This window comes from Microtetraspora sp. NBRC 13810 (assembly GCF_030268685.1).
Lineage (GTDB): Bacteria > Actinomycetota > Actinomycetes > Streptosporangiales > Streptosporangiaceae > BSRQ01.
The window spans coordinates 286,742-384,697 of record NZ_BSRQ01000008.1 but is presented as its reverse complement, the minus strand read 5'-3'; the positions used below and the strand labels follow the sequence as shown (position 1 = coordinate 384,697).

At 67.1% G+C, this 97,956-nt stretch carries 76 protein-coding genes, 3 tRNA genes, 1 pseudogene and 1 riboswitch (1 of these 81 running past the window's edge); of the genes and pseudogenes, 35 read left to right on the top strand and 45 right to left on the bottom strand.

The genetic code is table 11. From position 1 onward, the window contains the following. Window position 1 precedes the first annotated feature (1 nt). The 4 genes from QSK26_RS19010 to QSK26_RS18995 all read left to right on the top strand — a co-directional run bounded on the left by QSK26_RS19010 (window position 2) and on the right by QSK26_RS18995 (window position 2,152). Window positions 2-160 carry an integrase core domain-containing protein gene (locus QSK26_RS19010; RefSeq protein WP_502888723.1) on the top strand — a complete coding sequence of 53 codons (159 nt, stop codon included), beginning with the start codon at window positions 2-4 and terminating at the stop codon, window positions 158-160. Between the two features lie 5 nt (window positions 161-165). Further along, window positions 166-972, top strand: a complete 807-nt coding sequence (locus QSK26_RS19005) for a hypothetical protein (protein ID WP_285776502.1) — start codon at window positions 166-168, stop codon at window positions 970-972. 124 nt (window positions 973-1,096) lie between these two features. Beyond that, on the top strand, window positions 1,097-1,456 hold the full coding sequence (locus QSK26_RS19000) for a hypothetical protein (RefSeq protein ID WP_285776501.1): 360 nt from the start codon (window positions 1,097-1,099) through the stop codon (window positions 1,454-1,456). Between the two features lie 168 nt (window positions 1,457-1,624). Then, window positions 1,625-2,152, top strand: coding sequence for an NUDIX domain-containing protein (locus QSK26_RS18995; protein ID WP_285776500.1), 528 nt, complete (start codon window positions 1,625-1,627; stop codon window positions 2,150-2,152). Between the two features lie 322 nt (window positions 2,153-2,474). Here the strand turns inward: QSK26_RS18995 and QSK26_RS18990 are convergent, their stop codons facing one another. Genes QSK26_RS18990 through QSK26_RS18970 form a run of 5 tightly spaced genes read right to left on the bottom strand, consistent with a single transcriptional unit; the run spans window position 2,475 to window position 11,162 of the window. Continuing rightward, window positions 2,475-5,654, bottom strand: coding sequence for a type I restriction endonuclease subunit R (locus tag QSK26_RS18990; RefSeq protein WP_285776499.1), 3,180 nt, complete (start codon window positions 5,652-5,654; stop codon window positions 2,475-2,477). Further along, window positions 5,651-6,199: a GNAT family N-acetyltransferase gene (locus QSK26_RS41820; protein WP_352244347.1), complete on the bottom strand. Its 549-nt coding sequence runs from the start codon at window positions 6,197-6,199 to the stop codon at window positions 5,651-5,653. The genes QSK26_RS18990 and QSK26_RS41820 overlap by 4 nt, the downstream gene beginning before the upstream one ends. A 17-nt stretch (window positions 6,200-6,216) precedes the next feature. Beyond that, window positions 6,217-7,482: a restriction endonuclease subunit S gene (locus QSK26_RS18980; RefSeq protein WP_285776497.1), complete on the bottom strand. Its 1,266-nt coding sequence runs from the start codon at window positions 7,480-7,482 to the stop codon at window positions 6,217-6,219. Continuing rightward, window positions 7,475-9,091, bottom strand: a complete 1,617-nt coding sequence (locus QSK26_RS18975) for a class I SAM-dependent DNA methyltransferase (RefSeq protein ID WP_285776496.1) — start codon at window positions 9,089-9,091, stop codon at window positions 7,475-7,477. The genes QSK26_RS18980 and QSK26_RS18975 overlap by 8 nt, the downstream gene beginning before the upstream one ends. Then, window positions 9,078-11,162: an N-6 DNA methylase gene (locus QSK26_RS18970; RefSeq protein WP_285776495.1), complete on the bottom strand. Its 2,085-nt coding sequence runs from the start codon at window positions 11,160-11,162 to the stop codon at window positions 9,078-9,080. The genes QSK26_RS18975 and QSK26_RS18970 overlap by 14 nt, the downstream gene beginning before the upstream one ends. A gap of 223 nt (window positions 11,163-11,385) precedes the next feature. On the opposite strand from QSK26_RS18970, the gene QSK26_RS18965 reads away from it, so the two are divergent. The 5 genes from QSK26_RS18965 (at window position 11,386) to QSK26_RS18945 (ending at window position 19,673) form a co-directional block, all read left to right on the top strand. Further along, window positions 11,386-13,047: a DUF6119 family protein gene (locus QSK26_RS18965; protein WP_285776494.1), complete on the top strand. Its 1,662-nt coding sequence runs from the start codon at window positions 11,386-11,388 to the stop codon at window positions 13,045-13,047. 103 nt (window positions 13,048-13,150) lie between these two features. Next, a complete protein-coding gene (locus QSK26_RS18960; RefSeq protein ID WP_285776493.1) occupies window positions 13,151-13,336 on the top strand; it encodes a hypothetical protein in 186 nt (61 codons plus the stop codon). A gap of 244 nt (window positions 13,337-13,580) precedes the next feature. Then, on the top strand, window positions 13,581-14,426 hold the full coding sequence (locus tag QSK26_RS18955) for an N-6 DNA methylase (RefSeq protein ID WP_285776492.1): 846 nt from the start codon (window positions 13,581-13,583) through the stop codon (window positions 14,424-14,426). Window positions 14,427-14,875: 449 nt separating this feature from the next. Next, complete coding sequence (locus tag QSK26_RS18950) at window positions 14,876-18,286, top strand: serine/threonine-protein kinase (RefSeq protein WP_285776491.1); 3,411 nt, start codon at window positions 14,876-14,878, stop codon at window positions 18,284-18,286. Next, window positions 18,270-19,673 (top strand): phospholipase D-like domain-containing protein, encoded by a 1,404-nt coding sequence (locus QSK26_RS18945; protein ID WP_285776490.1) that lies wholly within the window; start codon window positions 18,270-18,272, stop codon window positions 19,671-19,673. The genes QSK26_RS18950 and QSK26_RS18945 overlap by 17 nt, the downstream gene beginning before the upstream one ends. A gap of 168 nt (window positions 19,674-19,841) precedes the next feature. On the opposite strand, the gene QSK26_RS18940 is transcribed toward QSK26_RS18945, so the two are convergent. From QSK26_RS18940 to QSK26_RS18920, 5 genes are all read right to left on the bottom strand, one after another. Further along, the gene (locus QSK26_RS18940) at window positions 19,842-20,039 is read right to left on the bottom strand and encodes a hypothetical protein (protein WP_285776489.1); all 198 of its coding nucleotides are present in this window, start codon (window positions 20,037-20,039) and stop codon (window positions 19,842-19,844) included. Between the two features lie 520 nt (window positions 20,040-20,559). Continuing rightward, window positions 20,560-23,289, bottom strand: coding sequence for an RNaseH domain-containing protein (locus QSK26_RS18935; RefSeq protein ID WP_285776488.1), 2,730 nt, complete (start codon window positions 23,287-23,289; stop codon window positions 20,560-20,562). Window positions 23,290-23,292: 3 nt separating this feature from the next. After that, the gene (locus QSK26_RS18930; RefSeq protein WP_285776487.1) at window positions 23,293-26,655 is read right to left on the bottom strand and encodes a pPIWI_RE_Z domain-containing protein; all 3,363 of its coding nucleotides are present in this window, start codon (window positions 26,653-26,655) and stop codon (window positions 23,293-23,295) included. Beyond that, window positions 26,652-27,788, bottom strand: coding sequence for a restriction endonuclease-related protein (locus QSK26_RS18925; protein ID WP_285776486.1), 1,137 nt, complete (start codon window positions 27,786-27,788; stop codon window positions 26,652-26,654). The genes QSK26_RS18930 and QSK26_RS18925 overlap by 4 nt, the downstream gene beginning before the upstream one ends. A gap of 149 nt (window positions 27,789-27,937) precedes the next feature. Continuing rightward, window positions 27,938-28,375, bottom strand: a complete 438-nt coding sequence (locus QSK26_RS18920; protein ID WP_285776485.1) for a hypothetical protein — start codon at window positions 28,373-28,375, stop codon at window positions 27,938-27,940. Between the two features lie 759 nt (window positions 28,376-29,134). On the opposite strand from QSK26_RS18920, the gene QSK26_RS18915 reads away from it, so the two are divergent. The 9 genes from QSK26_RS18915 (at window position 29,135) to QSK26_RS18875 (ending at window position 39,297) form a co-directional block, all read left to right on the top strand. Next, window positions 29,135-30,775: an ATP-dependent nuclease gene (locus tag QSK26_RS18915; RefSeq protein WP_285776484.1), complete on the top strand. Its 1,641-nt coding sequence runs from the start codon at window positions 29,135-29,137 to the stop codon at window positions 30,773-30,775. After that, complete coding sequence (locus tag QSK26_RS18910) at window positions 30,762-32,204, top strand: UvrD-helicase domain-containing protein (protein WP_285776483.1); 1,443 nt, start codon at window positions 30,762-30,764, stop codon at window positions 32,202-32,204. The genes QSK26_RS18915 and QSK26_RS18910 overlap by 14 nt, the downstream gene beginning before the upstream one ends. Before the next feature lie 1,227 nt (window positions 32,205-33,431). Then, complete coding sequence (locus QSK26_RS18905) at window positions 33,432-34,397, top strand: hypothetical protein (RefSeq protein WP_285776482.1); 966 nt, start codon at window positions 33,432-33,434, stop codon at window positions 34,395-34,397. A 51-nt stretch (window positions 34,398-34,448) separates the two neighbouring features. After that, entirely contained in the window at window positions 34,449-35,366 is a 918-nt protein-coding gene (locus QSK26_RS18900) for a hypothetical protein (RefSeq protein WP_285776481.1), read from the top strand. Beyond that, window positions 35,367-36,413 carry an ImmA/IrrE family metallo-endopeptidase gene (locus tag QSK26_RS18895; protein WP_285776480.1) on the top strand — a complete coding sequence of 349 codons (1,047 nt, stop codon included), beginning with the start codon at window positions 35,367-35,369 and terminating at the stop codon, window positions 36,411-36,413. It abuts the gene before it with no gap. 153 nt (window positions 36,414-36,566) lie between these two features. After that, window positions 36,567-37,583 (top strand): nucleotidyltransferase domain-containing protein, encoded by a 1,017-nt coding sequence (locus QSK26_RS18890; RefSeq protein ID WP_285776479.1) that lies wholly within the window; start codon window positions 36,567-36,569, stop codon window positions 37,581-37,583. Next, a complete protein-coding gene (locus QSK26_RS18885) occupies window positions 37,568-38,083 on the top strand; it encodes a hypothetical protein (RefSeq protein ID WP_285776478.1) in 516 nt (171 codons plus the stop codon). The genes QSK26_RS18890 and QSK26_RS18885 overlap by 16 nt, the downstream gene beginning before the upstream one ends. After that, window positions 38,065-38,733, top strand: a complete 669-nt coding sequence (locus QSK26_RS18880; protein WP_285776477.1) for a hypothetical protein — start codon at window positions 38,065-38,067, stop codon at window positions 38,731-38,733. The genes QSK26_RS18885 and QSK26_RS18880 overlap by 19 nt, the downstream gene beginning before the upstream one ends. A gap of 384 nt (window positions 38,734-39,117) precedes the next feature. After that, window positions 39,118-39,297, top strand: coding sequence for a hypothetical protein (locus QSK26_RS18875; RefSeq protein ID WP_285776476.1), 180 nt, complete (start codon window positions 39,118-39,120; stop codon window positions 39,295-39,297). Window positions 39,298-39,852: 555 nt separating this feature from the next. Here QSK26_RS18875 and QSK26_RS18870 read toward each other — a convergent pair. Genes QSK26_RS18870 through drmD form a run of 6 tightly spaced genes read right to left on the bottom strand, consistent with a single transcriptional unit; the run spans window position 39,853 to window position 54,406 of the window. Next, window positions 39,853-40,686 (bottom strand): site-specific integrase, encoded by an 834-nt coding sequence (locus QSK26_RS18870; protein ID WP_285776475.1) that lies wholly within the window; start codon window positions 40,684-40,686, stop codon window positions 39,853-39,855. 39 nt (window positions 40,687-40,725) lie between these two features. Continuing rightward, complete coding sequence (gene drmC, locus QSK26_RS18865; protein ID WP_285776474.1) at window positions 40,726-41,445, bottom strand: DISARM system phospholipase D-like protein DrmC; 720 nt, start codon at window positions 41,443-41,445, stop codon at window positions 40,726-40,728. Beyond that, on the bottom strand, window positions 41,420-43,456 hold the full coding sequence (gene drmB / locus QSK26_RS18860; protein WP_285776473.1) for an MrfA Zn-binding domain-containing protein: 2,037 nt from the start codon (window positions 43,454-43,456) through the stop codon (window positions 41,420-41,422). Before drmB ends, drmC begins: the two co-directional genes overlap by 26 nt. Continuing rightward, on the bottom strand, window positions 43,456-47,202 hold the full coding sequence (gene drmA / locus QSK26_RS18855) for a DISARM system helicase DrmA (protein ID WP_285776472.1): 3,747 nt from the start codon (window positions 47,200-47,202) through the stop codon (window positions 43,456-43,458). The genes drmB and drmA overlap by 1 nt, the downstream gene beginning before the upstream one ends. Next, window positions 47,199-51,239 (bottom strand): Eco57I restriction-modification methylase domain-containing protein, encoded by a 4,041-nt coding sequence (locus QSK26_RS18850; RefSeq protein WP_285776471.1) that lies wholly within the window; start codon window positions 51,237-51,239, stop codon window positions 47,199-47,201. Before QSK26_RS18850 ends, drmA begins: the two co-directional genes overlap by 4 nt. Further along, window positions 51,236-54,406: a DISARM system SNF2-like helicase DrmD gene (drmD, locus tag QSK26_RS18845; protein WP_285776470.1), complete on the bottom strand. Its 3,171-nt coding sequence runs from the start codon at window positions 54,404-54,406 to the stop codon at window positions 51,236-51,238. Before drmD ends, QSK26_RS18850 begins: the two co-directional genes overlap by 4 nt. A gap of 92 nt (window positions 54,407-54,498) precedes the next feature. Between drmD and QSK26_RS18840 the strand changes: the two genes are divergently transcribed. From QSK26_RS18840 to QSK26_RS18815, 6 genes are all read left to right on the top strand, one after another. Next, entirely contained in the window at window positions 54,499-55,569 is a 1,071-nt protein-coding gene (locus QSK26_RS18840) for an ImmA/IrrE family metallo-endopeptidase (RefSeq protein WP_285776469.1), read from the top strand. 14 nt (window positions 55,570-55,583) lie between these two features. After that, the gene (locus QSK26_RS18835) at window positions 55,584-56,321 is read left to right on the top strand and encodes a hypothetical protein (protein WP_285776468.1); all 738 of its coding nucleotides are present in this window, start codon (window positions 55,584-55,586) and stop codon (window positions 56,319-56,321) included. Window positions 56,322-56,395: 74 nt separating this feature from the next. After that, window positions 56,396-56,521, top strand: a complete 126-nt coding sequence (locus QSK26_RS18830; protein WP_285776467.1) for a hypothetical protein — start codon at window positions 56,396-56,398, stop codon at window positions 56,519-56,521. A gap of 560 nt (window positions 56,522-57,081) precedes the next feature. Continuing rightward, window positions 57,082-57,615, top strand: coding sequence for a hypothetical protein (locus QSK26_RS18825; protein WP_285776466.1), 534 nt, complete (start codon window positions 57,082-57,084; stop codon window positions 57,613-57,615). Next, a complete protein-coding gene (locus QSK26_RS18820; RefSeq protein ID WP_285776465.1) occupies window positions 57,612-58,295 on the top strand; it encodes a hypothetical protein in 684 nt (227 codons plus the stop codon). Before QSK26_RS18825 ends, QSK26_RS18820 begins: the two co-directional genes overlap by 4 nt. Window positions 58,296-58,600: 305 nt before the next feature. After that, window positions 58,601-60,343, top strand: a complete 1,743-nt coding sequence (locus QSK26_RS18815) for an AIPR family protein (RefSeq protein WP_285776464.1) — start codon at window positions 58,601-58,603, stop codon at window positions 60,341-60,343. 93 nt (window positions 60,344-60,436) lie between these two features. Here QSK26_RS18815 and QSK26_RS18810 read toward each other — a convergent pair. Then, a pseudogene (locus QSK26_RS18810) lies at window positions 60,437-60,559 on the bottom strand (substrate-binding domain-containing protein); the annotation flags it as partial. Window positions 60,560-61,665: 1,106 nt separating this feature from the next. On the opposite strand from QSK26_RS18810, the gene QSK26_RS18805 reads away from it, so the two are divergent. From QSK26_RS18805 to QSK26_RS18795, 3 genes are all read left to right on the top strand, one after another. Further along, window positions 61,666-62,511, top strand: coding sequence for a class I SAM-dependent methyltransferase (locus QSK26_RS18805; RefSeq protein ID WP_203958666.1), 846 nt, complete (start codon window positions 61,666-61,668; stop codon window positions 62,509-62,511). Between the two features lie 505 nt (window positions 62,512-63,016). Next, window positions 63,017-63,157, top strand: a complete 141-nt coding sequence (locus QSK26_RS18800; protein WP_285776463.1) for a hypothetical protein — start codon at window positions 63,017-63,019, stop codon at window positions 63,155-63,157. Window positions 63,158-63,281: 124 nt separating this feature from the next. Next, on the top strand, window positions 63,282-63,863 hold the full coding sequence (locus QSK26_RS18795; RefSeq protein ID WP_285776462.1) for a hypothetical protein: 582 nt from the start codon (window positions 63,282-63,284) through the stop codon (window positions 63,861-63,863). 35 nt (window positions 63,864-63,898) lie between these two features. Here the strand turns inward: QSK26_RS18795 and QSK26_RS18790 are convergent, their stop codons facing one another. The 8 genes from QSK26_RS18790 to selD form a co-directional block, all read right to left on the bottom strand. Next, window positions 63,899-64,447, bottom strand: coding sequence for a hypothetical protein (locus QSK26_RS18790; protein ID WP_285776461.1), 549 nt, complete (start codon window positions 64,445-64,447; stop codon window positions 63,899-63,901). 162 nt (window positions 64,448-64,609) lie between these two features. Further along, window positions 64,610-64,951, bottom strand: a complete 342-nt coding sequence (locus QSK26_RS18785; RefSeq protein WP_285776460.1) for a hypothetical protein — start codon at window positions 64,949-64,951, stop codon at window positions 64,610-64,612. A gap of 39 nt (window positions 64,952-64,990) precedes the next feature. After that, complete coding sequence (locus tag QSK26_RS18780) at window positions 64,991-65,539, bottom strand: hypothetical protein (protein ID WP_285776459.1); 549 nt, start codon at window positions 65,537-65,539, stop codon at window positions 64,991-64,993. After that, window positions 65,536-66,096, bottom strand: a complete 561-nt coding sequence (locus tag QSK26_RS18775; RefSeq protein WP_285776458.1) for a MauE/DoxX family redox-associated membrane protein — start codon at window positions 66,094-66,096, stop codon at window positions 65,536-65,538. Before QSK26_RS18775 ends, QSK26_RS18780 begins: the two co-directional genes overlap by 4 nt. Before the next feature lie 100 nt (window positions 66,097-66,196). After that, window positions 66,197-67,987, bottom strand: coding sequence for a selenocysteine-specific translation elongation factor (locus tag QSK26_RS18770; protein ID WP_285776457.1), 1,791 nt, complete (start codon window positions 67,985-67,987; stop codon window positions 66,197-66,199). Beyond that, window positions 67,978-68,391: a rhodanese-like domain-containing protein gene (locus QSK26_RS18765; RefSeq protein WP_285776456.1), complete on the bottom strand. Its 414-nt coding sequence runs from the start codon at window positions 68,389-68,391 to the stop codon at window positions 67,978-67,980. The genes QSK26_RS18770 and QSK26_RS18765 overlap by 10 nt, the downstream gene beginning before the upstream one ends. 17 nt (window positions 68,392-68,408) lie before the next feature. Continuing rightward, a tRNA-Sec gene (locus QSK26_RS18760) sits at window positions 68,409-68,503 on the bottom strand. 132 nt (window positions 68,504-68,635) lie between these two features. Next, window positions 68,636-69,631, bottom strand: coding sequence for a selenide, water dikinase SelD (gene selD / locus QSK26_RS18755; protein WP_285776455.1), 996 nt, complete (start codon window positions 69,629-69,631; stop codon window positions 68,636-68,638). An 18-nt stretch (window positions 69,632-69,649) separates the two neighbouring features. Here selD and QSK26_RS18750 point away from each other — a divergent pair. The 5 genes from QSK26_RS18750 (at window position 69,650) to QSK26_RS18730 (ending at window position 72,593) form a co-directional block, all read left to right on the top strand. Further along, window positions 69,650-69,743: transfer RNA gene (locus tag QSK26_RS18750), tRNA-Sec, on the top strand. A 28-nt stretch (window positions 69,744-69,771) separates the two neighbouring features. Further along, the gene (gene selA / locus QSK26_RS18745; protein ID WP_285776454.1) at window positions 69,772-71,052 is read left to right on the top strand and encodes an L-seryl-tRNA(Sec) selenium transferase; all 1,281 of its coding nucleotides are present in this window, start codon (window positions 69,772-69,774) and stop codon (window positions 71,050-71,052) included. Window positions 71,053-71,412: 360 nt separating this feature from the next. Continuing rightward, window positions 71,413-71,910 carry a DUF2975 domain-containing protein gene (locus tag QSK26_RS18740; protein ID WP_285776453.1) on the top strand — a complete coding sequence of 166 codons (498 nt, stop codon included), beginning with the start codon at window positions 71,413-71,415 and terminating at the stop codon, window positions 71,908-71,910. Then, complete coding sequence (locus QSK26_RS18735; protein ID WP_285776452.1) at window positions 71,910-72,167, top strand: helix-turn-helix domain-containing protein; 258 nt, start codon at window positions 71,910-71,912, stop codon at window positions 72,165-72,167. Before QSK26_RS18740 ends, QSK26_RS18735 begins: the two co-directional genes overlap by 1 nt. A 54-nt stretch (window positions 72,168-72,221) precedes the next feature. Beyond that, window positions 72,222-72,593 (top strand): nuclear transport factor 2 family protein, encoded by a 372-nt coding sequence (locus tag QSK26_RS18730; protein WP_285776451.1) that lies wholly within the window; start codon window positions 72,222-72,224, stop codon window positions 72,591-72,593. Between the two features lie 99 nt (window positions 72,594-72,692). Here QSK26_RS18730 and QSK26_RS18725 read toward each other — a convergent pair whose 3' ends face one another. The 3 genes from QSK26_RS18725 to QSK26_RS18715 are packed head-to-tail and all read right to left on the bottom strand — an operon-like array spanning window position 72,693 to window position 75,747. Continuing rightward, a complete protein-coding gene (locus tag QSK26_RS18725) occupies window positions 72,693-73,319 on the bottom strand; it encodes a GntR family transcriptional regulator (RefSeq protein ID WP_285776450.1) in 627 nt (208 codons plus the stop codon). A gap of 37 nt (window positions 73,320-73,356) precedes the next feature. Beyond that, on the bottom strand, window positions 73,357-74,859 hold the full coding sequence (tcuA, locus tag QSK26_RS18720; RefSeq protein ID WP_285776449.1) for an FAD-dependent tricarballylate dehydrogenase TcuA: 1,503 nt from the start codon (window positions 74,857-74,859) through the stop codon (window positions 73,357-73,359). Window positions 74,860-74,883: 24 nt separating this feature from the next. Continuing rightward, window positions 74,884-75,747 (bottom strand): 1-aminocyclopropane-1-carboxylate deaminase/D-cysteine desulfhydrase, encoded by an 864-nt coding sequence (locus tag QSK26_RS18715; RefSeq protein WP_285776448.1) that lies wholly within the window; start codon window positions 75,745-75,747, stop codon window positions 74,884-74,886. 41 nt (window positions 75,748-75,788) lie between these two features. Between QSK26_RS18715 and galK the strand changes: the two genes are divergently transcribed. Further along, window positions 75,789-76,910, top strand: coding sequence for a galactokinase (galK, locus tag QSK26_RS18710; RefSeq protein ID WP_285776447.1), 1,122 nt, complete (start codon window positions 75,789-75,791; stop codon window positions 76,908-76,910). On the opposite strand, the gene QSK26_RS18705 is transcribed toward galK, so the two are convergent. The 14 genes from QSK26_RS18705 to QSK26_RS18640 form a co-directional block, all read right to left on the bottom strand. Further along, the gene (locus QSK26_RS18705) at window positions 76,907-78,532 is read right to left on the bottom strand and encodes a dipeptide ABC transporter ATP-binding protein (RefSeq protein ID WP_285776446.1); all 1,626 of its coding nucleotides are present in this window, start codon (window positions 78,530-78,532) and stop codon (window positions 76,907-76,909) included. The genes galK and QSK26_RS18705 overlap by 4 nt on opposite strands. Next, complete coding sequence (locus QSK26_RS18700) at window positions 78,529-79,404, bottom strand: ABC transporter permease (protein WP_285776445.1); 876 nt, start codon at window positions 79,402-79,404, stop codon at window positions 78,529-78,531. Before QSK26_RS18700 ends, QSK26_RS18705 begins: the two co-directional genes overlap by 4 nt. Then, the gene (locus tag QSK26_RS18695) at window positions 79,401-80,354 is read right to left on the bottom strand and encodes an ABC transporter permease (protein ID WP_285776444.1); all 954 of its coding nucleotides are present in this window, start codon (window positions 80,352-80,354) and stop codon (window positions 79,401-79,403) included. Before QSK26_RS18695 ends, QSK26_RS18700 begins: the two co-directional genes overlap by 4 nt. Next, entirely contained in the window at window positions 80,351-81,958 is a 1,608-nt protein-coding gene (locus tag QSK26_RS18690; RefSeq protein ID WP_285776443.1) for an ABC transporter substrate-binding protein, read from the bottom strand. The genes QSK26_RS18695 and QSK26_RS18690 overlap by 4 nt, the downstream gene beginning before the upstream one ends. A gap of 43 nt (window positions 81,959-82,001) precedes the next feature. Next, complete coding sequence (locus QSK26_RS18685; RefSeq protein WP_285776442.1) at window positions 82,002-83,711, bottom strand: FAD/NAD(P)-binding protein; 1,710 nt, start codon at window positions 83,709-83,711, stop codon at window positions 82,002-82,004. Between the two features lie 190 nt (window positions 83,712-83,901). Further along, entirely contained in the window at window positions 83,902-84,039 is a 138-nt protein-coding gene (locus tag QSK26_RS18680) for a hypothetical protein (RefSeq protein WP_285776441.1), read from the bottom strand. 87 nt (window positions 84,040-84,126) lie between these two features. After that, window positions 84,127-84,900: an enoyl-CoA hydratase-related protein gene (locus QSK26_RS18675; protein ID WP_285776440.1), complete on the bottom strand. Its 774-nt coding sequence runs from the start codon at window positions 84,898-84,900 to the stop codon at window positions 84,127-84,129. Window positions 84,901-84,977: 77 nt separating this feature from the next. Then, window positions 84,978-85,730: an ABC transporter ATP-binding protein gene (locus tag QSK26_RS18670; RefSeq protein ID WP_285776439.1), complete on the bottom strand. Its 753-nt coding sequence runs from the start codon at window positions 85,728-85,730 to the stop codon at window positions 84,978-84,980. Further along, window positions 85,727-86,611 carry an ABC transporter permease gene (locus tag QSK26_RS18665; RefSeq protein ID WP_285776438.1) on the bottom strand — a complete coding sequence of 295 codons (885 nt, stop codon included), beginning with the start codon at window positions 86,609-86,611 and terminating at the stop codon, window positions 85,727-85,729. Before QSK26_RS18665 ends, QSK26_RS18670 begins: the two co-directional genes overlap by 4 nt. Then, window positions 86,608-87,609, bottom strand: a complete 1,002-nt coding sequence (locus QSK26_RS18660) for an ABC transporter substrate-binding protein (RefSeq protein ID WP_285776437.1) — start codon at window positions 87,607-87,609, stop codon at window positions 86,608-86,610. Before QSK26_RS18660 ends, QSK26_RS18665 begins: the two co-directional genes overlap by 4 nt. Further along, window positions 87,609-88,742 carry an agmatinase family protein gene (locus tag QSK26_RS18655; RefSeq protein WP_285776436.1) on the bottom strand — a complete coding sequence of 378 codons (1,134 nt, stop codon included), beginning with the start codon at window positions 88,740-88,742 and terminating at the stop codon, window positions 87,609-87,611. The genes QSK26_RS18660 and QSK26_RS18655 overlap by 1 nt, the downstream gene beginning before the upstream one ends. Window positions 88,743-88,797: 55 nt before the next feature. Then, window positions 88,798-88,934: riboswitch (guanidine-I (ykkC/yxkD leader) on the bottom strand. An 89-nt stretch (window positions 88,935-89,023) separates the two neighbouring features. Next, a complete protein-coding gene (locus QSK26_RS18650; RefSeq protein ID WP_285776435.1) occupies window positions 89,024-91,570 on the bottom strand; it encodes a M14 family zinc carboxypeptidase in 2,547 nt (848 codons plus the stop codon). A gap of 77 nt (window positions 91,571-91,647) precedes the next feature. Continuing rightward, window positions 91,648-92,796, bottom strand: coding sequence for a nitric oxide synthase oxygenase (locus tag QSK26_RS18645; protein WP_285776434.1), 1,149 nt, complete (start codon window positions 92,794-92,796; stop codon window positions 91,648-91,650). A gap of 358 nt (window positions 92,797-93,154) precedes the next feature. Next, window positions 93,155-93,227 (bottom strand) — tRNA-Asn (locus tag QSK26_RS18640). Window positions 93,228-93,426: 199 nt separating this feature from the next. Between QSK26_RS18640 and QSK26_RS18635 the strand changes: the two genes are divergently transcribed. Then, window positions 93,427-93,729: a YtxH domain-containing protein gene (locus tag QSK26_RS18635; protein WP_285776517.1), complete on the top strand. Its 303-nt coding sequence runs from the start codon at window positions 93,427-93,429 to the stop codon at window positions 93,727-93,729. A gap of 158 nt (window positions 93,730-93,887) precedes the next feature. Here the strand turns inward: QSK26_RS18635 and QSK26_RS18630 are convergent, their stop codons facing one another. After that, a complete protein-coding gene (locus QSK26_RS18630) occupies window positions 93,888-94,364 on the bottom strand; it encodes a hypothetical protein (protein WP_285776433.1) in 477 nt (158 codons plus the stop codon). After that, entirely contained in the window at window positions 94,361-95,650 is a 1,290-nt protein-coding gene (locus tag QSK26_RS18625) for an MGH1-like glycoside hydrolase domain-containing protein (protein ID WP_285776432.1), read from the bottom strand. The genes QSK26_RS18630 and QSK26_RS18625 overlap by 4 nt, the downstream gene beginning before the upstream one ends. Before the next feature lie 312 nt (window positions 95,651-95,962). Here QSK26_RS18625 and QSK26_RS18620 point away from each other — a divergent pair, with 312 nt between their 5' ends. Beyond that, on the top strand, window positions 95,963-97,162 hold the full coding sequence (locus tag QSK26_RS18620; RefSeq protein WP_285776431.1) for a helix-turn-helix domain-containing protein: 1,200 nt from the start codon (window positions 95,963-95,965) through the stop codon (window positions 97,160-97,162). Between the two features lie 258 nt (window positions 97,163-97,420). Here QSK26_RS18620 and rpoD read toward each other — a convergent pair whose 3' ends face one another. Beyond that, window positions 97,421-97,956: the 3' portion of an RNA polymerase sigma factor RpoD gene (gene rpoD / locus QSK26_RS18615; RefSeq protein WP_502888721.1), read on the bottom strand. The gene runs 568 nt beyond the window's last position; 536 of the gene's 1,104 nt are visible here — the last part of the coding sequence; the start codon falls outside the window, past its right edge; the stop codon is at window positions 97,421-97,423.

Sequence of the window (97,956 nt, the reverse complement as noted above, 5' to 3'; positions counted from 1 at the left end):
GTTGCAGGGTGCGCACCACTGGCCCGACGCCTGGACCGCCCGCCTGGCCGTGTTCCGGTGGATCACCCGCTACAACACGGTCCGACGGCACTCCCGCCTCGGCCAACTCAGCCCGATCGCCTACGAGGCGATGGCAGATAGTCTGAGGCCTGCCGCCTGAAATCGGTGTTCGCGTTCATGGGGGAAGCCCCGTACCAGGCGATCATAAACGGCACCGACCTGATGATCGAGAATCGCACCCTGCCACTGACCAATCTCTCCGGCACCCGGCAGGAGCATCACAAGCTACGCGAATGGGTCTGGCTGCAATACCTCGCGGACGGCATCCGCACCTTGGCACTCGCCGACCGCTGGGACGAGGCAGTCACGCACGCCAAAGCCCACCAAGGCATCGGCCTGCACCTCATGGAAGGACGACAGGCCGCGATTATCGCTCACTGTCTGCGCGGCATGCCATGGGCAGCACGCTCCGTACTGGAGGAGAGCACAACCACAGAACCGTGGGAGCAACAGGTCGTCCCTTGCCTCCGCGTGATGTGCGCCGAGCCGAGAGGAACAGCGGCAAACCAGAACAATAAGGAGATGATCGAACACTTCCTCGAGCATCAGCCACTCCCCGGCTACGCGGTCTTTCGGGCCCGGCTCGGATTGACCGTGGCCACCCTCGCCAGCAACACCGATATCACTGCGGCCAATCACGTTCACGCCCAGGTGACCACGGAGGTGATCGAGTCCGGCGACGGATACGCCGCACGCGACGCTCTCACCCACCGCCCTCCGGGGAGCATGTCAGACGCGCACCGAGAGGCGCTGGCCAGTCTGGTGACGTCTTCTGGCTTGGGGGCGGGCAAGCTGCCAGCACCGTTGCTGAACACGCTGACCTGCTCGGCAAGGACCGCGACTGAGGCGTTGACCGCAGCTCTACAACCGAACCGACCGCACAGCCTCCTCGAAGACCAGCCCGGACCTTGATGTTCGCCCATACACCAAATGTTGATCAAGCCATGGTGGCGATGACTCGACCTGCGGGACTTCTTGCCTGCGGTGTTCCACAGTGACTCCGTCCTGATCACCACACGGAACGGACACCCTCACCATGGTCAGTCGCATCACTCTGGCGGCCACTACCCTCGCCGTCCTATCGGCGGCCTCTCCGGCATCCGCTGATGCTTCGGACGGCTGGTATGACGAGGCCGGCTGGGGCTCTGTCACCGTCTCGGCCGACCGCAAGCACATTAAGGTGTGCGATCTCAGCAACGACGGCCGAGCCATCCGGGTCGAGTACGCCACCTCCTACCTGCAAAAGTGGACCTTGGTCGACAGAAACGGCGCGCGATGGGGCTGCGGTGCCGATTCCACGTTCTTCAGCCGCATCACGGCCTTCAAGCTCTGTGAGGGCCGCACGTTCGGTTCCTGTCGCCCACCCGTCTGGATCTCCCGGTCCAGCGTGAGGTAACACCTTGACCGGAGTCGAGGTAGAGCACCAATCTCTCCAGCAGGGCCGCGCCGCCATGGCCCTGCCAGACCTGCTTCCCGCGGTCTCAGACGGGAACGACCCCACGCTCGCCGGAGGAGGCTCGGCGTTCACCACCTCCCCGGGCATGCGCAGGGCAATACTGCCCGCATGACAGATTCGGCCCCCTTCTCCCGCGTGAAGATCCGCACCGGCGGTCTCGTCTTCTGCGGCGAGGACATCGCCCTGATCCGCCGCGACCGACCGAACGGCTCTCACTACACGCCGCCCGGCGGCAACGTGAAGCCTGGGGAGGACCTGCTCGATGCTCTCCGTCGAGAACTCGCCGAGGAACTTCGGCTCGGCCTCGACGACGCGACCCCGCCCGAGCTCTGCTGGGTTCAAGATCAGATGGTGACCCGGCCGGGCCCCACAGCGCCGCCGCGCAAGATCCACATGATCTTCCGCTGCTACATCACGCCGAAGGTGCGGGCCCAGCTCGCCAGAGTAGAGTGGGACGAACTCCCGAGCGGCAATCTGGAACCGGGCATTATCGAGTGGGTGAACTACAGGAAAGCCAAGGATCTCCCGCTGTTCCCGCTAATCGGTTCCACCGTCAGCGCGCTGCCCAGGCCTGACGCCCCAGCCGGGTACCCTTTGCTCCCCTCGATCACGGACCAGAACTACACCTGGGTGTGAGACGTCGCGCAGCGCACTTCCGGGCCCGATCGCCAGGATCGCCTGGAAGGCTCCCACAGCTGGGGAGCTCGGCACCGACGGTTCCCCGCCCGCAAGAAGCCGTTCCTATCCTCGCCGCGCGGCACAGGGACAGACGGCGGAGTCTCAGCTCATACACCAGCCCGAGTCACACCCTAGATCGGCGCTTTCAGATGCCTTCGGCGCCTCCTGGACGGCACAACTGAGCGGGGTGAATCGCCCTGGGTTCGGTGGAGACCTCCATCAAACCCGGCGCGGTTCACACGCACGATCGACGACGCGAGCCCTTCGAAGGTTGCACACGCTATGCCTGAGGGGACCATTCATCCGCGAAGGTCTCCATCTGATTGAGCACAAGTTCCGTGGCGGTGGGCTCCAGGTCCGGCGGGTAGCCGTGCTTGGCGAGGAGGCGCTTGATGGTGGAACGGAGCTTTGCGCGGACGTCGTCGCGAGATACCCAGTCGGTGGTGATGTCGCGCTTCATCGCCTTTACCAAGTCGCGGGCGATATCGGCGAGCACGCCCTCGCCCATCACATTGACGGCCGACTCGTTCTGCGAGACCGCGTCGTAGAAGGCAAGCTCATCGGGGTTCAATACCGGGACGAACCGCTTGCCGCGGTCAGCGTCGGCGGAGACCTCGCGCGCCATCTCGACCAGCTCCGCGATGATCTGCGCGGCGGTCAGGTGCTGATTGGTGTACTTCCTCATCAATGCGATGAGGCGATCGGAAAAGCTCTGCTGACGCACCACGTTGTGCTTGGTGACCTTGCGCATCTCCTGCTCGATGAGCCGGCGCAGTGCCTCGATCGCGAGTTGCGGATGTTTGGCGTTCTTCATCTTGGCCAGGAACGCCTCGTCCAGGTGCGCCAGGTTCGGCCGCGGCATCCCCGCGGCCTCGAAGAGGTCGGTCACCCCGCCGGCCTCTACGGCACCAGCGGTCAGCTGTCGCAAGTAGAGTTCCACGTCGGCGGGCACAGGTTGGCCACTAGCCTGCCGCTCGGCGGCGTCGTACTTGGCCATCCAGACGCGAATCTCGGCGAAAAAGGCGATGTCGTCGCGGAACTCATTGAGTTCGCCGCTGCTGGAGCAGAGCGCCCAGAAACGCGCCAGCCTTGAGGACTCCCTGCGGAACCGTTCTCTGAGCGTCGGATCTTTAGGGTCCTCGACCTGGTTGCCAGGGGTAAGGGGATCACGTAGGTAGTTGACCGCGCCCAGCACGGTGTCCCGGTATGCGTGAGGGGTCTTCGCCGCCAGCCCCACCCGCCAAGCGTAGCCAGCGAGAATCGTGTCACCGAGGACGTTGACGAGATCGCGCACCTTGATGATCGCGTCGTCCAGGTCCCGACGGAGCGGCTTGGTCTCGTTGCCGCGGGTGGTGTACTTCTCCAGCGCCGCGTAAAGGTCGTCGGTGATCGGGGCGTACCCGACGAGAAGTCCATCCTGCTTGTTGCGGAATGTCCGGTTGACGCGAGCGAGTGTTTGCATAAGCAGCGCGCCACGCATCGGCCGGTCCAGGTAGAGGGTGTGTAGTGAAGGCGCGTCGAACCCGGTAAGTAGCATGTCCTTGACGATGATCAACTCGAGCTCATCATCGACGTTCTTCATGCGGTTCTTGATGGCCTTTTGTGCCGAAGGCTTACGGACGTGCTCCTTGATGAGACCCGTGTCGCTGGGATCACCACTGAAGACCACCTTGATCTTGCCTTCGCTCGGCGCTTTCGAGTGCCAGTCCGGCTTTAAGGCGATAATTTGCTCGTATAGCTTGGCGCAGATCTCCCTCGTAGCGCACACGATCATCCCTTTGCCGGGACTGTCGATGAACGGGCGCATCTCCTGCGACCGCGCTTCCCAGTGCGTGACGATGTCGGCCGCCAGCTCCTCGATGCGGTCCGGTGCACCGTACATGACGTTCATCGCCGCGACGGCCTGCTGGATCCGTTCACGTTCGGCGTCATCCAGCCCGGTGGTGACCCTGTCGGCTTCCTCGTCGAGGTTCTCCGCGTCGACACCCTCGGCGAGGCTAAGTGGGATGTGGCGGCTTTGGTAGTAGACCGGAACGGTCGCACCATCGTCTACAGCACGAGTCAGGTCATAAACGTCGATGTAGTCGCCGAACACCTTGCGAGTGTCGCGATCGGTATCGGAGATCGGTGTCCCGGTGAAGGCGATCATCGTGGCGTAGGGCAAGGCATCGCGTAGGTGGCGGGCATATCCGCGGAGATTGTCGTAGTGGCTGCGGTGCGCCTCATCAACGATGACGATGATGTTCCGCCGCTCGGACAGGACCGGATGCCGGTCGCCGCGGTCCTTCTCCTCCTTGGTGCGGCCGAACTTCTGCAGTGTGGTGAAGTAGATCCCGCCGGTGGTCCGGTTCGACAACTCTGTTCGCAGTTCCTCGCGGGTGGTCACCTGCCGGGGCTTTTCCGGGAGCAGCTCGCTGGCTACAAACCCGTCGAAGAGTTGATCGTCTAGTTCTGTCCGGTCAGTCAGGACGACGATCGTCGGGTTGCCGAGGCTTGGGTGCCGCATTGCCTGCGCGGCGTAGAGTTCCATCTCTAGCGACTTACCGGAGCCCTGGGTGTGCCAGATGACTCCGGCCATCCCATGGCTGCGGACCGCCTCGATCGTCTTGTCGATGGCCTTGGACACCGCGAAGTACTGGTGCGGCTTCGCGATCCGCTTGAGCAGTCCTTCGTCGGTTTGGGCGAAGGCCACGTAGCCGCCGAGCAGCTCGATGAACCGCCGTTGTTCGAACAGCCCGTGCAGGGTCAGGTTGAACTCCGAATCGGCCCAGTGAGTGGCAGGTTGTGAAACCGGCTCGCCGTCCTCGTTCACATTCCAGGGCGCGAAGTGGTTGAACGGCGTGAACACAGTACCGTATTTGGCCTCCACCCCGTCGCTGATCAGGCATAGGACATTGCAGCGGAACGCACGGGGAAGCTCCTCCAAATAAGTCACCAGCTGGGCATGCGCGGCTTCTGGAGTAGCCTGCTTGTCGCTGGCTTTCTTCAACTCGACGATGCCAACGGGCAACCCGTTGAGGTAGAGCACTATGTCGAACCTGCGGTTAGCCTCGCCTTCGACAATGCGGACCTGCTGCACGGCGAGAAAATCGTTATTGTATGGCTGAAGCCGATCGATCAAGTGGATAGTAGGATTCCGCTCTGCCCCAGCGGCGTCGGTGTAGACGACGCTCCGCACGCCTTTGGTCAGATACTCGTGGACCCGGCGGTTCTCGGCCTTGGCATCGAGGGATTTCGGGGTGAGCAGCAGGTCTACAATCTCATCGACCGCCGCCAGCGGCAGCTGTGGATTGATGCGCTTAATCTGGTTCCGTAGTCGTCCCGGGATGATCAGCTCGGCCCACGACTCACGCTCACCAGAGCCCGGTGCGATCCTCGTTCCATCGGTAGTCTCCCAGGCCAGTTCGGCCAGAGTTTCCAGGGCGAAGATTTCCCACTCGCGCTCATTGAGACCGCTCACCGCTCTTCCCCGATCAGTCCATTCGCCATCGAGCTTACACAAGCTATATCTACCGCACTCTTGCTCTTGCGCGCGAGGGTACGTACGTCACCCACCCAGCCAGTGCCGTCGAGCAACGCTAGACCGACAGATCTGAAGAACGCTTGTCGGTGAGCGAGATCCTCGTCCTCCTGCGCTCGAAGACCTATGAGTATCACTCCGGCTTCATCGGCCAGTGCGACGAGCGTGTGGAAGAGGGCTCGTCCGATCCCTTTACGACGATGTTTGGGATGAACATCGATCTCAGAGACGAATGCGTGTGGTGCAGGAATGCCGTTGGGATTGAGTTCATCGGCCAGGCCACGTGATTCCACGGTCCCGTCCAACCAACCGACCGTCTCCCCATCCCCCTGGACTGCGACCAATGTGACCGGATAGCAGGCGGGCAGCCCATCGAGTTCCAGAGCATCCGCCAGGTTCGCATGGTCAGGGCGACTGCTCCGCCAAACGTGCGCGATCCCCACCACATCTGCAGGCGTGGCACGACGAATAATGATCCCGCCCATTCGCCGCGAAGGCCCGTTCATACCGCATTCTCCACGACTTTCTCTGCCTCCCGGATTTGAACCTCTCCCGATATCAGCTTTGGCAGAAGTGTGTCGCGAAGTTCTGCGAGCGACTCGCTTTCGAGGTGACATTGAGATGCTGTTTTTTCCAGCGCGTCAAGCTTGGCCACAACTGCATGGGCCTCCGTTGATGCCGGAACCTCGATACGGAGAGACCGTATATCTCCGAGATTGAGATAGTCCGCCATGTCTGTTTGACTCTTAAGCGAGTGCGCTTGGGACCAAAAAGATTCACTTCGGAACCAAAAAAACAGAAACGCAGTGGTCAGTGGTCCAGATTGAAGTGGTCGAAAGTAGCACAGTTGCGGACTGTAAACAAACTCAGGACTGTCTCGTCGGATTACGGCGACTCTTCCGACCGTTCCCTTGGTGGTCAGAACGACATCTCCTGGTTTGGAAAGCTTGGCACCCATGGCGGGTAGATAATGATCACTTACGTAGTCTTCGAGCGCGGCATCTATCCATCCGTCGCGAACCTCCGCGACACGTAGAATCGGCAGACCAGGACGTCCATGCTCCGCCCGTTTTGTTCTGTAGCCATCGCCGAACGCAAGCATTCCCTCGGAAGCAAGATCGCTAATACGCATTGCTCGCCAAGATACGCTGCTCTCCTTGAGAAGTGCATCTCCAAGTTGACGGGCGTTGTGAGCAATACGACCGTTGGCGGCGATCTTATTGTCGAGCGCCCCAAGCAATGCGGCTATGGCCTTTTGCGTGTGCCGTGGAGGCAGTAGAACAGGAACTGCGGAAAGGATTCTGGTGTTCAGATTAGGCATGGTCGCGCCAACGGCATGGCGGACAATCCACTCTCGCACGTTCGGATGTCCGAGGTAGTACGAGATGAATGGCGCCTCGGCCGAATCTCCTAGGCGCACCCGAAGGCATCCTGTTCCGCACAGCCAGCCATCCTCGGATGGGCGGACTAGTGCGCGGCGCTCAACGTCGCCTCGTCGTGAATATACTATGTCGCCGTCCCGCAATAGATAGCGGGAAAGGCGAGCGGCATCCTCAGTGGTTATTCGAGCGATACCATCCTCAATAATTATATTATCGCCAATATTTTGTGGCATCACACTGGGGATTCCGAAAGGAACGTAGTCAGAGGCGTGCAACTGACTGCCGAAGGGCCCTGTCTGGATATTTCCTCCGCCTGCTGCACAAAGCTCGCCCAGCGTCGTGGTGATCCAATCTTGGAGGTGGCTCTCGACGACCCGCTCAGACATCGAGTCTCCCCAACTGCTCGCGGACGACCCGCTCGAGGCGACTGGACTCTTCAAACTGGGTGTACAGCTCCTGAGCTAGGCGATCGATCTTGTCCCCAAGGGGTTCATCGTCGATGTCGTTGACTTCCGCGGCGCCGACATAGCGGCCCGGGCTGAGGACGTGGTCGTGTTTGCGGATCTCGTCGAGGTCCGCGCTGTAGCAGAAGCCGGGGTCGTCAGCGTAGACGAAGCCCGCCTGACGAGCGGAAGCCGTACCTCGCCAGGCGAGATAGGACCCGGCGATGTTGTCAATGTCCTCCTTGGTGAGAACGCGCTCAGTCCGGTCGACCATGGTGCCCATGTAGCGGGCGTCGATGAAGAGCACCTGGCCTGAGCGGTCAATGAGCCCGCTGCGGGCGGACTTATCCTTGCTGAAGAACCAGAGGCAGGCAGGGATCTGGGTAGTGCGGAACAGCTGAGGCGGCAGGGCGATCACGCAAGAAACTAGGTCGGCCTCAACCAGGGCAGCTCGGATCTCTCCTTCACCAGACTGTCGGGAGGACATGGAACCGTTGGCCATGACCACGCCAGCTGTGCCTCGCACACCGAGTTTGGAGATGATGTGCTGCATCCAGGCGAAGTTGGCGTTTCCAGCTGGCGGCACGCCGTACCGCCACCTTGGGTCGTCTGTCCTGCGGTGCCAGTCCGACATGTTGAAGGGCGGGTTGGCGAGGATGAAGTCGGCCTTCAGGTCGGGGTGCTTGTCCTCGTAGAAGGTGTCCGCCCACTTGGCGGAAAGGTCGCCCGCGATGCCGTGGATGGCGAGGTTCATCTTGGCCAGACGCCAGGTGCGCTCGTTGGCCTCCTGGCCGTAGGCGGCGATGTCGTCGCGGCGGCCTCGGTGGGCTAGGACGAATTTCTCGGCTTGGACGAACATGCCGCCCGAGCCGCAACAGGGATCGTAGACACGGCCTTTATAGGGTTCCAGCACTTCAACCAAAAGCTTGACCACGCTGGCTGGGGTGTAGAACTCGCCGCCGCGTTTGCCTTCGGCGCGGGCGAACTTTTCCAGGAAGTATTCGTAGACCTCGCCGAGCACGTCACGTGCGGACTTGCCATCGTGGCCGGTAAAGCGCGCGTCGCTGATCAGGTCGACCAGTTCGCCGAGTCGGCGCTGGTCGACGTTGTCTCGGTTGAAGATTTTAGGTAGGACACCGGTGAGTTCGATGTTCGCCCTCATGATGGCGTCCATCGCCTGGTCGATCAGCTCGCCGATATTCCCTGTCTTGGCCTGGGCGGCAAGGGCATCCCAGCGGGCGTTCTCAGGCACCCAGAAGATCTCTTCGCGTTTGTACTCGTCTCGGTCCTCAAGGAACGACTCCAGTCGCGACTCGGGCACTCCGTCGGCCAGGGCTTCTTTGCGAATCTGCTCGCGCCGCTCAGCGAAGGCGTCCGAGACGTACTTGAGGAACACCAGGCCAAGCACGAAGTCCTTGTACTGCGCAGCATCCATGGAACCGCGGAGCTTGTCGGCGGACTTCCAAAGAATCTCGTGCAGTTCGCTCATGGTTTGTGCACCGGGCATCCCGGGCAGCCCCATCTGACCGTTGCTGCGCTTACGCGGGGGCATCAATCTCCTTATCAATCGTCGGCGAAGAAGCTATGGCGTTCAGAGTAAGAGTTCCGGCCCCGAGGCCGGCAACGGTGAGCCCGGCTAGTTCATCCAGCATGTTGAGCTCCTCGCGCACGATACGTCGGCGCTCGTCCAGAACGGCCAGCAGCCGGTCGAGCCTGGCGACGAGGTCAGGCTGAAGCTGGGGCACACGGTGCTCCTCGAGCCGTCGGGCGAGTCGCAAGCTGCCAGCCACTCGGATGCTCGCGTTGTCGGCGAGGAGTGCAGCAAGGACACGCGGGGTGAAGTGGTCGCGTCCAGTATCAGAGATGCGCAGGATCCGTGCGGGGAACTCCACCAATGAACGCCCTTCATGATCAACCATCACCCCGAACTCGATCGCGGTCGTCACGATAACGTCGCCTGGCTGGGTGAGCTGTGCCCGAGGGTAATGCTTGGTGAGCGTCAGGATGTCAATCATCCGCGCGCCGACCCTGCGGCGACCGAGGATTTCGAACGCACCAAGCACCGGGTAGTTCCCGGTCACGCCGAGATGCTCCGCTTCCACGCGGCTACCCTTCCGCAGTTGCATCTGCCCGTCTCGGGTCAGCTTGCCGAGCGTGACCATAGGGACGCTGCGACCGGCGCTCACTGCCAGACCACTGTTGATCGGCGAGCCGCCGAGGTAGGCGCGGACGCCGGACCAGTAGAGCTCGCGTTCAAGCTCGTTCGTGCGGGCAATCGTGTCGGCAGGCGTTGTCGTGGAAGCCTGGATCGTGGTTGCGGGGCGGGCGACGAGAGGTTTGGGAGTAGCGGTGAGGTCGTCAATGCTCACCTGGACCGCGAAGCGCCGTGCATGCTCCTGCGGCATGAAGCCTGGCCGACGCCATGTCACCACGTCTTCGATCAGGGCATCGACGACATCGGCGGTAAGCGAGTGTTCGGATACGTCTGCCAGCAGTACGCGACGCTGCCAACGCGGATCGGGCTCCGCGCTGAGCACCCAGATGGCCGTCTGATAGCCCGGCCGGTAGGGCACCAGTCCTCCCGGCAACCGGATCACAGCTTCGACCATGCCGGTCTTGAGCAGATCGGCGCGTCTGCGTTCCTCCGCCGAGAATGGTTTCAGTTCGCCGGTCAGAATGTCCGCCGGCCCCAGGATCACGGCGGTCTTGCCAGTCGCCAACCGTACGGAGATGTCGTCCATCCAGGCGATTGTTTGAAGCGCGGAACGCTCCTCGACTGGCCTGTAGGGCACCTGAGTAAGGATGACGTCGGGGTCACCGGTCTCGTCGGGCAGTTGGGCGCCGACGCGGATGTCCAGATCCATCAGGGGGATCTCGTTAACGGCCAGCCGTCGACGTGTCAGCCGTACTAGATAGGGGTCAATTTCGGCAGCGGTGAACATCGGGGAGTCGTCTCGCAACAGCCGTGCAGCGGCGGCGAGGAAATCACCTGGTCCGGCTGCGAGGTCGGTCACCAGCACAGAACCGCCGGTGTCTCGCGCCTTCTCGCTCACGCCGCTTACTCCGGCGATCAGTCGGGCGAGCTCGGGCACGACGGCGGAGGCGTATAGCCCGGAGGCATCGAACCTGCGACGCTTGACAAGCAGCCGCTCGAAGGCGTTGGCACCGCCGTATGCGGCCTCGACAAGATCGTCAACGACTCCGGCCAACCAGCTGCAGCCGACAGGGATCGCGTTGATCTCCGAACGCAGGAGCTCGTCTTCGTAGTCCGCCCGAGCTGCGCGGTCCTGTAATCCGCTCAGGGGGTCGTCGGTGCCGTCGGCCAGGGGTTCGTCGCCTTCAAGGGACCGCAGGCAAATCAGGGCTGTGACGGCGGCGATCAAGTCCTTGCCGGGCAGCGCCTCTCCGAGCCGGGCGAGCGTGTAAAAGCTAAGATCCTCTTCCGCCTGGTGCCGTTCGAGGCGCCCGGTCGCGGCCAGCCATTCGGCAATCTCGCGTGCATCGAAGAATGGCTGGCCGGTATCGGCGCTCACCGGTCGAGGGAAGTCGGAGTGCCTGCGCCGCCAAGTGGTGACCACCGGGCGCTTCACGTCGGCCATCTCCGCGATCTCTGCCATCGACATCAGCGGGACTGAAGCACCCACCTGGCCACCCCCTGTCTCTCTTGATCCGGACTCTACTCCAAGATCGACAAATTTCTTCTTGGCGGCACGCGATAACCCCTCTTATCAGTGTCATGCCTGCTGTTATGCCCTCGTTGGTCGTTATCGAGCAGCACCGTTCTTCACAGCACTCCCTGGTGCCGCGGCCCAACGTCCGGCACCTTCCGCGAGAAGGAGCACATCGATGACCAACACCACCACCAAGCGCACCCTGTACCGCCTCAAGGGCGTGGACCCCACCGTCGAGGCCATGTGCGACGCCCTCGACATGGCCCAGCTGATTTCGATCAGCGCCGATCTCGAAATCCTGACCAACGAGCTCGGCGTGCCCGCGATCATGATCGATGGCGTATTCGCCAAGGCCGAGGCGAGCTGGTACCCCGATCTGCGGCGCACCAGCCACCGCTGGGTCTCCCGCCCCAGCATCAACCCCGCATCGCTGCTCATGTTCGCCCTGGGCAACGAGGTGTACGCCATCGGCTACGGGCTCGGCCACCACCTCATCGCCGATCGCCTGAAGGACAAGCGCTTCGGGCTGCGCTTCGCCATCCGACAGGTCAACCCCGCCGAGATCAACGACCTGGTCCGGCAGACGCCCGGCAGCGGGAAGACCGACATCACGGTGGTTCCCGGCGGGGCGTCCGTGCGGACCTTCGGGATCGAGGAGCACGCGCAGATTGTCCGCACGATCGGTGGCCGGCTCAGTGGTGTGAAGCTCACCGTCTCCTCGCGGAGCCGGGCGCGCGTCTCCAGTGCTCACGGTGGCGTCGGGCTCCGGCTGCACCTCGGAGTCGACGGCCCGGACCTCCTCTCCGACGTCCGGGAAATCTCACGGGTCTGCCGCGAGGAACGCCCGCACCCGGACCTGGAGTTCGTCGAGTACATCACAGAGATCACCGACACGAACCTCATCGCCAGGCTGGAGGAGGCCCTGGACGACCTCCTCAGTGGGCCCGACGAGGGCCGGGTGACGGGAGCCGTTCCGAAGGGCCGTTGGGACCACTACCTGGCCGCTCGTGCCTTTCAGATCCGGGTCAACAGCCGGCAGGGAAAGGTGAGCGACACCTTCAACCTCCCCTATCTACTTGACCGGGCGCGCGTGCAGCGGGCTGGCGCCAGGGTGGAGGCCCTGCGCGCGGGCAAGGTCGTTCTCTATGAGGACAGCCGCGCGCGCAGCGACGACGTGATCTGGTGCTCGACTGCTCTGCGGTGGGTGGAGGCCGACGTGGCGCTGGGCGACCGGCGGTTCTTCCTGCTCGACGAGGACTGGTACAAGATCGGTCCCGCCTACCTCGCCACGGTCCGCGACCATGTGGAGAGGCTGATCGTCTCCTCGGCTACGGAGAACCTGCCCGCGTGGGACCTCGCGCACGATGAGCACCGCTTCTGCGAGGACATCGAGAACTCGGGTCGCGGCTTTCTCTGCATGGACAAGAAGCTCGTGAAGACCCGGCTGCACCGGGGCAACGGCGTGGAGATCTGCGACGTGCTCTACTCCGACGGCACGCTGATGATGGCCAAGCGCGCGTACCGGGCCGGTGCGCTCAGCCACCTGCTCAAGCAGGTGCTCGTGGCGGTCCAGGCTCTTCAGCACGACCCTGAGGCCGTGGCCGGGTTTCGGGAGAAGGTGGCGCAGGCTCCCGGCGGGTGGAACCTGCCCGAGGGCTTCCAGCCCAAGAAGGTGGTGCTGGCGATCCTTTTGAAGGACGGTACCGAGCTCACCGCCGACACGCTCTTTCCCTTCGCGCAGGTCGCCCTCCTGCACACCGCCACTGTCCTCCGGGCTTGGGGAGTCACGATCGAGGTCGTCGGTGTCCGCGGCCGCCCGTGCACATGTGACGGGTAGAGCCCGCGGAGCTTGCTCTCCCACCCCGCGCTATTTCCCAAACGGCGTGCTGTTGATCGAGGGCTTCGTAGCCCTCAGCACCGTTCGAAGGAGACGGGTTCGGGTGAACGACAAGATCTGGGTTGTGATCGTGATCGGTCCGCTCTCGATCATTGTGGGGCTGGTCGGCGGCATCCTGCGGAGCATCGGGGGGAACCGCGTTCCCGCAGCGATCCAGGGAGGAGCCGTGGCATTCGGCGCCACGATGACATTGGGTCTTCTGGTGGCGAGCTCACTGGGGGTCCTGTGACTGGCACGCGTTCCGATGCGGCCGAGTCCCACAAGCTGACCAAGGTGTGGGACGCGGTCGACGGGCTGACCAGTTTGGCCTCCCCGTCGGTCGCGTACCACCTGGCACTCCGCGTGTTCTTCGTACGAGGCATGGAAGAGCAGCAGAATGCGGAACCGCTCAGCCATGGCCGACGTGGGAGAGCCTGATCACCCGTGCGGGCGTTCAAGGAGCGGGACAGGCGCTGGCGCAGCTGGTTTCAGAGGTGCGGCTGCTGGAGAACGATCGGCACGACGGGTCCCAGCCAGCGAAAGACATCTTTCTGCCGAGCCTGTCCCCCGCAGCCGACCAGCAGTTGCTGGCGCTCGTCCTTGCGCTGGACCTGGTGGATAGCCCTCACGACCTGTTCGAAGACTGTTTGGAGCGGTTCTCGACCCGGCATGGAATACGCGGCGAGTACTACACACCCAGCGGGATCGTCCAGCTTATGGCGAGCATGCTCATGCCGCTGGAGGGCGATCGGATTCTGTCCCCCAGCTCGATCATCAAGTTCCTGGCCTGCTGCGCAACCCACGACCCGGTCGGATGCTCGGTGACACCAAGGACGTGGACCCGGCGGGTACTGGTCTCCATGACGACCGGGCAATACAGGCGTTTGAACAGCATGGTGTCGCAGTGGAAGAAGTCGCACGCCAGGATCCCCCGTGGCTTGAGCACGTATGAACTCGCTCCAGGTCGGTCCCGCGCGTCGCGGTACGGGGTCGATGCCGGCCTTCTTCAAGATGAGCCACACCGTGGAGGCTCCCACCCGGTAGCCCGGAGCGGCGAGTTCTCCGGCGATCCGCCGGTATCCCCACAGCGGGTTCTCCCGGGCCAGACGAAGTGCCAAGGTCCGGATGGAGGCGCGGGTGGGAGGCCGCCCCTGGGCGCGGCGTTTGATGTCCAGCGCCGCCGTACGAGATCGGCGTGCCAGCGCAGCAGCGTGCCCGGCGTCACGAACAACCGCCGCCGACCGGCTGGAGAAAGCAGCCGCGCCAGCGCGCTGATCACCGCACAATCCGCCCACGACGGCCGGGGCCTTGCCACCTGCCGACGCAACACCGCGAGCTGATGACGCAAGAGGAGGATCTCCGCGTCCTTCGACCTCTGTGAGCGAGCCAGCAGCACCACCCAACCCGCGAGTTGAACGAAGATCAGATAGAGCAGCCGCAGCGCCATGGACAGCGATCATGCCTGCAAGAACGGGAACGCCAAACCCGAGGTCAGCCCCAACGGCCGAGTTTCGGGCACACACACGCCGCCACCGGTCTCAGCCGCTTCGCGGTGCGGGTGCCGATTCATCATCTGGCTCGGTCAAGACCCGTGCCAGGTAATCCACTCGCGCCCAGCTCGCCACACTGATCCGCGACCCAGATCCGCGACCTCTGGACAAAAATGCGTCAAATCAGACGATTAGTGCTTCTTTGCGCTATATCGAAAATTCGACGACGGAAATCGTTGAAGAGGGGATTCGGTTAGGATGATCGCGCCACCAGCACTGTGGCAGAGGGCCGAGGAGTGATGATGGAGCTCGTCAACAATCGCTTCGTAATCATCACCGGTGAGCCGCCTCGAGTTGGTGGGGCATCCTCGGAGATCCGCAAGGCGTTGGATAGCCACGACGGCTCACATGTAGCCATAAAGCTGCTCCACGCCGATGGCGAGGACGAAACCATCAGGCAGTTCTTCGAGCGTGAGAGCAGGACCCTCCGGTCGTTGACCCACCCGCATATCGTGCGTCTGATCGAGGCAGGCTGGGACCAGGTCCGCGGACGCTACTACCTGGCGCTGGAGTGGGCCGAGCACACTTGGTCTGACGCGCTAGCGCAAGAGGGCCGCCAGGGGTGGCGGGACTTCTTCTCACGGGTCGGGATACCGCTGGCCAGCGCGCTGGCGCACGCACATCTGAAGAACATCGAACATCGCGATATCAAGCCCAGCAACATCTTGATCACTTCTGAGGCGAGTGTCAAACTCGCAGACTTCGGGATCGCCAAGCTCCTCGATGTGGTCGCCGGGGCCGACGGTGGACCGACGATGGCAAGGTTCGGATCTGGGGTGTACACGCCTCCAGAACCGGAGGCACTCCTGCCCTTCGTGCGCGATGTGTTCAGCTTCGGTGTCGTTGCGATTACCTCGATGGCCGAGACTCGGCCCGTCGTCCACGCCGAGCTGCTGCCCGCCCTGGAGCGGCTGGAACTGCCCGCTGAGGTGCGCCAGGTACTGCGCGCATGCGTGGACACCGATCCGCGTGCCCGACCACTCAACGGTGCGGTACTGGAAATCCAATTGCAGGCGTCGCTGGGGGCCGCTGGGGCCAGGGTGGCGCGCCATACCAACACCGTGTGGTTGAAGATGACCCAGAGCGCTGCCAGCAAGATCCTGGAGTGGGCTGCGGGGTCGCCGGATGTAGCCATGGCCGAAGCCGAGGTCATGGAAGACCTGGCAGAGGAGTGCTTCGCCGAGTTCCGGAGCAATCGGGACACCGGGCTTTCTGACCGGCGTCGATTCCAACTGCTCGGGCAGAAGTACAGGCTCTCAGTGGTCGTCGACGAGCGCGAGCCGACCCGGTTGGTGGTCGTGGCGGCCGATCGGCCAGAGAGCGATTGGCGTGACCGTGCGCGCAACAGGGCGTGCTCAGTGGGTCAACTAGTGAGCTTCCGGTTCGGCGCCCACAAGCCGGTCGGCGCCGACCGAGGCCTGGACACGCTGGTGGAGGCGCTGGATGAGCACCAGGAACCTGCCGCGGGCCCCGAACAGGACCTAGGCGATCTGCTTGCCGGTTGGCGGCGACTGCTGGACGCCAAGGAGGAACTGGCCCGAGCCGGACGACAGCCGTTGGAGTTCACCGATCGACAGGAACGTGGTCGGCAGGTCGACTTCTTCTTAGCGCAGGCCACCGACCAGATGTTGGTCGGAGAGGAGTGGGAGGTTTTCGCCCCGAAACTCAACCGGGTCATCGGCCGCGGGGATGTTGTCGACCAGGGGCATGAACAGCTGACTCTGCGGTTCCGCCATGACATCCGTGACGTTCCCCCTACGGGCCGCTTGCTACCCTACCTGGGGCCGGACAAGGCCGCGCTGTCGCGGCAGCGCGAGGCACTGCAGCGAGTCTCGGCACGGGAATCGGCTAACCCACAGTTACACCGTGCGATCGCCGAACCATCGGAGCTGCCGTCCGGGGCATCTGCCGAGATCGGTTCATGGTTCCGGAAGGAACTGGACGACAGCAAACGCGCTGTCGTCCGGTCCGCGCTGGGCAGTAGCGAACTGCTTCTGGTGGAGGGGCCACCGGGAACCGGGAAGACTACCGTGATCGCCGAGATTGTTCAGCAGGTCCTGCGCCGCGACCCGCGCACCCGAATCCTGCTGGTCAGCCAAACCCACATCGCCATTGACAATGCCCTGCAGCACCTGGAGGAAGCCGGAGTCACCGGCACCGTCCGCCTCGGTCGACGCGACGATCCTCGAATTTCCGAGCAAGCTCATCCACTCCTGCTCGAACGTCAGATCAAGTCGTGGGTGGCCGGCATCCGCAGCAACGCTCAACGGCACATCGCCGCTCTCGCCGCCAGTCACGGCTTGGAGGAGCGACACCTGCGCGCCGCAGCGATCATGCAGGAACTAGCGGCCGTGCTGGGCGACATCCAGCACGTCCAGAGCCGGGCCGCCGAGCTGGCCACCCAGCGCACCGGTGCCAGCCCTCTGAACGACGACGCCGACGACGCCGTAGCGGCCCGCGGTCGGCTCGCCGAGCTAATTGAGGAACGCGATGAGCTGTTGGAGCAGGCCCGGCGCCACCTCGCCGGTGACCTGACCCTTGGCTCCGACCCCACCGCCGCGGATATCCGCCATGGAGTGGAGGCAGTAGTCGGAGGCTCCGTCACGAGCGAGCATCTGATGCAACTGCTGGAGCTGCAGACCGAGTGGCTGCACCGTATCGAGTCTGACCGCGGCATGATTGAGGCGTTCCTGCGCACCCGGACTGTCGTCGCCGGTACGGCCATTGGGTTCCTGGCACAGCGGGCGGTCGGCAACCTGGACTTCGACCTGTGCATCTTCGACGAGGCGTCCAAGGCCACCGCCACTGAGACACTCGTTCCCCTATCGCGGGCTCGCCGCGCCATCCTGGTCGGCGATACCCGGCAACTGCCTCCATTGGTCGAGGATCTGCTACGTGACAACCAGCTCATGGAGCAATACCAGCTATCGGAACCGCTAGTCACTACGACGCTGTTTCAACACTTGGCCGACCACCTCCCGGAGACCGCCAAGCACCTGCTGCGTGAGCAGTACCGGATGATCCCGCCGATCGGCAATCTGATCTCGGCATGCTTCTACGACAACAGGCTGGTCTCTCCGCGTACCGGCGCTCTACCCGGATACGACAAGTTCGGCAAGCCGGTGCTGTGGATCGACACCGCCCCACTCGGCTCGGCCCGCTTCGAACAGCCTGGCGGCGACAGCGGCACCAGCTATTCCAACCGCGCCGAAGCCCAGCAGGTCATCAAGCGGCTGCAAATCCTGGACGCAGCGGTGGGCCACAACTTGATCCAGCCTTCGGGCGGCCGACTGGAAGTGCTGCTGATCGCCCCTTACAGCCAGCAGGTCGAAGAGCTCCGGCGTCGGCTAGCGACCCTCAGCCCCACTCACCTGGACGTCCTAGCGCTCTCGGTCGACTCGGTCCAAGGACGCGAATGCGACCTGGCCATCTTTACCGTTACCCGCAGCAACCCCCACGGTCGACTGGGGTTCCTCGGTGACAAACACTGGCGCCGGATCAATGTGGCGCTCTCGCGCGCTCGCTACGGCTTGACCATCATCGGCGATGCCGGCGGCTGCCAGAAGACAACCGGGGCATTGAACAACGTGCTCACCTACATCCGTACCCACGGCGACGACTGCGAGATCCGAGATGCCGACCGCCCCTGAAGCCGACCACGACCTTGCACGCCTATACGGCGACAAGCAACCCGGCCGCATCTTGGTCGCCGTCACCGACGCCGCGCTACCAATCACCCCCGTCACCGCCGAGGTCCTGGCGCAGGAACGCAAGCCCTTGCCAGTGCTGGATGAGTTCGTCCTGCGCCTCGTCAAAAAGGGCGTCAACACCAGTTCCCAGATCAGCGCACTGCTCGGATTGCCCGAGGCCCTCGTCCATGACGCCTTGGCCGACCAATTCTCCCAGGGAACCCTCCGCTATGCCCGTCTCGGAGCCAAAATCCTGCAGCTCACTCCCGCCGGGGAGCGCATGGTCACCGAGGTCTCCGAGATCACCCCTATCCGGCGAGACCTCGACCTGTACTTCGACCGCCTGAGCTGGCGGCTGATCCCCTGCGACAAACGCGACCTGCTCAACCGGCACCAGGCCACCGACCATGGACTGATCATCCTTCCGGCGGATCCCGACTGGGTTATCAGCAAGGACGACGACATCACCCCCGCCGTCCTCAACAACCTGCTCAAACTGACCGGCGACGAAGGCGTCGAAGTCATCACCGTTAAGAAGATCCGCGAGGGCAAGCCCCGCTACCTACAGGTCAAACTTCTGATCTACGCTGACACCACCGGCACTGACATCGTGTTGAGCATGGTCGTCAACGACGAGCTCAGCAAGGTCCACGAACATGCCCTGGCCAGGCTAGACGCCGTCACCAAACTCAATATCCGCGTCGAGCAGCCAGCTGAGCACCCACCCCTGGACGCCGAGCTAGAACGCCAGCGCATCCCAGTCGAACCCACCAGCCCAGCGGAACTCTCCCCCTCGCCCCCTCGTGCGACCACGCCTGCGTCGCCGCCAGGGCCCGTACAGGCGCCACCACAGAATCCTGCCATGGCCGGTCCACCACCGACCTTGGAGGTGCGGGGGATCAGTGTGTTCGAGCATCCCGCCCTACTAAACACCGCACTTACCATTGCCACCACGCGGATCCTGCTCATCGTCCCCTGGGTGAGGCGCTCAGTAGTCAATACCGACTTCATCAGCAAGCTTGAGAGTCGATTGCGGCGTGGCGTCCGCGTCCACATTGCTCACGGCTACGAAGACGACTTGCCTGACCCTGATGCCGACCGGAAGCTGAAAAACCTTGCGCGTCGCTTTCCCGACAAGCTCACGTACACGCGGATAATCAACAATCATGCCAAAGTCTTCATTTTCGACAACATCTGGGTATCCACTAGCTTCAACTGGCTGTCCTTCCGCGGAGACTCCGACCGAACTTTTCGCAGAGAAGAAGGCACTCTCGTCCGTAGCCGCACCATAACGGATGCCCAGTACGATCATTTTGTTCAGGTCATCCAAGATGACGCCATCGGATAATCTGCGTGGCGGCGAGGTGGCCATCGGCCCTCATTGCGGCATCGAGGAATTCGAAGGCCAGCGCGCCTGTGGGAAAGCTCCATCCATGCAAGTCCGCGCCTGCCGATAATGCCTGTACCGCTTCAAAATTCGTCGCATCGACCTTGAGCTGAGGCTTCTCCGAAGCGGCTACGCGGTTCGACTGTACTCGTTGATCAGCCCGCCGAGCACCTTCTGGTGTTCGATCCGGCCTTCCAGCGGCATCACGGTCCGCTCGTCGTGATCAGGTGGCCGCTGCCGACGGGACTGCTGTGGTCGATGGCCGCTGTAGTAATCGGCATACTCGGTCAGCACCGACCGCAGGTGCCATTTATTGTAGATCAGCATGCAGTCGATGTACTCGGCCCGTACGGTACGGACCCATCGCTGGCGTAGCAGTTAGCCCGCGGCTTGCGCGGAGGAATCTTCACCGCCGCCACACCCGCGCCGGCGAAGACCGCGTCGAAGACACCAGTGAACTTGGTATCACGGTCACGGATGAGAAAGCGAAACGAGCCGATCCGCGTCCCGAGGTCCATCACCAGGCTGCGGGCCTGCTGGGCCGTGCAGGCACCGGTCGGGTTGGGCGGTCACGCCGAGGATGCCACACACCGGGTGGTGACTTCTATGACGAACAGCATGTATAGGTGCTTCAAGGAAGTCGTGTCGACATGGAAGAAGTCGACGGCCAGCAGGCCTTGCGCCTGGGCGCGCAGGAAGGTCCTCCACGAGGTGTCGGCGCTTCGTGGGGCCGGTCCCGCCCCTCCGGCTCCGCAGGATCCGGCGTCCGGTCGCCTCGTCGACCTGGTAGCCGAGCCGGCCAGTCCACCGTGCACCCGGCCTTCGAGATCTTTATCTCATGTTGCTCCTACTGTCCGTCTTCCACAGGCGACGAGATATCCGCTTCGATTTCTTCGACATCCTCGATGAGGTCGAGAGGCATGATGTATTGAGCAATCTGCTTGGCCACGGCGAGCGGCCAAGGCAGCGAGATAGAGTACTCGTAGTGCGGTGTGGCCCAGCGGAGGTCGTGGACGAGCGCAGCCCATTCTTCCGGATCATCACCGGGTTGGATCGCTACAACGGTGAGTTCGAGAGCGCGAGCGTTCCATACCATCGACTTGGTCGACGGGTTGACGAGCTGCCCTTTCCTCCACCGGGGGACAACTTTCGATGCGCTCTTGACGGCCTTGCTGGCGCTCCGAGGTTTTTCGCCGGTACTGAAGAAGACGCGGTTTTCGTCAGGCCAGCAACCTGGCGCATGGCCTTCTTCTTTGCTGTTGACGGCCCAGGCGTCGGGCACCTCATCGCGTTCGGTCGTGCGTAGCCGAACATGACGCAGCCCTGGGTAGCGGGTGATGTCCTGGGGTTGCTGGCCGAACTTGATGGTGTCTATGGCCATGTCGGTGTTGTTGAGGTGTGGCCAGCCCCATCTGAGATTTTGGGCGCTGGTGAGCAACAGCAGAGACGGGTACTGGCGGGCGACACTGCGGAGGACTTGCTCGAAGAAGCGGGTGATCTCTTCGGGCGTGCGCTTCTGGTCGGTGAGCATATGGTGCCGGCTGATCTCGTGCTGGGCTCGGTGCAGGGGCGCCCATCGGACGTTAGGGGCGCAAGCTTGTATGTGGCGTCCCGTGGGATCAATAAGGACAGCAACCGGGACTTGGCGGGTGATGCCTTCCCAGCGGCTGCGCTGGTTTTGGCGGATTAGCCAGAAGGCCAGGTAAGCCGGTCTTTCCTGGATGGTGGTCTTGTCCAGTTGGACGGGAAGGTCCGCGGTGCGGACTCCCAGTTGACGCAGGAGGTCGTACCAGCTGAATTGCATCTTCTCTAGACTGGAATCCGATGTGAGGGCTTCTTCGTCACCTTCGGATGGTGTCGGTTCAGGAGCTTCGGTGACACATTGGGCCAATCGACCGGTTCGGGACAAGCCGGCCTTGATGGCGAACTTGGGGTCGGAGGTCCGTTGTTTGCCGGCGTAGGACTTTCGGCCCTTGATTTCGACCAAAGAGATTGTGGGCACTTCGGCGTCGCCGAGTTCTTCGCCGATCTTGTCGATGCGGTTGTGAACAGCGGCCTGGAAACGATCTTTGTCGGTGATGGCGGTGCCGTTGGCCAGTCCGCCACCCCAGGCGCCGACGGGGCGCACGGTGAGGAGAACGGTGAGTTCGTCGGTGGTGACGGTTACGGGTTTGCCGGTGAGGCGATCGGTGTCCTCGGGCACCTCGATGCCGAGGAGTTTGGCAAGCGTGGCGCGGGCGTAGTTCTTGGTGTGTGTGGTGTCGTAGAAGATATCGATGCCCAGGGTGTCGCCGACGGTGTCTGCGATGGACTGCCGCAGTTGCGCGGCTTCCGAGGCAGCAAATTTGCTCTCCTTGAGCTTCTTGAGGTCCAGCACAGTCTTGGTCCCCTTGCGTAGGGGTTCAACGGGGACCAGTCGGTCGGCGAGGGTGTTGGCAGCCCAATTGACGATGGGGACTTTGTCCGCAAGCGACGTTCCCGGAGCGACGGGGTGGTCGAAGGGGTACATGCCGTTGCTGTAGACGAGGGCCGCGGCATTGGGTGCCGCAAGGTACTTGGCGGGCGTCTTCTTGAGCGCCTCGGGATCGGGCAGCTTGCCTTCCTCGGTGAGTCCTAGTTCCCGGAGGATCCTTCCGATCTTGCCGCCAGCCCAGCGGGCCGAGTACTCGAAGCCATCGTCTGTCTCGGGTGCTTCCTTCTTCCAGGATTCAATGGATGCGACAAGGAAGCTGCGAGATTGGTTTAGCCCAGGCAGCCAAGGGAGGGAGGGCAGCATGTAGACGCTATGCCCGTGACTGAAGCTCAGTTTGGCTTCCTTGTGGGCCCACCTGCGTGTTCCCACCGAGAGATTAACCAGGGGCTGCGAGCCGAAGGCCCGGCTCTGAGCCGTGATGTTGATCATGTACGACAGTGGCCGCTGGGGCATGCGATGTGGGGGCCAGTTCATGACGCACGCGCCCTCTTCGGAGGGGGTGCGGCGGAACCGTGAGATCACCTGCTCGACTTCGGTCGACTCGTCGTCGGGATCCGCATCGGGGTTCTTCGGCATCAGATGAACGTGCTGGAGGTTCGGCGCGCTCAGCTCGGCGGCAATGACGTGAGGCAGAAGACGGTAGAGCTCATCCGAGCGGATCCGGTCATCGGTGTCGGAGGTCAACTTGGTGAAGTCGACGTCCAGCGGGGTCCAAGCCAGGTCGGAATGGTGCAACTTACCCAGTATCGCGTCAGCCTTGCCGGGGTGGCTTGCGATAGCACGGACCCAGGTGGCGATGATGAGGAACAGCGATTCGGTGTCCACCTCGACGTCGCTGTAGATCCACGGTGCGTTCTCGCCGATCGTCGCGCGGGTGGCGACCGTGATGACGTCGGGTACGAGGGCACTGATGACGTCGTTGAGCAGCGCGATCGGGATGGAGCGGATCTCCTCGCCGTTGCGTCGTGGTTTGGCCAGGGTGGTCAGCGGCTTCTTCCACGCCTCGGGGAAGCGCAGCAGGTACAGGCGGCGTTCCCAGGGGACGTCGGTCCGCAGCCGAAACGCGGCAAGTTGGAGCTGTTCGTACTTGGGCTTGGCCGGCATAGGTCATAGTCCTTCGAGCTGGGCGAGCGCCTCGTGCAGGCAACCGTAGAGGGTTTCGACAAGGTAGGTGTCGGGGTCGGTGCAACCGTTGGCGAAGTAGGGCGACAGAACGTCCCGCAAGCCGATGAGCAGGCTCAGCGAGGCGTCGTCGCTGTTGTTCTCCGAGCGGCGGGCCGCGTTGGGAGCGAAGGCCGCGTCGCAGAAGTAGACCTCGGCGGGAACTCCTCCGCGTACCAGTCGGCCGATCACCTGCCAGATGGTGACCAACTGTGTCCAGGCCAGGGCTTCTCGCTCATGTACCGGGAGGTTGCTGTAGGCGAGCTTGAGGTTGAGCAGCCATCTCCATTGGCGGTGGCCTGCGGAGCGGAATGCGGTGGCGCACCGCCCGAGAGTGGCGCGGTCGGCGGCTTCGACCGCCGGGAACCTGTTGCGAATCTGGTGCGTGGCCCACCGGTTGACGCGCTGGATGACGTAGCTGAGGTCGTCGGGGCGTGGGTGAGGGCGGACGAGGAAGTAGGCGGCCCCGATCGCAGCCTGACCATCGTCGTTGAGGATGTTGTGCCCGCGCTCGACTGCCAGCAACGGTGCCACGAGGATCCAGGCGGATGTCTGGGCCAGAGTGTGCACGTCCCCACGTCGCAGGCCGTTGGCTCCGTCCCAGGAGTCGGTGAACTCTTCGTCGTCGGCCACCAAGTGCAAGACGTGGTCCTGCCAGCTGCTGCGCAGCGAGACCAAGTGCTGGGCGACCATGCGGGCTTCGGCGTAGCTGCCGACCAGCAGCAGCAGTCGTTGCCGGTTCGCCGGCAGGGAGTCCCGATGTTGCTCCAAGATGCTCTTGCCTGCACCGGGGTTGGCCAGCTCGGCGATCATCTGCCGCAAGGCCAGTTCGCGTTGCTCGCCGGACTTGCCCGACACCTTGATCGGGGCCGTGGTGTCGCCAGCGAAGAGGGGAAAGAACTCGAAGCGGCTGGCCCGAACTGCGGCCAGTTCTTTCTTCGGGGGCGTCAGAATCGCGGTGACAGGGATATCTATGTGGTAGCGGGCCGAGGTTCCGGCCCAACTGGTGCCCGACAGCAGCAGCACGTTGGGACCGTGGTCGGAGTCGGTGCGGAACAACTCGTGCAGGTGCAGCAATACCCATCGGCCGATGCCACTGCAGCGGAAGAACCGCAGTCGCCCCATCTTGGAGCGCCCCTTGCGCTGGTCGTGGTCTTCGTCGAGGTACTGGAAGCCCAGCACGTTGCCCATCGGCGAGTCCGGGACGACGGGCTGGTAGTCCGCCGGGGCGCGGTGGAACAGGGCGGAACTGGTGCCTTCCAGGCCCAGCTCCATCTCCACGGCCCGGAACATGTCCATCGCCTGATCCAGGGACTTGGCCAGCACCGCGACCGCGAGGGTGAACTCCAGGCGGACGGCTTGGCGCTCCAGATCGTCGATGGTGAGCGCCAAGCCCTGCTCGGTGAGTCTTTTGGCAGTGGCTTCCAGCCAGTCACCAACCCTGCGAAGACGAACGGACTCGTTGGCATCCCGAAGAACCTGCGCGGTGAGGGTGATCATCTGCTCGGTGAGTTCGTCGTCGGTGCCCTTCGCACCGAGCGGGTCGTCGATCACTCCATCGAAGGCATGGCGCAATCTGCGGTAGACCGGGTCGTCCTCCCAGCCTTCGACGGGGTGGTGGCTGTTACTCTTGGCCGGCCCGAACCCGGCCCACGACTGGGCCAGTTGCTGTGACAGCGTCCACTCGGTGAAGTACGCCTTGTCCAGCCATCGGCGGGACAAGGCCGGTTGTGGTCGGGCGCTATCACGTGACAGCGCCGAGTACATGATGTCCACCGCGATGTTGGCGTTGTCGAGGTTGACCAGCCAATGCCGCACCAGCGGTTCGTGCATGGGCTCACGGCCGGCTTGGCGGATTGTTCTCTTGGTGCGGTCGATGACCTCGTCGAGCCAGGCGTCGTAATCCTCTCCGATGAGTTGCTGTTCGGGGCTGAATACCGAATCCAACTGGGCCTGAACCTGGTCGGCCTCGTCGACGATGATCAGGTCGCTGCGGCGCCATGCGAGTTCGAGGTAGCGCAGCCGTTCCTCGTTGAGCTGCTTGGGCACCGAGGTGTGGATGAGGCTCGCCGTGGTCGCAACCCAGACCGTTGCCTCCACCAGGTCACGCGAGGGCTCATGCCGTTGACAGGTGTGCCAGGCCGGACACGACTGGGCTTTCAACTTGTCGTCCAGGCCGTCACCGGCTTCGGGGATCAGACCCGAGCAGGGTGCGTGCCGCAGTTCCCAGGACGTCGCGGCGTGGTCGCGCAACCCGTCCAGCGAGCACGCGGTGCTGGTCAGGTCGAACATCCGGTCGCCCACGGGGGCGATACGGCCATTGCGGGGGTTGGTCAACCGGTGCAGGCGCGTCAGGTGTTGGACGCGGTTGGACTGTCCCAGCACGGGAGCCGCGCGTATGCCGAGAGCCTGTAGGTGCACCGTCTTACGCAGCACCGACGTCACATTGTCGGCGACCACGCATACGCGCTTGTTGTTGAGGTGGCACCACAGAAGCAACACTTCCACCAGCGTGCTCTTGCCAGCCCCGACCATGCCGATCATGTGCATGATCCCGGCGATCGTCAGTTTCTTCGAGGCGGAGAAGCTGTCGTCGGCTTGACGGACTTCGAGAGTCACCCGCGTTAGCCTGTCCACCCAGTTCGACCGCATCTTCTCAGGCCACTTCAGCTCAGCCTCGCGATCGTCGCCCCACTGTGCCGCGGTGACCAGTTCCGACCACTTCAGGTCAATCGGCTCGCGGTCGCGTCGGGCAAGCACATCGTGGCTGCGGCCACGAGGGCGGCTGGGGAACCAGGCCGGGATCGTCACACTGGTCGTCGGCTCGGCCTGGTTGAAAAAGCGCCCAGGGACGGCGGTCGTGATTTTGCTCGTCAGATCCGGCGGTGCGTTGGACAGGACGTTCTCGTAGTAGTCGAAGCGGTTGTCCAGCTCTCTGGGTTCCCGCTGTGAGGCGGTACCGGTGATCAGGTCCACCTCGTAGCCCCGGATGCTCTCCGGGTAGTCGGCGTACTCCTCCAGCGCAGTACGCCAGTCCTCGCGGTCTTTGAACCACAACACCAGGTGCCGGGCCACGCCGATCATGGATTCGTGTTCAGCGGGGATGGGTGTGCGGCCGGTGTGCAGAAAGGGGTATCCGCCCAGCAAGGCCCACGCATCGAGGATCGATTGGCCCGGCGCGACCCGCTGGACCAGAAACAGCACCAGCTCAATATCGATCAGCCGCAGGACCGCTCGCCCTTCCGGGGCATCTGATTCACGCCGCAGCGTCCTGGCGAACTCCTTCTTCCACGTGCTGCTGTCCCTCACGACTGCGCCTTCCGGAACTCGCGGACCACCCGCTCGATGAACGTCTTCTCCGACACCGCCTCAACGCGGGACTGCCCCTTCAACCAGGTGCAGTGGTTTCGCAGAGCCCGCAGGTACTCGGGTCGACCCGCCGTCTGCTCCTTCGCGATCACGATGAAGCCGCGTTCGGCGCCAGGCGGGATCACGAAGGGGCGCTCGGTCAACCGCCAGGCCAGCCGAACCGGGTTCGTCCACGACTTGACGTCAGCCGCCCACGGCACCTCCACGGGCAGGACGTCGCAGGCGTCGAAGTCGGGCCACAACCGTACGCTGATTCCAGCGCGCTCCAGCGCCTTGGCGATCCGTAGCTCCGCACGTCCAGGACCGGACACGAACATGCGGAGCTCGCGGCTCAGCCACACCACACCCTCCGAGGCGGGCAGGCGCTTCCTGACGGTCGTAGGCGCTGGGCAGTCCCACTCACCGCACCGGCGGACACTGTCAACCTGCACGGTCCACAGATGTCCGCAACCTCCACACACCACCGCCTCGCCGTCGACCAGCGCTTCCGCGGGCGCGGAACGGTAGGCGTTACGCAGATGGTGAGCGAGTACCGCATAGCCGGGCTTGGCCATTGTGACCAGCAGATCCCGCTCCGACATGGCTGGCTTCTCCACCAACAGCTGCCGAAAGCGAACGTAGGCGTCGGGATCGTCGTTCGCCTTGCACACGTCGAGTACGCCGTGAATCAGCAAGCGTTCGCGGATCTCGCCCTCGACGTCTCCACTTACCACCGCCCATTCCAGGCACGCCTTGCTGGGCTTGCCGTCCATCAAAAGCGACTCGTCGTCGTTCAGACCCTCCACGTCGGGACGGAAGGGCCACTCCGAGAACGGACGGTGCGCCCACGCCGCCAAATCCATGACGCTGCGTGGTACTTCCGCCTCGGCCGCGACGCCCATCGCCGTCAACCGGTCGAGACCGCGTTGCAAGGCTGGCGGATACGGCACCGGGAAGGCTCCCTGCCGGTCCAGTTTCTGTGACAGTTCGACAAACCCACTGGCCACAAGGCTGATTGCCACCGTGTTCCACTCGGTAGGCCACGGCCGGACCGGCTCTGTCGTTTCCTCAGTCGACGACGTGTGTTGCGCCATGCGGGGCAGCATAGACCTCGCCACCGACAAAAACGGGCCGCCGGACAGCCATCAATCACGAAAGCTTCACGACAAATAGCCCATTCGGAGCAATCCCCGACTTTAAGTATCAGGAGGGTAGTCCGCGTTGCCCTTATGCCATGAGCCAACTACAAGCGACAAAAGGTATCAAGCATTTGAATAACAACCCGGCTGGCAAAGAAGCGACGCAGGTCGACCGGCGACAGCTCCGTCAGTCGGACTCGACCCAAGCCGGGGATCAAGTGGATCCGAACATGATCGGCGTAGCCCTGCCGGGTGCGCTCACAGACGGGCTGGAGGATGGTCAGCCAGTGCCGCAGCCACTGTGCCACGATGCGCGCGGCATTCACCACATCGGAGGCATCGGCGGCGGCCCGTTCGCGGGCAACCTGCAAGGCGTGCTCTGCGATGCGGAAGCCGCCCCGCCGTACCCGCTCCCTAAATCCGCTCGGGCCCAACACCTGGATCGCGAAGTACCACGAACCGTGACCTTCGTCAGCCAGATCGGGGCAGGTCCTGTCCTGAGCTAAGCGACCGCACCGCTTGTACACCACCGGCTCGCCCATCTTGCTCCCTCTCCACTACTGCAAGACGGGCGAATCGGGAAAGCATGACGACGCTACAGCTGTAGTTGGGCGCATTCGAGGTGTATAAGTCCAGCGTGGGTCAAGGCGTCGATCAAGCCGGCCGTCCGAGTCACGGTTACGTCGTGCACCGAGCCCGGCAGCGCTGGCAGGCTCACGCCAGCCCGCCCGCCGGGCTGACTGGCAGCTGCAAGCTTGCCCATGTGCTCCCTACATCTCCAACATGAGGGCCTTTCGCTCACCTCTCGCATGACGTGCAGGGATCGGAGCTCGGCAGCCCCTGGACCGTCTGATCAGAACACGAAGTGGTCCGAGACACCGTGCGCTCGCGGCATCATTTGTTGTACGGGGGTTTAGCGGGTTACAACGGGGCTACTGCCATGGATGGGAGCATAGCGACAGATGCTTCTCAAGCGAGTTACGGTGAGTGGATTTCGGGCAAGCGCCACGAGCCCCATCGAGTGTGAATTCCCCGGGCGGTTCAGCGTCCTCGCGGGCCCCAACAACGCGGGGAAGAGCACGGTCAGCGAGGCCATCTACCTCGCGCATCGCGAGGTCTTTCCCTGGATCGGCCGGTTCCCGGGGTCTCTGCTTGGGGCCACACCCCGCCGGGTTTCCGTCACGTACGAGCAGGCGGGGTCCTCCAGCCCAGGCGCAGGTCCTCTTGACGCACTGCTGGGCGCCCAGGGCGTGGGGACGAGCGGCGCCTCGATCACCTGGTCTCGGCGACTCTTTCGTCGCATGGGACAGGTCGGCAGAGAGTTTGATCATGTTCTTCCGCAAGGAGAGAACTACATCCGGTTGGTTTACCTGCCCGCCGATCGCAACCCCGTCGACGAACTAGCGAGGCGCGAAGCGCGAGTGCTCATCGAACTCCTCCGCGCTCACCAGCAGCGAATCAGCGGACGACGCAGTCTCTACGGCTTGAGGCGCCGGGCTGAGTACCTGCTGGAGGAGCTCTCAAAGGACCCTTTGATCCAAGAAGTTGAGGACAGGATCGGGGAGTATCTCGCGGATCTGTCTGATGGGATCAACCCGCACGTTCCCTTCGTGCGTGGCCAGCAGATAGATGATGCGTACCTGGCTCGCGTGCTGGAGTTGCTGCTCGCCGCCACGGACGATCGTATGGAAGCCCACCGGCTGGAGATCAGCAGTCTAGGCTATGTGAACCTGCTCCATATCGCGGTGACGCTGGCAGCCATCCCCGATCTCACTGCTCCGTCAGGCCAGTTGGCAGCATGTGCCGGCGAGGACGGCGATCGCAAAGACACGCCCGAGGATCGAGAGGCGGAACTGGACCCCGAAGCGGAACTTCGGATCGTGGACGAAGAGCGCGAACTGGAGGAGGACGCCTTCTTCCCAACGCCTGCTTTTCACGCGACTGTGGTAATCGAGGAACCTGAGGCACATTTGCACCCCCAACTGCAACACGGGCTTGTCCGCTACCTACGCGGCATGGTTAAGACTCGTCCCGAGCTCCAGGTTATCCTGACGACCAGCGCGTCCGACATCATCTCCGCCTGTGCACCCACAGAGCTGATCATTATGCGCCAGCTCCGGAACGGCGGACGAGCAACGCGTACTGTGGCCAGTTTGCCCATCGTGGATCGCAACACGGTATTGACGAAGGCGCGCCTCCATATGGACGCGATGCGGTCATCGGCTCTATTTGCCGAGCGCCTCGTCCTTGTTGAGGGCGTCACAGATGTCACGATCCTGCGCCAGTTCGGCAGGTCATGGGCGGGCATGGATCGAAAGAAGCAGTCGTTCGTTAATGCCCTAGGAATCATTCCAATGGGTCACAAAGTCGGCTCATGGGCCGTTCGACTACTGGCGGCCCAAGGCCAGGAAATCTGCGACCGTCTCGCGATCATGCGGGACAGCGATCAGCCCATGGGGCAGGTACCCACACGCCCTAAGTGGCTCGCAGATCACTCTCCCGACGTTGTTGGATACTTCCCAAGCCATCCAACACTGGAACCCGCCATCGTCAAGGGAAACGAGATGGCCGTGGCTGAGGCACTGACCGCCATCGGTGTCCCCCATCCGGACCCCATCTCCCCCATCACGATTCACGAGCTTTTTCGCAGCGGTGTGGCAGCGAGTAGGAATAACGGAGCTGCCCTCCCACCAGGTGCCGCCGCGAAAGACAAAGGTGAGTTCGCTCTTCACCTTGCGGCAGAACTTGAGGATCGCATCAACCATGCTCCCCAATCAGTTCAAGTGCCGAAACACATGGCCGACCTCTTCGACTTCCTCTATGACCCGAATGTCGCACCAGCGACTGCGGCCAACCCTGAGCAGGACGGCGGTATCCCGCCGGAAGAGTTCGATCAGCAGCCCCTTGACGACTTCATCTGGACTGGCCTTGTCCAGGATTAGCAACACGCACCTGACTCGTGAGCAGCTCTCCGCCGTAACATCCAGGAACTCACGTCTTTACATCGAGGCGTCGCCGGGATCAGGTAAGACAGCGGTCGCTGCGGAACGCTTCGGCACGCTGCGCTACACGACACAACCCGATACGCGCGCGGTGGTCGCCCTTAGCTTCACGCGGGCAGCGGTCGCCGAGCTCAAGCAACGCATCAAGCACCGGTGGGGTGGGACCGCACTGGCCTGGCCCCACCGCGTCGACACGTTCGACGCCTTCCTGCGCGACCTAGTCACGCACCTACTTCGGCGCGGGCTCCTCCAATGGCCTGGCGGACACCAAGTTCTAACAGTCAGCGACAAGTGGGAGATCTGGGGTATCAAGATCAATCCAAAGAAACCCATCTATCCATATCTCACGATCACCAATGGCCGGGTCAGCTACCGAGAGACCAGTATCTTCGCCGAGGCCCTTGCAGATGGACACTGCACACATGAGGAGGTTCGAGCACTTATAACCGCGATCCTTGAAGAGGGAGCGTTATCCAGGGCGATCGCGGACTACATGCTCGACGCCGTTCGGGCGCTCGTAGTCGATGAGGTCTTCGACGGTAACGAACTCGACCTTCAGATCATCCGTCTCGCCTGCAATCTGGGGATCCCAGTGACGCTCATCGGTGACCCGTGGCAGGCTCTGTATGCCTTCCGCGGCGCAACGCCTGCAGAAGTACCAAAGCTAATCGCAGACTTTGGGTTCCTCTCCCACTCGCTGACGAGATCGTTCCGCTTCCGCAGTGCCGCCACCCAAAGCTTGTCCGCCGCAATGCGGTCCGGTATACCGGCGAACGTTTCCTTTATGGAACCAGAACAGCAGGTCGATGTGATATTGGCCAGCCGGTGGGACGACCTATGGGAGACCGGGCCACACGTGCTGCCGCTTTCCTTCGGCCAACCCACGACCAATGGGATGGCCGCCGCGACATTGCTGCTAAACCACATCACACGGAAGGTCCTCAATACGTCAGCGGTCTATGTGCACGAGGCTCTAAACCGTCTCGGGCTAGCGCCAGAAACGAATCTGTCTGATGCGATGGACCAAGCGCTAAGTGTGCTGCAACGACCGAATGAAGCAACCGAGGCTGCGTCAGAAGAGATGATTGCCATACTTCGACGCAGCAACGCCCGCCTTCGTTTGCAACGCCCTCATCTTGCGGCGTACATCGAACGTATCCGGCTCCGTACGACTGCAGATGCTCTCAGCTACATCCCAGGGCTGACGGTCCACCAAGCCAAGGGACAAGAGTGGAATGTCGTCGGCTACAAGGCGACTGAGGACGACCATCGAGCACTCGCCAACGGCCTCCGAAACAACGTCAACGCGCACCGTCGGCTCTACGTCGCGCTCACCAGGGCAAGGTATGCAACGGTGCTAGTGCCGTGATCCTCTGGAACGAGATCTGCATCGCGATGCCGCCAATGGGAGTCCACGCGGTCCGGAGTAAGGCGAGTACTGACCGGCTTCCGAGCCGGACCAAGCCGACGGACTGACCCGGTTGTGGGGTTGACCGGAGCATCGATTCGCGCGGAGCCTGACCGGAAGGCTGGACGGCAACTGGCCGGAGAGCCTGAAGGGCAGGTGGTCGCCGCCGTGGCATGGCCGTCGAACACGGCGCCGAGCACCACTTCGAGGCACCGGTCCGACGCCTCCGCGACCTCGCCATCCAGTAGCTGAGCGGCGAGCATCGCTTGCAAACGGCTGCTCGGTGGTTGCTCGTAGGCATTCGATCTGCTGGGAACGCGAGCTCATCATGCAAGCCCAGCCCTACGCAGCCAGGCCGAGATAGCGGACAAACAGCACATAATGCCGATGGTCAAGAACACACGGTTGCTCGGTGGTTGCTCGCGTGTACGCAATACAGCACGGCATCCATCATCACTTTCCGACACGACGGCGAGGAGAATTCCGTCTACAACGACACAAAATGTCACTCCGCGACACTGAGCGACACCGAGGGAACCGACTCATAATCCGTGGGTCGTGGGTTCAAGTCCCACCCGCCCTACTCTCCAATACCGCGTTCGACCTGGGGTTTCTCGGTTCTCGCCGGCCTCGGATCGCTTTTTTGATCATGGTTGGTTGCTCCGTGGTTGCTCTTGTGTACGGACCGTGTAACACGGTAGATCATTTGAACCGTCAGCGTCACAACAGACCTCGGCGATGATCAATAGAAGACAAAGCCAGAATGCCTCAACGGCTTGCCCGTCAAGACGAAGCACATGGACGATCAAAACTCGCTCTCAGCGAACCTCGCGCCGAGTGGTACTTCCCGGCCAAGGAGATTTTCCGTCCGCTGGCCAGCCAAGGCACCTGTGGAGCCCCGCCAAGGCATCCACCCGTGGACAACAACGGCAACGCCGCGACACGCCCGGAGCTTTGCGACTCCTAGGGCATGAGCAGGCACTTCCCAGATAATCACCGCCTGTGATTGCGCACCAGCGGACGCACTTCTAGCCTTAGACCACAATATGTAGTAGGGTCACCAGCGCAACCCTCTACTAGTTGTGGTTGGCATGCCTGGAGTCCGCTGTTGAAGCATCAGTTCCTCGCCTGCCGTAATGGGTCCCGCGAGCTACGGGTTCGCACACCTACGACGATGACGAGGCGACCATGGCGTTCGGCGAGCCAGCGACTGGCACGATCGCCGAAGCTGCCCTGGAAGAGCTGAGTGAGGGGCAGCCAGGCTCGGCAAGCGTGACGCTTCTGCAGCAGCTGGGACGGCAATGTACGCGGTCCGCACGTACCAACTTCCCGCCTCCCGAGGGCCACAGCAGCTGGAGTGACGACGCTGTCGACCACCTACTCGCCGACATGTTCGCCCGGGAGGAGCGCGACAATCCCGGACAGGGACACAGGTTCCTGCTCAACTGCTACCTTCGGGCCACGGACGGACCGTCCCTGGAACGGCTGCTACTGACCGCGATCGAGAACTTCCTCAAGGATCAGGCCAAGGGCACCTCACGGGGCCAACTGCGGCGCAGGCTGCAGACGCTCTTCGAAGGCGACGACCGGTTCCAACCCGTTGAAGGAGATCGGTGGATGCTGGCCAGCGGGCCAGTTCGGACCTGGCAGGGCGACCTTGATGCCTTGCAGCGCGCCGCCTACGGCGTCCGCGGCGTGGAAATCACCCGGTGGAACCATGCTGGCATGACTCCCCGTACGACCAGGGACGCCTTGCTCACGGTGGCCGAGGCGACCCTGGAGTCGGCTCAGGGGGCTGTCCGCCTTGAGGATCTTGCCCGTGTACTGCAGCAGCGCTTTCGGCTGCTTCGCGAGCCGACCTTCGTGTCCTTCGAGGATCAGCTCGATCAGCCTGACGACGCGGATGCGGTTGATGTCGACGTGCGGGCGCGTGAACTGTACGCGCTACTGTCGCCGCAGGAACGCCGGCTGGTACCACTCCTAGGCAGGCGGAGTCAGTGGAAGGGCGCGCTCGGAATCGGGCAGGCCAGAGCCGACGCGATAGGTGATGCGCTCATCGAGCAGCTGCGCCTGGCTACGGTGGATGACGCCGACCATGACAGGGTGGTGCTGGCGTTGGTGGAGCTGTGCGGCGGACTCGACGACCCGGATTAGGTCGTCTGTCAATAACGACAGAAGTGGCGCCAGGTCGAGCGGAGGAGCAGCATGTCGTCGGTGGGACGAGATGGAGAGCAGGGACTTGGCCGGCTCATGGCCGCGGTCAGCGCGGTTCGAATACCCGACGAGGTCCGCGCGGTGGTGCAGGCCGAGCCTGGTGATCCTGCTCCAGCCCAATTGTGGCGGGCTCGTTGGGGTGAGATCGTCGAACTCCTGTTGATCATGGAGGCGGACGTCTCGGTCATCGCCATGCCGATCATGCTGTATGACCGCGTCGCCGACGCACGGACACTCGTACTGACCTCTGATCAAACATCCCTCGCTGTGACGCTGACGGTCTGGACGGATCTGACGCACCGTGTTCCCATGTACGTCCTTGACCGTCAGATCGGGACCGTCGCGGTGGACGTGTCACGATCGGGGTGGGAGGCCGACGCGATCGCCGGAGGCGCTCGGTGCGGCAGTGACCCTGTCAGCGCGGCCGATCCCCGGCATGAAGTGCGGGCCAGGCTAGAGGACGCGATGCGTGAGTTCGTCGAAGCCAAGTGGGCTCCCTCGGGGTCTGGAGATCTCGCTCGGCTGATGGCTGCGGCTTCCCTCAGCCCGCAACGGTTGATCGACGCGATGGGCGTCTCGCCGCAGCGGGCGCTGGCGCTGCGGCGGGGACAGGTCGCCGTGGAGGATGCGGAGGCGAGGGTGCTGGCGCCTCTGCTGGGCATCACTGAGGAGGCGGTGTTAGAGGCCAACGCCTCGCCTCCTGCTGCTCTTGTGGTGCAGATGAGCAGGCCACGTCGCCGCGCACAGGTGATGCGGCTGGCCCGGAAACGCGGTATCAGCGAGCACAGCGCCTGGCTCGCAGCGACCTACGGGGTGAACGCGCAAGCCGCGCGCCAGACCGGCCAGTCTCAGGACCCTGTCTGGGAGGAACGCATCGACCGCTACTTTCAGGTGACCTTGGAGAACTGAATGCCGCTCGTGCTTCGTGAGCTGATCACCGCCCAGGTGACGGCGATGATGCGCGTGCTGGAGCAGTTGTCCCCCGGGGTGGCCGCGCGACTCGGCGCCGACCCCTTCGCTGCCTTGTCGACCTTCACCGATCTTGAGGTGCGGCTGGTGCCCGAGGCCGAAACCGGTGCTCGTCCAGGTAACGCGGGGTGCAGTGTGGCCGGGGTATACATCGCCGAGGCGGTGCCACCCATCCTGGGCGTAGCCGTGTCCACCAGCGCCGGTCGCCGGGCCTTCACCGTGCTGCACGAGTTCGGTCACCATCTTCAGCAGGACCAGCCGACGCTGGCGGGCGTGCTGTTGGAGCAGCCCGATGGTGGAATCGCGCTGGAGGACGCGGCGTGCGACGCCTTCGCCGCTGACATCCTCCTGCCGCCCTCGCTGGTCGACCGCTTCATCGGGGCGCGTGGCCCGACCGCCGTTCAGATCGTGGATCTCTGGCAGGCGTCAGTCGCCTCGAGGGCCGCCGCCTGTGTCCGGGCAGCGCAACGCCTCCCGAGTCCGGGCCACATCGTGCTCCTCAACGAGGAGGGCAAGGTGTCTTTCGCCACCAGCATCGGTCTCCCGCCGATCGCGCGCGGCAGTGTGCAGAGCGACATCGGCACCGTGCGCGAGGCCTTGGCCGGCTCCGGACGCGCCGCTGGACGTACCCGGGTGCGTTACCGCGATGGTATCCAAGGCGATGAACTGCATGCGCAAGTCGTACCGATGGGTGGCTACCTCCTGCTGGTGGCGGTCAGCGACCGCGCGCCCTGGCTGGACTTCGCGCCTCCTTCACCCGCCACCGGGCCGGTGGCCCCCGGCTGGGTTTGCGAACACACCGAATGCCGCCACGAGTTCACCCCCTTCGAGGCCCCATGCCGCGCATGTGGACGCCCACGCTGCCCCGAGTGCCAGCGATGCCAGTGCGCTCCCCGAGTTAGCGAGCAAACCTGCTCGCGCTGCTTCCAACGCCTGCCCGCCTTGATGTTCGCCACGGGTTCCGCATCCTGTTCTGAATGCTCCTGAGATTTTTCTGACCGGTGTGCGGCGAGAGGCCAATTAGGTCGTCTGTTCCTGGCGTGAGGCCCGATCGTGCGGGCCCCACCCCAGGTGCCGCGCCAACGCCGACAACGCTCACCTCGCAACCCACGTCGGCGGAACAGGACACTCAACACGAACATGAATCCGACATCGACCCCGGCGGCCTTCGGGATCTTCGACACCGCGCTCAACCTCGACCCCGCCGTGCGGGACAAGGCGATGCGGCGGCACCAGGAGATCACCGAGGTGCTCACGGGAGCGGGTATCGCCGCCTCCACCTTCTTGCAGGGCAGCTTCGCCCGCAAGACCATGCTCAAGCCGTTGAAGGACGTCGACATGGTCATCGTCTTGAGCGAGGAATTCCGTAAGGCGTGGTTCGGCGCGGGCAAGGGCGGGCCCGCAGCGGCGATGGCCCGGCTTCGCCGTGAGATTGAGAAGCACTGGCCGGATGCCCGCTTCGACGTTGACGACGAGCCCGCGCACGCCTTGCAGATCACCTTTCCCGACTGCATTTTCACCGTCGACTTGGTCCCGGCCTTCGCCGACATCAACGGCGGCGAAGACGTGTTCATCGCTGACCGTGAGCTCGACCGCTGGGAGAGGTCTAACACCCGTACGCTGCGCCGGGTAGTGGTTGACCGGAACAAGGCGACGGGCGGCGTGTTCGTTCACCAGGTGCGCATGGGCAAGTCGTTCAAGGGCGACAAGCCCGAACTGCAGGGCTTGTGCGGGCTGGTCATCGAGTCGTTGTGCTACGCCGCGATCACCAAGAAGATGGCGCACGCGGCCGCCATGGTGGCCTCCTTCGAGCACGCGGCCACCGCGGTGATGGGCAAGGTGATGGACCCCACCGGGGTCGACGACCTGGCCGAGGAATGGACGCCGTCCGACCGGACGACCTACAGCAAGGCCTTCGCGACGGCGACGGCACGCGGCCGGGAGGCCCTCCGTCTGGCCGCTGACGGCGAGCACGAGGCCGCCATCGAGATCTGGCACTCGGTTTTCGGCGACCCGTTCCCGGCGCCGTCTGCGCAGACCGCCGCCCAGGCGCTGGCCGCGCTGACGGCAGGCAGCATCACCTCGACCGGCCGCGCCGTCTCCTCCCGGCGCGGGGCGCAGCCGAACAGACCGGCGAGGTCATGGCGTACTCGGTAACCGAGGCACTCATTGATCCTGCCAAGGCAGCCGAATACCTCCTCCGCCACGCCGACCTGTACGGCGTGGCGGAGGCCACCGGCCGCAGCGGTTGGCGAGGTGCCGCCCTGCTCGAATTGACCCTGATGCCCCTGCCTGCCCTCGCACGCGACGGCTATCCGACCGAGCGCGTGCGGTTGGTGATCATTCCGCCCGGCGATCACATCCACGTTTACCCGAGATCAAGCTCCAGACGCCGCTTCAAACACCGCAACACCCAGCCCGCCGATCTGTGCCTGCAGTACAACCGAGACGATCCTGCACTGCGCTGGCTACCCGAGGACGGCCTGGAGCCGCTCATCACCTTAATCCATCGGCACCTAATGCTCGAGGAGGCATGGCGGCGCACCAACGTCTGGCCGTGCGAAGATGCCCCACACGGTGACGGCTATGCCAAGCCCCACCGTATTCGCACGCCTCAGATGCGGAGGGAACAACACCGATGGGTCCGACGCTGCTGATCACACACTTAGCCCCCGGCCAGGCCACCGAGCAGTCAGCCCTACTCTCGGTCGGCCTGGCCATTCTCGGCTCAAGCGTGCTCGCCGGAGTGCTCGGCACCCTCCTGGGTAACGCCAAGGCCAATGCCGCCATCCGGCGTGACCGTTACGCCCAGGTGGTCCGCTGCCTCGTAGCCTGGGCCGAATACCCCTACCGAATCCGCCGACGAACCGATGACGAGCCCAGCACGCTGGCGGCACTTGCCAACCACGGCCACAGTCTTCAAGAACAACTGGCCGAGTCCAAAGCCTGGGTCGCCGCCGAAAGCCAAGCCATTAGTAAGGTCTTCGACTCCTGCCTCGTAGAGCTCAGCGCCCGCGTCTCACCCGCATGCGTAGCCGCTTGGCAAACACCACCCGTGACGACGGCCGCCGGCATGGTTCTCGGTGATGCCGGCTCACAAGACGTTGACCAGATCGTCGCCCGGATGGAGATCGCGGTTATCTACCGATTCGGGTACCGCCGTCTCATGTGGAGACGATGGACGCTACGACGTCTACGGCAACGAGGTTGCCTACAGAGTTCGGGAAAGTCCGTAGTCGCCCATGAACCGCCGGCACGGGGAGATGCTGCTCGTACCGCGAGCGGTACAAACGTGTTGAACCCATGAACTGACACACAACCCACCGGCCAGCACTGATCTTGCGTACGGCAACAGTGGAACAGGCGGCTCGACGGCGCGGTCGCCGAACCGACCAAACGCAGGAGGACAGCCCCAAGACCACCATCGTTATCTCGGGCTGTTGGCGCCTTCCCGCAGGTCAGCGATAGATGATCCTGTCAGACACATAGGCACATTGCCTTCGGCTACCCGTTCGGTCGGCGCGACGATGGCGACTAACGGAGTCGTGCTCCTGCCAGACCGGTGCAGGCGGCCGGCGCGAAACTCGTGTGCCACTGCGCCACAGGTTGATCCTTTCGCGGCCATCATGCGGGCGTATACCTTTTGTACAGTCGGAGTGGATCATCGCTCAGCTCGGGAGAAGGACGCCGCATGTCTGATCCGCGCTCGCTAGCCGACAGCGACTCCCGGTGGATCGGCGACTACCGGCTGACCGGGGTGCTGGGCGTGGGCGGGCAGGGCATCGTCTACCTGGGTGAGGCGCCCTTGGGCGAGCGGGTGGTCGTCAAAACGCTGCACGCCCGGACGGCCGCTGAACCCGAGGCCCTGTAGCGGTTCCTGCGCGAGAGCGAGATCGCCCGGTCCGTGGCGGAGTTCTACACGGCGCGGGTCATCGACGCCGAGATCGCTGGCGGGGCGCCATACCCGGTCAGCGAAAACGTACGGGGCCGTCCCCGGGCGAGCTAGTCACCCGGGAGGGGCCGCGCACGGGCGACGGCCGTTGTTGATCATGGCTGGTTGCTCGGTGGTTACTCTTGTGTACGGATCGTGTATCGCGATAGATCATTTAAACCGCCACCGTCAGTTCAGACCCCAGCGACGGCCACCAGAAGATCAAGCAAGACAGTCTGCACGGCGTCGCTGGTCAGCGCTGGTCTTATATGCGGTCAAACCTTGTCCAAGCCGGCTCTTCTTGCCTACCACGCCGCTCGTGTCCAGCAGATAAAAGATCCGCTGCTTCTCGCAGCGATCCCCTCGGCCCCGTTCACCGCGCAGCCCAGGGATCGATCGGCTGCACCGTCTGCGCATAACCGTTGAGAGCAAACAGGCAGGCCCGCCGAAGAATCGGCGGGCCGGCCTGTGTTCGGTGGCTCAGGTGGTGGTGTCTCAGGTTTGGGTCGGCAGGGTGATCAGCCGGGCCGTCTGAGCACCTGCGGCTGCGGTGTTGACGAGAGCGGCGGTGGATTCGGCGGCGGCGCGGGCCACCTCCGGGTAGACGCTGGTGTAGGTGTCGCGGGTGAAGGTGGAGGAGACGTGACCGAGGGTCTCCTGCACCACCTTCAGATCGACTCCGGCGGCCAGCATGAGCGAGGCGGCCCCATGGCGGAGATCGTGCAGCCGCACCGGCGGCAGTCCCACCTGGAAGGCCAGCTGGTAGAAGTGGTCACTGACCTGCTGCGGATGCAGCGGCCGGCCGATCTCGTCGGTGAAGACGAACCCACTGTTGGTCCAGACCTCGCCCGCGGCCAGCCGTTCGGTGGCTTGCCGCTTGCGGTGCGCGCGCAAGGCGGTGACGGTGTCGGCGTCCAGGGCGATGGTGCGGTCGCTGGCTTCGGTCTTCGGTCTGCCCTGCACCGGTTCCCAGCCCAGTTGGGTGATCTGCCAGTGCACCCCGGCCGTTCCGGCAGCCAGGTCGACGTCCTTCCACCGCAGCCCGACCGCCTCGCCCCGGCGTAGCCCGCGCAGGGCGATCAGCCGATAGAGAGCCGACAGCCGGTGGGTGGCCGCCTGGGCGAGGAAGGTGTAGGTGTGGGAGGGTGTCCAGACCATCACCGGCGACGGTCGCGGCACGGACGCGTACACGTTGATCATGCTGGCGCGGCTGAGCCGGGCCCCGCGCCGCTGCTGCTCGACATCGAGCCGGTCGTGCAGGTCGCGGTTCCAGTCGACGACCCGCTCATCGGTCCACACCAGCGCCAGCCGTTCAAAACAAGCGAACACGAGGCACGCTCACACCGCTCGTTCTCGAAATATGTCGGTTCATGCATCGACGCGTTCGAAGAGACGATCTTCGACACGGAGGAGTTCTCGCTCGATAGATTCGGCGAGCGTCGCGTCGTCGATCCAGAGGCCGAACTCGACGTTGTCCCGCTCGGCGCTCCAGGAGAAGTTCGCACTGGTCGTTATGAGGAAACGGTGGTCGACGATGACGAACTTCGCGTGGTTGCGCACGTAGCGGCCGTCGAATTCGCGGGTGCGCATAACAACGCCGCCACGCAGGCGGGCAGCTACCTCCTCGGCCGACGGCGACCGTGCGGCCCGGTTGTCGATGTAGACACGCAGCTCAATCTCGGGACGTCGCGCCGCCGCGGCCAGGGCGTCCCATAAGGCTGAGCTGCGCTGAAAATTGAAGGTCGAGCAGGTGACGGCTTGGCGAGCGCCTTCGACAAGGTGGGAGATGGAACTGGTGAGCCGCCCCGCCTGGGCGAGGGTGCCGGGCATGGTCCACAGCGGATCGAGCGCTGTCGAGAGCGACCGCGAGCCCTCGATGGCCCGCAGGATCGGCACGACGCCACCGGCAAGCTGCTCCAGAAGAGGGCGGATAGACAAGCGCAGTCCGGGTGGGACCGCGCGCAGGGCCATGGTGATTGTCTCACCGTGGACCAGCCGGTCGGCGAGCTCGCGTGCCTGGCGCCCCGAAAGCAGACGGCCCAGCTCTGCCGCCGCGCCTCCATCAGCTGACATGATCGAAGAAACCAAGGCCCTCACCACAGGACAGGTCGACGAGAAAACGCCTGTCGAGGAACCGGTTGGCTCGCTCGCACGAAGTTTCCGACGCCATCGCGCAGCAATGGCAGGCCGCACCGTGTAGGAAATCTTCGTTGTCGCGAGGTGTGCGGTTGGCGCAGATCGGGTCCGAGGAGCAGCGCTCGGCCCGGTAGAGCGCGCCGTTGACGAGCTCGGCGAGCCGTTCAGGCTGGCTGAGCTGGACGAGGCCGCCGAGCGTGCCGTCGCTGTCGGACGCCGTCGTGCAGATAAGCAGACCGGCCGATGGCGGCCGGCCCTCGGCCGCTGGCCAGGCATAGAGCCGCTCGCTCAGGCTGGCCGCGCCGTACCCGCAGGTCATTGCCGCCTCGCGGATGATGACGTGCGCGAGGGTGTGCACCAGCCAGTAGCGCGGCGGCTTGAGGCGCGAATCCGGTTCGACGCTCTTCGCCGTCTCTGAGAACCGCCGCCAGAAGTTGCGCCGGTTCGCGTCGCGGTGCGCCGCCCACAGGCATGACTTCAGGACGTGGCCCTCCCAGTCAGCGACGGCCGCCTCGTCGAGCTGGAGGAAGATGCCCTCGCCGCGATCTTCGGTGGCGACGGTCCATTTGGGGCGCTTGCGGGTGAGGGGAACGAGCCGCGACGGCAGGTCGCCCGCGCGGTCCATGTCGTCCACGCGAGTGAAGCCCACGAGGGCGTTGACCTTCCTGAGCTTCTCGACGGCGAGAACTCGGGTGATCTTCTTGGGCAGGTGGGCGTCCCGGTCGCGCCAGGAGAGCACCAAGCCGCTTGCCTCGTCGCGATGCCCTGGGCCAAGCGGATCTTTTTGGAGATAAATCCACTCCGGAACGAGCAGGTCAACCGGATCCCAGTCACGCAGCCGTTCGGCCTGCTCCTCAACCGTAACAACGGGCTGCGCGGCGGCCACGAGCAGGGCGTCCAATTCGTCATCGGAGGCGCCGGACAGGTCGATACCCTGACTCCCCAGCAGGCGGCGAAGCGCCGATTTGGGCCATGTGGCGGCGTCAGCGAGATCTTCTCCGAGTGCGGTCCTGACGTCGTCGGCTCGGCTCGTAGCCTGCTCGTCCTTCGTCTCCGGCATCACGATGATCGACTGAGTGGCAGGGAACCAGAGGTTGGAGGCGCCCACCAGCATCAACCGCGTCTCCAGGCCGCACTCGTTGTCCTCGAACGCATCCAGATGGGGGTGGCGCCCCCGGCAACCGGGAAGTTTACGCCGATCGTTCTGGGCCTCGTTCATGGGACGGCGAGCCTGGCAGGCGGCGCATTGGATCGTGGCAGAGGCACCCTTGCCGGCCGTCCGGTCGGTCATCTTAAGTACCGGCCGTTCGGCTTCCGGGCATGCCTGCCAGTGATGCACCCAATGGTCGTAGGGGAACTCGTCGAGGTGCCCCTGCTCGCAAACGAGCAGGTAACGAGCGGGTACGGCCGGCCGCCTACTCTTCTTGCCGCCGGTCTGCTTCTGCCGTTTCTCGCCTCTGCGCCCTGGGCAGCCGACATGCTCGAAGATCGCCAAGTCGGGTCGGAACGGGTGGGTGTTGGTGTATTCGAACTGGGCGAGCCCACCGAGCATGTCGCAGCCGGTACAGCGCATCCACTGAGGGAAGATCCGCGATGGAACCCCGAGGTCGTCTCCCTCGGCCGAGCGGTTCGATCGCTTGGGTTGCCAAGGATGCGGGCGGAGCTGCACGTCTGTCGCGCCGAGCATCATCCGGACGACTTCGCGCAGCCGGGGCGCCTTGATCTCGGGTACGCCATCGCGGCGTGCCCAGATGCGCTCCCAGTCGTCCAGGCCAGCTGGCATCACGGTGAAGTTCGGCAGGTCCATGATCGAGCCTGGGCCGTAGGTGTAGAGCAGCGAGGACGGGCGCGCCGATCCCACCTTTGCCCTGTTCTTCTTGATGCCCTCATCGTTGAGCCGCTCCACCTCGCCGAGCGGATCGAGCGCCTGGGCGGGATCATGGATGAATCGATCGTCGTGCATCAGATCATCTCCGGGAGCTGCCACTGCGGTGTCCCAGGCGGCTCATGGTGTCTCAGATTCTCTTCGATCGGGCTGACCAGCAGGTTGATCTCCGGCTGGACCTCGCGCATGGAGTTGGCCACGACGAAGGGGGCCGCATCTCGGCTGTTGGCAAGCGCCTTGGCGTTCTCCGCGCCAATCATGAGTGGCGCGTACTGCCCGTGGTCGGAGACTTTCTCGTAGACCAGTACCTTGCGGTTGGACACCACCGATGAGCGGCGGGCACGCCACTGGTCCAGCCGGTATCCCAGCCGACGCCGGACCGTCTCCGCTGCGGTGGCGTCCGCGGTGGCCTGCGCCGCCCAGGCGCATCGTTCGGCGAGCGCGTCGACGAGTTCTTCGGCAAATTGATCGAACTGCTTGATCCGGTCGGCGCCTTCTTCTGATGAGAGCCCGTCGCGTACTGGCGCATGAAGTACCCGAGCGGCGCTGACCAGCACGCCGTCGAGACCGCGTTCAATAGAGGTGATCGAGAAGGGTGTCACTGACAAGGCCTCGACCTGCGCGTAGAACGTCTCGTGATAGTGGCGGAACTGCTCGAAATGCGCCAGATCCCTGGGCCGCGCCCAGTTGCTGAGCGCGAGGACGAGCCCTGGTTTGCCTTCGCTCCGGCCTACTCGGGAAGAAGCTTGGATGTATTCCGCAGTATTCTTCGGCTGGCCGACCACGAGCATCAGCCCAAGCCGTCCAACGTCCACGCCGACCTGCAGCATTGACGTCGCGTTCACAGCGTCGAACGGCAGGAGCGCACGCTGAGGCAGACTCTCGCCAGCCTCGCGACGCTTGGCACGGTCGGCCCGCCCCTGGGACGAGTCGTAAGCCGGGTCGAACTCGACGCCCATCTGATCCAGCGTGCCGGTGATGTCGGAACTGGAGACCCGGGCGGTGAGTTCGGCGATATGCAACCTTCCGAAGTCGGTGCCGGTCCTACGCGGCAGTGCCGACCAGGGCCGTCCCTTGGACAGGGCGGTTTGCACGTCGTCGCCGAGGTACCGCGTCATGCCCGCCAGCTCGCGCGTGGCGCTGAAGTAGCTGACTAGCGTCATGTATGGATCCGCGGTCCTGCCTGACCGATCCAACAGCAGCTGACCTGCAGCCATGAGGACTTCAGCGACTCGAATCTCAGCGGTGGTGAGCCGTACGCCTGTCGTGCTCAGCCCCACATACAGACGCCCCGGCTTGTCCCTGGTGACGTCGGCTTCCTTGGAGAAAAACGTCGATCCGGCATCCAGCACTCGAGGCGGGAATATGGACATGTCGCGCCCGTACAGGGCGCGGACCTGGTCGGCGGCATTGCGCGCAGTAGCGGTAGAAGCGACGATCAGTGGCCGGACACGGCGACCGTCGGCTGTCCGCCAACTAGCCATGACGTCGATGGCGGTCTCGAAGAGCCCGACTGTTGTGCCGAGTGAGCCGGTGATGAGGTGCAGCTCGTCCTGGATGATCAGATCTGGGGGCCGGAGCCGTGGCACGTGCCGCTTGCCCGCCGCGGGCAGGCCCTGCTTAGCCGGGTGCTTGCTGCCATCCTGGATGGTGCACCCGGGGTAGTCAGGGTGGACGAAGCCGTGCCGATCACACCGCTGCGAGACGTAGCCGAATAGCGATGCCGCCTCACCCTCACGGGCGAGCCGGGCGAACTTGTCGACCGTGGCGATGAGGAACGCCGGCGCCAGCCGGTAGATCTCCTCGTCGGTGGTGAGGACCGGTAGTCCCTCCTCCACCTCGCCGCCCTCTGCGAACGGACATTCGGCGAACTCATCACCGCAGTAAACGAAGACTCGGCGCCTGTCGTCGTTGGGCGCCTTGACGTTGCCGACTCCAATCTTGGTGCCGCACCACGGACAGCGCTGTGTCTGCAGCACGGTGAGCCGCCTGCGGCCCTTGGCGGCCTTCTCGATCTCGTTGCGCGCCTCCGAGACCCGCTTGGGGGTGACGTCCGTCCCCACCCACAGGCCGATGCGGAACGGCTCCTGACCCCACGTCGCTGGGTCGGCCCGGCGGGTGAGCTCGGCCGCACACACCAGCGCTGCCGCCCGCTGGAACTGTTGGGAGGTCAGCAGCCGCAGCGTGTACCGCATCAGTACGGTCACTCCTGCGCCGCCATCTAACGTCGCGACCAGGCCCTGGCGTCGGCGGATCGCGAACGCGTACGCGGCCAGGCCCAGGTAGGCCTCGGTCTTGCCGCCACCGGTGGGAAAGAACAACAGCTCCGCCTTGGCCACAGAGCCGTCACCGCCGCGCCTCGTGTGCGCCGGATCGGTGAGCGCGGGCAACTGCATAAGAATGAATGCGATTTGGAACATGCGCCACGAGTGCGGGAACTTCCCGTTCAGTACCTGCTCGTGCGCCTCGTCAACAGTGAGGTTCTCATTCGCCCCGCGTCTGGCCGCAACCTGGGTGCGGACCCGCTGATCGGCCATCACGTCGTTCATGAACGCGAAGCAACGCTGTACCTCCGGGTCGCCCACGAGGAGCTTCAACCCCTCGGTGAGCTGTCGGTGGACGAAACGGGCCTCGTCCACCGCCTCCTGCCCTACCAGGAGCAGATGCGCGGGGAGAGCCTGAACTCGGCCATCCTGCTCATCGAGCCAGGCCGCGTATCTGTCCACGATCGGGCTGAGCCCCTCCCGGAGTTCCTCCGGACTCGCCTGTGCGAGCTTGCGCATGTCGAGCAGCGCGCCCTCGATCAGCTCCGCATCGACTGGTGGCGTCTCGCTCATCGGCAGCCACGTCGTCCACACACGGCTTGCCCGCCGCCCGCCTACGGACACCTCCCAGTCAGCCGAGCAGGTACGGCCGTGCGCGAATTCCAGCCGGTCGCGGTACTGCAACTGCAGGCGGCGCAGCTCGTCGTTGCGCTCCAACCACGCATCCGCCTCCAGCACGTCGTTAACTGGCAGGAAGACCTCGGCGCCGTCCGCATGCACCTCGATTTTCGTCTGGTAGAGCCAGGCGTTGACGGGGATCCGTGTTTCCGCTTCGCTGTCGTTGCAGAGCGCGATCTCGATGATCACCCGGTCGCGCGCGGTGTCGTCGAACCGGTCGACCCTGAGCACCACTTTGTCCTTGAGCGAATACGTCTCCGTCTGGCCATGCCGTAGATCGGCTACCTTGATCTTTTGTGTGATCTCGACAGGAGTGCGCTGGTAGCGGCGATGCAATCGCGCGTCCTTGGCCTCCTCTTTCAGCGTTTCGTAGACGCCCCACGAAGCGACGACCGTGAACGCCTCGAGCTCGGCCGGGATCTGGCAGCGCAGCCCCATGGATGCAGGGATCACTAGTCCCCGGCGCTGCGGGTCGTCCTCGACGCCGGTGTCCTCATCCGCGGTGGCTGTGGTGTCGTCGACCGCGGTGAGCGGCACGCCCCGGTCGGCGTGAGCATCCTCCGCGTCGCCCACGTCGGTGAGCTGCTCGCCGGTGTCCGCATCCAACGGACCCTGCGCCTGCGAAGAGCTCGCCTTGGGTGCGAGCCGGACCGGCGCAATCCGTCCCACCAGGTAAGCGACGTCGGGCGGGGCATCGAGGATCTCGTGCGGACCGTTGGTCGGGCCCAGAAGCTCCCGCTTCAGAATGTCGGCGAGGTTGGCCCTGTCTGTCCAGGAGGTTCCGTCAGGTTCGTGTTTAAGCTGGTACGGCCTGCGCTCCGGCCTGGAGGGAGCACCAGAGCCGTCGGCGGCTTGGCCATTTGGCGTTCCCGGGGTGGTCACGCGTCGTCTCCCTCGTCCGTCTCATCCTCATCAGCGGGGATCGGGACCGCACCCTGCAGGGCGGCGCGGCGCAGGTTCTCCTCCAGCAGCCTATCGAGGATCTCCACCCGAGCCTCTGGAGACACGGTCCAGCGGATCATCTGCCGGTAGGTATGGAAGCCATGATCGAGCGGCAGCTCACCCCACCCGTACTCGTCCATGACGGCCCGGTCCAGCTCGACGTGAATCTCCCGCATCCGCGCCACGTCGGGGTCACTTGCATCGGAAACCTCCTGATCGTTGACCAGGTTGTAGAGCTTGGTGAGCCCGAACTGGCGCCGCAACATGATCTCCCGCCGCTCGTTGTCCAGTGCCCGACCCACTTCCTCCAGTCGCTCATTCGGCTCTGGCCGAGGGAATGTCTCGAAGACTCTTGATGGCGTGTACGTCGGGTCGACACGCATGGTAGTTCCGTACATGATCGCCCACATCTGGTGCGCGCTCGATGAAAGCACAGCTTGATCGACGAACGAATTCGTCGCGAATACCACTAGCTTTTCGTGAAAGACCTGGCCGTTGGGCACTCGCATTGGCATCACTGTCTTACTGACGCGTGCGATAACCAACACCTCATCGAGGCCGCCGATGGCCTTCCGCATCGCCGGGCGCGAACGCAAAAATAACCACCAGGGAGCACCGCTGACGGCCTTCGGCTTCCTTGCCCGCTCCGGCTTCACCTGTGCGAGCACACGCTCAAACGGCAGGCTGTAGCGGCGAGCACAGATCTCACAGCGGTCGTTGAAGTCGATGACCCAGCGGGGAGCCGAGGCGTCTGGGCGCGAGTTAAGGTCCTCACCCCCGAGATAGGGGAAAAGCACCTCGGCGTTCGCCGGATCAGCCTCGATCCAGGCGGCCGCCTCGTCGGGCTCCAGCACGAAACCCATGCCTAGGACGATGCAGCCTTGAAAGGAGATCCCGACGTTCTCCACCAGCCGGGCCGGTGTGCCGTCAATCCGTCCGGCCGGTTCCAGCAGCGTCGAGATCCGCCTAACCTCGATGTCATCGGCAACCCGAGGCAGCGTATCCGGGATGTACTCCTTCGTCCCCCACACCGCGGCGTACTCCAGGTTGGCCGTGAACACCGGCCAACTGCGGCTCTGGATCGACCGCGTGATGGTGAACCCCTCATCCACCATCCGATCGAGACCGACCTGTCGGGTGCCCCCTTGCGCCAGGGTATTCGTGGCGATGAGGCCGAGATTGCCTTTGGCCGTCAGTAGCATCATGGCGCGGAGGAAGAAGTAGGCAACCAGATCGGCGCTGCCTTTGGTCCCACCGGCGAGCACGTTGACGAACCAGTCGCGGACGTTGGTCCCCATGCTTCCGGTGAGCTTCTGTCCTCCCAGGAACGGCGGATTGCCGATGATGGCGTCGAAGCCACCGCGGGTCATGACGTCCGGGACCGCAATGCTCCAATGCAGCGGCTTCCAGCGCTCATAGTCGGTGGAGACGGTCGGGGTAAGCCCAGCAGCGAGGATCGACTCCAGCCTGGTCCGGTCCGGTTCTTCGTCGGGGCCGGGATGGGCGAGTTCGAGAGCGAGGCGCAGGTTCTCGTACGCCTCGCGGAGCTGCTTTCCGGGTTTCCCGCCGATTCGGAGCCCGGCGGCGATGATGCCGTCGGCTATGTCGGTGAGCTGGGCGACGAGCTCCTTGTAGTTGCTCAACTGGCGGTTTTTGGCGGCGGCGGAGCGTTGCGGATCGCGGTCGTCGACCTCGGTGGCGAGCTGCTGCCGCAGCCGCGCTGCCTTAGCCAGGATCTCGTCAACGTCGATCTCGAACAGGGTCGCCGGGGGCTCCGCCGAGGGGTCGATGTTGCGGGCCTTCAGCTGCCGCGCGTCGGTGACTCCCAGCAGCGAGTTGCCGAGCAGGACCTTGTCATCGACGAAGGAGAACGGAAGTTTGGGGTCCAAGGAGACCAGCCACAGCGACAACTTGCACATCTCCACGGCCATCGCGTTGATGTCCGCGCCGTACAGGCAGGTCGCGACGACCGTGCGCAAGGCGTGGACGCGCAGCTCGTGCGGTGTGCCGGTGGCGACGTCCGCCTGACGCCAAGCTTCCATGAGCCGTTCGGCGAGGTAGCGGGCTGCGGCGACGAGGAAGGCGCCCGAACCACAGGCGATGTCGGCGACCTTGAGATCGAGGATCCGCTCGGGCGAGATGAGACGCCACTTGCCGGAGTCGGGTTCGGTGTGCGGTCCCGGCTCGTAGACGAGCGGTTCCAGCGCGTGCCGTACGACCTGCTCGGCCAGGGAACGCGGCGTGTAGTGAGCGCCCGCGCTCGCCCGCGACGGCGTCTCAATCACGAGCACACCGCCTGGCTGCACTACGTTCGGCCGGCCGCGCAGGTCGCGTCGGATCAGCCCGAGGAAGGGGCGGAGCCGTTCGCGCAACTCTTCGTCGTTGGTGACGGCGCGCAGGGCACGCTCGGCATCCTCGGGGACGGCGGCGCGGGCCTTGATCAGGATGGCCTCGCTCGGCGGCTTGGCAGCGGGCTGGTCCTCTCTGGCCCAGGCGACAAGGGCCTTGGCGAAGGATTTCGCGTCAGTCCGGGCAAGCGCGAGCCGTTCGAGGACCGTCAGGGGGACCTCGGGTTCCTCTCCGGTGTGCAGGATGTGCCCGGTGGCCGGGTCGATCCTGCCGGAGCCGATGAGGCCGACAGTGACCTCGTCTACGGCAGCGGCGGAGTAGCCCAGGAGCCCCTCGTAGATGTAGCCGATCTGCTCCACGTCGATGTCGCGAAAGGAGATCCGGCGCCCTCCCTCGCCTCTGATCTGCGCGACCTGGACGGCGCGGAGGACTTCCACCATGACCCGGTCGCTGACCGTGATGGCGAGGGTGTGCTGCTCAGTGCGAGCCAGCAGAAAGGGGAAGCGGGCCGGGTCGAACAGCGAGCCGCCATAGGCGGGCAGGCGCAGGTCCTCGAAGGTCGCGCCCTGGTAGAGGGTCTGGGAGGTGGCCAGCAGCCGATGCCAGGTGAGCGAGGTCGCGTCCAGCGCCTCTGCGCCCTCGTCCCGCAGCCGGGCGTCCAGCTCGTCGAGCCGGTCAGCGATGCCGTACCCCTCGGTGAAGACACGGCCGTCCGGGAGCAACCCCCGTTCCTCGGCGAAGAGCAGGAAGACGACGCGCATCATGATGGTGACGGCGGCCTCGTAGACCTTGGCTGGATCGTCGGGCAAAGGGTCGAGGCGACCGCGTCTGCGGGCGTCGATGGCGGACTCAGAGAAGGCCTGGACGAGGAGTTCGACGGCGCGGCGCACCTGGGTGCCGAGCGCCTCGGTGATCGCCTCGGCGGCCGTCACCGACTCGGTGAACAGGGCCGGCAGCCTGTCGGCCGCCTTGCCGCCCGCTAACCGGATGGGCGAGAGCAGTTCGAAGAAAGCGTCGCGGACTTGCGGTTCCTCGATCCACGTCTGCGCGTCGATCATGCCGGAAGCGGCCAGGCCTGCGTTGGGCGCGGAGACGAGTGCCCACCAGCGGCCGTCGGTGACGACCCCGATACCCACGCCGACCTTGCGGAGCAGCTCTTCCATCCGGTCGATCGGGCTGGTTGCCCAGCCGTCGTCCAGCGATTCGCGTAGCGTCTGAACCGGGTCTGTCACCAGCACGAGCGCGAAGCTCTCGCCGCCGCGGACGAACGCGCCGGTGGGCCGGACGGTGACGCGGTGGTCGGGCGAGCGGACCTCGACGCCGTGCGCGCCTGGCCGGTAATTGTCCTTCCAGCGCAGGACGTCGCGCAGAACGGTCTCCACCCAGAAGTCGCGCGCGTCGCGGTAAAGCGCGAGCGCGGCCTCATCATCCGGCCTGCTGTCCTGCTTCTCCCACGCCTGCTCGAAGCCGGGCCTGGCGTCCCGCAGCGTATCGAGTACGGTCCAAGAGGCGGGGGGCATGCCCTGTGGCCAAACGCGGCGCAGCGGCGGAATGGCGAGGAACGGCCCTTCGGTGTCGACCAGAGTGAGCCAGGACCGGTGCAGCCAGTTCGAGTTGGACGGGTTCATGCGAGCTCTCCGTCTGCGTCGGCCGGAGTGAGGACGAAGACGACTGCGGCGGCGGCGACGTGCGGACGGATATCGGCGTACCGCTCCTCGATCGCGGCGATCTCCCGCGCCTCCTCCTCGCCCAGGCTATCGAGCCGATCCTCCATCGTGCGTAGGTCCCGGCGGCGTTGAGCCTGCTGGTCGTCGACGTAGAGCATGCTCTCCTCCTGCTCGCGGATCTCATCGGCGAGCCTGTCCCTGGACTCGTGCAGGTTGCGGCGGAACGCTGCGAAAATCTCCTTGGCGCGGGCGACGTCGGCCTCGCGGCGGGTCGACAGCGACGCGGTGACCTCTGCCTGCCTTCGCTCCGCCCTACGCTCCATCGAGTGCAGCAACTTGGCGCGCAAGGCGGAGCCGGGCACGTTCCACTGCTCCGTCAGCCAGCGCCGCGCTGGATCAGGGGCAAGGGCGAGCCCGCCGCGGTCGAGAGCCTCGTCCAGCAGATGTTCCACCTTCTCCTCTGCCATCGCCTGGCCACGCAGCCGCGCCCCGGTCAAGAAGACCTCCTCATGCAACCGCAACCCGCCCCTACCGACCAGAACGAGCCGGGAGACTGCCAGCACACACGACTGCGGCAGATCATCAATGACGATTGCGGTCACCCGGCGCACCGGGGCATCGGCGCTGAACAGGGACGATCGCAGGGTACGGGCGGCGCGCTGCATCAGCGCATGACCGAGATGGATGTGCACGAGGTCGCTGCGCCCCCTGGCCGCCTCCTCATCGAACGTGATCGGCCGCAGAACGCCGGGATCAAGGCGAGTATCCAGGCCACGCACGGCCTGCTGCCAGCCGGGAGCCAGCGCGTCGGGCACCTCGAAGATCTCAGCATCGGGCCGCTCGTCCAGCAGGCTCGCGTCGGCTCTGGGGTCGGCGATCCGCTTGAGTGGCGGCTGATGGCTAAGGTCGAGCGCGGTGTCCACCACCCGTCGCATGTTGGCAGGCGTGAGGTGCATCTCCTTCTTGCGCTCGCCGTACGTCCGCGACAGTTCTGTGAGCCGGCGGTTGAGCTCGACGCCACCAGCTAGCACCTCCCTGATGATGGCACTGCCCTCATCGAGGGCCTTGCGGCGCGGCCTGCGGCCGGTCGGGCTGAAGCGTTCTTGGATGTCGGCGTCGATGACGTTGTTCATCGAGCCGAGGTCTTCGGCGGCGCGGCCCACCTTCATGGCGATCCGCCGCATGAAGTCGAAATCGGCCGCGTAGGTGCTGGAGTCTGCACTCGGGGCGAGCTGATAGATCAGCGGAGTCCTGGTCTGGCCGTAGCGGTCGATCCGGCCAATCCGCTGCTCGAGCCGCGAGGGGTTGAATGGAATGTCGAAGTTGACCAGCCGGTGACAGTAGGTCTGCAGGTCGATGCCTTCGCCCGCCGAGTCGGTGGCAAGCAAGACCCGTACCTTCTCGGCCGCTGGCTCCGCATTGAAGCGGGCGCGGATCGTCTCCCGATCCTCCTTCGGAGTCGAGCCGCGGATCACCGACAGGCGTCCGCCCGCGTAGCCGCGCTGCTCCAGTACTCCCTGGATCCAGGCGAGCGTCTGGGCGTATTCGGTGAAGACGACCACCCGCTCGTTGGACCAGCGGGTACCGTCGGGTCGGCAAGTTGCGTCCAGGAAGTCGATGAGCGCCTGGAGCCGGGAGTCGGGGCGGTGCTCGTATCCCAGGCCCCATGTGATCAAATCGTCAATCTCGCCGGGATTGGCGATCAACGGGTGGTCCTTCTTGGACCGACGCAGCGCGGTGAATTCCGGGTGGTCGGCCTCACCCTCCTCCTCATCGGACTGGCCGCTGCCCAGGGTCTCCTGGATGTAGGCGTCCTCGTCCTCAACCTGCTGGGCGCCCGCTGTCGACGCCTGAGTGTACTGCTCCAGGGTGCGCGCGAAGGCGTACGGGCTGGACAGGAAGCGCTTCTTCAGGAGCATGCCCACGATGTCGCCCGACCCCGACTGTCTGGTGGCCCTGGCGGTATCGCGGATGATTCGCCCAAGAATCTCGAACTGCCGCTGCTCCTCCGGCCCCGCCGTGAAGAGGAGCTTCCTGAACTCGCGCGGCACGAAGTCCTTGTCCGTCAGCTGCGTCTTGAGCCGACGCACCGTCACCTGACGCAGCGCCTGTGTGTCGATGATCGCGCCTCGGCTGAACCGGCGGTCGTCAATCATCTCCAGCAACGCGGTGAATGACTCGGTGTAGCCGTTGTGCGGCGTCGCCGATAAGAAGAGCCGGTGCTCGCACCTCTCGGCAAGCGCCCGGACAGCGCGGGTGCGCTGGCTATCGACCGCGTACCCACGCCCGCCGCTGGCGATAGTGGGACTGGGCGGCGCGACGTGGTGAGCCTCGTCGACCACGAGCACGTCGAAGGCGAAACGGCGGGCGCTGCCTGGCTGTCCGGTCTCGCCGTACACATCGCGCAGCAGCCGCTGCGCGCGCAACGACGGCAACCATGCCATCGACACGATCACCCTCGGGTAGAGACGGAACGGATTGGCAGCCAAGCCGTGGGTGCGGCGAACCTTTGCCAGGAGCGCGCTGTCGACGATGGTGAACTCCAGGCCGAACTTCTCTCGCATCTCGTCCTGCCATTTGAGCATGAGGCTCGGCGGGCAGACGATCACGACCGATCGGGCCCGGTGGCGCAGGAGCAGTTCCTCGACCACGAGCCCGGCTTCGATCGTCTTGCCCAGGCCGACGTCATCGGCAAGCAGCAGGTTGGTACGCGACGATCGAAGCGCGCGGTCCAGCGGCTCCATCTGGTACGCCTCAACGTTCGCACCGCTGCGAAAGGGGGCCTGGTAGGAGTTGGCGTCGGCGGAGGTGACGGCGCCCCAGCGGACCGCGTCAACGAAGGCGGCCAGCGTGTCGGGATCGTCGAAGTCGTCCGGGTTGACCGTCTCCGGCAGCCCCTGGTCAGGCGCCACGGTGTGGCCGACCTCAAGCTCCCAGACCACGGCGAGCTCTTGTCCGAGCCGGTCTTCTTCCAGCGATTGCAGCTCGACGACATGCGTCAGCCCCGGCACACTTTCGTCCGCGGGACTGCGCGACAGGCCCTGAGCCCGCACGTAGGCAACCGCCCACGCCGAGCCGCGCACGTTGACCACCTGGCCGGGCTCTGGCACGGTCGGCATGTCGGTCATCGACGTCATCCTTTGATCTCCCTGACTCCCCTGGCACAGCCATATAAGCGGATCTCTTGCGTCAACGACAGTGCGCGGGAGAGGCTTTTCCCGTGTCCAACATCGCCGACCGCGTCAGGGAGCTCATCAGCGCCTCCCAACTGAGCGAGGAAGCCTTCGCCGCGCAGGCGGACCTCGATAGTGCCGCTCTGGCGGCGGCTCTGTCCGGGCAACGGCCCTTTTCCTCCCTGGACCTCGCCAAGATCGCGGATGCTAGGGAGGAGAACCTTGACTACCTCATTACCGGAGTTCGGCCCAGACTCGATAGCTCGGCGCGTGCCGAGCGCGGGGATGCCAGAACCGCGCTGACCGCTGCGCTCCGTTACACCGCTCATCGCCAGAGCATCGCGGAGATCGGCTACGGCCTACGGTGGCGACGGCTCGACATGCCCGTCGACCTCAGCGGATGGCGTCAATGGGGACGGGCGGCGGCGCAGCGCGCTCGACAGGTCCTCGTAGCTGACCCTGATCTCGTCGCCGCTGTCGAGGAGAGCTTCAGCGTGGACATCGCCTTGGTCGACCTCGGCGGCGACTTCGACGGCATGGCGGCCTCCGCAGACGACGCAAAGATCATCATCCTGGGGACGTCGTCCAACCCGTGCCGGCAGCGCTTCACTCTCGCTCACGAGCTCGGACACCTTCTGGCTGGCGACGACCAGGAGATCAGCCTGGACAAGAACATCTTCCTCCAAGGGCGGCAGTGGCGCAGCGAGAGCGAGCAACGGGCAAATGCTTTCGCCGCCGTCTTCCTCATGCCGGAAGACCTCCTCCGTACGCGTGTGGGCAGCACGGGGCTCACCGATCAGGGCTTCGCGGAGCTGGTCACGGAGCTCTGGGTGAGCCCGAAGGCTCTGGCCATCCGGCTCAAGGAGCTCCACTTGATCGACTCCGGCCGATGTGACCGGTTCAGCGAACTGAGCGCGCTCCGAGCGGCCGAGCGAACCGGCAAGACCGAAACCTACGAGGCGATGGTCATCGAGGCTCAGCGGCCCAGACCGCCGCGCTTGCTGGTCCGCGACACGATGGCCGTCTACGAGGCCGGCCGTTCCACCTTGCAACCCCTCGCCAGCCTCCTTGATGAGGATGTCGGTGAGCTTGAACGCCGCCTGGAACCCGGATACTGAGCGACGGACACGTGATGCCCCCCTTCTTCTTCCCCGACACGACCGTGCTGAGCAACTTCGCGTATCTGGGTGAGGTCGCGCTCCTCAAGCAGATGCTCAGCGGACATGGGCGATGGACCGAAGCCGTTGCCTTCGAGATCGGTAATGGGGTCAGGTGCGGTCAACCCCTTGACGCGCTCGCCGACCTTCTCGGCGCGGACCCGTGGCTCGGTTCGCCCATCCTGATCACGCGGGAGGCCGACATCGCCGGCGTCGAGGCGCTGCGCCGGCGTGCCTTTGCCGGGCCGAGACTGCGAGGCCGCTACACGCAGCACCTTGGTGAGGCGCAGAGCTGCTATGTCATCCTCCACTGGCCGCAGTTCCAAGGCTCCGCGTGGATTTCCGACGACCGCAAGGCCGTCCGGTTCGGCCGTGCGGAGGGCATCACGACGTACGAAACCATCGACGTGGTGCGCCTTGCGATCCAAAGTGGCCTCATCGATACCGAAACCGCGAGGGACCACATGCGGAGGCTCTGCCAACTTGGGCGGCCTATGAGGGAGCCAACCGTCGCCGATCTGCTCGCCATGCCGGGGACTCCGCACTTCGTCTTTCCGGGACCTCCTCCCGGCTCCGCCCCCGCGCCCGTTGTCGGAGGTGGTCAGTCACAGGGGTCGACAGGCGGGAATGGCGGGGAAGAGTCGATCCCCGTCCTTCGAGGACACCAACAGGGCGCGGAACAGGCTAACCCTGAACAGATGCCACTCTTCTAATTCAAAGGACTCCACGGAACGGGTGCTTGCGTAGCTCAAGACCCTGGCCACGGTTTGGGCCCGAAGCCGCTTTCGTGACAGCTCGTCTGGCTGTCAGCTCGGGGCCTCGCTCCGCCTGGTGGAACGGCCACCCGCTCGACCGGATCCGCACCAGCCACCTCGCCCGCCTCGAACTGACAGAACTCACTCTCGCCGCCTGAGACGAGTTAACCAACAGGGTCGAGGGGAAGGCCAAACCTCAAGGGAGAACGAACAACACAGACGGTTGACCGGCCCCGCTTCTTCAGGGACGGTTCTCGTGACGGAGCACCGGCAGCTCAACGTCCTTGGCAGATCAGCGCGGACCAGCACCATCAGGCCGAATAAGCCCCTCACCAACCTGTAGACCAGCGATAACAACACCTTAAGATGGTCTCAGCCGCCGCTCTGAGCGCGCAACGAAACCCCAGTTCACAGCGCGAAACCGTGATTTCGAGCGGGACAGGGTTAAATCGAAGTCTTTGGTGTCGACGACCGAGCAGTCACCGCGCCAGCGCAGCTCGGTATCTCGGTTTGAGCTTCGGCGTAGACGAGCGACGAGGACGCGGCTTCTCCTCCCCTCGCTCTCCGAGCATGGGCACCCTCTCTGGACGAACTCACGACCTCAAATGCCCGTCATACTGGATCAAGCCCAACTCCGCATCCACAGGCTCCCAGCACATCGGCAAGGGTCGGTGGCATTCATCTCAAGATCGCCATGTTGGACAGAATGGGATCACACGTGACTCCAGACGAACTTGAACAGCAACTCCGTACATTGATGGCGGAAGCAGGACTCAGTTGGGTTCTCCAGCAGGTCGACGACGCCATCGCTGAGGGGAACTCCGAGGAGGTTCGCCTGAAGGCACAGCGGGCGCGGTCTCGCGGCAGATACGGCGACGAACAGACGATCTTCATCGAAGATGAAGTCGTCTACGAACGACTGGCGATCCCGCCCCACCGCGAGCCAGACGGTGCGAGGATCCACATTGCAACCCGCCCGTACACAACCGCTGAACGAGTCCAACTGCTGATAGCCGCCCTACGTCGTCTGCTCATTGACCTTCCACGCGTCCAACAGGAACAGGTCAAGCTCCTGTCTCTCCATCAGGCAGGCGCACCACGGGTGGAAGGCATCCAGTTCCTTCGCGATGAAGGTACGAGCCGATCCTCAACCGAGATCACTATCCTTCCGCAGTCCTCTGACAGCTTGGTCTCCGAAGACACTCTGCTCGCTCTGTTGACGGCCATTGAAGCCAAGGTTCGGGAGTCATGACATCTGCTGACGATCTGCTGCGGGAGCTCCGGTCGCATCTGCACGGTGTGACAACGTCCTACCGGTCCTCATCAGACCCGAATGACGTCTACGAGGGGTACATCTTCGCCTTGGTCGTTACTGAAGCGCTCGCGAGAGGAGCCCAGGTTCACTACGAAGACGTCCACGGAAATAAGACCTCCCGGCTCGTCTTCCGAACCACCCCGGGGCGCATCTATTCGAGAGCCCATCCATACACGCATGCAGTGATCCAGTTCGGAACCGCCCGACCGCTGGAGGCACACGTGGGAGTCCAGGTCCAGGGCGCCTCTGGAGTGCTCCACGAGTGCGATGTTCTGGTTCTCACCACTGACGAGGCGGAACTGAGTCGCTCTGCCGGTGTCGCACCCAAAACGAAGGGGTGCGTGCTAGCGATCGAATGCAAGTTTTACACCTCCTCACTCAAACTTGATCTTGCTCGTAGCTTTCAAGGGCTAGGAGCGGATCTAGGGGAGAAGGTCCGACCAACTTTCGTCTCTAACGGCTCGTCAACGACTATAAAGAGATATCTCAGTCACAAGAAGAGAGACTGGGAGCACGACGTTCTTCCCGGAAACACCCAGGTCGATGGCCTACGCTCGAAGATTCGCGAGGCATTCAAGGTGTATCTGAGCCGAGCGGATCCAACCTTCTCAATCTGAGCCTGTTCGGCATCCGCCTGGTGCCGCAGAATTTCGGCGAGCCGAGAGTCGGCGACGAGGTCCGGCCGGGATAGCGATCATGCGGTCGCGTAGTTGCGCGGGTTTGTGCCCGCGTCCCGAGGACGGCCGTCGTCGTACGGAGTGTTCCCCTCGCGCGTGCGCCATATGGAGGACGGTGCCGAAATGAGGTATTTTAGCCCACCACAATGCGCTTATATGGTCATATCATCGTTTTCTATAACACTGGCTTGTTGAAGGCCAATCTGGCTGAGACAATGTGGCGGTCCGCGATCGGGAGGACTCTTATGGCCGCCGTTCTCAGCAACGACCAGCGACTGCTAGATCGAATTCTAGAAGATCAGCGGAAAACCCTGGCTCCCGACGCGAAGCCGGAAGAGTTCTTCAACTTCTTCGCCGCCGCCAAGGCCCTCTGGGATTGGGATCTCGACCTTGACGAAATCATCGACGGAATCGTTGACGGCGCGCACGACTGCGGCATCGACGGCATCTGGTCCTTCATCGACGGCCGGCACATCACCGCCGACGTCAAACATTACCTCGGCTCGCGGACCCGTACGATAGATCTGGTCATCCTCCAGGCCAAAACCTCGACCGGATATCAGGAGTCCGTACTTGAGAAGCTCCATTACCATCTCCCGCAGTTGCTGTCGATGGATCGCTCGGAAGAGGAGCTCGCCGAGCACACGAACGCCAAGCTTCTGGACCGGACGCAACGTTTCCTGGATATTCTCGAGTCGACCGCCTCATCCTTCCCCCAGGTGAAGGTGCACATCATCTACGCATGCCGGGCGGCGGACGGGCCGCACCCCAACGTGAAGGCCAAGGGAGATCGGCTGCGACGGGAGATGGAGCAGATCACCAGCCAGACGGAGTGCGTGGTCGAATACCTCACCGCAGCCGACCTCCGCGAGCGCGCCGGTCGAGGCGCGAAGGAGGTGGCCCATCTGGTCTTCTCGGAAACCCCTATCAGCACGTCTATCGGCGAAGGCTATGCGTGCCTGGCGCGACTGGACGAGTACTACAAATTCATCACGTCGTCCAACAATGCGCTGCGACTTGAACTGTTCGAGTCCAACGTCCGCGACTACGCCGGCAGCACCGCCGTCAACACCGCGATAGGCGAGACGTTGAAATCGGCTACCCGTGAGGACTTCTGGTGGTTCAACAATGGTGTCACCATAGTCGCCGAAGCGGCCCAGATCTCAGGCAAGAAGATCGTCATCAGGGATCCGCAAATAGTCAATGGCCTGCAGACGAGCCACGAGATCTACAAGTATTTCGAGAACGGCGGCAAGGACCTGGACCGGGCACTGCTGGTGAAAATCGTGGTGGCGCCTCAGGCAGGGACCACCCGTGACCGCATCATCCGGGCCACCAACAGCCAGACCGCTCTTCCCGCCGGCGCTCTGCGTGCCACCGAGCAGATCCAGAAGGACATCGAGGAAAGCCTCAACTACCGGGGCGGCTATTATTACGAGCGCCGCGCCAACTATTATCGCAACCAAGGTTACGCGATCGACCAGGTTGTCAGCATGGCGCGACTTGCCAGGGAGTTCACCGCGTTCCGCCTCCAGGAGCCACACACCGCACTTCAGCATTCCGAAGCCTTACTCCTGGAAGACAGCCGTTACTGCAGAATCTTCTCCTCATCGCACAACCTGGACATTTACCGTCTGACCCTCGATGTGCACTGCCGCATCAGGAAGTTCCTGCACGCCTACAGCAAGGACACCCCACTGCTGGGCGAGACGATCGAGAACTGGATCTACCATCTCGCGTACATGTCCTCCTTCACCCTCACTCGCCTGCGCCACCCGAACGAGCGGGACCTGCTCAACATCGACCTCGCTCACCTGTCGGATGAGCTTATGGAGCAGATGGTCGGCGCGCTGGACAAGGAGTTCCGGTCGGTGCTGCGGGTAAATAAGGCCAGGGGCGTCGACCGCATTGCCCGCAGCGCCGACTTCAGCGAGCGCGTCCGACAGGCCATCATTGGGCAGCGACGTTTCGAGATCGCACGGTCGTAGGTGTCCTTGCGACGCCGCACCATCCGCACGATCAGCGACTCGACCGGCCAACGTGCAGCCCTCTATGCGCTCCTCCAGCAGCCCGGCCGTGCGGCCCTTGGCGACCCCGTCCTGGTTGACGGTGGCCAGCGAGACGTTGGGGTGAGCGGCCAACTTGGTGTTGTCGTAGCCAGCCACGGAGACGTCGCCCGGGACGGACAGGCCGGCCTCGTGCAGCGCGGCCAGGAGCAGTCACGATCAAGTAGGCAGAGTGCTGCCCCGGTGGGTGCGGGTCATCGCCGGAGGCGGCGCGACGGTTGAGCCCCGCGCGAGGGTGCTTTCGCGCGCGATCAGCCGGGCATCGACGTCGACCCGGTGTTCTGGCCGGTCAGCGACCGGATCGCGTCAGCGCAACCCGGGCGCTCAGGCAGAGGATCGCGTCGGTGTCCGGGGCCTTCGCGAGCAGCTCGTCCACGCCCAGGGTGACATCCTCCGGATCGTGCGAGTCCGCCGGGCTGACGACCAGCGCGGGGTCGAATATTCGTTCCTTGCGCTGACCTGCAGCCCTTGACAGGCTTGCCGATCATGAGCGTTGTCGTCTGAGTGGTTGCTCAGATCTGCTTGAGCAACCACTTGAACCGGCAAGTTGAAGACCGGTACGTCCAGCAAAGCCGCAAATCGGACGCGGCGACTGAAGTATTTGAGCCTCTCAGGCTGGTGAGACGCGAGCAGCGGGTGCAATCACTCGCGAGTGGTATTCGGTTGTTGCTCGTACGCGTTCGATCTGCCGTGAAGCAAGAGCTTATCCTGCAGGATCGACCCTACGCAGCAGCACCGAGATAAGGACAAATCACGCATAATGCCGATGGTCAAGAACGCATGGTTGCTCGGTGGTTGCTCGCGCGTACGCCCCACAACCCGGCACGCGATAACACTGGTCGACACATCGGCGTGGACAATCTCAACCATGGCGATACAAAACAACACTCGATGACACCCGGTGATACTTACCGAGGATTCTCATAATCCGTAGGTCCCGGGTTCAAGTCCCGGCCGCCCTACCATCCTCCATCAGCGCCAAAGGGCACCTGACCTGCACTGATGTGACCAGGGGGCCGTATGGTCGCGTCTGGCTGTACCTGGTTGGCGTCGAGTCTGTACGGATGTCTGTGCCCAATCCGTGCCCACGTGGAGAGGCGACCCGCCAGCCTCGGAGGGCGAGCGGATCGCGGCTGCCAGGCGATCTGGCTATGGCCGTCAGGGCGCTTCAGGCGCATCCTGTGAAGTGCGCGGAGTGGCCGGGCGTGGCAGCATGCTGGGTGCTGGCCGGCGAGGAGGAATGCATGGAAAGCGCGCCGAGCAGGACGGCGATGTTTGCGGCCGTGTCGCGTGGATTGTTTCGCCTGGAGACGGCGTCGCCGTGGGTACTGGACGATGTGCTGGCCCTGGTGCTTGTCGGCCCGGTATGGCAGCAGCTGCGAGACCAGTTCGATCCGCTGTTCCCCGGCCCGGTCCGCAGCGAGTCCCGTGCGGCTGTCTGCACCCGCAGCCGGTACGCCGAGGACCGGCTGGCTGCTGGAGCCTTCACGCAGTACGTGATTCTTGGCGCGGGGCTTGACTCGTTTGCGTGGCGGCGGCCGGATCTGCTCGGCTCGCTGACGGTGTTCGAGGTTGATCACCCTGCCTCCCAGGCCTGGAAGCTCGAGCGGGTCAGGGAGCTCGGCCTGCCGCTCAGCGACTCGCAGGTATTCGTGCCGGTTGATTTCGAGGCCGGACCGGTTCAGGATGTTCTGGGCCCGGCTGGGTTCGACTGGGCGCAGCCGGCGATGTTCTGCTGGACGGGCGTCGCCCCCTATCTGACGGCACAGGCGATCGAGTCGACGTTGCGCACGATCGCGGCGGCTGCTCCCGGGTCTGAGGTGGTGTTCTCCTACCGGGCCGAGGACTGTGCGCTCGACGACGCGGGGACGGAATTCGCCCGTATCTACACGCCGATCGCGGCTTCTGCCGGCGAGCCTCTTCAGCCTGGCTGGCCGGTATCCGAGATCGAGAGGCTGATCAGCCGGTGCGGGCTGAAGGTCGTGGACCACCCCGCACGTGCAGACCTCCAGCAGCGATACTTCGCCGGCCGTACCGATGGCCTGCGGCCCTATACCTTCGAGACCCTGGTGGCCGCGCGGGTCACCTGAGCGAGCGCAGGCCACGTCGGCGACTTCACCGTCTGCGAGGGCCAGGAGGTGACGGTACGGCAGAGGAGTACAGCGACCTCCAGGGCCTCGGCGTAGCCGCGTCGTGTCCGCTTTGCTCATGCTGGGCGCAGTCCGAGGGTTTCGAGGGTCCGGGTGGCGTCCCGGGCGTGGTGCCTGCCGGCGGCGCCGCCCGTGTCCTGCTGCCTGGCCGGCGGCGTGCAGCCGCGCATCCAGCCAGGATCCGACGGCGGCATCCAGCCGGTCAGCGTCCACGAGATCCGGTTCGGGGACCTATGTCCGCATGCCCCGGGAGCCCCAACGTCTGATCCGCGCGTGGTGTCGGGCGACGCCGTACGGCTCGCCCTTCCGGCAAGACATGGAGCGCCAAGGCCACGAGGGACGTACGAATCGCAGACCCTCCAGGCGTCACCAGAGATCCGTGATCGCCTGGGCTTGCATGAGCCCAGCGGCGACGTGGAGGACGTTGACACGGAGCGGCGGCACCGTGTACGTCGGAGAAACCCCAGCTCAACCCGCACGCGCGAGCTTCGACGCCCTCCTGGTCCCCACCGGCGGCGACGCCTGCCAGCGCCGCTCCGCCTCCGTCGGCAGGTTCGTCCCCGGCCTGGGACGCGTGCGGGGCTGACCCTGAGGAGCGATCCGGCCCGCGCCGAATCATCCGGGCCGGGATCTCGAACCAAGCCGTACGGCGGCCTGCTCATCGGTCAGGGACCCTAGGCACTTCTTGATCGTCGATGTACAACTGAATCATGATCCTTAAAGCGGCGGTGCGTGCCCTGCTCGCCATCGTGGCGGCGCTCCCGCTGGGCGCGTGCGGGGCCTCCCCGGCGCAGATGGGAGGCGGAGCGGCGATGCGCGAACAGGAAGGCCAAGGTAGCCTGGCCGACCCCCGGGTGCTCACCTGTGCCAACCGCAACGGCTTCGTCGAGGACGAGAGCACCCTGCTCGCCTCGATCGGCCCCCACGACCTCGTGGAGGGGCCGCTGGTCATCCCCGGCCTGCTCGCCTGGGGGACGGCCGAACCGGAGGAGTACGGCACCGGCAACCGCTTCAAGGTCGGCGCCGTGGTACGCCAGGGCGGCAGAGTCACCCTGTCGATTCCCGAGGAGTTCCACGAGAGCGCCGGCCTGCTCTACGCCGAGGCGGCCAGGACGGCGGCGAGCCCGGCGGGCGCGGACCACTCGGTGACGTTCGTGGCCTGCGACGATCACGACACGCTGTTCGTGGGCGGGTTCAACGTGCTGGCGCCCAGGTGCGTGCCGTTCGACATCGCGGTCCCCGGCCGGCCCGTGGTCCGGAAGGAGATCTCCTTCTTCGACGGGAAGTGCTGAGCCGCGGTGGGCGGTCCCGGGACCGCCCACCGCGCTCAACCGAGGAACACCGTCGCCAGCACGCCGGCGAAGGTGAGGGACAGCAGGAAGAACGCGTAGGTCCGGACCGCCTTCTCCCTGTCCATGAGCCACTCCATCACCCACATCGGCTCGGCCTTCGTGTCCTGGTCCTTCGATCCCGGCACGATGGCCACCATCACCATCGACGGAAGCGTGAAGCCGAGCGCGTAACACAGGCCGGCCCACCAAGGCACCAGCCCGAAGAGCGTTACGCCGAGTGCCGCCCACGTCAGCGACGTGACGCGGAAGGTGGTCAGGACAAGCCCGGTGTCGAGTCCCCAGAGGAACGCGCCTCTGGCAGGGCCGAACCGGGTGAAGTGATCGCGCGGAGTCTGCCGCCGCAACATGGGCGTGCGGAGGCCGAACCTACCGGAATCGATGGCCATGCAGGCGAGCAGCACGACACAGGCGGCGATCTTGGAGCCTGTTCCGCGCAGTCCACTGCCGATGAGATGGACCAGCCCGTACGTGAGGACGGCGGAGATCGTGAAGCCGATCGCCAGATTGAGGATGGGCCGATACATGGCCTTCTCCCCAGGGGCTCTCCCCTGAACCAGGGGGCGGAGATATCCGACGAAAGAAAGGCCTCAAAAACTGAACAGCTGCGCGAAGCCCGCACTCATGATGAGCAGGAGCAGCGCGATTGTCACCCACGTGTCAAGGGGCAAGGGATCTCCTGAGAACGACTAGCAGCTGTTGGCTCTGACCGTCCAGCCGGCCGAACAGGCGAACGGCCCGGTGTTACAGTTCGCACCCTTTGTGCACTCGCCGCAGGCGTACAGGCGCGAGCCGGTGCAGCAGTTCCACACCTTCATGCTGTAACCCGTCGGGCATACGTACTGGCCCTGGCTGTTCGTGCTGCAGAATTTGTTCGGAAGAGCGAGGTTGCAGCATCTCCAGTTGGCCGCCGAGGCGGGCTGGGACATCGCGGCCACGCCGGCGACGGCGCCGACGGCCGTGAGACCGACCTTACCCATCCAGCCGATGAAGCCACGGCGGCTGGACCTCATGCCGGAGGTTTTCTCCATGTGGTGCCTTTCTTGTGGTTGCGTGGGGCGGGATCGGTGCTAGACGGACGGCTTGCGAGCCAGGGAGTACTGGTAGGAGACGGGAGTGGCCGCGTACATCTGCCTGACCGACGGCACCGTGTGGGCCCGTGTCAGCTTTCCCTCGGCGATGTGAAGGGCGACGGGTGTCAGATCCAGCCCGAGGCTGCCGACGATGCGCTCCTCGTCGTCGAGGATGACGCGCTCGCCGTGCAGTCCGAACTCGTTGATGAACTCGTTGCCGTCCCCTCTCACCGGGACGACCACGACCCACATCGAAAGGGGCACCGCGCCACCGCGCAGCGCCGCGACCAGGTTGCGGCAGGTCTCGCACTTGTCGGAGACGAACAGCACCATGGCCTGTTCAGCGTGATCGAGGACGGAGGGCAGGCCGAACCGGCTGGGGCTGGCCCCTTGCAGCGTGCCCAGTTCCACCGTGGTGGGCTTGTCCTCGATATCGAGATAGCCGCGGATCTGCCTGACCTGTTCGAAGAGCTCGACCTGGGCGCCGATCTGGATGAACACCACCACGGCCAGCAGGCAGACCACCACAAGCAGCACCGTCGTCATGCGGCGGGCACCTCCGCATTCTCGTGTCGTGTCGGGTTCGGAGTGACCATGCGGTCGCCCCGCAGCACTCGCCAGAGCCTGACCTCGGCGAGTAGTTTCCACGCGACGAGCGCCAGCAGGAGGGCGGCCAGGCCGGCCAGCCCCTCGTCGGCACTCCACGACGGCGGCGCGAACTCGGCCACCGCCGCCAGGCCCAGCCAGAGCGGCAGGTACAGCACCTGCCGCCAGCCCAGTGCGGCTCCGCCGCCGCCGAAGCAGCCGCACTTGATCTTCTCTCCCAGCCCCAGCGCGTGGATTCCGGCACCGGCGAACGACAGGGCCAAAAGCGCGATGAGCCCCCTCGGCCAGGTCGCCGACGGCATGATCGTCATCGCGGTGACGGCCAGGAGTTCCGCGCCGATCACGATCAGGGCCGCCGGTCGGGCGATGGCGCTGAAGCCCAGCTTGGAGATGGTCTGCGTAAGGGCACGGTGAGTAAGGATCTTCGACAGGGCCGCGACCAGGAATACGGCGATGAGCGCCCCCTGCCCGACGACGCCTGCGACGCTACTCGTCATGATCGAAAAATACTGAAGTGTCCGAAACTCGGCAATGGGCAGGGGACTTTTTTCTTTCCAGACGGCCAGACATTTTTCTTGTCAGGTGTTTTTGACCCCGTCAGTTGACAGCTGTGCAGATTCGTGATCCGTTTTCGCGCCGTGTGGTGCAGCCCAGGCCGTCGAGCATCTCCAGCAACGGCACCGCCACCCGGCGCGTGGTCTGCAACGCGACCCGCGCCTGACTCACCGTGAACGGCGCGGGCAGCAAGCGCAGCCGCTTCACCGCCCGGTCGGGGGCGTCGGGCAGCAACACCACGCCGGCGGTGACGACCAGCACGGCACTGGCGCGCTCGGCCGCGACCAGGTTCCTGCCGGCCAGCCCGAGCTCGGCCAGCCGCCGCGCGCTCGGCGCCTGGAACGGCCGGTCGGCCAGCTCGGCGCGGAGCCGGTCGATCGCCTGCCGCAGGTGCGCCGGCAGCGGCGGAGGCGCCAGGTCCTGCCTGCCGATGACGCCCGCCTCCAGCGTGAGCGGCGGCGCGATCAGCGCCCTCGTCAGCCGCCGGTCCGGCAGGCCGAGCAGGTGCGTGGCCGCCTCGACGGTCAGCCGCCCGTCCCCGGCCCCAGTCACCGCCTCGGCGAGCGCCTTCCGGAGTCCCGCCCAGTGCTCCGGGTCGGCGTGCCAGCCGCCCGGCAGGGAAGAGGGCGGCGCGGTGACGCCCATCGTCGCGAGGTCGGCGCCGCTGAGCAGCCCGTGCCAGCGCAGCAGATCGGCCGCCCCCGGTAACCCGCCTCCCGGTACGGCGTCTCGCGTACCCGGTGCGTCCTTCCCGGCTCCCGGGGAGGCTCCGGCCGCGGCCAGTGCCGCGCCGCGGGCTGCCGCCGCCCCCCTACGGGTCAGTGTGGGAGGCCGCACGTCCAGGACGACCACCCCAGTCGTCACGGCCGAGCGGCTGGGATCGCGCAACAGAGCCCGGTCGCCCACTCTCAGCGGCAACGGCCTGGCGAACGACAGCCTCGCGGCGCCCTCGCCGAGCGGTCTGATCCTGGTGGGCACGGCGGCCGAACCGATGTGGAGGAGCAGGTCGCCCTTCGGCGGTTCACCCGGCGACAGCCGTACGTCGGCCGAGGTCGTGAGGTGCCACGCGCCGGGGGTCAGCAGTGCGTCCCCGCGTGAAGGGGAGACGGGCCCGCGCAGGTTGACCGCCACGCGGGCGGTGGCGGTGACCATGCCGGCCGGGGTGTTGAGCGTCTGCAGACCGCGCACCCGCACCGGTTCGCCGCCGAGGTGCAGCGTCTGGCCCGCGCGCAGGGTGCCCGCCGTCAGGGTGCCGGTGACCACGACCCCCGCGCCCGTGACGGTGAACACGCGGTCGGCCCACAGCCGTACCGGGCCGTCGGTGGCGGTCGGCGGCAGTCCGGCCGCGAGCCGGTCGAGCGCGGTGGCCAGCTCGGGCAGGCCCTGCCCGGTGACCCCGCTGACGGCCAGCGCAGGTATCGTCTCCAGGCACGTGCCGCGTAGCCGGGAACGGGCCTCGGCGAGCGCCGGAGCCGGGTCGGCCAGATCGGCGCGGGTGATCACCAGCAGGCCGTGGCGTACGCCGAGCAGGTCGAGGGCGGCCAGGTGTTCACCCGACTGGACGCACCAGCCCTCGTCGGCCGCGACGACGATCATGGCGGCCGGGCACGGCCCCACCCCGGCCAGCATGGTCGTGACGAACCGCTCATGGCCGGGCACGTCGACGAACGCCACCGTCCGTCCGGACGGCAGCGCCGTCCAGGCGAAGCCGAGGTCGATGGTCATGCCCCTGCGGCGCTCCTCGGCCCAGCGGTCGGGTTCCATCCCGGTCAGCGCCCGGACCAGCGTCGACTTGCCGTGGTCGACGTGGCCCGCGGTGGCGATCACGAACATGGCGCCAGGCGGGGACCCGTGGGGTGTTCGGGCGTGACGACCGGCAGGCCGGCCGCGAGCCAGGACTGGAAGCCGCCGACCACGTCGGTGGCGCGGGTCAGGCCGAGCTGCCGCAGCGACCAGGCGGCCAGGCTGGAGGAGTAGCCCTCGTCGCACAGCACGATCCACCGGATGCCCGGGGCCGCCTCGGGGATGCGTGCGGAGGAGCACGGGTCGAGCCGCCACTCCAGGTGGTTGCGCTCGATCACGATGGCGCCGGGCACCTCCCCGTCGTGACGGCGCTGGAACTCCGGGCGGGTGTCGACGATGAAGGTGTCCGGCGCGCGGGCGGCCGCCTGGGCCTGCGCCGGGTCGAGTCGGCACATCGTCCTACGGGCCTGTTCCAGCAGTTCGTCGACGCTCATCACACTCCATGGGAGGTTGGCGGAGACGGACGGGAATCGAACCCGTCGCGCCGAGATGCTCGGCGCCACCAGCTTTGAAGACCGGGAGGCCTCCAGGCTCCTGGACGCCGCCGGAGTGATCTTATAGGTGAAGACCGCTCAGGAGAAGAAACCGAGGGTTGTCCTTCTCCGGTGGCACGACTGCGGTGCCCGGCCCGGCTTGGCCATGCTCGCCGGGGTCGGCCACACCCCAAAGGTCGCCCCGTTATTTCGCGATCAACAGGTGTTCGCCACGCGGGACGAGTTCGCCTATCACCGGAAAACCCGGGAGCTCGCCCGCGACGAGCAGGCCGCCCGAGGTCTGCGCGTCGGCGAGGAGAAGCCGCTCGTTCTCCGGCAGGTCGCCGAAGTCGCAGTGGGGGGCGATCCAGTCGAGGTTCCGGCGAGATCCGCCGCTGATGTACCCATCACGGATGGCCTCTCGCGCTCCGTCCAGGTAAGGCACTGCGGCGCTGTCGACGACGGCGGACACGCCGCTCGCCCTGGCCAGCTTGTAGAGATGGCCGAGCAGGCCGAAACCTGTGACGTCGGTGGCGCACAGAACCCCCGCGGCCAGCGCCAGCCGGGACGCGTCCCGGTTGAGCGTCGTCATCGCGGCGACCGCCTCAGGGAAGACCTCCCCGGTTGCCTTGTGCCGCGTGTTGAGCACTCCGATGCCGAGAGGTTTGGTCAGCGTGAGGGGGATGCCGGGTTCGCCCGCGTCCACGCGCAGCAGCCTGCCGGGGTCGGCGAGGCCGGTGACGGCCAGCCCGTACTTGGGATGGGGGTCGTCGATGCTGTGGCCCCCGGCGAGATGGCAGTCCGCTGCCTGGGCCATCGCGGATCCACCGCGCAGGACCTCGCGAGCGAGCTCCAGGGGTAACACGTCGCGGGGCCAGCCGAGCAGGTTCAAGGCTATGACGGGCTCGCCGCCGACGGCGTAGACGTCGGAGAGCGCGTTGGTCGCCGCGATCCTGCCGAAGTCATACGGATCGTCGACGACAGGGGTGAAGAAGTCCGTCGTCGTGACGATGGCCGAGGTCGCGTCCTCCACCTGGAGCACCGCGGCGTCGTCCCCCTGATCGATTCCCAGCAGTAACCGGCCTGTCGACGACGGAGAGGTCGGCGAGAGTCCAGCGACCAGATCCTCCAGCTCGCCCGGAGGGATCTTGCAGCTGCAGCCGCCTCCGTTGCCGTATTGCGTGAGCCTGATGTTGTTCATGGGTCTATGATCCACTTTGGAGGCGTTTAGGAGTCTGGTGGCCCTCCTGGTCTTCAAAACCAGTGGCGCCGAGCATCTCGGCGCGGCGGGTTCGATTCCCGTCCGCCTCCGCTGATCGGCGAATCCTGGGATGGTCGTGAGTGGATCGACGCAGTTTGGTGCCGCGGACCGATGCCATGCTGAACGACCCCCGGTTGGCCGCCGCGCAGGAGACGCTCGGCCGTAGCCTCGTCAAGGCCGCGGTGGCGAACGCCCAGCAACGGGTCCGCGAAGGCTTCGCCGACCCCGACAGCGCTGCGGACGTCGCGCTCGCCCTCTTGCCTGCGACCGCGGGCGGCCTCAAGAGCGTCGTCAACGCCACCGGTGTGCTCGTGCACACCAATCTGGGCCGGGCTCCGCTCTCACCCGCCGCCGTCACCGCGGTCACCGCGGCCGCCGGCTACACCGACGTCGAGTTCGACCTCGCCGGCGGACAGCGCGCCCGCCGGGGCCGTACGGCTCTCGCCGCGCTCGCGCAGGCGGTCCCCGAGGCGCAGGCCGTGCACGTCGTCAACAACAACGCGGCCGCGCTCGTACTCGCCGCCACCGTGCTCGCGCCGGGCAGGGAGATCGTCGTCAGCCGCGGCGAACTGGTGGAGATCGGGGACGGGTTCCGCCTGCCGGAGCTGCTGGAGTCGGCCGGCTCCCGGCTCCGCGAGGTCGGCACCACGAACCGGACCGCCCTGCGCGACTACCAGAACGCCTGTGGCCCGGAGACCGGCTTCATCCTCAAGGTGCACCCGTCCAACTACCGGATCGAAGGGTTCACCGCCGAGGTCTCCGTCGGAGAACTCGCCACGATCGGCCCGCCGGTGGTGGCCGACATCGGCTCGGGACTGCTGCGACCCGAACCGCTGCTCCCCGGCGAACCGGACGCGGCCGGCGCGCTGCGCCAGGGAGCTGCCCTGGTCACCGCCAGCGGCGACAAACTTCTCGGCGGCCCGCAGGCGGGACTCCTGCTCGGCAAAGAAGACCTCGTGGAACGGCTGCGCCGCCACCCGCTCGCCCGCGCGCTGCGGGTGGACAAGCTCACCCTGGCCGCGCTCGAAGCGACCCTGCGCGGCCCGCGACCGCCGATCCACCGGTCGCTCCATGCGAGTGTCGCCGAGCTCAGGGAACGCGCGGAACGTCTCGCGCGACGGCTCGGCGGGCACGCGGAGGCGGTGCCGACCATCGCCAGGGTCGGCGGCGGGGGCGCGCCGGGAGTGGAGCTGCCCAGCGTGGGAATCGCCGTGGACGAGAGCCTCGCCCTGCGACTGCGCTCCTACGATCCTCCGGTGATCGGCCGGATCACCGACGGGCGCCTGGTGCTCGACCTGCGTGCGGTGGAGCCCGGCCAGGACGAGGTCATCGCCGCCGCGGTGGAGCACGTGTGCGGGTGATCGCGACTGTGCCTGCCGAAAACTCCATCCATGCAGTTCAAGCGGTATGCGACTACTCGTTGAGTACTCCACCGAGCCGGTCTCGTCGGCGTATGTTCAAGCCGGCGAATCGAGCCGACTCATAATCCGTAGGGGCCCGGGTTCGAGTCCCGGTCGCCCTACTTCCTCGCACCTCAACTGACCTGCGATTTTCGACGTTAGACGATGTCCCGGGCCCGCACCACCTCGCGGAGCATGGCCAGTGTTGTGCCGGGTCGGCGGCGCAGGACGAACCTTGTCTACTTCGTCATAACGAAGCCCCTTGCTCAAAGCTATCGAATTTCGATAGATTCACATCGTGATTCGATCGATGGAGGGTCCATGGGAAAGCTGACAACGCTTGCGCTGCGCGTCGTGCTCGTGGCGCTGCTCGCCGGTTCGCTGTTCGTGCAGACGGTGATGATCCCGCTGCTGGCCGTCGACCTGGAGGAACTGGACGCGGACTTCTCGTACCTGCGCCTCCCGCTCCTCGTGATCATGGTCCTGGGCGTCGTGACCATCCAGGTCGTGCTGGTCTGCGTGTGGCGGCTGACGACGATGGTGCGGCGCGGAACGGTGTTCTCCCATGCCGCGTTCCGGTACGTGGACGTCGTGATCGGCGCGGTCGTGGCGGCCGCCCTGCTGACGTTCGCCCTCGCGGTCGTCCTCACCCCGGGCGAGGCCGTCGCCCCAGGCATGGTCCTCCTGATCTGCGGGGGCGCCCTGGCGGTCCTGGGGGTCGCGCTCGTCGTGCTCGTGCTGCGGATGCTGCTCGCGCAGGCCGTCGCGCGCGACGTCGAAGCGGTGCGGTTGCGGGCCGAGCTCGACGAGGTGATCTGATGCCGATCGTCGTCGACATCGACGTGATGCTGGCCAGGCGGAAGATGTCCGTGGGCGAGCTCGCGGAACGCGTCGGGATCACGCCCGCCAACCTGGCGGTGCTCAAGAACGGCCGTGCCAAGGCGGTGCGTTTCACGACGCTCGCCGCGCTCTGCGAGGTGCTCGACTGCCAGCCGGGAGACCTGCTCCGCTGGGAGGCCGACTCCCAGCCGGCCGCGACCGGTGAGCCGGCTTCCGGTTCCGGTGTCACGCAATAAGTTCGTCCCGTATCGTCCCCGGCAGTGGACCCGATCACGCGAGGGATGGACGGCATGTCCGACGATGTGGTGCGGCGCGTTTTCCAGGCGGTCGACACGTTCGACCCCGGCGAGTTCGTGCGGTTGCTGGCCGAGGACGTCACGATGGTGTTCGGCAACGCCGAGCCGATGGTGGGACGCGAGGCCGTCACCGCCGGGCTGCAGACGTTCTACGCCACCATCGGCGGCCTGCGGCACCGGATCGTCCGGACCTGGCGGGTGGACGCCGACGTCATCGCCGAGACCGAGGTGACCTACCGGCGGCTCGACGGCGAGGACGTCGGCGTCGCGGCCGTGTCGATCTGGCGCACCCGCGACGACGGCCTGATCTCCGACTACCGCATCTTCGTCGACCTCGCCCCGCTCTACACGGCATCGAGTTCCTGACGACGCGGCCGCGGTCGCCGTCGTGGGTCGGAAGGCGCCGGCGAGGTCACCCCTTGGCGGGACGGTGAACGCCACCGGGCGGTGGTCGGTGCGGCGGGGTCAGGAGCCGGTGCTGTACATCAGGAGGCGGATGTCGCGGGCCGTCGTCATGTGCTGTTCGGCGAGGGTGGCGGCCGTGGGGGCGTCTCGGGCGGCGATGGCGGCCAGGAGGGCTTCGTGCTCGGTCCGGGCCTGGTGCCAGCGGCCGGGGTGGCTCAGCGTGGTGGCCGGGTAGCGGGCGAGGTGGTCGTTGAGGCGGGTGAGGAGGTCCAGCAGGGTGGCGTTGTGGCCGGCCGCGTAGATCGCCTCGTGGAAGCGGCGGTTGGCGTCCGCCATCGCGCGCGGGTCGTCGGCGGGGGTGGCGGCCATGCGCCCGGCCTCGGCGCGCAGGCGGGCCAGGTCGTACGGCGTGTGCCGCTCGGCCGCGGCGCGGGCGGCGACGCCCTCCAGGGAGATGCGCACCTCGTAGATCTCGAGGATCTCTTCCGGGCTGCGGGCGCGGACCCGCAGGCTCCGGTCGGCGCGTTCGACCAGACCGTCCTGTTCGAGCCGGCGCAGCGCCTCGCGCACGGGCGTGCGGCTGGTGCCGTAGCGGTCCGCCAGCGCCGCCTCCACCAGGGGCGTCTCGGCGGCGAGGCCGCCGGACAGGATGTCCTCGCGCAGCCGCCGGTACACGTCGGACCGCACGCCTCACCTCCCGGGGTCGATCCTGCCACAGCCTTCCTCACCTCACCTCCGCCGCGGCCGTGCGGCCCGCCGCCCGGCCGAAGACGGCGCCCGCGGTGAGGCCGGCGCCGCCGGGATAGTTGCCGGAGAAGAGGCCGCCGAGGAGCTCGCCGGCGGCGTAGAGGCCGGGGAGGGGGCGGGCGTTCTCGTCGAGGACGCGGCCCTCGGCGTCGGCGCGCAGGCCGCCGAAGGTGAAGGTGATGCCGCAGGCGACGGCGTAGCCGTGGAACGGCGGGGTCTCCAGGGCGAGGGCCCAGTTGGACTTCGGGGGGACTGTCCCGGCGGCGCGGCCGTCCTTGACGGACGGGTCGAAGGGGCGGCCGGTGACGATGGAGGCGTTGAACTCGCGCACGGTGGCGGTGAGTCCCGCCGGATCGACGCCCAGCGCCTCGGCGAGCCCGGCGAGGGTGGGGGCCTGCGCGCCGGTGATCGGGCTGCTGTCGTACTCCTCCGTGCGCAGGAGAGGGCGGGTGGTGGCGTCGAAGATCTGGAAGGCGACGCCGCCGGGCTGGCGGAGGATCTCGGCGCCGTACTTCGCGTAGGTGTAGTTGCGGAAGTCCGCGCCCTCGTCGACGAAGCGCCGGCCGTGCCGGTTCACCACGATGCCGAGCGGATAGCTCTGCCGGGTGCGCTGGTTGGTCAGCGTGCGGTCGCCGCCCCGCGGGGGCGCGCCGGCGTCCCAGGCGACGCTGTGGCAGGACCCCCAGTCCCCGTACGGCACGGCGCCCGCGGACAGCGCCAGGTCGAGCACTTCGCCGGTGTTGTGCGGGTTGCCCCTGACCAGGGCCCTGTCCCAGCCCGGTCCCAGGTGGCGTGCCCTGCGTGCCGGGTCGGCCTCGAACCCGCCGGCGGCGAGGACCACGGCCGGGGCGCGCACGGTGTGCTCGGCGCCGGACGGGTCGCGATAACGCACGCCCGCCGCTCCCGGGCCTCCGCCGGGCGGGGGAACCAGGGCGGTGACGGCCGCGCCGTACCTGATCTCGACGCCGGAGGCGACGGCGGCGGCGGTGTGCCGCTCGATGAGGCCCCTGCCGCCGTCCACGGTGCCGAGGGCGAGGCCGCCGAAGAAGGTCCACCCGTCGCCCGCCGGGTAGGCCTGGCGTTCGTACATGAGGCGCCAGCGCTGGCCCTTGCCGGCGAGCCAGCGGACGGTCTCGGCGCTGCGGGTGACCAGGGCGCCGGTGAGGACGGGGTCGCATCGGCCGCCGGTGACGCGTGCCATGTCGGCGAGGAAGTCGTCCTCGCCGTAGGGCGGCAGCACGGTGGCGGCGAGCCTGGGGTCGGGTTCGACGAGGCCGGTGACCGAGGCCGCGTCGCCGTGCACGGTGCGGAACGCGCCCGCCGTGTAGAAGGAGTTGCCGCCCGCCTCGTGCTCCTCCCCCTTCTCCAGCAGCAGCACCCGCGCGCCGGCCTCCCGGGCGGCGTGCGCCGCGCAGAACCCGGCGTTGCCGCCGCCCACCACGATGACGTCCACGACCGCCCCCCTTCCTCTGGATCCCATGGTATACAACGGTATACAGAGCTGTCAGGGCGGGACCGGCACGGCGGGCCCGCCGGTGACCACGGCGACCACCCGGGTGCCGGGGGCGAACGCGCCGGAGGCGGCCAGCGCGTAGACGCCGTAGAGCATCTTGGCCACGTAGATCCGTTCGACCGCCAGGCCGTGCCGCGCCTCGAAGTCGCCCGCGAAGGCGGACAGCTCCGGCGGCACCCGGGCGTAGCCGCCGAAGTGGAAGTCCAGGTCGAGGGCCCAGTTGCCGGACACCGTGCCGTACGCCTCCCGTTGCAGCCTGGCGACCTCCTCCGCCAGGAAGCCGGCGCCCTTGAGCACGGCGAAGCCCAGCGCGCGCCGGCCCGGGGGCAGGCCGGCGGCGATGCCGGCGAGGGTTCCGCCGGTGCCGACCGGGCAGCAGATCACGTCGAAGTCGTCGGCGATCTCGGCGGGCAGTTCGGCGCAGCCGAGCACCGCGGCGGCGTTGCTGCCGCCCTCCGGGATCAGGTCGAAGTCGCCGAAGGCCGCGTGCAGCCGGGCGGCGACCTCGGGCGTGTGCTTGGCCCGGTAGGCCGTGCGGTCGAGGTAGGTCAGCCGCATCCCGCACCCGCGGGCGTAGGCGAGCGAGGGGTTGAGCGGCAGGTGCTCCTCGCCGCGGATCACCCCGATGGTGGCGAACCCGTACCGCCTGCCCGCCGCGGCGACCGCCCTGATGTGGCCGGAGTAGGCGCCGCCGAAGGTGAGCAGCGTGCCGGTGCGCGCCCGGGCCAGGTTGTGCTTGAGCTTGCGCCACTTGTTGCCGGTGATCTCCGGATCGATCAGGTCGTCCCGCTTCAGCGCCAGGCGGACGCCGCCCAGGCGTTCGTCGCGCACCTGCTCCAGCGGCGAAGGGTTCACAGCACGCTAACCTACGTCAGGGTCAGCGATGAGGAGTGTTCATGCACGTTGCCGAGGCTTTCCGCGAGGCGTACGGCGCCGCCCCGCACGGCGTGTGGCACGCGCCGGGCCGGGTGAACCTGATCGGCGAGCACACCGACTACAACGACGGCCTCGTGCTGCCGTTCGCGGTGCCGTGGGGGGTGAGCGCCGCGGTGTCGCCCCGCGCGGACGGCGTGCTGCGGCTGCTGTCCGTCCAGATGCCCGGCGGGCCGCTGACGATCGCCGACCCGGGCGAGGCCGAGGGCTGGGCACGGTACGCGGCGGGCGTGGTCTGGGCGTTGCGGGAGGCAGGCCACCCGGTGGGCGGCGCCGACGTGGTGATCGACGGCGACCTGCCGCGCGGCGCGGGGCTGTCCTCCAGCGCCGCCCTGGAGGTGGCCGTCGCGCTCGCGCTGGACGAGCTGTACGGCCTGGGGCTGTCCCGGATGGAGCTCGCCGTGCTCGCGCGGCGCGCGGAGAACGACTTCGCCGGCGTGCCGAGCGGGATCATGGACCAGGCGGCCTCCGCGCTGGGCGAGGAGGGCCGGGCGCTGCTGCTCGACTGCCGGAGCCTGGCCGGCCGTACGGTGCCGCTGGACCTCGCGGCGCACGGGCTGACCTTGCTGATCATCGACACCGGCGTGCGGCACGAACTGGCCGACGGGCGATACGCGACGCGCCGGGCCGAGTGCGAGCGGGCCGCCAAGCGGCTGGGCGTCGAGTCGCTGCGCGATGTGACCGACCTGGCCGGGGCGCTCGGCGTCCTCACCGGTGCCGAGCGCGACCGGGTCCAGCACGTGGTCACCGAGAACCACCGGGTGGAGGCGGTCGTCGGTCTGCTCCGCGCCGGAGCGGTGCCGGAGATCGGCGCCCTGCTGAACGCGTCCCACCTGTCGCTGCGCGACGAGTTCGCCGTGTCGTGCCCGGAGCTGGACGTCGCGGTCGAGGCCGCGGTGCGCGGCAGGGCCAGGGGCGCGCGGATGACCGGCGGCGGCTTCGGCGGCTCGGCGATCGCGCTGGTGCCGCAGGACCGGGAACAGTCGGTGTGCGAGTCGGTGTCCGCCGCCTACGCCGAGCGCGGCTGGCGCCCGCCGCGGTTCCTGGCCGCGACCCCGTCCGCGGGCGCCCGCCGCCTCGCCTAGCCGGGGGTGCGGCCGGGGGTACGGCCGAGCGTGGGCACCGCGGCCAGCAGATCGCGCGTGTAGTCCTCGCGGGGCATGAAGAACACCTCGTCCACGTGCCCCTCCTCGACGACCCGGCCGCCGCGCATGACCACCACCCGGTCGCTGACGTGGTGCACGACGCCGAGGTCGTGCGAGATGAACACCAGGGACGTGCCGTCCGCGGCCTGGATCTCCGCCAGCAGGTCCAGCACCTGGGCCTGGATCGACACGTCGAGGGCGGAGACGGGTTCGTCGCAGACCAGGATGTCGGGGCGGGGCGCGAGGGCGCGGGCGATGGCGACCCGCTGGCGCTGCCCGCCGGACAGCGCCCTGGGATGCCTGGCCGCGACATCGCCGTCCAGCCCGACCCGGTCCAGCAGTTCCGACACCCGGTCCCGGCGCCGGTGCCGGGGCAGGGCGGTCAACGGCTCGGCGACGAGGCGGCCGACGGTGTAGCGGGGGTCGAAGGAGTCCAGCGGGTTCTGCGAGATGAGCTGGATCGCGGTCCGGGAGCGCCTGCGCCTGCGTTCGGGGACGCCCGACCATCGCTCGCCGCGCAGCCGCACCTCGCCGGAGGCGGGTTCCAGCAGGCCGAGGAGCAGCCGGGCGACGGTGGTCTTGCCGGAGCCCGACTCGCCCACGATGCCGACCGTCTCCCCTTGGCGTACCTCCAGGGACACCTCGTCCACGAGCCGGCGGGAGCCGTACGACGCGGTGAGGCGGTCGGCGGACAGGATGGGCTCGGTGCCGCGCGCCTCGCGTGGCGGCAGCGGGGTGCGCAGCGCTACGCCGCCCGCGGCGATCGCGGACAGCCGGGTGCCGCGGGAGGCGGCCGAGGGCACGGCGGCCAGCAGCGTGCGGGTGTAGTCGTGCCCCGGGGCGGCGAGCACCCGCCCGGTGGGCCCCTCCTCCACGACGACGCCGTCCTTCATCACCAGCACCCGGTCGGCGATGGACGCGACCACCGCGAGATCGTGGCTGATCATGAGCAGGGCGGTGCCCTCGGCCTTGCGGGCGGCGAGGAGGGCGAGCACCTGCGCCTGCACGGTGACGTCGAGCGCGGTGGTGGGCTCGTCGGCGATGATCAGGGGCGGGTCGGCGGCGAGCGCGGAGGCGATCAGCGCCCGCTGCCGCAGGCCGCCGGAGAGCTGGTGCGGATACTGCCGGGCGCGCGTCTCCGGTTCCGGGACGCCGACCGAGGCGAGCAGTTCGGCGGCCCGCCGGGCGCGGCCGGCCCTGGGCACGACGTCATGGGTGGCGAGCACCTCGGCGATCTCGTCGCCGACCCTGCGCAGCGGGTCCAGCGAGACCAGCGCGTCCTGGAGCACCAGCCCGGCGAAGCCGCCGCGCACCCGCCGCCAGTCCCGCTCGCCGAAGCGGAGCGCGTCCCTGCCGCCGATCTCGAACCGGGCGGCGGTCACCTCCGCCCCCGGGCCGGGCAGCCCGACGAGGCTCCGCGCGGTCACGCTCTTGCCCGACCCGGACTCGCCCACGATCGCGACGCACTCCCCCGCGCCGACGGTGAGCCCGATCCCGCGCACGGCCCGCACGCCCGCCCGGGGGAAGCCGACCCGCAGGTCCTCGACCGTGACCAGGCTCATGACCGTCTCCCTTCGAAGCGGCGTTGCAGACGGCGGCCCGTCGCGGTCAGGCAGATCACGGTGAGGGTGACGGCGACCCCCGGGAAGAACGCCTGCCACCAGGCGACCCGCAGATAGTTGCGGGCCTCGGCGAGCATGGTCCCCCACTCCGGCGAGGGCGGCTGCGGGCCCATGCCGAGGAAGCTGAGCCCGGAGGCGGCGATGACGGCCTGGCCGAGCCCGATGGTGGCGAGCACCGGCAGCGGGCCGAGCGCGTTGGGCAGCACGTGCCGCAGGACGAGCCGCGGCCAGGCCAGGCCGAAGGTCACCGCCTGTTCGACGTATCCGGACCGGCGGACCACGAAGGTCTGGGCGCGGATGACCCGGGCGTAGTTGGGGATCTGGGCGAGGCCGATGGCGAGGATCACGTTGCCGGTGCCCGGCCCGAGGATCGCGATGACGAGCAGGGCGAGCATCACGTCGGGGAAGGTGGCCAGCGTGTCGAAGGCGCGGGACAGCGCCTCGTCGAGCAGCCGCGGCGCGAGGCCGGCGAGCACGCCGAGCAGCAGCCCGACCCCGACGGCGACGAGCACCGCGCCCGCGCCGATGCTCAGGGAGTGGCCGGCGCCGTGCACCACCCGGGCCAGCACGTCCCTGCCGAGGTGGTCGGTGCCGAACCAGTGGGCGCCGCCGGGCGGGGCGAGCGCCCGCAGCGGGTCGGCGGCGAGCGGGTCGGCCCGGGTGAGCAGCCCGGGCGCGACGGCGGCGACGACCACGACGGCGAGGAGCGCCGCCGACGCGATCGCGCCGAAGGGCAGGTCACCCAGGCGCGCCGCCCCGCGCGGCCTGGGCGACCCGGTCAGGGGTGGGGTGTGCTCCTTGACGACGGTCATCGGCTCTCCCGCAGGCGTGGGTCGACCACCAGGTAGGCCAGGTCGACGAGGCTGCTGACGACGACGTAGACCACTGCGGAGAACAGGATCACCGCCATCACGACGGGCATGTCCCTGCTGTCGACCGCCTGGACGGCGATCTGGCCGATCCCGGGACGCCCGTAGACGGCCTCGACGATGACCGCGCCGCCCAGCAGGAGGCCGGTGAACCAGCCGGTGAGCGTGACGGCGGGCAGCAGCGCGTGCCGGAGGGCGTGCCGGGCGACGAGGGCGCGTTCGGTGATGCCGCGCGACCTGGCGGTCAGGGCGAACGGCTCCTCCACCGCGCGTTCCAGCCCTTCCCTGAGCACCTGGCCGAGGACTCCGGCGACGGGGATGCCCAGGGCGAGTGCGGGCAGCACCAGCGAGGCGAGTCCGCGGTCCCCGGCGACCGGGAACCAGCCGAGCCGGAAGGAGAAGACGCTCAGCAGCACGATGCCGATCAGGAACGGCGGCACCGAGACCGCGACCAGTTCGGCCGTGCCGGTGAGGGCGCGCAGCCGGGACCGGAACGCGGTGCGGCGGCCCGCCGTGACCAGGGCGAGCGCGAGGGCGAGGGTCACCCCGGTGAGCGCCGCGGCGACGGCCAGCGCGGCCGTGGAGGGCAGTTGGGAGGCCAGCACCTCCCCGACCCCGCGCTGCAACAGGTAGGAGCGGCCGAGGTCGCCGTGCAGGAGGCGGCCGAGGTAGTCGAGGTACTGCACGATCTCCGGCCGGTCCAGGCCCCACTCCGCGATGATCTCGGCGCGGATCCGCGGCGTGTCCAGGCCGTCGCCGATGATCGCGTCCACCGTGTCGCCGGGGGCGAGGAGCAGGGCCGCGTAGGCGATGGTGGCGGCGGCCCACAGTACGGCGAGACCCCCGAGGCCCCTCCGTGCGACGTGGGCCGCCCGGCGGGTGACGGTGGTCACGTGCCGATCCGCAGGTCGTAGGCGGAGGCGGGGGTGCCGGAGGCGGGGTCGAAGCCGAGGCCGGTGACGGCGGCGGTGGCGGCGACCTGGTCGGCGGGCACGTAGATCGGGAAGACCGCCGCCTGCTCGGCGACCACCTCCTGCTGCACCTTCGCGTAGAGCTCCTTCCGCTCGGCGGGGTCGGAGCTCGCCGACGCCTCGGCGAGCAGCTTCTCCACCTCGGGGTCGTCCAGGTGCGCGCGGTCGATGGCGGCGCCGCTGGGCAGGATCAGGTTGAGCGCCGCGCCGGCGTCGCTGTCCCCGCGCGAGTTCTCGAACACCTCGTACTCGTCCGCGGCGTACGCCTGCTCCGCCGCGCCCTGGTCCACGATCTTGACCTGGAAGTCGATCCCGGCGCTCTGCTTGACGGCGGCCTGGATCGCCTGGGCGAGGACGTCACGCCGGTCGCGGACGAACGGCGCCGAGGAGACCGCGCGCAGGGTCAGCCGTTTGCCGTCCTTCACCCGGAACCCTTCGGCGTCGCGCGCGGTCCAGCCCGCCTCGTCCAGCAGCCGGTTGGCGCGCGCCGGGTCGTTGCCGTAGGTGCCCTCCAGGGTGGCGTCGTAGAACGGGCTCGCCTGGCCGATCAGCGACCAGGCGCGGCGGGCGGTGCCCTGGTAGACCGACGCGAGGACGGTGTCGAGGTCCACCGCGTCCCGGAACGCCTCGCGGACCCGCTGGTCGTCGGTCGGGGCGTGGGCGAGGTTGAAGTAGTAGGTGAAGGCGGTGCCGGAGTTGAGGCTCGTCTGCAGCCGCAGAGCCGGGTCGTTCTTGATCAGCGCGATCTCGGTGGCCGGCACGCCCTCGATGATCTGGACCTGGCCGGAGGTGAGCGCGCCCACCCGGGTGGCGGCCTCGGGCAGGAACCGGTAGGTGATCTCGGCCAGGTGGGCGGGCCCCTGGTGGCCGGCGCCCGGCGGCGCCCAGGCGTAGGCGGGGTTGCGCCGGTAGTGGGCCTCCTGGCCGGGGACGAACCTGTCCAGGATGAACGGCCCGGTGCCGACGAGGTCGGGGCCGCCCGCCTTGAGGTCGGCGGCGGCGGCCAGCGACTTCGGCGAGACCTGACCGGCCTGCGGCGCGGACAGGAAGTCCAGGAACAGCCCGTCGGGCTCCTTGAGGGTGAACGTCACGGTATAGGGCCCGGTGGCCTTCACCTCGTCCAGGTGGGCCAGGTTGACGGCGGCGACGGCCGGGGCGTAGCCGGGTTTGCGTAGCTGGTCGAAGTTGGCCTTGACCGCGGCGGCGTCGAACTTCTCGCCGTCGTGGAACGTCACGTCCTCGCGCAGGTGGAGCGTGTATTCGCGGCCGTCCCCCGACACCTCCCAGGACTTGGCGAGCCACGGCTCGAACCCGCCGTCGGCGGTCTTGTGGACCAGGGCGTCGAACTGGTTGTGCACCAGCAGCCGCGCCTTGTTCTGCGCCCACAGGTGGGGGTTGAAGGTGATCGGCTGGGTCTCCACCGCCCAGACGAGGGATGCGTCCGCCGCCGGGGCCGCGGTCTCGCCGCCGGTGCCGCACGCGCCGAGTGACAACACCGCGGCCACGGCCAGCACGCGTAATCTCATCCGTGCACTCCTCGATCTCGCTCTTCGCATGGCGGGCGCGGATTCACGCCACCCGCCTGGCCTCGGTCGCGACCGCCTCGCTCAGCACGGTCCTGGCCAGCGCGTCCGCGCCCCGGAACAGCGGGGCGTTCAGCCCCGGCCGGGCGAAGCCCGCGGTGCCGCGCCCGGCGACCACCCACGGGCCGAAGGCGAACCTGCGCGGGTGCGCGGCGCCGTCCCGGCCGACCAGCCGGCGGTCCTCCGGCCGCACCTTCAGCAGGCCGGCCTCCTCCTCGCAGCCGCCGGTGGCGTAGAGGCCGGCGATCAGCGGGTCGGTGGCCCGGCTGACGCTGGGCGCGGGCAGCCGGGCGTCGATGAGCGCCGCCGCCTCCACGCCGCCGGGCACGGACCTGCTGACCGCGCGCCATCCGTCCGCGCGCCGCTCGACGTGTGTCCCCGCGCCGAGGAAGGTCACCACGCCGGCCCTGGCCAGGGCGAGCATCTCCTCCAGGCGCTGTCCGGGCGGCCCGCTGGCGATGTAGCTGAAGAAGCTCCTGAACCACGGGTCCGGTTCGGTGAGGACGCCGTGGGCCGAGATCAGCGCGTAGATCAGCGCGAGGTCGGCGCTGTGCGCGGGGTCGGCCCGCCGGCGCAGGTCGGCCGCGAGGTAGCCGTGCATCCAGCGCTGGAGCCCGGCGTGGTCGCCGAACCTGATCTGGTGCAGGGGGCGGTCCAGCCGGTCGAAGTCCAGCCGGTCGGCGGGCTTGGGCACCGCCCGCCGGATCAGCGCGCGCATCTCCGCGCTCCCCCAGTCGAGGTCCGCGTACGCGTCCTCGAACTCCGCCCAGCGCATCTTGCACCGCTCCCCGTGCGCGGTGATCAGCTCCCGGTAGTACGCGAACGCCAGCTCCTTGCGGACCAGCTCCGCCGGTGCCCCCGGGGTGAGGAACCTGGGCTCCCGCGGCCGGCCGCCGGCCAGCGTGTACCCGGTCTTCGCGTGGTACGGCACGCCCCTGCGCGATCCCACGTGCAGCAGCGGCTCCGCCCCGCTCGGCAGGTAGACCAGCTCCCCGTCGTACTCCCTGGTGAACCGCCCGCCCCGGCCGGCGGTCAGCAGCACCATGAGGTCGACGAACGCCAGCCCCATGCCGCGGACGAGGACCGGCTGCCCGGCGGGCACCCGGTCCAGCGGCAGGTCGGCGGCGTATCCGGTGGGCAGGTAGAGCAGTCCGTTCCGCCGGGCGAAGGCGGCGTCCTCCTGCTCGGCCCTGGCCGGCGTGACGTCGCCGTGCCCCTGGGCGAGGACGACGGCGTCCACGTCGAGGACGCGCCCGTCGTCGAGGCCGATCCGCTGCCCCTCGGGCAGGTCGGCGAGGCTCACCGCGCGGGCGGCGTGCACGTGGATCCGCACCCCGCGCGGCGCGGTGGCGACCGTGCGGTCGAACACGTAGGACAGGTAGGCGTTCTGCACCGGGCGGGGCGCGAAGAGGCCGGGGTCGCCGCCGAGCCACTCGGCCAGCGAGGGCCCCTTCACGATCGGTCCCGCGCAGGCCACCGACTCGTCGGTGAAGAGGGTCACGTCGGCCGCCGTCGAGTTCATCCACAGCAGGCCCGGCTGGTCGCTGCGCCAGACCCGTCCGCCGCCCGGCGGGTAGGGGTCGATGACGTGGATGTCCAGCGCCGGCCAGCGCAGCAGGTCGGGGGCGTTCGCGCAGATGCGCTCCACCAGGCACGTCCCCGTGGGACCTGCTCCCACCACCGCTACGGCACCCATGTCGGCTCTCCGATCCCACCGATTAACCTAGTTAGACGGTAGGAAATGCATAGATCTCTGTCAACCCTTTCGGGGCGAGTGGTCGAAATGCGGCGAAAAGGGGGCGACCTTCGAGGGTGAGCGGGGTACGTCGAACTCACGGTAACACCGCGTGACGATGATGACTCTCCGTATCGACGCGACCTGGTCCTCACCACTGGGCGCCGTCCTGCGGGACCTGCTCGCCGCCGCCGGTGACGATCCGCAGCTCCTGGCGCTGCTCCGCGAACAGGCCGGCGGCGACGCGACGGACGCCGTCCCGGCGCGCGCCGGTCACCGTCGGAGACATGGACTTCTAGCCGCTTCTAGCCGCGGAAGGACGCCGGCGTTCTGTGGAAGGACGCCGGGTTCTCCGGAGGGACGGCGGCTTCGGTGGTCAGAGGGCGGGGAAGTCCGGGGGGCGGCGTTCGAGGAAGCTGGCGACGCCCTCGGCGAAGTCGGGGCGGCGGAAGGAGTCGGCCATGTGGCGGACGGCCGCGTCGGCGGCCTCGGGCAGCGTGCGGTCCCAGTCGCCCCAGACCTGCGCCTTCATGACCGCCATCGAGGCGGGCGAGCTGAGCGCGGCGAGCTCGCGGGCGTAGGCGAGGGTCTCGGCCATCAGCCGCTCCCCCGGCACCGCCCGGCTGACGAGCCCGAGCGTCTCCGCCTCCGCCCCGGTGAACGTCCGGCCGGACAGCAGCAGGTCCATCGCCCTGGCCTGACCCGCCAGCCTGGGCAGGATCCACGACAGGCCGTACTCGGCGATCAGACCGCGACGGGCGAACGCGGTGGTCCACTTGGCCTCCGCCGCGGTGAACACGAGGTCGCACACCAGCGCGTGCACCATGCCGAGCCCCGCGCAGGCCCCGTTGACCGCCGCGACGACCGGCTTGCGGATGGAGATCGGGAAGGTGTTGGGCCGCGGGTCCGACACGTGCTCGTAGGTGCCGGCCTGGAGGGCGGACAGCGCCTCGAAGTCGGCCCCCGCGCAGAATCCCCTGCCGGCCCCGGTGACCACGATCACCCGCACCCCGGGATTCTTCTCGGCCTCCTCCAGCAGGTCGAAGTACCGCCGGCCGAGCGCCTCCGTCCACGCGTTCAGCCGGTCCGGCCGGTTGAAGGTGAGGGTGAGCACCCCCTCCTCCAGCGAGGAAAGCACCAGCTCCGCCATGCCGCACCCCTTCCAGCCCATTGACCGAACAAAATTCTACTGCATCGGCCGGCTCCCCCACCGGCGCGGCGGCGGTGTCAGGTGGCCGGCATGCCGGCCCGGACCAGGTCCTCGACGGTGACCCTGAGCGCCTGGAACGCGGCGGTGCGCTTGACGTCCAGGGTGCGCGACGCGGGGAGGCCGACCGGCACCTCGGCGGCCACCCGGCCGGGGTCGCAGCCGAAGACGATCACCCGCTGGCCGAGCATGAGGGCCTCCTCGACGTCGTGCGTCACCATGAGCACGGTGGTGCCGGTGTCCTGCCAGACCCGGCGTAGGAAGAGCTGCATGTCCTCCTTCGTCTGCACGTCCAGCGCGCCGAACGGCTCGTCCAGGAGCAGCACCGAGGGCTCGCAGGCGAGCGCCCTGGCGATGGCGACCCGCTGGCGCTGCCCGCCGGACAGCTCCCTGGGATAGGCGCGGGCGAGCGCGGACAGGCCGACCTCGCGCAGGTACCACGCCACCCGCCGGTCCCGGTCGGCCCGGGACAGCGGGAGCAGCCGCAGGCCGAAGGCGACGTTGCCGGCCACGGTCAGGAAGGGGAACAGCGCGCCGGACTGGAAGACCAGGCCGCGCTCGGGCCCCGGCCCGGTGACCGGCACCCCGTCCAGCGCCAGGGTGCCCGAGGACGCCGGGACGAGGCCCGCGATCAGGTTGAGCAGCGTGGACTTGCCGGAACCGCTGGCGCCCACGATGCAGACGAACTCCTCCGGGCGCACGGTCAGGTCGATCCCGTCCAGCACGCGCCGCGTCCCGTAGTCCTTGCCGACCCGGCTCAACGTCAGGGTCACCGGCTCCACCTCCCCGCCCGGTCGCGCAGCACGCGCAGCAGCACGTCGATGAGCAGCCCGATGCAGCCGATCACGACGAGCACCGCGAAGATCGTGTCGGTCTGCAGAAAGCGCTGCGCCCGGACGATCCGGTAGCCGAGTCCCGACTCGGCGGCGATCAGTTCGGCGACGACCACGAAGTTCCACGCGGCGGCGGCGTTCACCCGCATCGCGTCCAGCACGCCGGGCACCGAGTGCGGCCAGATCACCTTGCGGACCGTCTCCCAGCCGGTCGCGCCCAGCGTGGCCGCGACCTGGCGCAGCTCGCCCGGCACCTGGCGGACGACGTCGGCGGTCATCAGCGTGTTGAAGAACACCACGCCGATCACCAGGATCGCCACCTTGGACGGCTCGCCCAGCCCGAGCCAGATGATCAGCAGCGGGATGAAGGCGCTGGCCGGCATGTACCTCAGCAGGCCGATGACCGGCTCGAAGAACGCCTGCCCGGCCGGCGAGGTGCCCATGAACACGCCGAGCGGCACCGAGATCAGCACGGCGAGGCCGAAGCCGGCGCCGACCCGGCCCAGGCTGGCCAGCGCGTCGGAGGCGAGCTGCCCGTTGCCGGCCATCTCCAGGAAGGCCGCCCACACGGCCGCCGGGGAGGGCAGGAAGGCCGGGTCCACCACCCCGGCGCCGCCGACGGCGAGCCAGGCGGCCAGCGGGATCGCCACCGAAGCGGCCCGCAGCCCCCATTTCGCCCGCCCGGACAGCCCGCCCGCCATCGCACCGCCCGCCATCGCCCGCGGCCGGACCCCGCGGCGGGGCAGCGGCGCCCACGCGTCCCGCCCGGCTTCGGACGGCGCGTCCGCCGGGGTCTTCGCCGCGGCCGAGAGGGGTGTCATGGCTTCAGGCTCCTCACGAACCGGGGTTCGAGCAGTCCGTCCAGCGCGGGCTTGGCGTCGGCGAGCCCGGCGTCCACCAGGAAGGCGGCGATGGAGTCGGCCTGGTGGCTCAGGTGGGCGTCGGTGTCGCCGTCGGCGAAGGCGTCGAGGTTGTCGGCCAGCGAGAAGATCGTCGTACCGGCTTCGTAGCCGCGGTAGTCGGCCTCGCTCACCCCGGCGCGCTCCGCCATGATCTTCACCGCCTCGTCCCGGTGTCCTTCGATCCAGGTCAGCGTGTCGAACCAGGTCCTGACCAGCGCCTGGACCGCCTGCGGCCGGTCGGTGACGAGATCGGCGGACACCACGAGATGGTCGGGGATGGCGCCGGGGAAGTCCTTGGAGGTGGCGACGGCCTTGGCGCCGGGCAGTTCCAGGGCGGTGGTGGTGAAGGGCGCGAAGACGCCGACCGCGTCCACCTGGCCGGCCTTGAACGCGGCGGCGGCCGCGTCGGTGGGCAGCGGTTTGAAGGTGACGTCCCGCTCGGTGAGCCCGGCCCTGCGCAGGGCGAGCAGCAGCAGGTAGTGGTCCACCGTGCCCTGCTCGGCCGCCACCGTCCTGCCCTTCAGGGCGGCCACCGAGTCGATGCCGGGGCGGGCGATGATCTGGTCGTTGCCGGTGGAGTTGTCGTTGACCAGCACGATCGACTGCTTCGCCCCGCCGGAGACCGAGGCGATCGTGTCGTTGAGCGTCTGGCTGTTGGCGTCGATGTTGCCGGTGGCGAGGGCGGTCAGGCTGTCGGTGTAGCTGTCGAAGTACTTCAGCTCCACCTTGACGCCGTTCCTCGCGAAGAGGCCCTGCCGTTCGGCCACCTGCCAGGGGAACCAGCCGGGCCAGGCGGAGAAGCCGAGCGTGATGGTGTCGTCGGCACCGGACCCGGCCGTGCCGCCGGTGGCGGCGCAGGCCGTACCGAGGGTGAGGACGGCGACGGCGGCCAGCAGGCGCCGGGCGGCGGCGAGCATCAGGAGGCCCCCTTGTTCTTGGGCAGGTGGCCGGAGCGGACCAGGCAGCCGAGCGTGTCGCAGATGACCCGGGTGGCGATCAGCGAGGTGATCTCGGCGTTGTCGTAGGGCGGTGAGCACTCGACGACCTCGATCCCGGCGAGCGGCGCGGCGTCGGCGATGATCTGGATGAACTTGAGCACCTCGCGCGGCAGGAAGCCGCCGGGCTCGGGCCAGCCGGTGCCGGGGACGAAGGCGGCGTCCAGGCAGTCCACGTCGAAGGACAGCCACACCGCCTCGGCGCCGCGCCAGGCCACCTCCAGCGCGCGCTCGGCGGCGGCCTCGATGCCCATCTCCACGCAGTCGGTGACCGTCATGATCGTGGTGCCGCGCTCGCGGCCGGCCTTCACCCCGGGCCGCGGCGCCTGCCAGCCGCCGATGCCGATCTGGACGAGGTTGCGCGGCGGCACGTTGGGCAGGTCCGTCGCGTGGAACCACGGCGTGGTGTGCATGCGCTCGTCGAGGTCGGTCTCCTGGGTGTCCACGTGCCGGTCGAAGTGGATGATCCCGAGGTTCCCCGACAGGTGTTCGGCCACGCCGCGCACCGTCGGGTAGCCGATGGAGTGGTCGCCGCCGAGCACGACGGGGAAGGCGCCGCTGGCGTAGACGTGCGAGACGGCCTTGGAGATCTGGTCGAAGGTCTTCTCGATGTTGCCCGGGATGGTGAACACGTCGCCGAGGTCGGCCATCGTGATCGACTCGCGCAGGTCCACGCCCAGCTCGAAGCTGTAGGGGCCGTAGAGCGCGGAGATCTTGCGGATGCCCTGCGGGCCGAAGCGGGTGCCCGAGCGGTAGGTCGTGCCGCCGTCGAAGGGCGCCCCGAGGATCGCGACGTCGTACTCGCCGCACCGGCGCACGTCCTCGACGTAGGGGGCCTTGAGGAAGGTGTTGATGCCGGCGAAGTGCGGCAGTTCGCCGCGGGAGAAGGTGGGGATGCGCCGGTCCACGATGGAGTCGGCGCCCTGCAGGCCGACCTCCAGCGCCCAGGCCACCTCGCGGTCCCAGGCCGTGGTGGGCAGTTCGGCCTCGCGTTCGACGGCGAAGCGCGCCTCGGGTCCGTGGTCGTCGTACGGTCTGCCGGGGTGGTAGTGCATGGCGGGCTCCGTTTGTGCGGGAGTCCCCGGCCGTCAGGCAGCCGGGGTTCGGCCGGCCTCCCGGGCTTTTGTCCCGCCGTGGAACGGCCTCGCGGCCGCCTGCACCTCTCGGACCAGACCCGCCAGGGCCGTACGGCGTCGCGCCGGACGCCGTACGGCCAAGCTGGCGGCGGAACCCTAGGTGCGCCTCACGCTTTCGTGAGTCCCTGCTAGTGCAAACCCCACCGGTTTCCGCTGCATTAACCGGAGGTTCCGCACCTGTGACTTCCACCACACACGGGTCAGCCGGTCACCTGTGCGCCCGCGGTCGCGCCCGCCCACAGAATCGCCGTGCCGACCTGCGCGAACAGGCCCTTCGGGTGGTTGCGGAAGAGCGGCTCGGTGCCGAAGAGCACCACAGCCGCGCCGCGCTCGTCCTGCCCGCGCACCACGGCCGGCTGCCCGGCCGCCGCGGCGGGGCCGCCGCCGCCGTCGGCGTTCGGCCGCCAGTGGCCGGACACCAGCGGGTTGCCCTGCGCGTAGGACTGCACCACGCTCACCTCCGGGCCGAGGCCGGTGAACCAGCGCGGCGAGTAGACGAACGAGTGCTCCGGCGCGCCGGCCTGCCCGGTGACCCGGACCACGCCGTTGGCGTCGCTCCGGCCGGCCACCGCCTGGGCGGTGAGCAGCCCCGCCGCCGTGTTGAAGGACGCGCCGGTGGAGCCCCGGGTGATCACGCCGCCCCTGGTCAGGAAGGCGTCGAGCGCCGTCCGGGCCGCCGGGGTGAGCCCGCCGTAGGACAGGCCGCTGGAGACGTAGAGCACGTCCGCGGTGGACCAGTCGAAGCCCGCGTTGATCGTCGCGGTGGACACCGGGGTCACCGGGAAGCCCATCTCCTCCAGGGTGAACAGTTCGTCGGAGGAGGCCGCCGCCGCGATCCGCAGGGTGCGCAGCGGGGTCTCGCCCGCCACCGCGGCCCTGCCGAACGTCACGCCGTACCGGTCGGCGAAGGTCTCGGCGAGCCTGCGGGCCGAGGCGGGGACGACGGCGGTGCCGTCGGCGGCCAGCCTGACCTGGACGCGCGCGGCGAGCAGCGCGTTGAGGGCGGCGACGTCCTTGCCGTCGGTCAGGCGCAGCGCCAGGTCGCCCCTGCCGTGGTCCACCGAGCCGGTGGGCGCGGCGGCCGTGACCTGGTCCGCGTGCACGTACGGCAGGCCGCCGGTCACCGTGTCGACGGTCGCGCCCCACAACTGGGCGTGGCTCCAGCCGGAGATGTCGTACATCGCGTCCACGTCGGGGCTGATGTCCTTGCCCGGTTCCAGCATGACGTTGGCCAGGCCGCGCTTGGGCTGGTGCATGTCGACCAGGTAGGACCCGGCCGGGTAGCGCTTGCCGCCGATGTGGGCGTCGCGCTTCGTCCGCTCGACCTCGACGTCGTTGGCCACGAGGTGGTCCACCAGCCGGGCGGCGGCCACCGCCGAGCGCTGCCCGTCACCGGCCGGGATCACGTAGGCCCGGGGGAAGGTCGTGGTGTAGATGTCCTCCGGTCCCCAACCGGGGATCGCGCCCACCGGCAGCGTGCGCTGGGGCTCGCCCGCCTCGCCGCGCCGGAACACCTCGATCTGGTCGGCGATCAGCCTGGCCCGGTTGTCCTTGGTGAAGGAGAGCGCGGCGCGGATCGTCGCGGCGGCCACGTCGGTGTTGATCGCCGAGCGGCGGCGCAGTTCCTCCTCGGGCAGCGTGTCGTAGGAGGCGTTGTTGACCCGCAGCGGGATCTCGATGGTGTGCGAGGCGACGGCGCCCTGGAAGACCGCGTACTGCGGGGTGAAGATGGGCGGCCAGTCGTCCCAGCCGTCGACGGAGTCGCGGAAGGGGATCTGCGGCGGCTCGACGCCGTCCTTCTCGGGCGTGTAGCCGAGGGCGTTGACCGCGGCCTCCATGCCGAGCGCGTTGGCGTAGGCGTTCTTGATGAACAGGTCGTACTCGTAGTTCTGGCCGTGCGGCGGCGTGGTGGGCTCGATGAGCGTGCCGTTGACGTAGCCGTGCAGGTCGAGCATGACGGCCGGCTGGGTGTCGATCATCACCTGGCGCATCGCCCGGACCTCGGGCTGGGAGCCGGTGATGAAGTCGCGGTTCATGTCGAAGCCGTTGCCGTTGGCCCGGGTGCCGGCCGTGCGGCCGTCGGGGTTGGCGGTGACGTCGAAGTGCAGGCGGGTCCTGCGGAGCAGGTCCCTGGTCGCCGGGTCCTTGGCGGTGGCGAGTTCCTCGACGACCCGCAGGATGGCGTCTGTGCCCTCCCACTCGTTGCCGTGGATGTTGCCGTTCACGAAGAGCGGCACCTTGTAGTCCTCGGCGAGCTTCCTGTCCTTGGCCGCCTTCGCCGCGTCGTGCTCGATGCGCTCGCGCATCTCCTCCTGGCGCCGGGCTTCCTTGCCGCTCTCCGGCTCGGTCACGGTCACCAGGTAGAGGTCGCGGCCCTGGCTGGACCGGCCGATCACCTCGACGCTGATCCGGTCGCTGCGCCGCTGGAGGTCGTTCAGGCGACCGGCGATGCCGTGGTAGGGCATCAGGCCGAGCTTGATCGACCGGTCGGCGGGCTCCACCGGCGGGACCGGCAGCCGGACCTGCCGCGGATAGCCGCGGTCGCGGTCCACGGGGCGGTGGTCGCCGCCGTGCCCGCCGCCGAAGAACCGGGCCGCGGCCTCGTTGCGCTCCGGCCCGTTGCCGAAGCGCTCCTCCCGGCCCGCGAGGGGCTTGGGGTCGGGTTGCGCCGCCACCGGTACGGCGGGAGCGAGCAGAGTCGCCGCCACCGCCATACCTAAGATCACCGGCACGCTTTTCACACCCACGTGTGACCTCCTCAGAGATAAGTCACGTGACTATGACGTGCCGCCGATCTCGGTTCCGGACCGGCGAAGTCACAAGATCAATGCAAAACAGGACAGACGAGCTCCGTCGGGTAGTTCTCCGGATGATGGACGAAAGCGGGCGTCAACTGCACATCGTCGTAGTAGCGGTGGAAGACCGGCGTGGTCGAACCGGACAGCGGCGGCACGATCCAGCTCCAGTCGGCCGGGCACACCCGTCCCGCCTTCTCCTCCCGCTCCAGGTGGGTCAGGAAGCGCCGGGACTCGGTGTGGTGGTCGGTGACCGTGACACCCATCCGGTCGAAGGAGTGCAGCACGGCCACGTTGAGCTCCACCAGGGCGTGGTCCCGCCACAGTGACCGGTCCGAGGAGGTGTCCAGGCCGAGCCGTCCGGCCACCACCGGCAGCATGTTGTACCGGTCCTCGTCGGCCAGGTTGCGGGCGCCGATCTCGCTGCCCATGTACCACCCGTTGAAGGGCGCGCACGGGTAGCCGACCCCGCCGATCTCCAGCCGCATGTTCGAGATGACCGGTACGGCGTGCCAGCGCAGCCCCAGGTCGGCGAACCACGGGTAGGACGGGTGGGTCAGCGGCACCTCCAGCACCGCGTCCCCGGGGATCTCGCACAGCATCGGCTTGCCGTCGCCGCCGGACACCATGAGCGGCAGCACGTCGAACGGGGTACGCGCCCCGCCCTTCCAGCCGCCGGCCAGCGCCAGGTCGGTGATCGCGGTGTTGCGCGGGTCGCCGACCACGGAGCCGTCCGGCTCGCGGTAGCCCGCGTACCTGATGAGCTGCTCGTTCCAGATCCGCGGGCCGGGCTCGCCCGGCCGGTCGGGGGCGAACACGGTGATGGTCGGGCGGATCTTGCCCTGGGTCGCGGCGCCCCTGAGGTGCTCGACCGCCTCCACCGCCACCCCCTCGGGGGTGTTGACCCGCCGCCGGTCCCGCACCCGCAGCGACTTCCAGTACAGCCGCCCGATGCACCGGCCGCTGTTGCGCCAGGCCACCCGGGCGCCGAAGGTCACCTCGTCGAGAGTCTGTGTATAGGTGCCGGTCCGCGCTATCTCGTCGCGGACCTCGCGCAGCCGGGGCCTGATCGAGCCTGCCTCCGGGTCCTCCGCGTGGTACAGCCGGAGGAACTCCGCCGCCTGCTCCAGGATGTCCGCGGGATCGCGAGATTCGATCTCCTCCGGCTCGGCCGGCATGTCCCGCAGATCGACATGTACACCTTGGTCGAGTTCCCACCCATCAGGCCGGTACCTTCGCCAGGTCAGCACGTAAACAACCGCCCACACTCTGTACACGGGCCGGGGCGCCGTCCGGGGCGACACCGAGACCCTGACACGCAGCGGCCTTCCCCGCTGCGTCCGGTTTCTGATCCACGGCAGCCAAGACCACCCCTTCGTGATCATATGGGGCAGACGTGGCACATGACATCTTCTGTGATTCTCTGTGATTTGTCCTGCAAACGGAGAAATCGCGAGCTGTGAGGACCACAGGGCCGGACCGGAGAGGGAAACGCGTCGAGCCCCTGGGGGATCCCCCAGGGGCTCGTAGGTGAAGCTCCCGCGATAGGACTCGAACCTATAACCTGCCGGTTAACAGCCGGACGCTCTGCCGATTGAGCTACGCGGGATTGCGCTTCACGCCTGCTCGTCTGGGCCCTTCGGCCCTTCCTTGCGGCGCGGAACTAGATTAGCGCACATCTAGGGGTGTGTGTTCCACGAAGGCGCGCGCGGCGAGGTTCCCCGCCAATCTCATCGCTAGATCAGGATGGAGCGGCGTCCCCGGGGTAGAGCTTGACCGGGGCCCAGTGACAGGCGGAGGTGATGAAGGTGCGTTACAGGGCGATGTTCGCCGTCGGTTTGGCCGTGGGCTACGTGCTGGGCAGCAGGGCCGGCAGGGAGCGCTACGAGCAGATCAGGCGCACGGCTCAGCGGGTCGCCGACAGCCCGGCCGTCCAGGAGGCCGCGGGGCTGGTTGGCGCTCAGGTCTCCAGGGCGGCCGGCGTGGCCAGGACCAGGGCGGGCCAGATGCTCGGCGACAAAGTGCCGTTCCTGCACAAGGGAGACGAGCACGACACGACGGGCACCGGGTGGCCCGAGGAGAAACCGGTGGCGACCGGCACTCCTTACTGACCCGGAGGACGCAGAAGGGCTCCCCGGCCGCCGGGGAGCCCTTCCGCGCGTCCTGCGCCCATGCCTCGGGCGGTCTCGGGGCCTTCCCCCAGGCGGGCCCAGACGCCTTCGCCCGCGCCTGGGCGGGCTCAGACGCTTTCGCCCATGCCTGGGCGGGCTCAGACGCCGTAGTTGCGCCGGACCGCCTCCAGGGCCTGCTCGGCGTGTGCGCGCAGCCCCGGGTCGGCCGGGTCCAGACCCTCGTCGAAGACGAACTCCCAGGTGAGGTCGCCGCCGCCGGCCGGTGGGCGGCGTGCCACGAGACGCACTCCCCCGCCGCGCGACAGCGTGACGTACTGCGTGACGACGATGGAGGCGGTCACCCGCTCGCGCACCGTCTCCGGCAGCCGGCCGGGCTCGGTCAGCCGGGCGGTGTACGTGGCGCCATCCGTGGTGGTGACGCGCAGGCCCTCCTCGTCCCAGGTGCCGCGGTCGATCCGCTCCCAGGGCAGCCGGGTGCCGCCCGGCAGGTAGAGAGCCCGGTCGGTGGCCACGACGTGCTCGCCGTCGCCGGTCGCGGCGTGGGCGAGGACGCGGTCCCCTGGCTCGATCCGGATGTCGGCGGGAGGGCGGCGCGAGCCGAAGCTGAACCTCATGGGTCCACGCTATCGGCGAGCAGATCCAGGGTGAGCGCCGCGGACCAGGAGAAGTCCCGGCAGCCCCGGCCGCTGCCGTCGAAGGGGTCGAAGCACTCGCGGAAGCCGGCCTGCCGTACCAGCCTGAGCGTGCACGCCTCCAGGGCGTGCGCGAGGTCGGTCAGTTGGTGGGTGGCGGCGGCGTGGCGCAGCAGCCAGTTGGTGTTCACCCACGAAGGGCCCCGCCAGTAGCGCGCCCGGTCGAACTCGGCGGCCCTGATCTCGCAGCTCGGCACCGGATAGCCGGTCGCGCCCATGAACCGCACCGACTCCAGCACCCCGACCAGGGCGGCGACCCGGTCCACCGGCATCCGCGGGTCGAGCAGCGGCCCGAAGGAGCCCACGGTGGCGACCGGGATGAGCCGCCCGGCCCGCAGGTCGCGCGCGTAGAACAGGCCGTCCCACAGCCGGGCGGTCAGCGCCCACCTGATCCGCTCGGCGGTCTCCAGCACGCCCCGGGGGTCGGCGCCCGCGACCGGGGCCAGCTCGGCGAGGGCCTCGCAGGAGGCCAGCCAGATCGCGTTGAACAGCGGGTCCTCGATCGCGAACGGGTGCTCCTGGCGCAGGTAGGCCGCGCTGTAGCCGGAGTCGCGGTAGCGCAGGGCCAGCCAGACGTACCGGTCGTGGTGGTTGTCCGGGTGCCGGTCGGGGAGCTCCTCGCGGTGGTAGGCGTACCGGACGGTGGGCAGCGCGTCGAGCGGCGGGTCCCAGGCCGGGCTGTCGTCCATGCCCGACTCCCAGGGGTGCACGATCGCCGCGAGGCCGTCCCCGCCGAGGTCGCGGGCGGTCTCCAGGTAGCGGTGCTGGGCCAGCAGCAGCGGGTAGACGTGCCGGACGAACGCGCGGGCCTGCGGGTCGGCGGCGGCGTGCCGCCACAGCCACCACACGGCGAGCGCCTGCAACGGCGGCTGGGTCAGCCCGGAGGTGGCGAGCCCGTTCGGCGCGTCGGCGCACTCGTGCGAGCGCCACACCGGCGGGCCGGGGAAGTAGTTGGCGGTGCTGTGGAAGACGATGTGCGGCACCATGCCGGTGCGCCACTGCCCGCGGAAGAGGTTAGCCAGCTCGGCACGGGCCCGCTCGGGGTTGCCGCGGGCGAGACCTATCGCGACGTACGCGGAGTCGAGGCTCCACTGGTGCGGGTAGAGCCCCGGGGCGGGCACCGTGGCGGATCCCGTCCAGTTCGCGTCGAGCACGGCTTGCGCCTCGCGCCCGAGCGCGGCGTCGTCGACCCCCGGCCGCGCCTCCATCGATCCTGTCTGCTCCCTGAACTTTCAGCACAAGAGGGGATGTGCTGTCCAATGTGCTTGATGCCCGCTGAGTGGCACTTGATACCTACGCGCCGACCCGAATCCCCTGATCAGGGCCGCCCTTCACTCCCCCACCCCCCGTGACACCCGCACCGCTCCGGGAACACGCGATGAAGAGCGTTGCCCGCCCACGGAGGGAGCGGTCTCCCGGTGAGGCGCCCACCGCGCGAGCGTTCACCCGTTCCCCGCCCCTCCTGCCCGCGGGCCGCGTACCGTGGGCAGTGCTGACGGACCCACCATCGAAGGTATGCCATGACTGCACCCGATGACGGCGGGGCGCGGCGGATCGGCGGAAACGTGCGTGCCGCACGCCGCGCCAGGGGCATCAGCCTGGAGGCGCTCGCCGGACTCGCAGGTCGTTCCAAGGGCTGGCTGAGCAAGATCGAGAACGGGCGTGCGCGGCTGGACCGGCGCTCCGACATCGCGGCCCTCGCCGAGGCGCTCCAGGTGTCCGCGGACTTCCTTCTCGGCGGCCCCGCCCCGGAGATCCGCCCGGAGCGGCGGCACTACAACCTGATGCCGCTTCAGCGGGTCCTCATGGACGCCGCGCCGGACGACCCTCCCGACATCCGCGCACGGCCCCTCGACGTCCTGCGCGCCGAGCTGGGTGAGGCGGACGCGGCGCTGCGTCATGCCGACTACGCGACCATCGCCCGCATCCTCCCCGCGGTGATCGGCGAACTGTACGCGCACGCCGCCGCCGGCCGGGAACCGGCGCGCAGCGAGGCGCTCAAGCTCCTCGTGCTTGCCTGCGGGTCCGACGGCACGGCGATGCTGCGCCATCTGGGTGAGACGAACCTCGCCTACATCAGCGGCGAACGCGGCAGACAGGCCGCCGACCTGCTCGGCGATCCGGTGTGGCGCGGTGCCGCGGCCTACGGCCAGGCGCATGCCCGCAGCTCGGCGAACAAGCCCAAGCCGCTCATGGTGGCGGCGCGGATCGCCGACGAGGTGGAGCCGCACATCGGCGACGACCCGTTCGCCCATCAGGTGCACGGAATGCTGAGGCTGAGCGCGGCCCTGTCGCGCGAGGTCCAGGGCGACCACGACGGGGCGGCCGAGCAGGCCGCGGAGGCGGCCCGGCTGGCCGAACCCCTGGGCGACGCGCCGGAGGCGTTCGAGCTGTTCGGCGTCGCCAACGTCGGCGTGTGGCGCGCTTCCCTCGCGGTGGAGGCTGGGCGCCCCGGCGACGCTCTCCGGTTCGCGTCGGAGGTGGACCCGCGCGCGCTGGCGTCGGACAACCGGCGGGCCGCCCTGCACGTCGAGAAGGCCCGCGCGCTCGGCATGCTGGACCGCGGCGTCGAGGCGGTGCGCGAGCTGAAGCATGCCGAGCGGCTCTCACCGGTACAGGTGCACAACCATCCGCTGATCCGGGAGCTGGTCACCGACATGCTCGACCGAGCGGGCGGCCGGGATCTGCGCGGACTGGCGTGGCGGATGAACCTGATCTGAACCAGCAGGGTTTCCGTCCGGAAACAGCGCGAGCACCGTCCTGACCTAGCGTGTCCGGCACGCCACCCGGCGTGGCCGCGACCACGGGAACCGCCGACGCCGCGGTCCCCCTTGATCAGGAAGGACCTTCCGGCCCGATGCCGCACCTTACGACTGTGTTCCAGGACGCCCGATCGGTCCCCACCGGTCGCCGGGAGGGGAACGCTGAGGGCGGTGACCCGGAGGTTCCGGGTCACCGTCCCATTTCAGCCTCGGATCTCAGTCGAGGTAGTCCTTGAGCATCTGCGCGCGGGTCGGGTGGCGCAGCTTGGCCAAGGTCTTGGACTCGATCTGGCGGATCCGCTCCCTCGTGACGCCGAACTCCCTGCCGACCTCTTCCAAGGTCCGCGGGTGGCCGTCGGAGAGGCCGAAGCGCAACTGGATGATGCGCTGTTCCCGGTCAGACAACGTCGCGAGGATGTCGTCGAGCTGGTCCTGGAGCATGATGAAGGCGGCCGCCTCCATCGGCACCACCGCGTCGGCGTCCTCGATGAAGTCGCCGAGGTCGGAGTCCTCCTCGCCGATCGGCGACTGGAGGGACACCGGCTCCTGGGCGATCCGCTGGATCTCGACCACCCGGTCCACGGGCAGGTCCATCTCCAGCGCGATCTCCTCCGGCGCGGGCTCCCGGCCGAGGTCCTGGTGCAACTGCCGCTGGACCCGCACCAGCTTGTTGATCGTCTCGACCATGTGCACCGGAATGCGGATGGTGCGCGCCTGGTCGGCGATGGCACGGGTGATCGCCTGGCGGATCC

What these genes read in the sequence shown, in the direction of transcription:
- QSK26_RS18690 (WP_285776443.1), bottom strand. Translation starts at nt 81,958, where the DNA reads ATGAGATTACGCGTGCTGGCCGTGGCCGCGGTGTTGTCACTCGGCGCG.
- drmB (WP_285776473.1), bottom strand. Translation starts at nt 43,456, where the DNA reads ATGCACGACGATCGATTCATCCATGATCCCGCCCAGGCGCTCGATCCG.
- QSK26_RS18775 (WP_285776458.1), bottom strand. Translation starts at nt 66,096, where the DNA reads ATGACGAGTAGCGTCGCAGGCGTCGTCGGGCAGGGGGCGCTCATCGCC.
- QSK26_RS18905 (WP_285776482.1), top strand. Translation starts at nt 33,432, where the DNA reads ATGGCGTTCGGCGAGCCAGCGACTGGCACGATCGCCGAAGCTGCCCTG.
- galK (WP_285776447.1), top strand. Translation starts at nt 75,789, where the DNA reads ATGCACGTTGCCGAGGCTTTCCGCGAGGCGTACGGCGCCGCCCCGCAC.
- QSK26_RS18765 (WP_285776456.1), bottom strand. Translation starts at nt 68,391, where the DNA reads ATGAGCGTCGACGAACTGCTGGAACAGGCCCGTAGGACGATGTGCCGA.
- tcuA (WP_285776449.1), bottom strand. Translation starts at nt 74,859, where the DNA reads ATGGGATCCAGAGGAAGGGGGGCGGTCGTGGACGTCATCGTGGTGGGC.
- QSK26_RS19000 (WP_285776501.1), top strand. Translation starts at nt 1,097, where the DNA reads ATGGTCAGTCGCATCACTCTGGCGGCCACTACCCTCGCCGTCCTATCG.
- QSK26_RS18820 (WP_285776465.1), top strand. Translation starts at nt 57,612, where the DNA reads ATGACATCTGCTGACGATCTGCTGCGGGAGCTCCGGTCGCATCTGCAC.
- QSK26_RS18970 (WP_285776495.1), bottom strand. Translation starts at nt 11,162, where the DNA reads ATGTCGATGGCAGAGATCGCGGAGATGGCCGACGTGAAGCGCCCGGTG.
- QSK26_RS18975 (WP_285776496.1), bottom strand. Translation starts at nt 9,091, where the DNA reads ATGCCCCCGCGTAAGCGCAGCAACGGTCAGATGGGGCTGCCCGGGATG.
- QSK26_RS18835 (WP_285776468.1), top strand. Translation starts at nt 55,584, where the DNA reads ATGCCCCCCTTCTTCTTCCCCGACACGACCGTGCTGAGCAACTTCGCG.
- QSK26_RS18815 (WP_285776464.1), top strand. Translation starts at nt 58,601, where the DNA reads ATGGCCGCCGTTCTCAGCAACGACCAGCGACTGCTAGATCGAATTCTA.
- QSK26_RS18645 (WP_285776434.1), bottom strand. Translation starts at nt 92,796, where the DNA reads ATGCCGGCCGAGCCGGAGGAGATCGAATCTCGCGATCCCGCGGACATC.
- QSK26_RS18685 (WP_285776442.1), bottom strand. Translation starts at nt 83,711, where the DNA reads ATGGGTGCCGTAGCGGTGGTGGGAGCAGGTCCCACGGGGACGTGCCTG.
- QSK26_RS18705 (WP_285776446.1), bottom strand. Translation starts at nt 78,532, where the DNA reads ATGAGCCTGGTCACGGTCGAGGACCTGCGGGTCGGCTTCCCCCGGGCG.
- QSK26_RS18950 (WP_285776491.1), top strand. Translation starts at nt 14,876, where the DNA reads ATGATGGAGCTCGTCAACAATCGCTTCGTAATCATCACCGGTGAGCCG.
- QSK26_RS18850 (WP_285776471.1), bottom strand. Translation starts at nt 51,239, where the DNA reads ATGAACCCGTCCAACTCGAACTGGCTGCACCGGTCCTGGCTCACTCTG.
- QSK26_RS18730 (WP_285776451.1), top strand. Translation starts at nt 72,222, where the DNA reads ATGTCCGACGATGTGGTGCGGCGCGTTTTCCAGGCGGTCGACACGTTC.
- QSK26_RS18935 (WP_285776488.1), bottom strand. Translation starts at nt 23,289, where the DNA reads ATGCCGGCCAAGCCCAAGTACGAACAGCTCCAACTTGCCGCGTTTCGG.
- QSK26_RS18880 (WP_285776477.1), top strand. Translation starts at nt 38,065, where the DNA reads ATGGGTCCGACGCTGCTGATCACACACTTAGCCCCCGGCCAGGCCACC.
- QSK26_RS18790 (WP_285776461.1), bottom strand. Translation starts at nt 64,447, where the DNA reads ATGTATCGGCCCATCCTCAATCTGGCGATCGGCTTCACGATCTCCGCC.
- QSK26_RS18665 (WP_285776438.1), bottom strand. Translation starts at nt 86,611, where the DNA reads ATGACACCCCTCTCGGCCGCGGCGAAGACCCCGGCGGACGCGCCGTCC.
- QSK26_RS18965 (WP_285776494.1), top strand. Translation starts at nt 11,386, where the DNA reads ATGACCAACACCACCACCAAGCGCACCCTGTACCGCCTCAAGGGCGTG.
- QSK26_RS18885 (WP_285776478.1), top strand. Translation starts at nt 37,568, where the DNA reads ATGGCGTACTCGGTAACCGAGGCACTCATTGATCCTGCCAAGGCAGCC.
- QSK26_RS18660 (WP_285776437.1), bottom strand. Translation starts at nt 87,609, where the DNA reads ATGCTCGCCGCCGCCCGGCGCCTGCTGGCCGCCGTCGCCGTCCTCACC.
- QSK26_RS18995 (WP_285776500.1), top strand. Translation starts at nt 1,625, where the DNA reads ATGACAGATTCGGCCCCCTTCTCCCGCGTGAAGATCCGCACCGGCGGT.
- QSK26_RS18620 (WP_285776431.1), top strand. Translation starts at nt 95,963, where the DNA reads ATGACTGCACCCGATGACGGCGGGGCGCGGCGGATCGGCGGAAACGTG.
- QSK26_RS18630 (WP_285776433.1), bottom strand. Translation starts at nt 94,364, where the DNA reads ATGAGGTTCAGCTTCGGCTCGCGCCGCCCTCCCGCCGACATCCGGATC.
- QSK26_RS18945 (WP_285776490.1), top strand. Translation starts at nt 18,270, where the DNA reads ATGCCGACCGCCCCTGAAGCCGACCACGACCTTGCACGCCTATACGGC.
- QSK26_RS18700 (WP_285776445.1), bottom strand. Translation starts at nt 79,404, where the DNA reads ATGACCGTCGTCAAGGAGCACACCCCACCCCTGACCGGGTCGCCCAGG.
- QSK26_RS18655 (WP_285776436.1), bottom strand. Translation starts at nt 88,742, where the DNA reads ATGCACTACCACCCCGGCAGACCGTACGACGACCACGGACCCGAGGCG.
- QSK26_RS18625 (WP_285776432.1), bottom strand. Translation starts at nt 95,650, where the DNA reads ATGGAGGCGCGGCCGGGGGTCGACGACGCCGCGCTCGGGCGCGAGGCG.
- QSK26_RS18915 (WP_285776484.1), top strand. Translation starts at nt 29,135, where the DNA reads ATGGGACAGGTCGGCAGAGAGTTTGATCATGTTCTTCCGCAAGGAGAG.
- selD (WP_285776455.1), bottom strand. Translation starts at nt 69,631, where the DNA reads ATGAACAACATCAGGCTCACGCAATACGGCAACGGAGGCGGCTGCAGC.
- QSK26_RS18735 (WP_285776452.1), top strand. Translation starts at nt 71,910, where the DNA reads ATGCCGATCGTCGTCGACATCGACGTGATGCTGGCCAGGCGGAAGATG.
- QSK26_RS18895 (WP_285776480.1), top strand. Translation starts at nt 35,367, where the DNA reads ATGCCGCTCGTGCTTCGTGAGCTGATCACCGCCCAGGTGACGGCGATG.
- QSK26_RS18890 (WP_285776479.1), top strand. Translation starts at nt 36,567, where the DNA reads ATGAATCCGACATCGACCCCGGCGGCCTTCGGGATCTTCGACACCGCG.
- QSK26_RS18805 (WP_203958666.1), top strand. Translation starts at nt 61,666, where the DNA reads ATGGAAAGCGCGCCGAGCAGGACGGCGATGTTTGCGGCCGTGTCGCGT.
- QSK26_RS18785 (WP_285776460.1), bottom strand. Translation starts at nt 64,951, where the DNA reads ATGGAGAAAACCTCCGGCATGAGGTCCAGCCGCCGTGGCTTCATCGGC.
- QSK26_RS18980 (WP_285776497.1), bottom strand. Translation starts at nt 7,482, where the DNA reads ATGTCTGAGCGGGTCGTCGAGAGCCACCTCCAAGATTGGATCACCACG.
- QSK26_RS41820 (WP_352244347.1), bottom strand. Translation starts at nt 6,199, where the DNA reads ATGGGCGGGATCATTATTCGTCGTGCCACGCCTGCAGATGTGGTGGGG.
- QSK26_RS18740 (WP_285776453.1), top strand. Translation starts at nt 71,413, where the DNA reads ATGGGAAAGCTGACAACGCTTGCGCTGCGCGTCGTGCTCGTGGCGCTG.
- QSK26_RS18920 (WP_285776485.1), bottom strand. Translation starts at nt 28,375, where the DNA reads ATGGGCGAGCCGGTGGTGTACAAGCGGTGCGGTCGCTTAGCTCAGGAC.
- QSK26_RS18875 (WP_285776476.1), top strand. Translation starts at nt 39,118, where the DNA reads ATGTCTGATCCGCGCTCGCTAGCCGACAGCGACTCCCGGTGGATCGGC.
- QSK26_RS18925 (WP_285776486.1), bottom strand. Translation starts at nt 27,788, where the DNA reads ATGGCGCAACACACGTCGTCGACTGAGGAAACGACAGAGCCGGTCCGG.
- QSK26_RS18795 (WP_285776462.1), top strand. Translation starts at nt 63,282, where the DNA reads ATGATCCTTAAAGCGGCGGTGCGTGCCCTGCTCGCCATCGTGGCGGCG.
- QSK26_RS18780 (WP_285776459.1), bottom strand. Translation starts at nt 65,539, where the DNA reads ATGACGACGGTGCTGCTTGTGGTGGTCTGCCTGCTGGCCGTGGTGGTG.
- QSK26_RS18900 (WP_285776481.1), top strand. Translation starts at nt 34,449, where the DNA reads ATGTCGTCGGTGGGACGAGATGGAGAGCAGGGACTTGGCCGGCTCATG.
- QSK26_RS18940 (WP_285776489.1), bottom strand. Translation starts at nt 20,039, where the DNA reads ATGCTGATCTACAATAAATGGCACCTGCGGTCGGTGCTGACCGAGTAT.
- drmD (WP_285776470.1), bottom strand. Translation starts at nt 54,406, where the DNA reads ATGACCGACATGCCGACCGTGCCAGAGCCCGGCCAGGTGGTCAACGTG.
- QSK26_RS18680 (WP_285776441.1), bottom strand. Translation starts at nt 84,039, where the DNA reads ATGTCTCCGACGGTGACCGGCGCGCGCCGGGACGGCGTCCGTCGCGTC.
- QSK26_RS18770 (WP_285776457.1), bottom strand. Translation starts at nt 67,987, where the DNA reads ATGTTCGTGATCGCCACCGCGGGCCACGTCGACCACGGCAAGTCGACG.
- QSK26_RS18675 (WP_285776440.1), bottom strand. Translation starts at nt 84,900, where the DNA reads ATGGCGGAGCTGGTGCTTTCCTCGCTGGAGGAGGGGGTGCTCACCCTC.